100 protein-coding genes and 1 pseudogene (2 of these 101 cut by a window edge) are annotated in these 114440 nt (G+C 66.4%); 47 read left to right on the top strand and 54 right to left on the bottom strand.

Translation table 11 applies throughout. The features are described 5' to 3' along the window. From ACMGFE_RS15040 to ACMGFE_RS15010, 7 genes are all read right to left on the bottom strand, one after another. On the bottom strand, window positions 1–2815 hold the 5' portion of the coding sequence (locus ACMGFE_RS15040; protein ID WP_436926027.1) for an ATP-binding protein. The gene continues 80 nt to the left of window position 1, outside the view; only the first 2815 of its 2895 coding nucleotides appear in the window; it begins with the start codon at window positions 2813–2815; the stop codon falls past the left edge of the window. A gap of 1 nt (window position 2816) precedes the next feature. Continuing rightward, window positions 2817–3653, bottom strand: coding sequence for a hypothetical protein (locus tag ACMGFE_RS15035; protein ID WP_436926026.1), 837 nt, complete (start codon window positions 3651–3653; stop codon window positions 2817–2819). Continuing rightward, complete coding sequence (locus tag ACMGFE_RS15030; RefSeq protein ID WP_436926025.1) at window positions 3650–4579, bottom strand: hypothetical protein; 930 nt, start codon at window positions 4577–4579, stop codon at window positions 3650–3652. Before ACMGFE_RS15030 ends, ACMGFE_RS15035 begins: the two co-directional genes overlap by 4 nt. Then, a complete protein-coding gene (locus ACMGFE_RS15025) occupies window positions 4576–9234 on the bottom strand; it encodes a DUF1998 domain-containing protein (RefSeq protein ID WP_436926024.1) in 4659 nt (1552 codons plus the stop codon). Before ACMGFE_RS15025 ends, ACMGFE_RS15030 begins: the two co-directional genes overlap by 4 nt. 127 nt (window positions 9235–9361) lie before the next feature. Beyond that, window positions 9362–11797 carry a homing endonuclease associated repeat-containing protein gene (locus ACMGFE_RS15020; RefSeq protein WP_436926023.1) on the bottom strand — a complete coding sequence of 812 codons (2436 nt, stop codon included), beginning with the start codon at window positions 11795–11797 and terminating at the stop codon, window positions 9362–9364. A gap of 578 nt (window positions 11798–12375) precedes the next feature. Beyond that, the gene (locus ACMGFE_RS15015) at window positions 12376–13068 is read right to left on the bottom strand and encodes a DUF8169 family protein (protein ID WP_436926022.1); all 693 of its coding nucleotides are present in this window, start codon (window positions 13066–13068) and stop codon (window positions 12376–12378) included. Continuing rightward, window positions 13065–14180 (bottom strand): DUF8098 family protein, encoded by a 1116-nt coding sequence (locus ACMGFE_RS15010; protein WP_436926021.1) that lies wholly within the window; start codon window positions 14178–14180, stop codon window positions 13065–13067. The genes ACMGFE_RS15015 and ACMGFE_RS15010 overlap by 4 nt, the downstream gene beginning before the upstream one ends. Window positions 14181–14325: 145 nt before the next feature. Here ACMGFE_RS15010 and ACMGFE_RS15005 point away from each other — a divergent pair, with 145 nt between their 5' ends. From ACMGFE_RS15005 to ACMGFE_RS14990, 4 genes are all read left to right on the top strand, one after another. Then, the gene (locus tag ACMGFE_RS15005; RefSeq protein ID WP_436926020.1) at window positions 14326–14982 is read left to right on the top strand and encodes a hypothetical protein; all 657 of its coding nucleotides are present in this window, start codon (window positions 14326–14328) and stop codon (window positions 14980–14982) included. Window positions 14983–15294: 312 nt separating this feature from the next. Continuing rightward, window positions 15295–16230, top strand: coding sequence for a transcription initiation factor IIB (locus tag ACMGFE_RS15000; protein ID WP_436926019.1), 936 nt, complete (start codon window positions 15295–15297; stop codon window positions 16228–16230). A 268-nt stretch (window positions 16231–16498) separates the two neighbouring features. Beyond that, window positions 16499–19168 (top strand): DEAD/DEAH box helicase, encoded by a 2670-nt coding sequence (locus tag ACMGFE_RS14995; protein ID WP_436926018.1) that lies wholly within the window; start codon window positions 16499–16501, stop codon window positions 19166–19168. Then, entirely contained in the window at window positions 19161–23384 is a 4224-nt protein-coding gene (locus ACMGFE_RS14990) for a helix-hairpin-helix domain-containing protein (protein ID WP_436926017.1), read from the top strand. The genes ACMGFE_RS14995 and ACMGFE_RS14990 overlap by 8 nt, the downstream gene beginning before the upstream one ends. A 172-nt stretch (window positions 23385–23556) precedes the next feature. On the opposite strand, the gene ACMGFE_RS14985 is transcribed toward ACMGFE_RS14990, so the two are convergent. Further along, window positions 23557–24555 (bottom strand): homing endonuclease associated repeat-containing protein, encoded by a 999-nt coding sequence (locus ACMGFE_RS14985; protein ID WP_436926016.1) that lies wholly within the window; start codon window positions 24553–24555, stop codon window positions 23557–23559. Window positions 24556–24660: 105 nt separating this feature from the next. On the opposite strand from ACMGFE_RS14985, the gene ACMGFE_RS14980 reads away from it, so the two are divergent. Both ACMGFE_RS14980 and ACMGFE_RS14975 read left to right on the top strand, forming a co-directional pair. Beyond that, a complete protein-coding gene (locus ACMGFE_RS14980) occupies window positions 24661–25296 on the top strand; it encodes a vWA domain-containing protein (RefSeq protein ID WP_436926015.1) in 636 nt (211 codons plus the stop codon). A 422-nt stretch (window positions 25297–25718) separates the two neighbouring features. Next, window positions 25719–26354: pseudogene (locus ACMGFE_RS14975) on the top strand (IS6 family transposase). Window positions 26355–26439: 85 nt separating this feature from the next. Here ACMGFE_RS14975 and ACMGFE_RS14970 read toward each other — a convergent pair. The 3 genes from ACMGFE_RS14970 to ACMGFE_RS14960 form a co-directional block, all read right to left on the bottom strand. Then, a complete protein-coding gene (locus ACMGFE_RS14970) occupies window positions 26440–26877 on the bottom strand; it encodes a DUF8146 domain-containing protein (protein ID WP_274322552.1) in 438 nt (145 codons plus the stop codon). Between the two features lie 297 nt (window positions 26878–27174). Continuing rightward, complete coding sequence (locus ACMGFE_RS14965) at window positions 27175–27804, bottom strand: RPA family protein (RefSeq protein ID WP_436926014.1); 630 nt, start codon at window positions 27802–27804, stop codon at window positions 27175–27177. Then, window positions 27805–28743: a replication factor A gene (locus ACMGFE_RS14960; RefSeq protein WP_436926104.1), complete on the bottom strand. Its 939-nt coding sequence runs from the start codon at window positions 28741–28743 to the stop codon at window positions 27805–27807. Window positions 28744–29242: 499 nt separating this feature from the next. On the opposite strand from ACMGFE_RS14960, the gene ACMGFE_RS14955 reads away from it, so the two are divergent. From ACMGFE_RS14955 to ACMGFE_RS14935, 5 genes are all read left to right on the top strand, one after another. Further along, window positions 29243–29524 (top strand): DUF7091 family protein, encoded by a 282-nt coding sequence (locus tag ACMGFE_RS14955; protein ID WP_436926013.1) that lies wholly within the window; start codon window positions 29243–29245, stop codon window positions 29522–29524. Between the two features lie 57 nt (window positions 29525–29581). Beyond that, on the top strand, window positions 29582–30322 hold the full coding sequence (locus tag ACMGFE_RS14950) for a helix-turn-helix domain-containing protein (protein WP_436926012.1): 741 nt from the start codon (window positions 29582–29584) through the stop codon (window positions 30320–30322). A 71-nt stretch (window positions 30323–30393) separates the two neighbouring features. Next, entirely contained in the window at window positions 30394–31242 is an 849-nt protein-coding gene (locus tag ACMGFE_RS14945) for an alpha/beta fold hydrolase (RefSeq protein WP_436926011.1), read from the top strand. Between the two features lie 48 nt (window positions 31243–31290). Then, complete coding sequence (locus ACMGFE_RS14940) at window positions 31291–31815, top strand: hypothetical protein (protein WP_436926010.1); 525 nt, start codon at window positions 31291–31293, stop codon at window positions 31813–31815. A gap of 39 nt (window positions 31816–31854) precedes the next feature. Next, window positions 31855–32868, top strand: coding sequence for a mannose-1-phosphate guanylyltransferase (locus tag ACMGFE_RS14935; protein ID WP_436926009.1), 1014 nt, complete (start codon window positions 31855–31857; stop codon window positions 32866–32868). Window positions 32869–32901: 33 nt separating this feature from the next. Here ACMGFE_RS14935 and ACMGFE_RS14930 read toward each other — a convergent pair whose 3' ends face one another. After that, entirely contained in the window at window positions 32902–34026 is a 1125-nt protein-coding gene (locus ACMGFE_RS14930; protein WP_436926008.1) for a hypothetical protein, read from the bottom strand. A 156-nt stretch (window positions 34027–34182) separates the two neighbouring features. On the opposite strand from ACMGFE_RS14930, the gene ACMGFE_RS14925 reads away from it, so the two are divergent. Both ACMGFE_RS14925 and ACMGFE_RS14920 read left to right on the top strand, forming a co-directional pair. Beyond that, the gene (locus ACMGFE_RS14925; protein WP_436926007.1) at window positions 34183–34413 is read left to right on the top strand and encodes a hypothetical protein; all 231 of its coding nucleotides are present in this window, start codon (window positions 34183–34185) and stop codon (window positions 34411–34413) included. Continuing rightward, window positions 34410–34871, top strand: coding sequence for a hypothetical protein (locus ACMGFE_RS14920; RefSeq protein WP_436926006.1), 462 nt, complete (start codon window positions 34410–34412; stop codon window positions 34869–34871). Before ACMGFE_RS14925 ends, ACMGFE_RS14920 begins: the two co-directional genes overlap by 4 nt. A gap of 9 nt (window positions 34872–34880) precedes the next feature. Here the strand turns inward: ACMGFE_RS14920 and ACMGFE_RS14915 are convergent, their stop codons facing one another. The 4 genes from ACMGFE_RS14915 to ACMGFE_RS14900 all read right to left on the bottom strand — a co-directional run bounded on the left by ACMGFE_RS14915 (window position 34881) and on the right by ACMGFE_RS14900 (window position 38512). Further along, the gene (locus tag ACMGFE_RS14915) at window positions 34881–35666 is read right to left on the bottom strand and encodes an SDR family oxidoreductase (protein WP_436926005.1); all 786 of its coding nucleotides are present in this window, start codon (window positions 35664–35666) and stop codon (window positions 34881–34883) included. A 57-nt stretch (window positions 35667–35723) separates the two neighbouring features. Next, on the bottom strand, window positions 35724–37472 hold the full coding sequence (locus tag ACMGFE_RS14910; protein WP_436926004.1) for a lipopolysaccharide biosynthesis protein: 1749 nt from the start codon (window positions 37470–37472) through the stop codon (window positions 35724–35726). 184 nt (window positions 37473–37656) lie between these two features. Beyond that, entirely contained in the window at window positions 37657–38109 is a 453-nt protein-coding gene (locus ACMGFE_RS14905) for a TRAM domain-containing protein (RefSeq protein WP_436926003.1), read from the bottom strand. 109 nt (window positions 38110–38218) lie between these two features. Further along, window positions 38219–38512, bottom strand: coding sequence for a hypothetical protein (locus ACMGFE_RS14900; RefSeq protein ID WP_436926002.1), 294 nt, complete (start codon window positions 38510–38512; stop codon window positions 38219–38221). Window positions 38513–38703: 191 nt separating this feature from the next. Here ACMGFE_RS14900 and ACMGFE_RS14895 point away from each other — a divergent pair, with 191 nt between their 5' ends. After that, the gene (locus ACMGFE_RS14895; RefSeq protein ID WP_436926001.1) at window positions 38704–39723 is read left to right on the top strand and encodes an NADP-dependent oxidoreductase; all 1020 of its coding nucleotides are present in this window, start codon (window positions 38704–38706) and stop codon (window positions 39721–39723) included. A gap of 76 nt (window positions 39724–39799) precedes the next feature. Here the strand turns inward: ACMGFE_RS14895 and ACMGFE_RS14890 are convergent, their stop codons facing one another. After that, on the bottom strand, window positions 39800–40657 hold the full coding sequence (locus ACMGFE_RS14890) for a DUF7537 family lipoprotein (protein ID WP_436926000.1): 858 nt from the start codon (window positions 40655–40657) through the stop codon (window positions 39800–39802). A 105-nt stretch (window positions 40658–40762) separates the two neighbouring features. Beyond that, a complete protein-coding gene (locus ACMGFE_RS14885) occupies window positions 40763–42133 on the bottom strand; it encodes an ATP-binding protein (RefSeq protein WP_436925999.1) in 1371 nt (456 codons plus the stop codon). A gap of 208 nt (window positions 42134–42341) precedes the next feature. Here ACMGFE_RS14885 and ACMGFE_RS14880 point away from each other — a divergent pair, with 208 nt between their 5' ends. Then, on the top strand, window positions 42342–42566 hold the full coding sequence (locus ACMGFE_RS14880; RefSeq protein ID WP_436925998.1) for a hypothetical protein: 225 nt from the start codon (window positions 42342–42344) through the stop codon (window positions 42564–42566). Window positions 42567–42631: 65 nt separating this feature from the next. Further along, window positions 42632–43771 carry a thiolase family protein gene (locus ACMGFE_RS14875; protein WP_436925997.1) on the top strand — a complete coding sequence of 380 codons (1140 nt, stop codon included), beginning with the start codon at window positions 42632–42634 and terminating at the stop codon, window positions 43769–43771. A gap of 229 nt (window positions 43772–44000) precedes the next feature. Here ACMGFE_RS14875 and ACMGFE_RS14870 read toward each other — a convergent pair whose 3' ends face one another. The 4 genes from ACMGFE_RS14870 to ACMGFE_RS14855 form a co-directional block, all read right to left on the bottom strand. Beyond that, complete coding sequence (locus tag ACMGFE_RS14870; RefSeq protein WP_436925996.1) at window positions 44001–44384, bottom strand: DUF4260 family protein; 384 nt, start codon at window positions 44382–44384, stop codon at window positions 44001–44003. A 57-nt stretch (window positions 44385–44441) separates the two neighbouring features. Beyond that, a complete protein-coding gene (locus ACMGFE_RS14865) occupies window positions 44442–46436 on the bottom strand; it encodes a cation:proton antiporter domain-containing protein (protein WP_436925995.1) in 1995 nt (664 codons plus the stop codon). Between the two features lie 105 nt (window positions 46437–46541). Continuing rightward, on the bottom strand, window positions 46542–46826 hold the full coding sequence (locus ACMGFE_RS14860; RefSeq protein WP_436925994.1) for a hypothetical protein: 285 nt from the start codon (window positions 46824–46826) through the stop codon (window positions 46542–46544). Window positions 46827–47254: 428 nt separating this feature from the next. Further along, on the bottom strand, window positions 47255–47593 hold the full coding sequence (locus ACMGFE_RS14855) for a DUF7344 domain-containing protein (RefSeq protein WP_436925993.1): 339 nt from the start codon (window positions 47591–47593) through the stop codon (window positions 47255–47257). A gap of 234 nt (window positions 47594–47827) precedes the next feature. Between ACMGFE_RS14855 and ACMGFE_RS14850 the strand changes: the two genes are divergently transcribed. Beyond that, on the top strand, window positions 47828–52060 hold the full coding sequence (locus ACMGFE_RS14850; protein ID WP_436925992.1) for a PAS domain S-box protein: 4233 nt from the start codon (window positions 47828–47830) through the stop codon (window positions 52058–52060). A gap of 15 nt (window positions 52061–52075) precedes the next feature. On the opposite strand, the gene ACMGFE_RS14845 is transcribed toward ACMGFE_RS14850, so the two are convergent. Then, the gene (locus ACMGFE_RS14845) at window positions 52076–52987 is read right to left on the bottom strand and encodes an MBL fold metallo-hydrolase (RefSeq protein WP_436925991.1); all 912 of its coding nucleotides are present in this window, start codon (window positions 52985–52987) and stop codon (window positions 52076–52078) included. A gap of 91 nt (window positions 52988–53078) precedes the next feature. After that, a complete protein-coding gene (locus tag ACMGFE_RS14840) occupies window positions 53079–53933 on the bottom strand; it encodes an alpha/beta fold hydrolase (protein ID WP_436925990.1) in 855 nt (284 codons plus the stop codon). Between the two features lie 214 nt (window positions 53934–54147). Here ACMGFE_RS14840 and ACMGFE_RS14835 point away from each other — a divergent pair, with 214 nt between their 5' ends. From ACMGFE_RS14835 to ACMGFE_RS14815, 5 genes are all read left to right on the top strand, one after another. Next, on the top strand, window positions 54148–54828 hold the full coding sequence (locus ACMGFE_RS14835; RefSeq protein ID WP_436925989.1) for an RraA family protein: 681 nt from the start codon (window positions 54148–54150) through the stop codon (window positions 54826–54828). Between the two features lie 94 nt (window positions 54829–54922). Continuing rightward, window positions 54923–56113, top strand: coding sequence for a mandelate racemase/muconate lactonizing enzyme family protein (locus tag ACMGFE_RS14830; protein ID WP_436925988.1), 1191 nt, complete (start codon window positions 54923–54925; stop codon window positions 56111–56113). A gap of 87 nt (window positions 56114–56200) precedes the next feature. Further along, window positions 56201–56746 (top strand): NUDIX domain-containing protein, encoded by a 546-nt coding sequence (locus ACMGFE_RS14825; protein ID WP_436925987.1) that lies wholly within the window; start codon window positions 56201–56203, stop codon window positions 56744–56746. Window positions 56747–56872: 126 nt separating this feature from the next. After that, window positions 56873–58255 carry a serine--tRNA ligase gene (gene serS, locus ACMGFE_RS14820; RefSeq protein WP_436925986.1) on the top strand — a complete coding sequence of 461 codons (1383 nt, stop codon included), beginning with the start codon at window positions 56873–56875 and terminating at the stop codon, window positions 58253–58255. Between the two features lie 207 nt (window positions 58256–58462). Further along, a complete protein-coding gene (locus ACMGFE_RS14815) occupies window positions 58463–59104 on the top strand; it encodes a hypothetical protein (protein WP_436925985.1) in 642 nt (213 codons plus the stop codon). A gap of 31 nt (window positions 59105–59135) precedes the next feature. Here ACMGFE_RS14815 and ACMGFE_RS14810 read toward each other — a convergent pair whose 3' ends face one another. Both ACMGFE_RS14810 and ACMGFE_RS14805 read right to left on the bottom strand, forming a co-directional pair. Beyond that, on the bottom strand, window positions 59136–59468 hold the full coding sequence (locus tag ACMGFE_RS14810) for a nuclear transport factor 2 family protein (protein ID WP_436925984.1): 333 nt from the start codon (window positions 59466–59468) through the stop codon (window positions 59136–59138). A 48-nt stretch (window positions 59469–59516) separates the two neighbouring features. Then, the gene (locus tag ACMGFE_RS14805) at window positions 59517–60983 is read right to left on the bottom strand and encodes a redoxin domain-containing protein (RefSeq protein ID WP_436925983.1); all 1467 of its coding nucleotides are present in this window, start codon (window positions 60981–60983) and stop codon (window positions 59517–59519) included. Window positions 60984–61208: 225 nt separating this feature from the next. Between ACMGFE_RS14805 and ACMGFE_RS14800 the strand changes: the two genes are divergently transcribed. Beyond that, the gene (locus tag ACMGFE_RS14800) at window positions 61209–61718 is read left to right on the top strand and encodes a DUF367 family protein (protein ID WP_436925982.1); all 510 of its coding nucleotides are present in this window, start codon (window positions 61209–61211) and stop codon (window positions 61716–61718) included. 60 nt (window positions 61719–61778) lie between these two features. On the opposite strand, the gene ACMGFE_RS14795 is transcribed toward ACMGFE_RS14800, so the two are convergent. Together ACMGFE_RS14795 and ACMGFE_RS14790 are read right to left on the bottom strand one after the other, a co-directional pair. Then, window positions 61779–62654 (bottom strand): DUF4870 domain-containing protein, encoded by an 876-nt coding sequence (locus ACMGFE_RS14795; protein ID WP_436925981.1) that lies wholly within the window; start codon window positions 62652–62654, stop codon window positions 61779–61781. A gap of 176 nt (window positions 62655–62830) precedes the next feature. After that, window positions 62831–64762 carry a glycoside hydrolase family 9 protein gene (locus ACMGFE_RS14790; RefSeq protein WP_436925980.1) on the bottom strand — a complete coding sequence of 644 codons (1932 nt, stop codon included), beginning with the start codon at window positions 64760–64762 and terminating at the stop codon, window positions 62831–62833. Window positions 64763–64915: 153 nt separating this feature from the next. Between ACMGFE_RS14790 and ACMGFE_RS14785 the strand changes: the two genes are divergently transcribed. Next, window positions 64916–65983, top strand: coding sequence for a TrmB family transcriptional regulator (locus ACMGFE_RS14785; protein ID WP_436925979.1), 1068 nt, complete (start codon window positions 64916–64918; stop codon window positions 65981–65983). 51 nt (window positions 65984–66034) lie between these two features. Here the strand turns inward: ACMGFE_RS14785 and ACMGFE_RS14780 are convergent, their stop codons facing one another. Further along, entirely contained in the window at window positions 66035–67111 is a 1077-nt protein-coding gene (locus ACMGFE_RS14780; protein WP_436925978.1) for a hypothetical protein, read from the bottom strand. Window positions 67112–67295: 184 nt separating this feature from the next. Here ACMGFE_RS14780 and ACMGFE_RS14775 point away from each other — a divergent pair, with 184 nt between their 5' ends. Further along, the gene (locus tag ACMGFE_RS14775) at window positions 67296–67445 is read left to right on the top strand and encodes a 50S ribosomal protein L40e (RefSeq protein WP_436925977.1); all 150 of its coding nucleotides are present in this window, start codon (window positions 67296–67298) and stop codon (window positions 67443–67445) included. 47 nt (window positions 67446–67492) lie between these two features. Here the strand turns inward: ACMGFE_RS14775 and ACMGFE_RS14770 are convergent, their stop codons facing one another. From ACMGFE_RS14770 to ACMGFE_RS14760, 3 genes are all read right to left on the bottom strand, one after another. After that, window positions 67493–68767, bottom strand: a complete 1275-nt coding sequence (locus ACMGFE_RS14770) for an RNA-guided endonuclease InsQ/TnpB family protein (protein ID WP_436925976.1) — start codon at window positions 68765–68767, stop codon at window positions 67493–67495. After that, window positions 68764–69144: an IS200/IS605 family transposase gene (gene tnpA / locus ACMGFE_RS14765; protein WP_436925975.1), complete on the bottom strand. Its 381-nt coding sequence runs from the start codon at window positions 69142–69144 to the stop codon at window positions 68764–68766. Before tnpA ends, ACMGFE_RS14770 begins: the two co-directional genes overlap by 4 nt. A 244-nt stretch (window positions 69145–69388) precedes the next feature. Beyond that, a complete protein-coding gene (locus tag ACMGFE_RS14760; protein WP_436925974.1) occupies window positions 69389–70000 on the bottom strand; it encodes an MBL fold metallo-hydrolase in 612 nt (203 codons plus the stop codon). 149 nt (window positions 70001–70149) lie between these two features. Between ACMGFE_RS14760 and ACMGFE_RS14755 the strand changes: the two genes are divergently transcribed. The 6 genes from ACMGFE_RS14755 (at window position 70150) to ACMGFE_RS14730 (ending at window position 76948) form a co-directional block, all read left to right on the top strand. Continuing rightward, window positions 70150–71328, top strand: coding sequence for a BMP family lipoprotein (locus tag ACMGFE_RS14755; protein WP_436925973.1), 1179 nt, complete (start codon window positions 70150–70152; stop codon window positions 71326–71328). A 177-nt stretch (window positions 71329–71505) separates the two neighbouring features. After that, a complete protein-coding gene (locus ACMGFE_RS14750; protein ID WP_436926103.1) occupies window positions 71506–73113 on the top strand; it encodes an ABC transporter ATP-binding protein in 1608 nt (535 codons plus the stop codon). Window positions 73114–73211: 98 nt separating this feature from the next. After that, the gene (locus tag ACMGFE_RS14745; protein WP_436926102.1) at window positions 73212–74393 is read left to right on the top strand and encodes an ABC transporter permease; all 1182 of its coding nucleotides are present in this window, start codon (window positions 73212–73214) and stop codon (window positions 74391–74393) included. Then, entirely contained in the window at window positions 74386–75552 is a 1167-nt protein-coding gene (locus tag ACMGFE_RS14740; RefSeq protein ID WP_436925972.1) for an ABC transporter permease, read from the top strand. The genes ACMGFE_RS14745 and ACMGFE_RS14740 overlap by 8 nt, the downstream gene beginning before the upstream one ends. A gap of 116 nt (window positions 75553–75668) precedes the next feature. Then, window positions 75669–75998, top strand: coding sequence for a hypothetical protein (locus tag ACMGFE_RS14735; protein WP_436925971.1), 330 nt, complete (start codon window positions 75669–75671; stop codon window positions 75996–75998). A gap of 137 nt (window positions 75999–76135) precedes the next feature. Beyond that, window positions 76136–76948, top strand: coding sequence for an aldo/keto reductase (locus ACMGFE_RS14730; RefSeq protein WP_436925970.1), 813 nt, complete (start codon window positions 76136–76138; stop codon window positions 76946–76948). A gap of 7 nt (window positions 76949–76955) precedes the next feature. Here ACMGFE_RS14730 and ACMGFE_RS14725 read toward each other — a convergent pair whose 3' ends face one another. Then, on the bottom strand, window positions 76956–78098 hold the full coding sequence (locus ACMGFE_RS14725; RefSeq protein WP_436925969.1) for a Vms1/Ankzf1 family peptidyl-tRNA hydrolase: 1143 nt from the start codon (window positions 78096–78098) through the stop codon (window positions 76956–76958). A gap of 130 nt (window positions 78099–78228) precedes the next feature. Beyond that, a complete protein-coding gene (locus tag ACMGFE_RS14720; protein WP_436925968.1) occupies window positions 78229–80169 on the bottom strand; it encodes a S9 family peptidase in 1941 nt (646 codons plus the stop codon). A 308-nt stretch (window positions 80170–80477) separates the two neighbouring features. Between ACMGFE_RS14720 and ACMGFE_RS14715 the strand changes: the two genes are divergently transcribed. Next, the gene (locus ACMGFE_RS14715) at window positions 80478–80762 is read left to right on the top strand and encodes a HalOD1 output domain-containing protein (protein ID WP_436925967.1); all 285 of its coding nucleotides are present in this window, start codon (window positions 80478–80480) and stop codon (window positions 80760–80762) included. A 75-nt stretch (window positions 80763–80837) separates the two neighbouring features. Here the strand turns inward: ACMGFE_RS14715 and ACMGFE_RS14710 are convergent, their stop codons facing one another. Further along, window positions 80838–83366, bottom strand: a complete 2529-nt coding sequence (locus tag ACMGFE_RS14710) for a sensor histidine kinase (RefSeq protein WP_436925966.1) — start codon at window positions 83364–83366, stop codon at window positions 80838–80840. Between the two features lie 79 nt (window positions 83367–83445). Continuing rightward, a complete protein-coding gene (locus tag ACMGFE_RS14705; RefSeq protein WP_436925965.1) occupies window positions 83446–83988 on the bottom strand; it encodes a GIY-YIG nuclease family protein in 543 nt (180 codons plus the stop codon). Window positions 83989–84077: 89 nt separating this feature from the next. Here ACMGFE_RS14705 and ACMGFE_RS14700 point away from each other — a divergent pair, with 89 nt between their 5' ends. Next, window positions 84078–84653: a rhomboid family intramembrane serine protease gene (locus tag ACMGFE_RS14700; protein ID WP_436925964.1), complete on the top strand. Its 576-nt coding sequence runs from the start codon at window positions 84078–84080 to the stop codon at window positions 84651–84653. Between the two features lie 63 nt (window positions 84654–84716). On the opposite strand, the gene ACMGFE_RS14695 is transcribed toward ACMGFE_RS14700, so the two are convergent. The 9 genes from ACMGFE_RS14695 to ACMGFE_RS14655 form a co-directional block, all read right to left on the bottom strand. Beyond that, the gene (locus ACMGFE_RS14695) at window positions 84717–84872 is read right to left on the bottom strand and encodes a hypothetical protein (RefSeq protein ID WP_436925963.1); all 156 of its coding nucleotides are present in this window, start codon (window positions 84870–84872) and stop codon (window positions 84717–84719) included. A gap of 40 nt (window positions 84873–84912) precedes the next feature. Next, entirely contained in the window at window positions 84913–85458 is a 546-nt protein-coding gene (locus tag ACMGFE_RS14690; RefSeq protein WP_436925962.1) for a PIN domain-containing protein, read from the bottom strand. Further along, window positions 85455–85988, bottom strand: coding sequence for a DUF7437 domain-containing protein (locus tag ACMGFE_RS14685; protein WP_436925961.1), 534 nt, complete (start codon window positions 85986–85988; stop codon window positions 85455–85457). Before ACMGFE_RS14685 ends, ACMGFE_RS14690 begins: the two co-directional genes overlap by 4 nt. A 73-nt stretch (window positions 85989–86061) precedes the next feature. Next, window positions 86062–86304, bottom strand: coding sequence for a hypothetical protein (locus ACMGFE_RS14680; protein ID WP_436925960.1), 243 nt, complete (start codon window positions 86302–86304; stop codon window positions 86062–86064). 106 nt (window positions 86305–86410) lie between these two features. Then, complete coding sequence (locus ACMGFE_RS14675) at window positions 86411–86623, bottom strand: DUF8005 family protein (RefSeq protein ID WP_436925959.1); 213 nt, start codon at window positions 86621–86623, stop codon at window positions 86411–86413. A gap of 1 nt (window position 86624) precedes the next feature. After that, window positions 86625–87827 carry an ABC transporter ATP-binding protein gene (locus tag ACMGFE_RS14670; protein WP_436925958.1) on the bottom strand — a complete coding sequence of 401 codons (1203 nt, stop codon included), beginning with the start codon at window positions 87825–87827 and terminating at the stop codon, window positions 86625–86627. 3 nt (window positions 87828–87830) lie between these two features. Beyond that, window positions 87831–88781, bottom strand: a complete 951-nt coding sequence (locus tag ACMGFE_RS14665) for a carbohydrate ABC transporter permease (RefSeq protein ID WP_436925957.1) — start codon at window positions 88779–88781, stop codon at window positions 87831–87833. Further along, a complete protein-coding gene (locus tag ACMGFE_RS14660; protein WP_436925956.1) occupies window positions 88781–89758 on the bottom strand; it encodes a carbohydrate ABC transporter permease in 978 nt (325 codons plus the stop codon). The genes ACMGFE_RS14665 and ACMGFE_RS14660 overlap by 1 nt, the downstream gene beginning before the upstream one ends. A 1-nt stretch (window position 89759) precedes the next feature. Beyond that, on the bottom strand, window positions 89760–91376 hold the full coding sequence (locus ACMGFE_RS14655; RefSeq protein ID WP_436925955.1) for an extracellular solute-binding protein: 1617 nt from the start codon (window positions 91374–91376) through the stop codon (window positions 89760–89762). 136 nt (window positions 91377–91512) lie between these two features. On the opposite strand from ACMGFE_RS14655, the gene ACMGFE_RS14650 reads away from it, so the two are divergent. The 3 genes from ACMGFE_RS14650 to ACMGFE_RS14640 all read left to right on the top strand — a co-directional run bounded on the left by ACMGFE_RS14650 (window position 91513) and on the right by ACMGFE_RS14640 (window position 93642). Further along, the gene (locus ACMGFE_RS14650; RefSeq protein WP_436925954.1) at window positions 91513–92208 is read left to right on the top strand and encodes a glycerophosphodiester phosphodiesterase; all 696 of its coding nucleotides are present in this window, start codon (window positions 91513–91515) and stop codon (window positions 92206–92208) included. 186 nt (window positions 92209–92394) lie between these two features. Next, on the top strand, window positions 92395–93354 hold the full coding sequence (locus ACMGFE_RS14645) for a DUF8054 domain-containing protein (protein ID WP_436925953.1): 960 nt from the start codon (window positions 92395–92397) through the stop codon (window positions 93352–93354). Window positions 93355–93375: 21 nt separating this feature from the next. Then, window positions 93376–93642: a hypothetical protein gene (locus tag ACMGFE_RS14640; RefSeq protein ID WP_436925952.1), complete on the top strand. Its 267-nt coding sequence runs from the start codon at window positions 93376–93378 to the stop codon at window positions 93640–93642. A 1-nt stretch (window position 93643) separates the two neighbouring features. Here ACMGFE_RS14640 and ACMGFE_RS14635 read toward each other — a convergent pair whose 3' ends face one another. The 3 genes from ACMGFE_RS14635 to ACMGFE_RS14625 form a co-directional block, all read right to left on the bottom strand. Further along, window positions 93644–93889 (bottom strand): type II toxin-antitoxin system HicA family toxin, encoded by a 246-nt coding sequence (locus ACMGFE_RS14635; RefSeq protein WP_436925951.1) that lies wholly within the window; start codon window positions 93887–93889, stop codon window positions 93644–93646. Window positions 93890–93895: 6 nt separating this feature from the next. Beyond that, entirely contained in the window at window positions 93896–94174 is a 279-nt protein-coding gene (locus tag ACMGFE_RS14630; RefSeq protein ID WP_436925950.1) for a type II toxin-antitoxin system HicB family antitoxin, read from the bottom strand. 108 nt (window positions 94175–94282) lie between these two features. Next, the gene (locus ACMGFE_RS14625; RefSeq protein WP_436925949.1) at window positions 94283–95410 is read right to left on the bottom strand and encodes an ORC1-type DNA replication protein; all 1128 of its coding nucleotides are present in this window, start codon (window positions 95408–95410) and stop codon (window positions 94283–94285) included. 336 nt (window positions 95411–95746) lie between these two features. Here ACMGFE_RS14625 and ACMGFE_RS14620 point away from each other — a divergent pair, with 336 nt between their 5' ends. Next, window positions 95747–96289, top strand: a complete 543-nt coding sequence (locus tag ACMGFE_RS14620) for an 8-oxo-dGTP diphosphatase (RefSeq protein ID WP_436925948.1) — start codon at window positions 95747–95749, stop codon at window positions 96287–96289. A gap of 76 nt (window positions 96290–96365) precedes the next feature. Here the strand turns inward: ACMGFE_RS14620 and ACMGFE_RS14615 are convergent, their stop codons facing one another. After that, complete coding sequence (locus ACMGFE_RS14615; RefSeq protein ID WP_436925947.1) at window positions 96366–97403, bottom strand: NAD(P)-dependent alcohol dehydrogenase; 1038 nt, start codon at window positions 97401–97403, stop codon at window positions 96366–96368. Window positions 97404–97709: 306 nt separating this feature from the next. Here ACMGFE_RS14615 and ileS point away from each other — a divergent pair, with 306 nt between their 5' ends. Then, window positions 97710–101033 carry an isoleucine--tRNA ligase gene (gene ileS, locus ACMGFE_RS14610; protein WP_436925946.1) on the top strand — a complete coding sequence of 1108 codons (3324 nt, stop codon included), beginning with the start codon at window positions 97710–97712 and terminating at the stop codon, window positions 101031–101033. A gap of 10 nt (window positions 101034–101043) precedes the next feature. Here the strand turns inward: ileS and ACMGFE_RS14605 are convergent, their stop codons facing one another. Together ACMGFE_RS14605 and ACMGFE_RS14600 are read right to left on the bottom strand one after the other, a co-directional pair. Next, a complete protein-coding gene (locus ACMGFE_RS14605; RefSeq protein ID WP_436925945.1) occupies window positions 101044–101421 on the bottom strand; it encodes a hypothetical protein in 378 nt (125 codons plus the stop codon). Window position 101422: 1 nt separating this feature from the next. Continuing rightward, entirely contained in the window at window positions 101423–102949 is a 1527-nt protein-coding gene (locus ACMGFE_RS14600; RefSeq protein WP_436925944.1) for an aldehyde dehydrogenase family protein, read from the bottom strand. Window positions 102950–103392: 443 nt separating this feature from the next. Here ACMGFE_RS14600 and ACMGFE_RS14595 point away from each other — a divergent pair, with 443 nt between their 5' ends. Together ACMGFE_RS14595 and ACMGFE_RS14590 are read left to right on the top strand one after the other, a co-directional pair. Next, the gene (locus tag ACMGFE_RS14595; RefSeq protein WP_436925943.1) at window positions 103393–104637 is read left to right on the top strand and encodes an MFS transporter; all 1245 of its coding nucleotides are present in this window, start codon (window positions 103393–103395) and stop codon (window positions 104635–104637) included. A gap of 472 nt (window positions 104638–105109) precedes the next feature. Further along, window positions 105110–105391: a hypothetical protein gene (locus tag ACMGFE_RS14590; protein WP_436925942.1), complete on the top strand. Its 282-nt coding sequence runs from the start codon at window positions 105110–105112 to the stop codon at window positions 105389–105391. 21 nt (window positions 105392–105412) lie between these two features. Here ACMGFE_RS14590 and rimI read toward each other — a convergent pair whose 3' ends face one another. Continuing rightward, window positions 105413–105931 (bottom strand): ribosomal protein S18-alanine N-acetyltransferase, encoded by a 519-nt coding sequence (rimI, locus tag ACMGFE_RS14585; RefSeq protein WP_436926101.1) that lies wholly within the window; start codon window positions 105929–105931, stop codon window positions 105413–105415. A 303-nt stretch (window positions 105932–106234) separates the two neighbouring features. Between rimI and ACMGFE_RS14580 the strand changes: the two genes are divergently transcribed. Continuing rightward, window positions 106235–107140, top strand: coding sequence for an alpha/beta hydrolase (locus ACMGFE_RS14580; RefSeq protein ID WP_436925941.1), 906 nt, complete (start codon window positions 106235–106237; stop codon window positions 107138–107140). Window positions 107141–107259: 119 nt separating this feature from the next. Here the strand turns inward: ACMGFE_RS14580 and ACMGFE_RS14575 are convergent, their stop codons facing one another. Further along, a complete protein-coding gene (locus ACMGFE_RS14575; RefSeq protein ID WP_436925940.1) occupies window positions 107260–109224 on the bottom strand; it encodes an aconitate hydratase in 1965 nt (654 codons plus the stop codon). Window positions 109225–109461: 237 nt separating this feature from the next. On the opposite strand from ACMGFE_RS14575, the gene ACMGFE_RS14570 reads away from it, so the two are divergent. The 4 genes from ACMGFE_RS14570 to ACMGFE_RS14555 all read left to right on the top strand — a co-directional run bounded on the left by ACMGFE_RS14570 (window position 109462) and on the right by ACMGFE_RS14555 (window position 112419). Beyond that, a complete protein-coding gene (locus ACMGFE_RS14570) occupies window positions 109462–109983 on the top strand; it encodes a deoxyuridine 5'-triphosphate nucleotidohydrolase (protein ID WP_436925939.1) in 522 nt (173 codons plus the stop codon). Window positions 109984–110368: 385 nt separating this feature from the next. Further along, complete coding sequence (locus ACMGFE_RS14565; protein ID WP_436925938.1) at window positions 110369–110656, top strand: HalOD1 output domain-containing protein; 288 nt, start codon at window positions 110369–110371, stop codon at window positions 110654–110656. Between the two features lie 71 nt (window positions 110657–110727). Beyond that, entirely contained in the window at window positions 110728–111114 is a 387-nt protein-coding gene (locus ACMGFE_RS14560; protein ID WP_436925937.1) for a methylglyoxal synthase, read from the top strand. Between the two features lie 348 nt (window positions 111115–111462). After that, on the top strand, window positions 111463–112419 hold the full coding sequence (locus tag ACMGFE_RS14555; RefSeq protein WP_436925936.1) for an aminopeptidase: 957 nt from the start codon (window positions 111463–111465) through the stop codon (window positions 112417–112419). A 56-nt stretch (window positions 112420–112475) separates the two neighbouring features. Here the strand turns inward: ACMGFE_RS14555 and ACMGFE_RS14550 are convergent, their stop codons facing one another. Then, window positions 112476–113477 (bottom strand): CPBP family intramembrane glutamic endopeptidase, encoded by a 1002-nt coding sequence (locus ACMGFE_RS14550; protein ID WP_436925935.1) that lies wholly within the window; start codon window positions 113475–113477, stop codon window positions 112476–112478. A 266-nt stretch (window positions 113478–113743) separates the two neighbouring features. Here ACMGFE_RS14550 and ACMGFE_RS14545 point away from each other — a divergent pair, with 266 nt between their 5' ends. Together ACMGFE_RS14545 and ACMGFE_RS14540 are read left to right on the top strand one after the other, a co-directional pair. Then, window positions 113744–114397 (top strand): HVO_0476 family zinc finger protein, encoded by a 654-nt coding sequence (locus ACMGFE_RS14545; protein ID WP_436925934.1) that lies wholly within the window; start codon window positions 113744–113746, stop codon window positions 114395–114397. 1 nt (window position 114398) lies between these two features. Continuing rightward, on the top strand, window positions 114399–114440 hold the beginning of the coding sequence (locus tag ACMGFE_RS14540; protein ID WP_436925933.1) for a protein-L-isoaspartate(D-aspartate) O-methyltransferase. It continues 585 nt past the right edge of the window; the window shows 42 of its 627 coding nt (coding positions 1–42); the start codon lies at window positions 114399–114401; its stop codon lies off the right edge, out of view.

Here is a 114440-nt window from a genome sequence, read left to right as displayed (position 1 = left end):
CTGTATACCGGTCGACAACGTCCGTTGTGGTGAGTTTCATGCTGATCAGTGTCGCTTGCAGTTGCTCGTCAGCAGATCGAGTCTCAAGCTCGGTAGCGAGACGAGCGGCATCCGCTGCGTCCTCAATGTTCTCTTGATTTAATCTCACGAACTTCCCAAGTGATTCGATCATGTCGGTGTCCACGTGGTCGTACGTTCGAAGGTTTTCCAGAATGCTCTCAATGTCCGAGATGGAAACCGGGGCTAGTTCGTTGGAGACGGTAGTGACCGTACTTCTTTTGTACTCGTCTTCCAGTTCCTCGAATGCACGGTCGAGATCGTACGAGATGTCGGCGACATCCCGAATCTTACTGTTCGTGTTGAAGCGTACGCGGGGGGAGATCCGCTGAATGCGTCCGCGACCAAGTCCGCCGAAGACGGCAGAAGGGGGGTGCTCGTCGAGGCATTCACGAACACGTTCCACGTCAAGCGTGTTTGCATTGGCACCGAAGAAGGCGCTCACCATCTCCTCGAACCGATCTGCATAGTTCATGAACTCGACGAGATCTTCGTGACTGTCCTTCGACAGGTCCTCCTTCAGTGCTGTCCGAAGCTTCGAATTAAGTGAGTACGATCCAGACTCGCTAAACCGCTCGCTCAGTCGCTCGGCGGTGACCTCTTCGAACGGAGAGCTGAGAAGAACCACGTATGCATAGCCTGCGAGGGCGAAATCCTCGAACTCGTGGTCCGCATTCTTTTTGAAGAATTTCAGGTCCGACCGGAGGTTCTGGTCGATAATCTGCTGCTGCCACTGTCTTGCATATCCTGTCAGTTGTGTGCCGAGCCCCCGGAGGAGATCTTCGGTATCCGCTCGTTGCCTGTCTTCCTCATGGTAGATCCCGTATTCAAGAAGGTTCTTCAGGTCGGACAGCCGGAACTCCTCTGGATCGATAACGATTTGATCCTCGTCCGGTGACTGCTGCAGACTAGTGAAGACGAATGGATCCTTCTGGCTACTCAGGTTGTACCGGAGCCCCATCCCGTCGAATAACTCGAAGTCGTCGGTCAGGTGGTTGATCGCATCATCTAGCCCGATACGCATGTATCGCGTTAACTCAGTGAAATCTCCAGGATTGCTCTGCCACGGCTGGACGTTCGGCTGGAAGTCCTGGACTAGCTGCTCGGCCTTGGTGAGTTTAGGCGGTGTTTCCCCGCCGTCTTTACCATCGTCTTCCCCGTCATCTTTCCCGACTCCTTTTCCCGACCTTTTCTGCGAACTCATGTCGGTCGGGACAGTGACAGAGCCATCTGATCGGCTGACTTCCTCAGTTTTCTCGGCGGCTTCAGCAACCCCGAAGGCATCGACGAACCTGGCGTCGATGTCGATACCATCCTCCGTCGGAGTGCCGTACCACCGCGCAAGGTTCGCGAGTGACTCTGCGTCCTCGTAGATCAGGGTCGCCGGATCCACCTGGTTCGTCAGCGTCGATAGCCGGTCGGCGCTAGACGGTGCGTCGATGTATCCCTCGTAGTAATCACGGAGCACGTCGAAGACGGCCATGACGAACTCACGGGGGGATTGTTCATCTTCCCGGAGCCCGGCGTAGACCCGCTCGAGGAACGGTTCGTTGAAGGGGAACAGATCGCGGAATGACTCATCACAGAATCCGCACTCAGCACAGATCGTGCCCGACGGCGCGGGGTTCAAGGAGAGTTCAAGCCCGTCACCGCTGCGATCGTACTCGACGCTCCCATCGAACGACTTGAAGTAGCCCAGATACGGACGGATGAAGTCGACCGCGGAGTTTTCGTCGAGGAAGAGCACGCTGTTCGAGTTCTGTCGGTTCGTTCGATAGAACTCGAAGCGGTCCTCGGCAGTCTGCGTGTGGAGAACTTCGGTCGAGTCACGGGTACCTGCGACGACGAAGTCCCAGTTGTCGCTGGACTTGTCACGCTCCATGTAGTTACGGAGCCGCTGTCCCTCCATTGCCGTGATAGCGAAGTCCTCGAAGATGATCACCGGCCGCGTGTCCGTGAACTTCTCGCCGACGCGCTCAAGGACGTCATCGAGGGACGCGGTTTGATAGCGGTCCCTGATCTCACGCCAGAGCTCCTCGTTGAACGCCTCGACGGCGTCCTCGACGTCGATGTTGTCCTCGATGACCTGCAGGAAAGTGTTCCGGCGATATGCCTGCTCGGTGACGAACTTGATTTCTTTCGCGTATTCGCCTTTTTCTACGAGGAGCGAAAGCTGGTCCTGGACAAATTCCCGGATTTTTTCCTCATTGTCCTGTGCATTGACCTCGTAGCCGCGGGCACTCAGATTGAGGATCGCACCGGATGTCGCGTTGTTGGCGACGACGCTCCCGTTTTTCTCGAGGTCGTCCCGGAGTTGCTGAAAGTTCGACGCGCCAGGTAGCTCTTCGTCGAAGTGCTTCTCGTAGAACTCCGGAATTCGTTCCGAAAGAAGCGTCATCAGGTCGTCGTCTTTGTCAACATGGAGGATGGGCCGACCGTCTTCATCAAGCCGATGGGCGAGATAGGCACACAATTCTGACTTCCCAGTCCCGACCTCCCCCTCAATAACGACCGAGAAGTTGCCGACTCGTTGATCGCTGAACTCGCGGTATACTTCTTCCTCCCCGACGATCTCCTCTTCCAACTGGGTCCCCTGTGGCGACCGGAATACCTCGATCGGGCGGTGGGTGAACTCGAACAGGTCCTTGTTTTCCGACCGCACTGCGGCGACTTTCGAGAACAGTTGACGAAGCGTCTTTTCGTCGACCTCCTCGAAGTGCGGGCACTGGAGTTCCGTATCTTCCTGTATCGCACTCATGTCATCTCAATTTCATTGCGTTTGCTTCGTTATCGATACCGTCGTACGGGGGGACACCGCCGAGGGAAACGGCGCCGGCGTCGCCGTACTCGACGACCCGAATTTCGTCGTCTCGGACAAGCTCGAACAGGACCCGCGCGATGCCTTCGGGAATCGCCCCGTCTGCCGTCGTCTCGACATAGAGCAGGTTCTCACGAAGCCAACGAAGGTACTGTTCGATCGAGAGTCCAGGTGTCCCGTCGATATCGATGGCCCTGTCTTCAGCGGCGAGTTCGATCGAGTGGCGGATCAACGTCGGATCGGGGTAGACTGTGTGCTCTCTGCCACTCACTTTGTGGACGAGGCCGAGGAAGTGGACGAGCCGTGTCCAGTTCGCGAACTTGTTGTCGTTGTGCGTAAGTAATCCCTGTTGGGATTGTGGCTGATAGTTTATCTCCTTGTACCAGTCGTCGATGTCAGAATAGATCGACTCCTCGTTGTTCTCAAAATATTGGATGTCTGTATCGAGTAGGTACTTGTAGTTGAGCAGGACAGCAGCCTGTTTCCCCCAGTTTCCTTTCTCGCACTCTTGAGCGAGGTTGTGCAGGGCCGTTAGACGGAAGTTCCAGCGCTCGTCACCGACGTCCCACTTGTAATCGCGGGCGTAGTATGCTTCTTCCTCCTTTCCAATCATGCGGAGGAGCTGGAGTCCGTCCAGGATGTAATCAAGCCCAGACTCGATCCGTGTGTCACTCTCGATATGGGATTTCGTCTCACTTCCCTGGCTGATTGACCGGTAGACAGGGAGGAGTGGCCCTGGCGTCTGGATTGCGTTGAGGAGGTATCCTTCACTACTCATCTGTTGTGCTGTAACCAGGCATAGTATCGCTTATTAATTGATGACTTTTCGGCGTCGATCTCGGTTGCTTTGTCAGCGGCCTCCTTCACCACTGGCGTACGGGCCGCGTGGGAGGGATCGAAGGTTTGTCCTTCACCACTCACTGCCCGGTTGAGACTTCGGGCGATTTTGGACGCGGTGTCACGGTCCCATTCGACGCGTCGGCGCAGCCATCTCTCAAGGCCAGTTACGTCTTCCCCGTCAAGTGGAACGGAACCGTACTCGTCCGGTCGCGCAAAAATCTCCCCGAACACGTCATAGAGCGGCAGAAATGGCGCGTCGGGGAGCACATCGAACAGGGATTCGGTGTCTCCGAGTTCCTCACCGGTGACGAATTCGTAGAGGTTCGCGTTGTCGTGTAGAAAGAGGTTCTTCGTGTCTAGAAGCGGAAGGTCCCAGCCGGCGCTTTCGTAGGCGCTTTCCAAGGCGGTGTAGAGTCGGTCGTAGGAGCCGACATTCTCGACGAACTGTTCTTGGTAGAGTGGACGCTGCCCGCCTCGTGGCGTGAACCGGCTCGAGTCTGTCACCACGATGAGGGTCTCAGGCCGGGCTGCATACCGGCTAATGAGGTGGTCGATTGAGTACTGGGTTTCCCCTTCGTAGTAATCGCTCGTCACGACGACCAGATCATCACGGAAGACGTTCTCTTCGAGTTGGCCGAGAACCTTGTAGTCATAGTCGAGATAGTCGTACTGGTCAGTGTACGACGGGAACTCGCCGCCAGTGTTGAGCGAGCGCCATGACGTTGGGTAGGTGAACGTCTGGAACCCCAGGTAGTTAATCGCGGGAAGCGACCTGAGCATCCACCAGTATATCTCCCCGGTGTCGTCGTGTATGGTCGCAATATCTGCATTCCTGAGCCGCTTGAATGTCGATGGCTCCGTCATGTGTTCGACGGACCTTCAACCAGTGCACTGAGAACCTGGTTGTTGAGTAGATCATTCTCGAGGTAGTACGCAGGCGTCCGAGAGAGGAGCAGGCACTCGTCACAGTAGTCCTCACAGCGATCGCAGTTGGCAACCTCCCCAACCTGCGTCTGGACATCATCGAGTGCGTTCCAGACCTGCCACGCGATTCCATTACCGCCTTGGCGGCTGTCGACAACTCGAACAGTAATTGTCGATTCACTCTTGTCCGCCTCGATTCGGAAATCCGAACGTTCACACTGTCCAACGACGGCGATCGCCTTCTCGAGGGCCTGTTTCAGGCTGACGAGCGCCTTGGGCCACGTCCCCTCCTCGCAAACGCCATCGATTCGTGCGGCGACGTCGTCCAGGTCGAATTCAAGGGTCAGCCCCTGAGTGTGGTACTGCTGGCCGACAGGCGCGTACTCTTCGGTTTCACTCTCCTCGAGTCGTTCCTGCCACGATTTCCCGCTGGCGCCCGACGAGGAAGACGTTTCTTGCTCGATGAGTGCTTCTGACCGGAGAATCTCCTTGTCGGGGCTCGCAGAGTGACGACGCTCGAAGGCGTACACGAAGTCTGTCACGTCGAGTTCCCTATAGGTCGCCTCGCAGTCTAACCCGAACACGGTCATCGACGCCGTATTCTGCGGAGACCCATCGCTGTCAGAGATGGCGGTGGTCATCAGCCCACGGGTATTATAGCGCTTCTGTCCGCCACGGGCTGGCTTGCACTCGACCGAACTCACACCATGAATATTCGTCTCTTCGAGAGGAGTGTCGCAGTACGGGCACACCTCCGTATCGAGTTCGTAGCTCTCGAACGGACGGTCACACTCCTCGTTCGTACACACCATGACGGTCGTGAGTGGGGTCGAGCTCCCTCGGACGTCGTCAACGATGTAATCCGTGCCATGGAGGGTGATGAGAGACCCGAGGTCATTCTCTTGGCCGGGGAACATATCGTAGAGGCGGCCGGACCCCTCAAACTCGATCCCCTCGGAGCGCCCCGAGAATTTTACGGGAAACTGTTGACCGAAGCTGCGGTAGTTCGCAAGGTAACCAAGACGGCCCAGCCACTGATCGAGGCGGTTGTTCGACTCGGTGAACGCCTTGTTAGTCTCGGCAGACCCGGACATCGTCGTGATTCGCGAGAACGTCTTTTCGACCCGATGAGGCATCGAGAGTGGTCCATCCTCGACGAATACGGACTCGAACGCGTCGATTCCTGGTTGGCCGAAGATGGATTTCAAGTGCTTCTCAAGCGCCTCGCGGCGTTCTTCGAGGAGAAATTCCTGAAGGATGTCGAGGCTCTCCTCGACACTGTGGACGAACACGTCTAAATTCTCATTCGTATCATTCAAGAGGTATTTCTTCTCGAAGACGTTCGAGGGGTGGGGATTACGAGCGAGATACGCGAACGTTTCAGTCACGACATGGCCGGCGAGGAGTTCCTCGAACTCGTAGGGATCGGGAACTCGAACGGGTTCGAAGCCGTCGAAGAACATCTCCAGGTTCCCGTAGTAGTGCCCGTCGACTGGGTGCTCGCCTCGAACGGCGGTCGCGACGAGCGAGGAACTCCCACGTGTCCGACCAGTGCGACCGCTGCGCTGGACGTAGTTCGTGAGCGTGGGCGGAATCCCAACCTGTGCGACGGTATCCAGGCTTCCGATGTCGACACCCAGTTCCATCGTCGGTGTCGCGCTAACGATGTTGACATCCGGGTCGTCCTTTCGGAACCCCTCTTCGATCGCCCCACGAAGCGTGTGGGGGATGTTTCCCTTGTGAATTCCGACACTGATGAAGTCAGGTTCGGCCCCGTCCCGGATTGGCGTCGTGATGTCGTGGGCCCAGTGGTCGACGGCGTATGGCCAGCCAGAGTCGACGTCAGCATACCCGGGATCGGCGATAAGCGTGTCGTCCTCCCCACGAGTGAACCGCTGGTACGACTCGATTGGCGTCCCGCAGTCCGGACACGTGGAAAGTGAGTCGTCCCCGATCGGGTATGACCGGTAGCACCCGGTGCAGAATGACGCGCGCTCCAAGAGCGTTAGCGTCGATTGATCACGTCGCGTGACGCGGGTGAGAATGCCTGTTTCTGACTCCTCCTCCTGGATCCCGGCGGCGTTGAATTCGTCGCGAACCTGCTCGATGTACGCGACGGTTTCCTCTTTGCGTTCCTCACAAACGTTCGCGTTCGCGATTTCCTGTCGTAGCTCCTCCCAGGATTGTTCGACGACAATAGCCCTGTCGACCAACGTACTCAGGACGTCAGGAAGTACGCTCCGGACGGTTTCGTGGTCATATCCAGACCGCGATGAAATCCGGTCGGCAATCTTCGGCAATGAGAGTCCCTCGAGATCAATAGTGTTCTTCGAGAAGCTCACGCCGGGATTCTTCACGAATAGCTTGTAGGTTTCGTGTGCGACGATGCGCTTGACCGGGTCGTCGAACTGTGTGACCCCCTCGGCGGTGACGAGTGCGCTATCCAGGAGATTCTCGGCGTTATGGAGCATGGCGTGCCCCTCGATGTCGTCAAGAAGCGTCCGGAGGAAGTTGTACGCCGTTCCGTCTTCGTCGATCTCGTTCTGAATGAGCGGCTCCCAGTACGCGTCACGGAGCTCATCCGCGACTGCACGGAACGCCTCGTAGTTGTCGGCGCTGCCTCCGTTCTCGATCAGATACTGCACGTAGAGCGTCTCCGCCATCAAGCCGTACTCGGTGCCGATGATACTATCGCCGACGGACTCGGCGGAGCTATGTGAGTCCGAGAAAACGAGTGTCTTCTTTGAAGGACTCGTTCGGCAGATCTCCGTCAACATGTACGACAGTAGGCTCGTCGTCGGGACACCGATGTCCGTGAGCCGAGGCCACTGACCACATCCGGGACAGTCGTCGACGGGGGCGGCCTGGTCAAACGGTCGGAATCTCTCCTCTTCGTCGTCTGTGTCGTATTCAACAAACGGATAGTGACACCGCTTGCAGAATTCGATCTCTGCATTCCGGGTGTTACACGTCTGGCAGTGTTTGTCCCGTGTTACGTCGTTGCAGGACTCACAGAAGTAGGCGTGAGTGGGTGGTTTCAGGAAAACATGGAACTTCTCTGTAACCATCCCGGCAAGGCGGCCAAACGCCATCACTGTATCGAGGACCCCGGCAGTATCGTCGACATCCTTGCCGGCGAGTTCTGCAAGGAGATCGTCGTAGTGCATGAATCCGACGTCGCCGGTCGTTCCGTCGTCGAACCAGCTGGCGAACGCCGCGGCCTCGGGAACCGCAGAGGCCACGAAATCAAACCATTTCGTATCAAGCCCTCCGGTGTCAAGTAGCGCGTCGGCAAGACGATTCTGCCCTTCTTCGGTAGCGGCAACCCCTCCAACGGAGTCGAACGTGTTGTCCGCGAGGAGCGTGCTAACTTCAGTCGTTATGGGTCTCCGAATCCAATCGAACCCATCCCGAAAGGTCACAGCGCCGTTAGCAGTGGTTGAGACAAGACCTACTTCAGAAGCCGTCTCATAGGCGTTGACTAGACCTGCTTCGGCAAGGTCCTCGAGGGTGAAGTCGTTGGAATCGGCAAGGGCGAGAACGGCAGCGATCTCACCGAGGTCACAAGGTGCAAACCGGTCGAAGGAGGGGGATGACTCGACAGGGAATTTCCGTGGGGTGAAGGCAATCGAGTTTATCTCCGTTTCGGGTGTTCCAGTAAGTTTGTGGGCGAGCTCTTTGGGGTTATCCACGGTTGCGGACACCATCGTGACCTGGGGATCCCTCTCTGCATAGAACGATTTGAGTCGCTCCGAAAGCAGCCGAACCGAAGCACCAGAAATGCCGCTCCAGACGTGTGCTTCGTCGAAGACGACATGTTCCACTGGATGCTGGCCTGGGTCTTCCCCGAGCATCTCACGCGTTTCCGTGTTGTTGCTCACGAACATGTGGTCGAGCGCCTCGGGATTCGTGAGAAGGATATCTGCGCCGTTTCTGATCGCGTCCCGTGTCACGCGGATCCAGGAGTACTGGTTGTCTTCAGTGCCGACCGTCATGTCCCCGAGGATTCGGAGCTTCTCACCTTCTTCCCGTGGACACTCGAGGCCCCGAATGTACGAGCCCTCCTCGATCTCGTGGTCCCGGGTCCCGATCCGGGTTGGTGTATCGGAATCCCAGATCCCAATGGTGATTCTATCTTCGGGGTCCCGATGACGGTTGATCCGATCGAGATAAGAGATGAATCGGTTGAGCTGGTCGACACCGAGTGTCTTCATCGGATAGACGATGAGTGACTTCAACCCCTGTTCATCAGTGGAGAGGCAGTGGTCAAGGATCGGGAAGAAAAAGGACTCCGTCTTCCCCGTCGCAGTAGGTACCGCCAGAACGTTGTCGTTCGGATCCGTTGCGATCGACTTCATCGTCTCTGCCTGATGTTTGTAGAGCGACCCGTTCGAGTCGCCGTCGAACAGTTCACCAACGATCGCGTTGATGAGCTCGGTACTGTAGTCAAGATTGCCGAGGAACTCAGCCGCCGATTGGTCGTGAAACTTCGGAGCGTCGACGAATTCGATGTAGGGGCCCTTTTGCTCGACAATTTCGTTCCGGACGAACGATGTCGCTTCCTCGTCGCTGACGACCTCGTCGAGACGAGTCATCTGGCGGTTCCACCAGGTGATTTCTGACGCACGGTCAATTGCGGAATGTAGTGTACGCTGTGGTGAGTGCATTATCGGATTTCCATTTTAGTACGCATATTTTCGGTCATATTGCCCCCGTCCTCGATTACCCGCCGACATCGAGCTTGATCCGCATCGCGACTTGTTCGCTAACCCCATCGACATCGGCGACATCCTCTAGTGATGCCATCTTCAGGGCGGCATGCGTATCATAACCGGATCCGCAAAGTGACTGCGCAATCTCATCTGTAATACCGTTCACGTCTTCCAGATCTCCTGAACTGGGAGTCGTGTCCGGACTGTCTTCATCAACCCTCTCATCCCTAGGTTCTTCGCTGGTGTCGGTCTCGGCACTAGCAGGTTTCGTCGGAAGTCGGTCTAGCATTTTGACCGCTCGATCGAGTTCCTCCTCAGTGTCGACGATAACCGGAAAGATGTCTCCGGTCTGAGTATCGACCGGCAGATAGATTTCGCTTGGACCGTCGTCCAGTAGGGTACCATAGAGTGCTCGCATCGTCGGATTTGGCTGCCTCGTTTGAACACACTCGAACCTAGTGACCCAGTTCCCATCCCCAAACATCTCCCGATACTCCTGCATCGAGAAGGAGTTTCGCTCGGCCTGTTGCGTTCCGTACCCCTCGTTCTGCACAGCTTCTCCTTGCCAGAATTCTGCCACCTTGGCAGCCCATTGCACCATCGGGTCATCCATATCCTCGCCGTTGAGCTGGTTCTGGCGGACATCTAGGATGGCAGTACACAGGTTGTTCAGGTACCGGACGAGTTCGTACCATTCACTCAGCTCGTTTTGTGCTACCGTTGCTGTTCCCTTCGACAACTTCTGTTCTTCTCTTGTGGAAGATGTTTCCGTCGGTGAAACCGCCGAGACTGCGTCATCCCAGCTATCGAAGAACTTGTAAATTACTCCTGCCGAGTAATCCGATGCCGCCTCGAACTCGGCCATTTTCGGATCACCGTCTGTCTCTGTGACTACCTTCCGAAGAGTGGCCCTCACTCGATCCTGGATACTGGGCCCCGCTTCTTCCAGTGCTTCGGTGACACTGCCGAACACTTGTCGGTAGTCGTAAGCGGAAAATTGGCTATGCTCATCGACATGGCTCGAGAGTGGGAGGAAGCCGAGTTCGGTTGATACTCGATGAAGCTCATCGAGAAGCTCTTCTCGAGATACCGTGTCGAGCGATGCTGCGTCAAGCGCATCTCCCCACGATTCGAAATGCCTGTACGCGTCAGAGGAGTTCAAGGACGAATGCGTCTCGAATTCCAAGGTCGTAGGGCGCTTTTCGAGTTGCTCAGAAACTTGTTCAATCGCATCGATTACAGCCTCCCGCGTGGCCTTAGCCTCTACTTGGGTTCCCTCTTCATGGTCCGTGGTCGTTCGGCTACTTGTAGAACCTGAGTCGGCACTGGAATCTCCTTGGGAATTTTGGGTAGAGCCCTCATCGTTGGCAGACTTTGGGGCGGTACCAGACTCGTCCACTGAGCCCGGCCCAGCTTCGGCCGTTTTCCTAGAAGTGGCTTTGTCAAGATGGTGTGTAACCTGCTCACGATACTTTTCCAGTTCAGTGGTCGAACGGTCAAACGATTCGGCATCGGAAATCGACGCATCAATCGATGACTGCAGATCCTGGAGCTTGGGCTCCGGCACCTGCATCCCGTTTTCCATGAGTACTAGCTTCCGGCTGACTTCGACCTTGACTGCATGGATCCGGCTTAGCGTTTCTAGACGGTGCTCGATATTGTTGAGTTCTTCCGTGACCGCCTCAGTCGAAACGCCGGCTTCATTGGCGTTACGCTCAAGCGTTTGCTTGGCGTATTTATACTCCTCAATGGCATCTTGGAGGGGATCAGTGCTCGGGTCGACTGTTTCGAGCCTTTCGGTTACTTCCTCGAGTACGTTTCGCGTGTCCTGGGATGGAAGTGTGGTATGGGCCAAGAACCACGACCCTAGCGCTTGGCTCTCGACTTCTGTCGTGAATGAACTGTCTGATTCGACGCTTTCTTCGCTGACCGATGTCTTGGGAACGAGCTTATCTTGAATGTACTCGACAGTATCTTCTGGGTCTGACGACTCTTCTATGCTAACTGCAAATTTATACCGTTTTGGCTCCGTGCTAACGGTAACGTATTTCTTTAACAGACTACTTTGGAATTCCGCCCCAGTTACATCTTCTGCCGTAATATCGAGTATTGTGTCTTCATCTCCCCCGAATGCAAATACGATCCGGCGATCGGTTACGGCCATAATCGACCGATAGTTGGAACCGGCGGTCATCGACTCGCTGGCCGTTCCATCTGCAGTGTAGATGATGATGCCGTCGGACTTGTTGACAAGGAGAAAGTGCGCAACCTCATCCTTTTGGAGACGCTCATAGATCGACCTGCCTGAGAGATGTTTCTTCGAGAATAGTCCTGCCTCCCCGTTCGTAAACGCCGCCTTTGGGATAGTCCCTTGTGCTTTCGAACGCATTTCCTCAGGACTAGACTTGCTACCCTGAGAGACGTTTTCCGACTTTTCCTGCTCCATTTTAAATATCGCTTTTGTGTAGCACGTTTGAGTGATTAGTTATCGGTGTTCCCGTTTCACTGTTCTAGTGGATAGGAATCGTTAAAAATTGATATACCAGGTGGCATTGGTTTGATTAGATGGTTTTAGATGAATGCGAGTGTGTACGCCCATGATTCTTCAGGTTCGACTTAGGCTTGACGGGAATGGTTAGAAATACAACCGTCCCCCGGTTTGTTTCTCTGAAAACTCGTTCGCCATTATTCGAATATTCTGTATTCTCCCGTGTGGTTGCGCAGCAATCTGCGGCACATTTTGCAGTTCATGCAATACGCTACTAGTTCAGGATTTCTCTCTCTGGAATATGTACCCGATCTCGGAGGGGGCTGTATTCAGGTCACACTCCCCCGCGTGCGAGTTGTTTTCGCTTCTCCTGTTCTTCATCAGAGCTGTTGTTATAGGAGTCGGCCTGAAGCCGTTCACCGCTGCGATCGTGCACGATTTTCGTCATCTGGAGATCAACCTGGTTTGCCCTCGCCAAGAGGGCATTCGTCCCAGGGAAGTGATCTTACTTAAATCGATAATAGCAGCCGAACCGATCAGTCGCATTGCCCCGTTGCTGTCGATTCAGCGAGCACATGCTTCGGGAGCCGGATCTGGAGGGTCCACTCTGAGCCCTGCTCCTCGATGAGCAACTCGTTGATCCGGGCCTCGTTCTGGATGATGTGATCACTGTCCCGTGTGACGAGGACGCCGGAGCCACCGTCGGCAGTCCAGGCGGCGGCGTCCATGACGATTTTGGTATCTGCGTCGTGGTTCAGGACGTCGTCCATGGCGAATCGCAGTTCGAGGGGCGGGATGGGATTCACCGTCTGGTCGGCGAGCAGTGATTCGAGATACTCGACGCGACGCCCTGCCGCCCGGACGAAGGTCCGCAGATCCCGGAGAATCTCGCGCCGGTCACCGCGTCCAGCGAGGTCCATCTGCAGGTTCCGGACATGTTTCGCGTCGTTCCGCGCAAAGTAGATGTGCCTGTCATCCGGGTCGTACTCCTCGATGTCGGCGTCCAGTTCCACGAGGTAATCGACCATGTCCTCATAGATGTCGCGGCGTCGCTCGGAGACCGTCGTTAGCTCCTCGATGACGGACTCACTGACGATGATCGTCACCGACTCGGATTCGATCAGTTCGGTCTCGTCGATATGTTCCCACTCGCGCTGGACGAAAGAGAGCAAGATACACGTGTCGGCGAACACCTCGCGTGTTGCCGAGGGGCTGGGTTCTGTGCTCATTCGATGTAGTGGTCTGCGAGCGAAGTGATCGTCTCCGTCACGTCGTCGTCCGGCGGGCTGTAATCGGTGTAGTCGGGTTGCAGTCCGGCCTGTGCGAGTTCTCGTTCGAACCGGTCGGCTTCGCGTTGCAATTCGTCCTCGAAGTCTGCGAGCCGGTCTGTTCGCTCCGCCCGCAGCGACTCCGCCGAGGGCCCTGTAGCGGTCTCTCGGGAGATGTAGAGACATGGGTATCGCCAGACGTAGTAGAAGAAGAAGTCCTGCATCGACTGCACGGTGGCCACGTGCCCGGGTTCCAGGTCGTCCGGGGAGCGGTTGGCCAGCATCAACAATCCGTCCTCGATAAGGTCGGTTCCACGGACGAAGCCGTCGAACGTCGCCTGGAGTTCCTCCGAGGACTGGATGGAACAGTGAAGATCCGAGATGTCGAGCCCGACGTCGTTGACGAGTGCGTCGAGAGACTGCGTGGGTTGATCGCCCTCGGTAATGGCTTCAACGACCGTTTCGACGTCGCGCAACCGCGTCCGGAGGTGCGTACTCTGGACGTAGAGGTCGCGATAGGCCGCGGGCGCGTGTTCGAGATAGAAGTTCTGAAGGAATCGCATCGTACTCTGGTGCCACACGTCCGGGAGCGTCGCCACGTAAAAATCGACAACGTCCGCGCGCCGGTCGACGAGTCCATCCGGCGACGGGTCGGTCTCTCCGGCGCTCTGGGGGGAGAACAGGATTGGATCGATAGTTTCGTCGTCCGCAGGGGAAGCTGCGGAGTCGAGAGGAGCACTAACGCCGTCAGTGGCGTCCGTCGCCGAGTCCGTGTCGCTGGGCGCTGCCGATTCGTCCGCTTGCAGGGTCGGTTCCGCCGGTCCTTCAAGGTCGTCGAACGAGGACTGCAGTCCAGCCGGTGTCGCGCCGTCGCCAGGCATGACCGCCCCGGCCAGGTACCAGCTGTAGGTGACCGAGAGATCGAACTCGTCGATGGCCAGGTAGCAGAGCTTCTGTAGCTTGGTCTTGCTCGCGTACGAGGGATCGACGTCGTCCTGCCGACGCATCGCCTCGGCGATGCAGTCCAGCAGCTCGTCGACGAGCGCGCGTTCAGGGGGCGAGAGGTGTCCCATCTATTCGAGCCTCGGTGCGTGTTAGGTCTAGAAGGACCGCTCGACGTTAAATATCTTCATGGCGGCCGGGACCAGGTAGTCGGAGAAGTGGAGCTTGGAGAGCGATATCAGTACGATTCAAGGCGAACCACGCGGACGTGTCGGTGTGTCCCCACCGATCAACGTCGCGTTCTGGACGACGTTCTACGAGACCGCCGAAGACCCAGACCGGACGTACCACGACGTCCTCGCCGGGACGGACGACGCCATTGAGCGTGCGGCCCAGCTCTGGGACTGGAAGGACCTCAGCCGAGGTGTGGACTTCTCGTGTGTCCGGCCAGTGCTCGAATCCGAAGTCCTCGAACCGCTTCTCGACGAGGAACCCGCGGCGGCCGTCGAGACGCTCGGTCGAGAGCTCGTCGACGCAGGGGCGCTCTCGAACGCGACGGTCGTGACGCCGGCCTTTCTCCTCCATCTCGCGGCGAGTGACCCCGACGCGTACTCGGCCCGCTTCCCACTGTTCGACGTCCGGGTCTGGACGGCCTTCGTCTTCCTCACGGGACGGCGGTCGGGGACGGACACACTTCCCGTAGGCGCGACCACGTCGACGACGAAGTACGGCGAGTACGTAGCCTTCTTCGAGCGGACGCTTCCCGATGGGATGGCAGGACGACGATACGAACGGGCACTGTTCCGGTTCGGGTCCTACATCAGCGGCCTCCCGGAAGAACAGGTAGGCGAAATCGCCGCACATCTCGACGACCTCGAGGCCGCAATCGACGGATACGCCCGCAATGCGGACCGGTATCTCACTTTGCACTGACCGGGGCCCAGCCGTAGCGTGGGGCCACCCAGTCGAGTTATCGATTTAAGTAGAGCTATCTCTCTGGACGCGTGAACGCCGTAATCGACCATGCTCGCTGGGTGCATCACCGGAACAGCTAAGATGGAACCATGATATAGATCTGGTAGCTACGACCCGGCGGGAAACCGCTGGCCCGGATTGTTGGCATCGTCATCAAAACTAACTCGCGTTCGCGTGGCCGCTCACCAGCCGCTGTCCAGTACCGATAGGTCTCGGACAGCGCTGTCGAACTCGTCCGAGCAGCTGCGCGACGCACGGTTTTCCCAATCCATGTCCTCAGGCCAACAGTCCGTAGCGTGGCGTGTCGCATCCGAACGCACCTCGACCGACGAGCCGACGGTCGTCGACAGCGAGGAGTCGTCGGCGAACGACTTCGATACCACGGCCGCGTGCACCGAATGTGGTGCGCAGTCGTTCACTCGGAGTGCCGCGAGCGAGTGGTACTGTGAAGCGTGTGGCGCTGTCCACACCGGGGCCGAGATCGAATTCAGCGAACCTGGCTGGAAGCCCCAGGAGGACCGCCGTACTGGCCCGGCCGCGTCCGTCTCCCGGGTGAGCGTCGGCACCAAGATCGGCGATGGTAGTGGTGCAGGCGCCGGGTTCTGGGCCCGGTTCAACAACCGCCTCGACCACGCCAACGAAACACTCCGCCACGGGCTCCGTGAACTCCGGGCGCTTGCGACGTCGCTCGAAGCGAGTGACTCTCTCGTAGACCAGGCAGCCTACCTGTTCCGCCGGGTCGCCGACGACAGCCTACTCGTCGGCCACTCCATCGAGGCCATGGCCGCAGCCTGCGTCCACGTGACGGCGCGAGAGGACTACAACCCGTTCCCGCTGAAACAGATCGCCGACGCCTCTCCGGTCTCGCTCGATGATATCAGGAGCGCCGTGAGCAAACTCGTCCGCGAATACGACCGCCAGGTCGCACCGCCGCTCCCGAGTGCCTTCATCGCGCGATTTGCATCCGAAACCTCGCTCCCGACGGCGGTCCGCCAGCGAGCGTCCAACCTCGCCGACGCCGTGATCGAAGACGGCGCCCACGTCGGCCAGAGCCCGACGGGAATCGCCGCGGCGATTCTGTACGGTGTCGCACAGGGACACGACGTCGAGGTGACCCAGTCAGATCTGGCCGACGTCGCGTACGTGAGCGTCGTCACGCTCTCGCGACACTGGCAGACGGTGCAAACGTACCTCGACGACGAATAGGATGGTCGAAGCCACTTCGTCTCCTATCTTCGAGCAGGAGCTTACGGTGGGCGGGCCGAGCAATGGTACTGCCAGTAGGGCGAGGGACGAGAAAATTCCGACATTCGTTGGATGCCGTCCCACTGGTAGAGAATCACGGGACTCTAGGTGGATCCCACGGAAATACTGCGCGGTTATCAGGGAGAATAACCTGGCCCCTAACCTTTTATCCAAGTATGTGTGATTCTCTTGCTATCTTGGCACCAACAACTTCGGAGATGAATGCCCCGTGAGAGTTGGTGAACTTGGGAAACTCGCGATCGGGAACGAGACGCCGGGAGAGAAATTCGCCGCGAACTGGTTGGCCGATCTGCCAGAACCCCAGTGGCCGGCATATATCGACGATTCGGCCCGGCTAGTACTAAGTGGGATCGGTATCGGGGAGACGGATCTCACGAAGGGTGATTTCGGGTTCGAGACGGGTCGGTTCTACCGCGAGGGGCTCTACCGGACTGCTGGGATCGAGTCGAGGGACACATCGCTGCCGATCGGCAACGAGAAGGCCAATACGATCGGGGAACTCGCGTTCGAGTTCGCTCGGCTCGCAGAGGAACTCTCACAGTCCTCTCACGTGCAGTACGCCGACTTCGGTCAGGCAGTCCAGGCGGCAGTGAACAAGGCACTCGTCGAACGGATCGAAACCGGTGAAATCGACCACGAGACCGTCGAGACGCTCGATATCGGCCACGATGCAACGACCGTCGATTTTATGCTTGAACTGTTCTGCCGGCCACAGGACGAGGCGTACCTGGAAGCACTTATCGACACGGTCAGCGACCTCACCAAGGAAGGAACGTCACTTCTCTCGATACTCGAGTCTCCCCGGATGACCACGCCGCTGTGGGAACACCAGCGAGCCGCCGTAGACGCCTGGCTGGACAACGACTGTCGTGGCGTCCTCAATATGGCGACGGCGACGGGGAAGACGGTCTGTGGCATCGCGGCCATTGCCCACCACTTCGGCGAGTTACACCCCACGGACCGTGACCTGGCGCAGAGCCGAGACGAGGAGCAAGGTCGGGCAACCGTCGTCGTGGTTGCCCATCGCAAACTCATCCTAGAACAGTGGCAGCGGGAGTTCGACAAACATCTCAACATCCCCGAAGAGCGAGACGTCACTGCAGAACGCACGGCTTCGTTCCACTGGGGCGACGTCGAGTTTGTGACCGCGAGTCATCTCCAGCAACGGGGTGTGCCGAATGCAGATCTCGTCATCCTCGACGAGACGCACCACTACGTCGGTGGGTCGGGCTTCGGGCAGTTGCTGGACGACTTCGACGGCGACGTCCTGGCCCTCTCGGGCTCATTGACGAACACCGAGCGCCGGAGCCTCGAAAGGCGAGACATACCCGAAATATTCCAGTTCACGCTCCGGGACGGACAGGAGGCTGGCATCGTGCCGACGTGTTCGTGGACCGTGACGTACACGCCCTACGAAGGCCAAGCGAATCTAGCCAGCGTGACGAGGAAGTGCGAAGAAGGCTTCGAGCGGTTTCAGGACGGTAGACGATTGGAGGAGATCAACCAGGAACTCGACGACCCACGAGACGACACAGGATTCGACACCCTGAGCGAAGCGCGGTCGCTTTCCCAATCGACGCTCGGTCGGCGTGTGAAGGAGCAAGACGACGAGTTCCGCGTCTTTTCCTCGGCGATCAAATCACGGCAGATGACGCGGTACAACCTCTCGCCGGACTTGGAGACCGTCGCGCGGCTCGTCCTCGATCACGTCCGCGAGAAGAAATGTGTCGTCCTGCTGGAGTCTCTGGACGAGATCGAGTCCGTCCGGAAGATGGTCTCGATGAAACTCGACGACGAACAGGAAGACCTGTTACTGACGGTGTCGTCGCAACAGGACGACCTCCTGGAAACCGTCGAAGAGTTCGACGAAGAGTACGACACCGGCGCCCTGATCGGCTCCGGGAAGACGCTGGGGGAGGGTATCGACATCAAGACGGCGGAGGTCGCGATCAACCGGGGACGTGGCAGGCTCAGCAGTTCTCTCATTCAGCGGATGGGACGGGTGCTCCGCAACCCGACAGGCGATAAACACGCGGAGTTCTATCACGTCGTCGGCGTGCCGACGGAAGACGACGCGCGGCTCGCCGAAAAAGATGGGATCGAGTTGTTGGAAACCGCTGCGCAGATGGTCGAGTGGGGCCAGTCGCTTCGAGCGCCACCGTCGTTCGACGTCGACAGTGACGCCGGGAACGTCGCCGCCGTCGTCGAAGAACTCGAACAAGCCGGGTCGACAGCGATCGAAGCACGGTATCCCGACCACTACGACCCCCCGGAAGACGAGGCCACCTGGGAGCGGCTCCAGGAGTTTACGACAGCCGTGGGCTCGGCCACTGACAGGTCGATGCTCCTCTCGTTGGAGATCGACAAACCCGAGCCCGAGGTAGAGCCAGTCGTGGCGTTCGCGCTCGACGAACCGGCCACGCAGTACGAACCCTATGCGACCACGACCGTCGAGGTCGAATGCTGGGTCGGTGAGCTCCTGCAGGCAGCACTGGCCGACTCGTCCGAGCTGCTAGACAAGTTCGCGAACGACGCACTCCGGGAAGCAAGCCAACGAAGTGGACGGTGGACTGTGCCGGTCCGTGCGGAGAAACGAGTCCGGCTTCGACTCCGGGCCAACCCCGCGCTCGTTCGGATACTGGAGTCCGAAGCCACCGACGAGAGTAACTCTCTCGTCTCGGACAAGACGTCCGAGATCGTCCAGTCCGCGCTGTTAGTAAAGATGGGTCTCCGAGGGAAAGACGGACAAGCAATCGCCGACTGCGTCGAGGAGTACTTCGAAGCGGTCACACCGCGGGAGTACGAGAGCGTGGGCGACGTGGTGAATCGGGCACAGAGTGCACTCGGTAGCGAGGAGATTCTAACCGCAGATGACTGACGACATTGAAGACGTAAAACCGATTCAGGCACGGCTAGAACGCGAGGCTCGGCGTGGCCGATATCTCACGTGGATAGCTGTCGGATCCCTCGTTCTTGCGGTAATCGCCGTCGCCACTGGGTACGTCATCGCAAGCGGGCTGTTTGTCGCGCTAACTCTCGCTTCCGGTCTCGGCGTCGCATGGACGAAGTCACGACACAGTACGGCACAATCTGATCTGGTCGAAAAATCCTCTCACGGTGCCAACCAGGCAGTCAGTGAAGGACGGACGGCGATTCGAAGTGGCGAGCTGGTCAACGCGAGACAGACTTTCGAACGGGCAGTGCAGTTCGGTGAAATCGCTTCGACGGAGATGGGCGAGTCGCCGGCCGACTGGGGCAAACGCGCAAAGAAGAGCGGAATCGACGACGGAATACAGTTGGAGTACGTCGTCTCGAAATCGTACCTTCATCTCTTGGACAAATACGAGAATTCGGCGTACGATCGTGACCAGGTCCAGACAAAGTTCGACGACGCTGAGAGCGCACTTGGCGCTCGGAATTATGCAGTCGCCGTCTCACAGCTCGCAGACCTGGCCGAATTGCTCGACGACGAGTCAGCGTTCGTCGAGGGACTGCAGCAGTCGTCAATGGCGACCGCAGTCGAGGGGGTTGGACCCCGGCGAGAAGAGAAACTGTCAGCCGCCGGGTACGCCGACCCAGTCCGACTAGCTAATGCCTCGGCCGAGACATTGGCCGAACTACCGACGATTGGACGGAAGACTGCAGCGTCAATCCGGTCCTCGAGTCGGACGCTCGTAGACGACGCGACGTTCGTGGCCGGACTCGTCGACGACGAGCCGACCGTCGAGAGCTATCGAACGGAATGGAACGAACTGGCCGCGCAGCTCCGGCGTGACCTCGTCGCAGAGAGTGTTGATACCCTCGAGACGGGATTACAGGACCTTCCAGATCCCACGTCTATGGATCCCGACGAGGCCGCTGAGGCCGTCGACCAACTGACGGATCTCCGTTCATCAGTCGTCGGACCGATGGACCGTCTGGCCACACTTCGGGAGTCGACCACGGATAGCCAGTGGGTGACTGTCGACCTCGACGCTCTCGAACCGGACGGCGATCTTCCATGGACGGCGATGGAACATTCGAGGCACCCGCTCTCTCTCGCACTTATGCGCCCGGAAACATCAGAGGACGAGTTCGGTATCTCAGAGCAGAGAGCTGAACGCGTCCGGGAGCGCTCGCTCGACCGTCTCTCGAAATGGGAGGCTCCCTTCGACCAGTTCGAGGCCCCTGTCACTGCATTCGTCGACCAGCTCGAACAGTACGAGAGCATCGCACAGTGGTACACGCCGTGTCAGGAGGCGATTGAGGGGGCTGAGGAGTCTATCGAACGTGGCCGGTCGAAACTCGAAGCCGACGTCGATACGGCAGCCACGCATCTCGAAACAGCGACCGGGCACGTCGACCAGGTGAAATTAATTTTGGAATCGGCCACCTTCCCGCCCGCCGTCAGGTCCGAGTTCGAAGACCGACTCGAAGAACTCGCCGTAGAACGAAGCAAGCTGGAAACGTCGATTACAGAACAGCGGCATCGAGAAACGTTCGAAGAGGTAAAGAAACTGATTGACGAGGCAGACGAACAGAAGGCTGCGGGGCACCTCGAGACCGCGGAGTCGACGCTCGAAGGTGCGGCGGAACAACTTTCGACCGTCGAACCGTCTATCGACCAGTCCCGGTTTTCCACAGTCGAATCGGAGCTAGAGCGGGTACAGGGTTCTATCACGGTGGCAACGATTTCCAAGACACTCGACGATATCGAAGCGGGCCTAGAGCGCGCCCAGGAGAGCGTCGATACCGATGTCGACACTACGCACGACCAGCTCTCTCAGGCACGTGAGGGCCTCACCACGGCGCAAGAGGCGTTCGAGGACCGACCGCTTCCCGAGGAGCAGGCACGACCCCTCTCGACTCGTATCGAGGAACTGCAGGAGTCACTCGGTGCAGTCGAGCATCAAGCTGCCGTGCAGGAAGCCCACCAGGAACTCGAAGAGACACAGCGGCTGATCACCGAGGCGGACGAATTGGTAGATACTGGACAGCTAGAGACGGCCGAATCGAGACTCCAGGAAGCGAGCAGTCATATTGCATCGGCTGAACCAGTGCTAGACCAGTCAGAGATCGCACCGGTCGAAGGTGAACACGCACGAGTCGACGACAAAATCACGGCCATCGCTGTCTCGAACGACCTCGACGACATCGAGGATGAGATCCAGTGTGCCAGGGAGAGTCTGGACACCGATCTGTCCGTGTCTGTCGATCACCTCTCAGAGGCCCGGTCTGCGCTGGAACTGATTCAGGAAACGGTCGAGAACGAGATCAAAACCACCGAACAGAAACAGACGCTAACCACTCGCATCGACGACGTCCGTGAATCGATCGTCGAGGTCCAGCACCGCGCAACCGTGAAGGAGGGAGAGCAGTCACTGGCCGACGCCCACGAGCTACTGGGTTCGGCACGAGACGCCATAGATGCCTCCGAGCTTCGTGGCGTGTTCTCGACCATCGAGGCCGCACGAGAGCGAGTCGCGTCGGTCACCGTGGACGAACTCGAAGACGACCTTACCGCCTTCCATGAGGAGGCGGCGTCGGTACGAGAAGCGCTGATCGATGCCATCGTTACGCCCGCCCTCAACGAGACGGAACACGAACTGAACCGGGCACGGGGATATCTCCAGCACGACGTCGACGACACGCGAGAACGTCTTCAGGTCGCCCGGAATCACCTGCGAGCGGCCGATCACCTCACAGATGACAACTCCCTTTCACAGCCAGTTCGCGAATCCCTCGCTGAACGGGCCGACCGGTATCACTCGCAGGTACAGACCCTCGTCGATAGCTGTCGGGAGCGAGAAATCGCGGAAGCGATAGACGAGGCTGCCGACGAAACCGGAGACGTACGGGAAGCGTTCCGTTCCGGCGCAGTCGAGAAGGCACAGGAACAGGTAGACTCGGCTGCGGCCCGTATCGAGAACGTTCCGGACGACGCGCCTGAATCGGCGGTAGAGGAATTGTGGGAGGAACTAGAGACGGTGCGGACCAAAATAGCCCAGCACGAAGTTAGCGAGGACATCGCGAACGCGGAAGCGACAGTGGACGAAGCCGAGGCAGAACGCGCTGCCGGGGAAGAGACCGCGGCTATCGACGCGTACCAACGGGCGATTGACACCTACGAAACCGTCCAGCTGGACGCACAGGACGCCTCGGTTCCGGAGGAGTACGAAATCGAACGCCGCATCGAGCAACTGCACGCGGAAATTGATAAGGTCCGGGACCAGTGGATCGAGACGCTCTCGATGCAGATCGACAGGGAACTCCGTGCGGGCGAGCGCGCCGTCGCACAAGGACTAGACGCCGCGACAGAGGGCGATATCGAGATGGCCGAAACGAAGTACGAAATCGCCGAAGAGGCCGCGACAGCGACGAGGGGTCGGCTTCACGAGAGCATTGACGATCCCACCGGTGGCGAACTATCACTCCCGCCGGCAGTTCGCACGGAGTACCAGTCGGCCACCAGTAGCCTCACGGGGCACCTCGGCTATCTCAGAACACAGATTCAGGAAGCGGCCGATACGGCCGAGGGGGCTAGCCACGCGACCCTCCTCGCGGAGTACTACGACGGACTCTACACGGTGTATCGGGCACTACCGGATACCGTCCATCCACTGTGGCGGGACGCACTCACGACAGTCCTCTTCGGCGGGGATGGACTGGAAGCAGGTGTAACCGAGTTCGGAACGCAACAAGCAGAGCGCAACGAGGCGTCGATTTCCACACTCAGAGAGGAAAACGGGAATGGGGACCAGATCACCGAGTTCTTCCAGATAGACACGGCTGCCCCCCGCCCCGAAGACCAGAAGTTAGTCGACGCGAACCAGCAACTCCCGGTGGCGCCGGAATCGAACACCGTCTTCCCGGTCGACGTCGATTCGTCGTCGGTCCTCGACGCCATCAGGCTACTGGCCGAAGTTCCGGCATATCCAGCGGCCGACGACGATGGAGGCAACGCAACCGCCCTGCTTGACGTCTCCTACTTCGAAGAGCGGTTCACCGACAACCGGGATACGATGCCTGCGGAAAGCGCGAGTATAGAGCGGTCTGTCAGCAACGAACTGTCGGAACTCCAGCAGGAACTCGAAGCGCAGATTGGCGATTCCTGACGCCTGTTCCAAGGGCGTCTCATACACAGTAGAAGCGATCACCACGAACGAATGTGTCGCCGCGAGAGTCTGCCATCTCAGCAATGGCGTGAACGTCACCGCTCTTTCCGTTCGGTGGTACCCGTCGAGAATATATCGCCTAGTTCAAGTCTGAAGATATGATCCGCACTGTTTACGATCTGGGGAAGTTCGGAACCACTTCACAGCAGTTCGTTATCGAACTCGGAGACGATCTCGTCGAGCACGTTGTCCCCCTCCACGGTTTATCGTTGCTCTCGTCTATTTCCGCTTCGTCGTTCGATTCCAGCGCATCCTCGCCTGCTTCTTCCGCTTCCGCCTCGTCTTCGCTCTCCTCAACCAATTCGTCATCTGATGTCCCAGTTGCGCTCTTGGTTACCCCGGGCACGTCCGCAGCAAGCTGTGTGACCGTCAAGTCCCGTGAACTCGATAGATTGAAGGTCGTCTCTCCGTTCTTGTCCCACTTCTGGAAGCGCACCTCCGACAGAACGTACCACTCGCCGACGGTCCAGTCGAACTCGTAGTCGTGTTTCGCCCAAATGTCGAACGTCGCCGACGTCCCGGTGACGTCCTGAACGATAAACCGGCCGTCCTTTTTCTCGTCCGGGGCGTGGCATTCGGCTACGTAGACTGCTGTTTCGCCGTGGAACCGGCTCTCGTTGGGTAGCTCGGCGAGCGTGAAATAGTCGTCCAGGACGTCCTCGTGGCTCGCCGTCTCATCTTCCGCTGGGCCATTAGCTCGAGGCTCCTCGGCCGTTGACTTCGAATATCCTGTCGAATCGTCCGAATCGATATCGGCAGCGTCTACGGCAGCCGCCCACGAGCCAAAGTATGTCGAGTACTTCCCCGAGTTGTATGCACCTTGTCGACCCATGTCGCCAGACGTAGGATAGCCTTCGACGGCTTCTACGACACGTTCGAGTTCGGCTAAGAGAGCATCTTCGATACTGGTGCCCGCCGCTTCCAAGCCGCTATTCCAGGAGTCGAAGGCCTCAGTCACGTCAGCGGGGCCCCGGTCTGCTCGTTCGAGGAACTCGTTGCGCTTCGGCATTCGCCCGAGGTCCGAAGCAACGTCTTCGATGGCCTCGGCGATCAGTTCCCGCTTACTTCGCCCGGCACCGATATCGCTGTCAGGTGCTCGCTCTCGTTGCAACGCTCGGCGTTGTTCGAGATATCGGCGATTCCCCTAGAACACCGGCCTGGTTAACCTCCGTGATTTTCACATTCATAAGGGGGCCGCACCCTGGGTGAGTGGACCATGAAAACCCACGTCACCTTCGTTCTCGACTCCTCGGGCTCGATGTCGACCATCCGGGAAGACACTATTGGCGGCTACAACACGTTCCTCAAGGACCAGCAGGACGAAGACGGCACGGCGACTGTCTCACTCTACGATTTCAACACCCACGTCGACCTCGTGTACGAAACCTCTCCCATCGAGGAGGCTCCGGAACTGGGTAACGACAACTACACGCCATCGGGACAGACCGCGCTGCACGACGCGATCTATCGGGCAGTCACCGAAATGGCGGACCACTTCGCGGCAATGGATGTCGAAGAGCGACCGGATAACACAATCGTCGTCATCCTCACCGACGGGAAGGAGAACGCGTCCGAGACTCCACAGGCGCGAGTTCGTGAACAGATCGAGTATCGCCAGAAGGAGTTCAACTGGGAGTTCCTCTTCATAGGCGCGAATCAGGACGCGGCACTCACCGCTGGCGGGATGGGGATCGACGCAGACCACTCACTGAACATGGCACACAGCGGTGAAGGGGCTGAGGCTGCATATGAATCCACATCTGACCGAATCAGTAACTCCCGACGGGAAGGTACGACAGGAGAATTCAACGCAACTGATAGAGACAAGCAGGACGACGCTCGCGATAGCTAACGGTCGAAAATTGAGTGAATAGGGACAGGCACATATTGAGCTGCTCCCAAGATCATTATCACAAGCAGGGGAAACGACCCGTTACACAAAGTCCGAGCTATCTGTGTGCGTCCATCATACCAATGTCACGATAATTGTTGCTGTCCTGCCCGGTACCGCGACACGGTCAGCTCGACCATTTCCTCAAAAACGTCAATCATGGCTGGATCATATCCGAGAGGATATCCATCGACGCCAGTTACTTCATTTACATTCCAAAGGCCACTCTCGGCGACCGGGGAGAAAGCACCAGTTATGGGAGGATGGTGACGGCTAGACCATGAATCGGGCTGTGAATCAATCGGAATCCGATCGAAATCGCTGAACAATCCGTCGTGTTTAGTTAAGAACGAAGGGTGAGGCGGACCGATTTCTAGCTGTCCATGGCCGAAATCGACCGCCTCAACGGACATAGCGACTGGATCGATTTGGATTTTGTGGAGCGCGAACGGACACCGCGTCGACTGATGAGACTCGGTATTCGACTGCATCTGGCCGGACTCTCACTTTCGAATACCGTCTCGGAACTTGAGAAGTCTGGTGTCCAACGCAGTCGAAAGGCCGTCCACGATTGGGTGCAGAAAGCCGATTTACAGCCCGCCAGCGGTGAAACTCCGAATCAAGTCGCGTTAGACGAGACAGTGATTCGAGTCAACGACGAGCAGTTCTGGCTGTACGCCGCCGTCGATCCCGAAACAAACCACGTGCTCCATATTCGCCTCTATCCACGGCGAACAAACGCGATCACAGAGATGTTTCTCGCCGAACTCAAAGCAAAACACGACGTCGAACAGGCTGAATTTCTCGTTGATGGTGCGCCGTGGTTCCAAACGGCCTGTGAGCGTCACGGACTCCGATTTCGCCACGTCACTCATGGAAATCGGAACAGTGTCGAACGCATTTACTAGGAGATAAAACGGCGAACCTCATCGTTCGCAAATACGTTCAGTCACGCTGATCCAGCCACCGCAGAAAATTGGTTGCTCGCACACGCGAGGTGGCACAATTCGCTTAACTAAACACGATGTCCGGTTCACCCGGTCGATAGACGCCGCTCGGGAGGAGCGGGACGGACGAGAATGGAGAGAACGGCGGTCGTCGAGCTCAGACCGATTCTTCGAAGTTGCCCAGGCGGTAGGAGGCTTCCTCGTCGTCCTCGCCGCCGTCGAGGTCTTCGAGTTGGACGACGTCTTCCTGGTCGTGTTCGTCGAGCTGTTGGCGGAGTTTCGTCACGTAGCGCTTGTGCTCTTCGAGCTGTTCGCGGAGGTGTTCGGCCTCGAGTTCGAGGCGTTCGTGCTCGCGGACGAAGCTCTTGGGCACCTCGACCTTCGGCGGGAAGCTCTCGGTGTCGCTCGTGCTCGCGCTCGACTCGTTGAGCTGATGTTCCGGCACGACCTCGACCTGCCCGTCGTGCGCGACGAGCATGTCCACGTAGTCCCGGAAGACCGCCGATAGCGACAGATCCCGCTCGTCGGCGATCTCCCGGAGCGTCTCGAACTTGTCCTCGCTCACGCGAAAGGAGATCGTCTTGTTCTTGCTCATTGCAACCCACTCGAAGCGCATCCCACTTAATCATTTGTCAGACGCTGGCACGAGCAGGGCCCAGCCCGAAATAAATCGGTAGAGAGCCTGATTCGTGCGTTTCGACGAACGGGGGAGAATCATAATTGATAACAGATTCCACTCGAGCGGCCGGTTCAGTCACCCGTCGTCGGATCGACGAGCACTCCTGTTATTTCAAACGAAGAAATCGTGCGGTCGCGGACCGCGGCGGGCGACTGCGGCCCGAGGCCGATGGGTGGAGCAGATCCGTGGTCGCCCGCCCGGAGCGCTAGCGCCTCAGGCGTCGCCGGCTTCGGCCGCCACGGCTTCCTCGTCTTCGAGGCTCTCGAGGGCCTCGACGACCTGGCGGCGGTAGTTCTCCACCGGGAGGTCGTACTCCTCGGCGGCCATCGCGACGTACTCGTCGACGGCCGCGCCGTCGCCCTCGTCGCTCGTCTGGTCCGTGTAGTGCTGGATCCGTTCGAGCGTCCGCTCGGCCGTCTCGACGACCCAGCGGTCCCGCGTGGCGGCGTCGACCTCGGTGATCGACTCCGGCCGGACGGAGACGTTCACGTCGCCGTCGTCGGTCTCGTAGGTGCGCGGCTTGCCGACGACCGAGATGTAGGCCGGCGGCTCCAGTTCGCGCAGCATCGAGGCCGCGTCGGGCTGGTACTGCCCGGCGTACATGTAGTAGCGGTCGCCGTTGGGGTCGATGACCTGCCCCTGCCAGTACTCGCTGTCGTCGCCCACGTCCTCGGTCTCCATGAGCGTCCCGACGATGAACACGCGGTTGGCCCGCGCCCCCGTCGGGAGCAGCAGGTACACCGGCGCTCGCTCGTCGTCGCTCTCCTTGAACGTGTAGTGCGCGTCGTTGAACTCGCCCGCGAACACGCGGCGGGCGACCTCGCGCGTGGGTGTCGTCGCCATTTAGATCGACCTCGCTTTGATCAGCACGGCCTCTGCATCAGTCGGCTCGGAGAGTCGCTCCACGTCGTCGACCAGCACGTAGCGGCGGAACGTCGGCCCGGTGATGCGATAGTACTTCCCGAGCAGGTCCGCGCGCATCTCGTCGGCGACGACGGACGTGTCCAGCGCGTCCATCGCCATCTCCTGGGCCTCTTCGAGCGTGATGCCCGTCAGGTCCTCGGTGGCCTCCTGGTTGAAGAGGACCTCGTGGACCTGCTCGCCGTCGTCGAGCACGCCCTTGATCCGGAGGTCGAACTCGCCCTCGACCTCGCCGTGCTCGTTGCAGCGGCCGTTCTGGAGGACGCGCGTGCAGTCCTCCTCGGGACAGCGCTTGATCAGCCCGGACCCGGACTGGATGTCGACCAGCGCGCCCTCGACGGTCACGTCGTCGCTCCCGACTTCGAGGTCCTCGTCGAGTTCCTCGATCACCGTCGTCCGGTTGAGCTTGACCGAGAAGCGGCCCTCGTACTCGTCGGTGACGACGTTCCGGAGGTGGTAGACCTTCCCCTCTTCGAGGTCGGGCAGGTCCGATTTCGACCACTTGGTGAACTTGATCGTGCCCGTCTCGTCGCCGAGCAGGCCGACCTGGGCGACCGCGTCGGAGGTCGCGTCCCAGAGCTCGGTCACCTTCGCCGTGACGTCGACCCACTCCTCGGGCGCGTCAACGTCGGCGATCTCGACCTGCTCGTTGCCGTCGGCACCGCCACCGCCGAGCTCGTCGCGCTCCATCCCGGCCTCGTCGAGGTAGGTGTTGGTGACGCTCCGGCGGGCCTCCGAGAGGGGGACCTTGTACTCGTTGACCAGCGTGTCGAGACGCTCCTCCACGTCGTCGACCGAAATGTCGAGCTGGTCACTGAACTGTTCGTGTATCTCTGTCGCCTGTGTACGCAAATCCGTCATCTGTTTCGTTCCTGTCTCCACGTTGTTTTCGATGGGAGACATTCGTCTCTTGGTCGCCCCCGTATATAAACACTCGGCCAGCGGAGTGAAAGTGAAAATAGGGGGATAGCGGCGGTGAAAGGCGGTTGCTGTGGCGCGCGCTGTCGCGGCGTTCATGACGCGACAGCACCGTGCGAGGGACGAGCAACGGAGCGAACGATGTGAGCGAGTAGCGCAGTCGGTTGGGGAGGCGTGAGGCGCGGTGCTGTCGGGTCGGGTGGGACTGAAAGGGGCGAGGCGTTCGAGGTACGAGACGACGTAAGCACCGGAGCGGAGCGAGGAGCGCAGCGAGTCGCAGTCCTCGAACGCCTCGGGGCTTTCACGTTGTTCGGGGTGTCGTCGGTCACTCCTGCACTTCACAACCCATCTCCATCTTCTGCACTCGACGCTCCGTCTCCACCCGATTCGACCGCTCGCAGGCCGACGGGGCTAAGAGTTACCCACCCGAAGGCACGCACAGATGGCGGACGACCGTATCGAGCGGATCATCAGGTCGAAACTCCGGTCGGCGGGCAAGCAGGTCGGCGAGGCCAAGCGCGCGTACAGACACGCCAAGCGGGCCACGCAGGCGGACCTCCCGTTCGGCGACGACGGCCGCGCGAGAATCGTCTGTCGCCGGTACGCCGAGCGCCGCGCGGTCGAACTCGACACCGAGTACCGGCCGGACTGCTTCGACCCGCAGTCCCAGGACTGCCAGGGCTGCGTCGAGGACATCCGCGAAGGCGAGGTCGAGACGTGGTGAGTGCCGACCCGGACCCCGTTCCGACACGTCTTTGACACGTGACGAGAATCCAGATCTATGGCCCTCGTCGCCGAATACGAACTCGGCTGTGACGCCCTCCCGCTGGTCGACGTGGCCGCGGCGGTCCCCCAGGCCGAGATCGACCTCGCGATCAGCCCCGGGATGAGCGAGCGGCCGCGCTTCACCGCCCACGTCCGCGGGAGCGACCAGACGGTCGCGGCGGTCGAAACCGAGTTCGATCGGACGCCGTTCGTCGGCGAGTACCGACTGATCGTCCGCGACGGCGACGCCAGCCGGTACTCGATCCGACCCGGGACGAGCATGGCGGAGCAACTCGGTGACAGCCTGGACGACCTCGACGACCTGCGCGCGCTCTACGAGACGCCGACGCACATCGAACTGATCCGCGCGACGCCGACGGGATGGATCCAGCGCGGCCGCTTCGCCGACCGGGTCGCGTTCGACGAACTCCGCACCTTCTGGCAGCGAAACGCGCCCTTCCGGCTCCGGAAGCTCACTCGCGTCGGTGACGACGCGGACGACCGGTTCGCCGGATCCGGCGGCGACTCGCACGGCGACGGCCTGACCGGCCCGCAGCGCGAGGCGCTGCGGGCCGCCCACGAGATGGGGTACTTCGAGATCCCGCGGACGGCGTCGCTCGACGACGTCGCCACCGAACTCGGCATCTCGGCCTCGTCGTGTTCCGAGCGCCTGCGCCGCGCCCAGACCCACCTCGTCGAGACGCACGTCGACGGCGCCGATCGACCGCGACTAGCCGCCCAGCCCTCGTTTAAATAGTCGAGTCGCATAAAAAGGACCGCACGACTGAGAGAAGGACGGAGCACGGCGCCCGCCAAACGGAGTATCCCATGCCGACGACACAGACCGCGACGGCCGCAGACGGCACCGCGATCGAATACGAACGGCACGGCGACGGCCAGCCGCTGATCATGCTCCACGGGGGAATGGCACCCCGGGAGTACTGGCGGCCCGTGATCCCCCACTTCGAGGAGTTCGGCGCCGTCGTCCCGCAGCGGCCGGGATTCGGCACCTGCCTCGACAGTCTCGACGAGACCGGTCCCGACGAGGTACTGGCCCGCGAGGTCGAATACGTCCGCGCGCTCGTCGACGCCGTGGACGACGCCGATACCGGTGACGCCGACGACGGCGACCCGATACTGTTCGGCCACTCGTTCGGCGCGCTCACGGCCATCGAGACGGCGCGAGCGCTCTCGGCGGACGGGGAGCGCGCGGTCGAGGCCGTCGCTGCCTACGAGCCCGCGATTCTCCCCGAGGCGTTCGCCGAGCACGCCGACCTGGCCGACCGCATGCAGGAACGGCTCGACGCTGGCGACCGTGAGGGGTCGATGAAACGCTACGTCGAGCAGGTGATCCACGCCGGCGAGGTCGACGACCTGGACGCCTGGCTCGCCGACTGGCCGGTCTGGCCCGAGTGCGTCGACCTCCTCGAAGAGGTGATCCGGATGAACCGCGCAGTCGAGCGATACGAACTGCCCGACCGCCTCGACGTCGAGGTTCCCACCCTGGTCCTCACGGGGACGGAGGGACCGCAGTTCCTCCGCGACAGCGCGCGTGACGCGCACGACGCCCTCCCGCACAGCCGACTCGTCGACTTCGACGGTGTCAGCCACAGCGGCCCCTCCGAAGCGCCGGAGCGCGTCGCCGACGAAGTGGAAGCGTTCCTCGCCGGTCGCTGACGGCCAGACCGGCGTAACGACTTTCCGATTTCCCGCTGATGGAGTACTATGCCCTCCAGACGCAGACTCCTCGCGGGAGTCGGAACCGTCGCGACCGGGCTGATCGCGGGCTGTAGCGCCGACCCGACGACCAGCGGCGTCGTCGCCCGGAAGCGAGTCACGGTCGCGGTCCCACGACGGGTCGGGGAGCCGGTCGAGACGGCCCTCGCGCTGCTGGCGTTCGAGCCCGACCGCGACCTGATCCACGGCGAGTACGACCCCGAACACGTCGACGGAGCCGTCGAACGCGGAACGCTGTCCGTTGCCGCGGCGGCGCACGAGCGGCTCTCCGACGAGTTCGTGTCCGTCAGGTACAGCGTCAACGTCGTCCCAGAGGACGGCGAGACTCCCGCGAACGGCGTCGTGGACCGCGAGACGTTCGACGCGCTCTCGGTCGGCGGGACCGCGAGAGTGGCGACGACGACGGAGGACGGCGTCGGCCGTATCGACGTCCGCGAGCGGACGCCGCGTGACGGCGACCCCGCGGAGATCACCGTCAGCCAATTCGACGTCGACGAGCGCACCGACGACTGAACCCGCGGCTATTTTTTCCGCGAGGCCGACCACACGCACGTGACCGAGCCCATCGTCGCAGTCGTCCTCGCCGGCGGCACCGGCACCCGGCTCTACCCCGCGAGCCGGAGCGACCGCCCGAAGCAGTTCCTCTCGTTCGGCGGCGACCAGTCGCTGCTCGCCGACACGGTCGACCGCGCCGGCTTCGCCGACGAGGTGTACGTCCTCACCCGGCCCGACCTGGCCGACCAGGTCCGCGAGCACGCGCCGAACGCCGCCGTCCTCACCGAACCCGAACCGAAGGACACCGGCCCGGCGCTGACCTACGCGGCCCACCGCGTCCGCGAGCAGGTCGGCGACTGCACGCTCGTCTGCCTCCCCAGCGACCACCACGTCGAGGGCGACTTCGCCGGCACCCTGACCGACGCCGCGGCGGTCGCCGCCGAGACCGAGTCGCTGGTGACCGTCGGCGTCGAACCCACCCGCCCGGAGACCGGTTACGGCTACGTCAAACCGGGCGACGAGCGACAGACCGACGCGGGTCGTACCTACTACCCCGTCGAGAAATTCACCGAGAAACCCGACCAGGGGGCGGCCATGCGCTACCGCCACCACGGCTACTACTGGAACGCCGGCATGTTCGCCTGGACGCCCGACGCCTTCCTCCGCGAGGCCGCCGAGACGGCGCTCGCTCCCCTCGTCGAGGCCCTGGACGACGGCGACCCCGAGCGCGGGTTCGCGGCCGTCGATCCGGTCAGCGTCGACTACGCCGTCATGGAGACCACCGAGCACGCGGCGCTGGTGCCCGCGACCTTCGAGTGGGACGACCTGGGCGCGTGGGACGCCATCGAGCGCGTCCTCGACGCAGACGCGGACGGGAACGTCACCCTCGGCGACGCGCTCACCGTGGACGCAGAGAACACCGTCGTCGCCACCGACGGCCACGTCAGCGTCGTCGGCGTCGAGGACCTCGTGGTGGCCTCCTACGGCGACCGCACGCTCGTTGTCCCGAAACGGCAGGCCCAGCGCGTCCGGGAGGTCGTCTCCGAACTGAAAGCCGACGACCTGTTCTGAGGGGCGACCGCACCGTCGCAGGCCCGTTCTGAGTCAGGCGGGTTCCAGTCCGTCGACCAGCGACCGGAACGTCTCGCCATCCAGCGCTCGCGACGCGCCCGCGACGACGGCGTAGGTGACGCCGTCCCCGGTCCAGACTGCTTCCCACGCACCGTCGTCCTCGGTCAGCGCCGCGTAGTGGACCGTCGTCCCCCGCAACTCGACCGCCTCGCGCACCGCCGCGGGCTGGTCCGCCGGTTCGGGCGGCAACTCGGGGGCGAGCGCGCTGTCCGGGGCCGCCGCGGTGATCCACAGGTGGTCGCTCCCGTTCGCTTCGTGGCGGTAGACGGCCTCGACGGCGTCGGCCTCGGGGAACGTCACAGCCGAGTCGAGGGCGAACGCCGCGCCGACGCCGCCCTCGGCCGGGCCGAGCAGTCGCGGCTCCGCATCGCCCAGCGCCGCGGACGAGCACGGGACGCTCTCGTGGTACGGTCGCGCGATTCCGTGGTCCCAGAGCCCGTGGGGCACGCCCACCGACTCGTATCGGTAGCGCGCCCAGTAGTTCAGTCGGTGGAACGGGACCTGCCGGACGGCCGTCGCCTCCGAGTCCCGCGACACCGGGTCGGTCGCCGGTTCCAGCCCGTCCAGCAGGGCTTCGAGTTCCTCGGCGGCGAACTCGCCGTCGAGGACCGACACCTCGACCTGCGTGCGCGCCCGCTGGACGCAGGCGCCGCCGTTGTCCTTGTAGTCGGTGCCGAGGAATCCCACAGCGTCGCCCGCGTCGACGGGGGTCGGGTCTTCGGATCCCCACAGCGGCGCGACGCTCGCCGCGGGCGGCGCCCAGTCGTAGAGGAACTCCTTGATCCGCAGTCGCCGGTCGTCGCCCTCGACGACGGCCCGGAGCGCGCACGGGTTCCCGTCACTCCACGGCGTCTGCCCGATCTCCGCGGCGTCGACGCCCTCCGGTCGGCCCGGCGGCTGCTCCGGCCGGAACGTCGTCTCAGCGAGTTCACAATCCCCGGGGAGCCAGCCCGGTTCGAAGACGACGAAGTTCGCGCCGGCCTGCGCGTCCGCGAACGTCGTCTCTCGCGGCGACTGGACCGCCTCGACGTCTGTCAGTCGGATCCACTCGCCGGCGGTGCGCCAGTCCGTCCCGCCGCCCGGTCGCTCGTTCGACATGTCGGACAGGGGGACCGCCACCGCCAAAACGGTTCGCTGAACCGCGTTTTGGTAAGCTATCGGACCAGTCGAGTCGGCCGGCGCGAGTCCGACGACACAGCCGAAACCGACACCGCCGGAACGCTCATACGGCCCCGGGGAGAATCGACTCGCAGCATGGACCCCGCAGTCCGGTTCTGGCTACTGATCCTCGCCATGGCCGGGACGCTCTCGGGAGTGGCGCTGCTCGTCGTCTCCGCGTTCCTCCCCGGCGCGATCCTCGGCGAGGCCGGAACGATCGGCTACGTCGTCTCCATCTTCGTCGCGCTCGCCTCGCTCGGCCTGCTCGTCTGGTCGCTGAGCGCCGACGGCAACTCCTCCACCGGCGGGTCGCCCGGCACGAGATGACCGAAACCCGCGGTTCGTCGGCGCTCCGGTGGACGCTCTTGGCGGGGCTCGCCTTCTCGCTCAGCGCCGCGGGGGCGCTGCTCGCGGTCTCCGCCGCTCCGCCGCGGAGCGGTCCGCCAGACGCCGAAGTGCTGCGGATCGTCTCGCTCGGCGCGGGCGGCGCGGGAGCGCTCTGCTGGCTCGCGATCGTCGAACGCTCGCGTCGCTGGCGGCCCTCGCGTCGCGCGGCACTCGCGGGAGCCCTCGCCGGGTTTCTCGGACCGGCCGGTGCCACGGCGCTTGCGGCGCTGTTCGGTGAGGTGGGGCCGCCAGCCGAACGGGCCGGGGTCGCGCTGTTCGTCGGTCTCACGACGGTCGGCGCCGTCGGCTGGTGGGCGCCTCCCGTCGGTGCTGCGACGGGCTACCTGCTCGGCCGGCGTCGCGACTCGTCGGACGACGCCGGGCCCGGGGTCGCCTGAGTCGCCGCGTCAGCTCCGCATGGACCCGCCGTCGATGGGCAGCGCCGTCCCGGTGACGAAACTCGCCCGCGGGCTCGCCAGGAACGCCACCACGTCGCCCAGCTCCTGCGGGTCGCCGATCCGCCCCAGCGGGACGGACGACCCCTTGTCCGCCAGGCCCTCTTCGTAGCTGTCGTAGTCGCCGCGCTCGACGCCGTCCTCGATGAGCTCCTCGATGCGAGCGGTCTCGTGGGCGCCCGGGAGGACCGCGTTGACGCGGACCTCCGGCGCGAACTCCCGGGCCTGGGTCTTGACCATCCCGATGACCGCCCGGCGGACCGCGTTCGAGAGGACGAGGTCGTCGATGACCTCCCGGACCGAACGGGAGGTGATCGCCGTGATCGATCCCTGGTCGGACTCGGCCAGGTACGGGTAGGCGAAGCGGGTCGTCCACACCGCGGACATGACGAGCGTGTCGTAGGCGCCGTACCAGTCCTCGTCGTCCATCTCCAGGAAGGCCCCGCTGGGCGGCCCGCCCGCACTCATGACGACCTGGTCGATGCCGCCGAACGCGTCGGCGACTTCTTCGACGTACGCCTCCACTTCCGCCCGGTCTGTGAGATCGACCTGGACCGCGAGCACGTCGCCGTCGCCCAGCGTTTCGAGTTCCTCGGCGGCGGATTCGAGGTGCGACTCGGTCCGACCGCAGATGGCCACGTCGGCGCCCTCGCGAGCGAGCGCCTTCGCGCTCGCGAAACCGAGGCCGCTCGAACTCGCCGTCGTCAGTGCCGCGCTGCCGTCGAGTTGTAGATCCATACGCGTGTGGTCGACGTCGAGGGTCAAAGAACCGGGAGGTTCCGGATCGACTGTCGGTCACGACCGGGCGAGGACAGCGCGATACCGCTCGGCGAGGGTCCCGGCGAGGCGGTGCTCTGCCGGCGTGAACCCGAGGACCCACAGCGTCGCCGCGTACGCGCTCAACCCGACCGTCACGCCGACGAGCGGCGCGGCGGGCCCCGAGAGCAGCGCCTTCGCGCTCCAGGCGATCACTCCGAGCGGGACGGCCGCCACGAGCGGCTTCCCGTGGAGCCACGTGAACGGCTGCAGGCGCTCGAAGTGGTACAATACGGCGACTTCCAGTCCGTTGTTGAGCGTCAGCATGAGCACGTAGCTCGCGACCAGACCGGGCAGGCCGAACCGGAGTGTCAGCGGCACGGCGGTCACGGCGAGCACGAGCGTGATGAGAACGTTGACAACTAGATACGCCCGCTGGTTGTCGGTCATCATCAGGAGGATGCCGACGCTCCCGACCGCGCAGGCGCCGAACTGCGCGAGGACGAACCCGACGAGCAGCGGCGCGTACGGAACGAACGCGGGCCCGAACAGCGACATGACGGTCTCGCGGTAGACGATCACCGGGATCGCCAGGCCGACCACGCCGACGAGGACGAGCCGGCTGGTGACGTGGTAGAAGCGGGCCAGCGCCGCGCGGTGGTCGTCCTCGTGGAGCGCAGCGGCCACGGGCGGCACGAACTGGTTGAGGCCGATCAGCGGCAGGCGCACGAGCGACCCGACGACCATCCCGACCGCGAACACGCCGCCGGCCACGTCCGTCAGGTACAGCGCGATGAGCGGGTAGAAGCCGAGCCGCTGGATCGTCGTCGCGATGCCGCCGACGAAGAGCGGGATCGTGTACCCGACGTAGCGCCGCCAGACCTCCCGCAGGTCGAGTCTTCCGTGCTCGTCCTCGCCCTCGTCCTCGCTCCCTGTGGTTCCATCGGCGGTCACCTCGTCGACCGCACTTCGGACGCGCAGGCCGAGCCCGCGCTCGCGGACCAGCCACGCGGTCGCGCCGAGCGCGACGAGGCCGGAGACGGCGACCACGCCGACCGCCACGGCCACGAGGTCGCCGTAGACGACGGTCCCCACGACGCCGGCGACCAGCTGCGCGACGGGGAACCCGACCCTGAGCGCGAGGTTCAGCGGGACGACTTCTTCGAGGCCGCGCAGGACTTCCGTGGCCGTGAACAGCCACACCGTCGCCGGGAGCCCCAGCGCGAACACGCGCAGGACCGTCGTGAACAGCGGCCGCTGGTCGGCGATCCGCGTTATCGCGGGCGCCCCGAGGAAGAGACCGACGCCGAACAGGGTCGCGACGGTCCCCAACAGCAGCCCAGCCACGGTCACGAGCGCGTCGCGCTCCGCTGCCGACTCGGCGTTCGGGAGGAAGCGGCTGAGCCCGCTCCGGAACCCCAGCGCGACGTGGAGCAGGAACTGCTGGAGCCGGCGCGCGACGGCGAAGACGCCGTACGACCCCGCGGCGAAGCCGTTGGTCAACACCGCGGTGAACGCGACAGTCAGCCCGCGCTGGACGAGGATGCTCGGGACGGAAACGGTCGCGCCGTGGGCGACCCGCTCCAGCGCGTCGTCGAGCCGCGCCTCCACCGGGTCGGTGGGGGCGCTTCCGCCGCTCGTCGGCCCGTCTGCGTCTTCGGTCGAGTCGCCGACCGGATCGCCCGCCGCGTCGTCGACCGGCTCGGGCCGACCGCGATCCGGTCGTTCGGCGACCGCATCGGTGCCCTCGGACGCGGCGTCGTCGGAGACTGCGGGGTCGGGGACCACGAGGCTACGTTGGCGGATCGGGCGGCATAAAACCGCTGAAAGCAGCGAGCGCGACCGTAAACGGACCGACAGGAGGGCGGCCTGCGGCGTGTGGCGACGGCGGGGCTATCCGGGGTAGAACGGCGGTCGGCAGAAACGAGCGGCGTCAGGACTGTCCAGGCGGGAGCGCCGGCCGCGATCCGGGTTACGAGCCCCAGAAGTTGTCGCGGCTGCCGAGGCGCTCGCGGTCGTTCGACTCGTCGGCCTCGCTTTCCTCGTCGGACTCGGCGTCGGCGGTCGCTTCGGCCTCCTCGTCGTCGGGGTCGTCGGGGAGGCGTTCGATCTCCTCGGCGCGGGCATGGTTCGAGCGGACCTTGTTGATCTTCACCTTCGCGCGGGCCGGCGGCAGGACGCCGTCGATCATGATGATGAAGCCATCCTCGGTGCGGCCGACGCCGGCACCGCTCTCGTGGATGTCCTCCACCGTCACCTCGACTTCCTCGCCGGGCTGGACGGGCTGACTCTTCAGGTCCTCGATCGGCTGATTGTAATGGTTACACCACTCGGCGCCGCCGCGGTCGCCGTAGTGCGTACAGCCCATCCCCTCGATGCGCTCCTGGAAACTGGGGCACTCGTCCGCGAGTGGACAGTCGGGCATGAAGTGAGTTACCGCTGGGTCGAATTAAACGCTTGCGCTCTGGCCGGCAGCGTCCGTCGAGCGCCCGAACTGCTCGGCGAGCGCCCGCTGGGGCGTCGGACGCCGCGACTCAGCCGTCCGGGCGGACGTCCTCGCCGGCCCCGTCGGGGTCGAGTCCCAGCGTGTTCGCCGTCTCGACCGTCTCGATCCCATCGACCGCACAGACCGCGCCGACCCGCTCCTGTTCGACTGTCACTCGGAGCGTCCGGAACTCCAGTTCCTCCTCCACGGTCGCGCCGGCCTCGCCGACTGCAGACTCGACGGCCTTGACGGTCGCTTCGTCGGCGACCTCCAGCAGGAGGGTGACCGGTTCGCCCTCGATCGGATCGTCGCGGATCGTGCGGACCGCCGGTGAGAGGTACATCGTCGGGTTCGTTCGGCCCTCACCGACGAAACCCTGACGGTCACGAACCGGGTATCTCGGCAGTCGCGAAACGGGAACCCCGACGGTCACGAACCGGGCCACTGCGCGAGCGAAGCGGACGTAAACCGCTCGCCTGTTTGTCGAGCGTCGTAGTCGCGGGACTCTTCGGGCCCACGGTCGTACCGGTGCCCATGCGCGACACCAACAGGCAGTTCCGCCTGGCGAAGCGCCCCGAAGGGAAACCGGACCGCGAGACGTTCGAACTGGCCGAGACGGACGTGCCCGAGCCCGGTCCGGGCGAGGCGCTCGTCCGCACTCGCTATCTCTCGGTCGACCCGTACATGCGCGACCGGATGAGCGCCGGGGAATCCTACGCCGACCCCTGGGACGTGGGCGACCCGCTCCGCGGGGGTGCTGTCGGCGAAGTCGTCGACTCCAGCGGCGCGGAATTCGAGGGGGGCGACATCGTCGTCGGCAACCTGGAGTGGGCGGACTACACCACCGCGCCGGGGACCGAACTCACGGCGGTCGACCCCGACCTGGCCCCCATCTCGACGGCGCTCGGCGTGCTCGGGATGCCCGGCCGGACCGCCTACTTCGGCGTCCGCGAGGTGGCCGAGCCCAAGCCCGGCGACACGTTCGTCGTCACCGGCGCCGCGGGCGCGGTCGGCTCGGTCGCCGGGCAGATCGCGAAGCTCTCGGGCGCGCGGGTCGTCGGCTTCGCCGGGTCCGACGAGAAGGTCTCGTTTCTCGAAGACGACCTGGGCTTCGACGCCGGGATCAACTACAAGGCGACCGACGACTACCGCGCGGCGCTCGACGAGGCGGCGCCCGACGGCGTCGACGCCTACTTCGACAACGTCGGTGGCCCGATCACCGACGCCGTCTTCACCAAACTGAACGTCGACGCCCGCGTCGCCGTCTGCGGGCAGATATCGCTCTACAACGCCACCGAGCGGCCGACCGGCCCGCGCAAGCTCCCCGGTCTCATCAGTACCCGCGCCCGCGTGGAGGGCTTCCTCGTGCGCGACTTCGCTCCCCGCTTCGGGCAGGCGACGAAGCGACTCGGCGAGTGGGTGGCCAGCGGCGAGATCGAGTACCGCGAGACCATCACGGAGGGGCTGGAGAACGCGCCCGACGCGTTCCTCGGGCTGTTCGAGGGCGAGAACATCGGCAAACAGCTCGTGAAAGTGAGCGACCCCGACGAGTAACGCTCCCGCCGATCTGTCACTGCGCGGCGGCGCGTTCGGCCGTTCGTTTCTGCGTGGCTGTACTCCGGCCTGTTCGTTACTGCGCGGCGGCGCTTTCGCGGGCGGTCGCAGCCCAGGCCGGTTCCTCGACGTCGGTCGCGCCGACGTCCGAGAGCGCGTACGTGAACGACATGACGTAGGTCACGCCGTCCTCGTCGACGCCCTCGGCCTCCCAGCCCTCGGACCGCACGAGCCCGTCCTCGTCGACGAGGACGGTGAAGCGGAACTCCGTCCAGGTGAAGTTGCCGTCGGCCGCGGCCTGGTTGGTGAGCCACGTCGGTTCCTGAGTCCTGACGTAGCGGGTCACCGTCACGCCCTCGTGGGTCTCGGTTCCCTCGTTCGCGAACTCGGCGAGGTCGTCCGCGTCGTCGATGTTGGTCGTCATCGCTGCCGACGCGGTCGGCCTGAACTCACCGTCCGTGACCGAGTACGTCGCGTCGTCGCCCTCGCCGTTGCGCTGGTAGGTCCGACCGTCGGCGTAGTACGTCTCGTAATCCATCGTGACGGCGTCCGCGGACGCCATCCGCGCGGAGAAGCGGGTCCGGTCGCGGTCGTAGTCGACGGCCCAGGTGTAGGTCGTGTCGCTGGTCACGACGCCGTCCTCGGTGGCTCGCATCTGCCAGTAAGACGTGTAACTCCCGGCCTCGACGAGCAACGCGGTGCGGTTCTCGACGACGTGAGCGTCGCCGCTCCCACCGTCTCCACCCGCCGACGCTTCCGCGTCGCTCGAAGCGCCGCCGGCCGCATCACCGTCAGCCACATCCCCCTCCGTCGTATCACCGGTATCGGCGCCGGCTGCCGGGTCACCGTCGCCGCCGAGGCTCGGACCGCTTGCGCATCCGGCGAACAGCACGAGCATCGCCACCACTACCCACGTCGTCGATTGTCGAGACATGACACGTGTATGACTACCTGGTATATAGCGCGACCGAAAAAACCGCGCCGGCGCAAGCGGATGGGCCAGAGCGACGGGGACAGCCCCGTGGCGGAATCAGCCGCGTCAGTGGTCGTGACTGTGGTCGTGACCGCCATCAGAGGCCGCGCTCGACCCGCCGTCGCTCGCGCCCGCGATGTCGCCACCGGCGACGAGCGCGTCGTGGTCGCCGTCGATCATGTCCATGTTCTTGAGGTTGTCCCGCTCCTCGAAGTCCTCGACGGCGTCGAGGAGGTCCTGCTGGGTGAGCGTGGTTCGCTCCTCGGTCAGCGCGTCGAGGACGGCCTCGCGGAGGACGAGCCGGAGGTCGCTGCCGGTCAGCCCCTCCGTCTTCTGCGCGACTTCCATCGGGTCGAAGTCGAGGATCTCCATCTCGCGGGTGACGACCCGGAGGATGTCCGAGCGCATCTGGTCGTCTGGCTTCGGGAAGTTGACGATCTCGTCGAAGCGGCGCCAGGCCGCGGCGTCGAGCTGGTCGGGGTGGTTCGTCGCGCCGATGAGGAGGACCTCGTGCTCGATGAGGCTCACCTCGTCGATGCTCTTCAGGAGGGTGTTGACGGCGCGTTTGATCGCGGCGTGTTCGTCGCTGGCGCGCGTCTTCGCGACGAAGTCGAACTCGTCCATGAAGAGGATACACGGCGAGAGGCGCGTGGCGACCTCGAACACCTTCTCGACGTTCTTGGCCGTCTCACCGAGGTACTGGGAGGTGATCATCGACAGCTTCACCTCGACGAAGGGGAGGTCGAGTTCGCTCGCGAGGGCGCGTGCGATGGACGTCTTGCCGGTGCCGGGCGGGCCGACGAACAACAGTTTCCCGATCTCCCGGAGGCCGATCTGGGCGAGGTAATCGCGGTGCTCGATGGCCTTGACGATCTTGTGGATCTCCCCCTCCTGGTCGGCCGTGAGCACGAGGTCGTCCATGGTCATCTCGACCTCCTCGGGCGCGCGGATGTCGACGAGGTCGAGCATCTCCTGTTCGTCCTCGTCGTCCTCGTCGAAGTACTCCTCGAGCAGGTTGTCGATCCAGACGCGGTCGGCCCGGATCGGGCGGTTCTCCTCGCGGGCGAACTCGTAGTCGGCCCCCTCGATCTCGTCCTCGAAGACGCTCGCGAGGACGGGATTCTCGTTCAGGTGGTCGGCGTCCACGCGGTCGAGGTACCACTCCCTGGCCATGTCCTCGTCCGTGAAGGTGATCGTCCCCGAGAAGTCGTCGCGGTCGGTGAACATCAGGCCCGAGATCGCCTCCCACGGCTGCTGGACGTCCGTCGCCTGCCGGGCGGTGGTCGTCGTGGCCGACAGCGGCCGCTCTATCTCCCCTTCGTTCCAGAAAACCGCCCGGTAATCGGGCGGCAGATCGTCGGCATCGAGGTCGCGGTGCTCGCTGTACACCTGCGTCGTCAACACGAACTCCACGACCGCTAGCTCCGGATCGCTCATTCCCACCTAGATTCGCCTTTCGACGGTATAAGTCTCGCGAACTAGTCCGAGCGCCGCCGTTCGATCTCTCGACGCCCCAACCCCGACGCCCGACCCTCGACCCTCGACCCCCGACCGGTCCGCTGTCAACAGCGTCGCTGACCCGGCGGGACCGCCGACCGCACCACACCAGACTTATGTCGGACGGGCTACCAGACGGCGAACAGACATGGACGAAGTGTTCGAAGTGGCCGAACTCGCGACCGACTTCGGACTGGGCGGCGTCGTCAGGTGGCTGCTCGGCATCGTCGGCGTCCTCCTGATACTCGCCGGCGCCGGCCTGTGGCTGTTGACCGACATGAGCCTGCTCGTCGTGCCGGCGGCGCTGATGGCGGTCGGCCTCCTCCTGGTCGTCGCGCCGGTCGTCCTCCTGTTTGCCGCCGAACTGTTCTGATCAACTCCGGACGACGCGTCCGACGTTTGTCAGGGTTTAACACGACGCGGGACCTCTTTCCACTCATGACGGACACGACACCGGTCATCGTGCAGGCTCGCCGGACGGCCCAGGGGAAAGAAGACGGCGCGTTCGCGGACGTGCGCAGCGAGGATCTGTCGGTGCCGCTGATCAACGAGATGCTCACCGACACGGGCCTCGCGAGCGATCAGGTCGACGACCTGCTGTGGGGGTGCGCCCAGCAGCGCAGCGAACAGGGCAACAACATGGCTCGCGTGATCGCACTGCTCTCGGACCTCGGCGAGGAGGTCCCGGCGGCGACGATCAACCGCTGGTGTGCCTCCTCGGCCGAGTCGATCATGCGCGGCGCCGACGCCATCGCGGCAGGCCAGCGCGACTGCGTCATCGCCGGCGGCGTCGAGTCGATGACGCGCGTCGACCTCGGCGAGAACACCCACAACGTCCACCCGCGGCTCGCCGAACTGTACAACATCGGCGAGCTCCAGATGGGGATGACCGCCGAGAAGGTCGCCGAGGAGTTCGACGTCTCCCGGGAGGACCAGGACGAGTACGCCCTCCGCAGCCAGCAGCGGGCCGCCGAGGCGACGGACTCCGGCAAGTTCGACGACGAGATCGTCCCCATCGAGACCGAGGAGGGGACCGTCGACGAGGACGAGGGCATCCGCCGGGACACCTCCATGGAGAAGCTGGCCCAGCTCCCCACCGTCTTCAAGAGCGACGGGACGATCACCCCGGGCAACGCCTCGCAGATCTCCGACGGCGCCTCCGGCACGATGATCACCTCCCGCGAGTTCGCCGACGAGCACGGCCTCGACGTGCTCGCCGAGGTGGGAGACCACATGGTCGCCGGCGTCGACCCAACTATCATGGGCGTCGGTCCGGTCCCGGCGGTCCGCAAGCTCTGCGAGCGGACCGGCCGCGACCCCGACGATTTCGACCTCGTCGAACTGAACGAGGCGTTCGCGAGCCAGGCGCTGTACTGCCAGCGCGAACTCGGCTTCGACGACGACAGCTACAACGTCAACGGCGGCGCCATCGCCATCGGCCACCCGCTCGGCGCCTCCGGCGCGCGCCTGCCGGTAACGCTGATCCACGAGATGAACCGCCGCGGCGACGACCTCGGGCTCGCGACCGAGTGCGTCGGCTTTGGCCAGGGCGCGGCTATCGAACTGCGAGCGCCGTAGGTAGGGAGTCAGGTTAACGCGAGTCGCTCCGCGACTCGCGCTTTTTGCCCCATCTTTTTGGCCGAGTGGTACCCGCAGCGGCGCGAAGCGCCGCGAGGATATCCGAGGCGAAAAAGGTGGTTGCGCCAGGGTGCGGCCATCGAACTGCGGGCGCCGTAGCGCAGACCTGTTTCCTCCTCCGCGCGAGTCGCGTGGCGACTCGCGTTTTGTCCCTTCTTTTCCGCCCGAGTCACTCGTCCGTCTTGAGCCGTGCGACCGGTGCGGGCTGGGCGCTCAGATGCGTCTGCTCGAAGCCGGTCGAGTATTTCAAGCCGAATCCGAAGAACCGGTCGGCACCGATGTGAGCGGCCCACACCGCGGCGGCCGCAACCACGAACGACGCGTCGACCCAGTAGGCCACACCGCCGACCGCGAGCGGGAGGGTGTACGTGTGGACGACGTTGTACGAGACGCTCCCGACGCGCGGCCCGGCAAGGTATCCCAGCATCGACAGGTCCGGTGCGAGCGCGAGTACGGCCAGCAGCCACAGCGGCGCGTCCAGCGCACCGAAGACGGCGAGCGACGCGGCGAGCGCTGCCAGTCCCTCGACCCGGAGATAGTACCTCGGCTCCATACCGTCGCGAGGGGTGCCGAGCGGAAAAAGACGGGCCAGGTGAAGGAGGAGGCTCCGTCAGTCGGGGTTGACGAGTTTCATCCCCTCGCGGACCGACTCGGTGCGGCCGAGCAGGGTGAGGTAGTCGCCGCGTTCGATGACGGTGTCGGCGGTCGGCACGTGCGCGGATTCGGGATCGCCCTTGCTGAGCAGGGCGATGAGGCAGGCGTCGGGGAGCATCGGGCCGACCTCGCGGACGGGCTTGCCGATGATCTTCTCGTTGGTCACCTCGACTTCCTGGACGTCGCCGGAGCGACCGACGTCGGTCATCCAGTGGGCGATGGCGGGGCGTTCGATCTGATTGTCGATAGCCCACGCGGTCGCCATCGCCGAGGAGATGGTCCGCACGCCCAGGTCCTCGAAGGCGTCGACGTTGTCGGGGTTGTTCGCCCGGGCGATGACGTGTTCGACGTCGAACTTCGTGCTCGCCAGTTGCGAGACGAGCAGGTTCGCGTCGTCGTCGCCCGTTGCGGCGACGACTGTCTTGGCGTTGTTCGCGCCGGCTTCGCGCAGGACCTCCGTGTCCGTCCCGTCGCCGATGATGGCGGTGAAGCCCTCGTTTCGCACTCGTTCGGCGGTCGATTCGCGTTCTTCGATGACGACCACGTTCTCGCCGCGGTCTTCGAGGCGTTCGGCGAGCGAACGGCCCACCTTCCCGCCTCCGACGATGATTACTCTCATGGGTATGACGTCCAGGTATTGTGCGACGTGGCGCGCGAGGCCGCCCTCGACGAGGGCGGTCGCGAAGATAGCCAGGAAGACGACGCCGAGCAGCAGTTCCGATTGGCTTACGAGCGTACTCGCGTCCGCACAGAGCGCCACGGCCTCGCCGGCCAGGTCCGCACGGCCGCAGACGCTCGACGCGGTCGCGCCGTCGCCGACGAGTTCGGCGGCATCGGTCCGGAAGTTCGAGGCCACGTTCTGCATCTCGACGGCGAACAGCGTCGCGACCGACGCCGGGATGATCCCGCGCGGGCCGACGGCGCTGATGAACAGCCGTTCGTTGAAGGTGAAGCGGTCGCCGACCGTCGAGATCATCACGAGCAGCGGGCGGATGACCAGCGCGACGGCGGCGACGACCGCGAGGCCCGGGATACCGACTTCGATGAGCGTCTGTGGATTGAGCTGGGCGGCCAGCGCGATGAAGACGAACGAGAGGACGACCAGCGTCACGTCGCCCTTGAAGTCGGTGATGTCCTCCTCGTAGGGGATGTCGAGGTTGCCCAGCACCATCCCCGCGGTGGCGACGGCGGCGACGCCGGCCTCGCTGGCGCCAGGGATCGAGTTCGCTCCCGCGAACGCAACCAGCGCACCGGCGAGCACCAGCAATCGGGCGTTACGCGGCGCGTCGCCCGGCGAGAGGTCGACGTATCGCAACAGGTAGAAAACGACGGCGGCGACCGCGAGGCCCACAACGATCCCTATCCCCAGCCGGCGAGTGAACGCCGCGATAAACCCCGCCGACCCCGCCTCGGGATTCAGCGCGTCGAAGACGACGACGGCGATGATCGCCGCCGTCACGTCGTTGACGATCCCTTCCGTCTCCAGGACGGCCGCGACGCGGTCGCGGACGGGGACGACCTGCAGGATCGGGGTGACGACCGTCGGCCCGGTCGCGACCAGCAGGGCGCCGATGAGGAAGGACAGTTCCCAGGTCGCCTGCCCGAAGGCGAGTTTGACCGCGATGGCGGTCCCGACGAGCGCGATGACCGCACCGACGGTCACCATCCGGAACGCCTCGGCGGGGGCTTCCTTGATGCGGTCGAGGTGGAGGTGGAACGCCCCCTCGAAGACGATGACGGCGACGGCCAGTCCGACGATCGCCGGCAGCGCCTCGCCGAAGGTCTCGCTGGTCACCCAGCCGAGCCCCGGCCGGCCGATGATGACGCCCACGAGCAGGTAGAAGATGATACTCGGCACTTGCAGGCGTGCGGCCAGCAACTGCGCGAGGATACCGAGCCCGATTATCCCCGCGACCAGCGGGATGAGCAGTTCGCTACCGCCGGTAGCCACTGTGTACCTCCATCTGGTCGGTTTCACGGAAGCCCCCGATATAAACGCACTCACTCGTCGGTGCCGCGGTGTGGGCCGATGGCCGCCTGCCGTGGGGTGGCCGTCTCACTCGGTCGCCATCGACCCGTCCTCCCTGGAGTCCTCGTCGGCGGGTTCGCCGTCGCTCGACACCCCGGCGGGTTCTCGGTCGGGACGGGCCCGGTAGTAGGCGTAGAACTCGTGATCCGGGCAGTGACCGTAGACGATCCCGTCGTAGGCGTCTTCGATCCCGCCGTTGGTGGTCGACGTCGCGACGACGTCGACGCCGCCGGGGACGACCGCACGGCCGTGCGCGGAACAGCCCTCGTGCGGGCACTCCGCCCGCTTGACGACGGGCTCGGCGTCAGTCACTCCGGCCTCTCGAACGCGACGCTGTCGGCTCCGCTGTGATCCTCGATTCCGTGACGGCTCCTTCGTGGCGTAGCATTGAGTCTCCTCGAACGCGCGACGGCCGGACGTCGCCCGGGTCCCGGGCACGAAGACACCGGCCGACGCGCAAGTCTCTCGAAGTAGTAGACCGTGCAGACGGAAAAAGGGCCATGTCCCCTGGAGCTGTCGCTACAGCGTCACGTTCCAGTCGTGCTCGCACTCCGGGCAGGCGAACGCGACCCGGAGTCCGGTCTCGGGGTCGTGCGTTTTCTCCGCCACCTCGCCCTCAGCCGACCGGCAGTTCGGACAGAGGGCGTTCACGGCTGTGGGAGCCGACAGGGTTCCGTATGGGCGATGCGGCGGATCCGCCACCGAGGCTGGTCGACTGACGACGGCGTCGGCATCGACGCTCAGGCCGACGGCGTCGTCGGGACTGTCCCGACCCGCTCGATCTGTTTCGTCTCCGGGTCGTAGTCGACGACGCCCAGGTCGGCCGCACGCGGCAGGTGAGCGTGGTGGAGCGAGACGGCGACTCGCTCGACCACGTCGACGGACGGGGAGGGCGCCTCCGTCTCGCGAGCGGCGACGGCCGTCGCGAGGTCCTCGAGCGCGACCGGGGCGGACCGCTCCGCGAGTTCGGCCAGCGCGAGGCGTCGACGCCCGTCGGCCAGCAGGTCGTATCGCGCTTCCGTGTTCAGTCCCGCGTCGGTGCTCCGGTCGTCGACCGGTTCGTGAGTCGTCTGTGACATAGATGGGGTTCCGATTTCGACCGCGTACCTCTAGAGAGAACCTGTCCCCCGGTAAGGGATCGCTAGAAGTGATTAGGTCCGATATCGGCGACCGATCGGCAGTGGATCGGTTCGTTTCGCTGCCAGATGATCCCGTTCGCGAGCGCGATACGTACCGCGTCGGTGCCGGTCGCGTTCCGCTTGGGGACTCCGCCGGCGGAAGGTTGTAGTTGCCCCCGGACCAGAGTTGGGACCATGGCATCGCACGGGCTGACGGAGAGCCTCAGGGAGACACTCGCGGTGTTCGACGGGGGCGTGGAGCCGAAGACGACGAGCGAGGTGGCCGAGGCCCTCGATCTCGGCCGACGGAGCACGTACGACCGGCTGGATCGGCTGGTCGATCAGGGGCGACTCCGGACCAAGAAGGTCGGGGCGAGCGCGCGCGTGTGGTGGCGCGTGCCGGGCGACGGGGGACGGGCCACCGAACCGGACTGGCCGGCCGCCGCCCAGTCGCTCGTCTCGGACGTGCTCGGCCGCGCGGAGGTGGGCGTGTTCGTCCTCGACGAGGACTACGACGTCGTGTGGATCAACGACGCCACGGAGCGCTACTTCGGACTCGACCGCGAGCAGGTCGTCGGCCGCCACAAGCCCGACGTCGTCGAGCAACGGATCGCGCCGGCGGTCGACGACCCGGAGGGGTTCGCCGAACGAGTGCTGACGATGTACGACGGGGACACTGGCGAGGAGCGCTTCGAGTGCCGCATCACGGTGGGGGACGACCGAACGGAGCGCTGGCTGGAACACCGGAGCAAACCGATCGAGACGGGCGCCTACGCGGGCGGCCGGGTGGAACTCTACTTCGACGTGACCGAGCGCAAGCGATCGGAGCAGGCCTACATCGCCCAGCGCGATCAGTTCGAGTCCCTGGTCGACGCCGTCGAGGAGTACGCCATCTTCCGCCTCGACCCCGAGGGCCGCGTGGAGACCTGGAACGCTGGCGCCGAGCGCCTGAAAGGGTACGACGCCGACGAGATCGTCGGCGAACACGTCTCGACGTTCTACACGGACGCCGACCGGGAGGTGGACGTCCCGGAAGCGAACCTGGACGCCGCCGCCGCGGACGGGTGGACCGAAGACGAAGGGTGGCGGGTCCGCGCAGACGGGAGTTGGTTCTGGGCGAACGTCTCGATCACCGCGATCCGCGACGACGCCGGCGACCTCGTCGGATACGCGAAGGTCACCAGAGACATGACAGAACGCCGCGAGTTCGAGCGCGAACTGGAGCGCGAGCGGGACCTGCTCGAACAGACCTTCGACGCCATCCCGGCGGGCGTCGCCGTCGTCGACGAGGAGGGGGAGCCCGTCCGGATGAACGAACGGCTACGGCGGTACCTGAGTGTGACCGAGGGGGCGGAGCCGGACCCCCTCCCCGAGGGCACGGTCTTCGACGAGGACGGCGAGGAGGTCCCCCCGGGAGAGCGACCGTACGAGCGCACGCGTCGGACCGGCGAGCCCATCAGCGACTGGATCGGGCGGTTCGACCTGCCCGGCGTCGGGGAACGGTGGCTCTCGGTCAACGCCGTCCCGCTGACGGACGCCGACGGCGACGTCGAGCGGGTCGTCGTCTCGGCCGAGGACATCACGCCACTGAAAGAGCAGGCGCGCCTGCTCGAACGCAGCCGCGACGACCTCGAACACGAACTGAACGAGGTGCTCGACCGCGTCGACGACGGGTTCATGGCGCTCGACGACGAGTGGCGGTTCACGTACGTCAACGACCAGGCCGCGGACCTCCTCGATCGGTCCGAACGCGCGCTCGTCGGGCGGAACGTCTGGGACGAGTTCCCGGAGGCCGCCGACTCGCAGTTCCGGCGGGAGTACGAACGGGCCCGCGACACCAACGAGTCCGTCTCCTTCGAGGCGTACTTCCGGCCGCTCGAAACCTGGTTCGACGTGACCGCGTACCCCTCCGAGAGCGGCCTGTCGGTGTACTTCCGGGACGTGACCGAGCGCAAGACTCGCGAGCGCGGCCTCGAACGCTACGAGGCCATCGTCGAGACGGTCGACGACGGCATCTACGTCGTCGACGAGGACGGGTACTTCACCGAGGTCAACGGGACCTACGCGTCGATGGTCGGCCGTTCGCGGGAGGAACTCCTCGGTTCTCACGTCTCGGCGGTCGTCGACGACGAGGAGGCCCTCGCGGAGGTGGACCGGCTCGAAGCGGCGCTCGCCGCGGGGGACCGAACGACCGCGACGCTGGAGACGACGATCACGACGCCCGCGGGCGAAACCTGGGTCGGCGAGTCGACATTCTCGCTGATGGAGACCGAACGCGGCTACGAGCGGGTCGGTGTGGTGCGGGACGTGACCGACCGCAGAGCGCGCGAGCGCGAGCTCGAACAGTACGAATCTATCGTCGAGACAGTGGACGACGGCATCTACGCTCTCGACGAGGACGAACGGTACGTCCTCGTGAACGACGCCTTCTGCCAGATGGTCGGCTACGAGCGCGAGGAGCTACTGGGCGCGGAGGCGACCAAACTCTACGACGAGGAGTTCGCGCCCATCGTCGAGGAGCGCGCCGCGGCGGTCGCCGAGGGCGAGCGCGACGTCGCCACCATCGAGTTCGACCCCGTCCGGAAGGACGGGAGTCGCGTCCCCGTCGAGACGCGCTACGAGCCGCTCTCGTACGGCGACGGCTACGGCCGCTGCGGCGTCGTCCGCGACGTCTCCGGGCGCATCGAGCGCGAGCGAGAGCTCCAGCGTCGGATCCGCCAGCAGCAGGTCGTCACCGACCTGGGCCAGCGCGCCCTCGAAGGTCGCGACCTCGACGGGCTGATGGCCGAAGCGGCCGAGCGGGTGGCGACGACGCTCACTACCGACTACTGCGAGGTGCTCGACCTCGACGCCGACGGGGAGGAACTCCTGCTCCGCCAGGGGGCCGGCTGGGACGAGGGGCTCGTCGGATCGGCGACGATCGCCGCGACCGACGACGACTCCCAGGCCGCCTACACGCTCCGGTCGAGCGACCCCGTCGTCGTCGAGGACCTGACGGCCGAGACGCGGTTCGGCGAGCGGGACATCCTCGCCGAGCACGGCGTGCGGAGCGGTATCACCGTCGTCATCGGCTCGCCGGAGGACCCCTGGGGGATCCTCGGGACGCACGACACGGAGGCGACGGCGTTCTCGGAACAGGACGTCAACTTCGTCAGGTCGGTCGCGACCATCCTCGCGACGGCGATCGACCGCCACGGGTACGAGGAACGGCTGGTCCGCCAGCGCGAGCAGCTCGCGGCGCTCAACAGCCTCAACGAGGCCGTCCGCGAGATCACCGACGCGGTCCTCGACCAGTCGACCCGCGAGGAGATCGAGCGGACCGTCTGCGAGAAGCTCGCGGCCACCGACTCCTACGAGTTCGCCTGGATCGGCGACGTCGAGACGGCCTCGCAGACGGTCGCCGTCCGCACGGAGGCGGGCGTCGATGGGTATCTCGACGACGCGACTATCTCGATCGACCCGGACGACGCGCGCAGCGACGGGCCGACCGGGCGTGCCATCCGCACCGGCGAGGTCCAGTCGATCCAGCGAGCCGGGACCGACGCGCGCTACGAGCCCTGGCACGAGGTGGCCGAAGAGTACGGCTTCGACTCCTCTGCGGCGATCCCGATCGTCTACGAGGGGACGACCTACGGCGTGTTGAACGTCTACGCGGCGCGACCGAACGCCTTCGAGGGGCAGGAACGGAGCGTGCTGGGCCAGCTCGGCGAGGTGATCGGCCACGCCATCGCCGCGTCGGACCGCAAGCAGGCCCTGTTGAGCGACGAGGTCGTCGAGCTCGAGTTCGGCATCCCGAACCTCTTCGAGACCCTGGACGTCTCGGACGCCCCCGGCGGGCGGTTCACCTTCGATCACGTCGTGGCGCTCGGCGACGAGGAGTTCCTGATCTACGGCGAGGCGTCGGCCGACGCCGTCCCGACGCTCGAAGCGCTGGTCGACCGACTCCCCCACTGGGCCGCGGTCTCGTTCGCCGACGACGACGGCGAGGACGACACCCGGTTCGAACTCCGGATGGACGAGCCGCCGGTGCTCTCGACGCTGGCGTCGCTCGGCGGGTCCGTCGAACAGGCCGCCGTCGAGGACGGCGACTACCGCATGACGCTGCACCTCTCGCCGAGCGCGGACGTGCGACGGGTGATCGAGGCCGTCACGGAGGCGTACCCGTCGGCGACGATGCTGCGCCGCCAGCAGGTGACCACGGACGAAACGCAGTCGAAGCCGACGAGCGCGCTCCTCTCGGAACTCACGGACCGCCAGCGGACGACCCTCGAAGCCGCCTACCACGGCGGGTTCTTCAAGTGGCCCCGCGACGCCTCCGGCGAGGACGTCGCCGAGTCGCTGCAGGTCTCGCCGCCGACCTTCCACCAGCACCTCCGCAAGGCCGAGGGCAAGGTCTTCGGCGCGCTCTTCGAGTCCGCGAGCGGCTGATCCCGCCGCTCGCGCTCACTCGGCGCGGTCGAGCGCCGTCAGCACGCCCCGGACGTTCATCGCCACTTCCGCGTCGGCCTTCTCCGCGCCCCAGAGCTCCCGCTCGGCGTCCGCCTCGGCGACGAAGTGGTCGATCACCGCGTCGTCGTCGCCGCGTTCCGCTCGTTCCTCCGCGACGGCCGTGACCCACGAGTCGAGCACCTCCGCGTAGCGGTCGAGCTTGTCCCCCGTCTCCGCGGGGCCGAAGTGGGCGTAACAGAGCACCTCCGGGTCGATCGACCGGAGCGTCTCGACGTCGGTCTGGCACTGGTCGGGGTCGAAGTTCGACGGCGGGCTCGTCGGGAACACCGCGTCGGCGCTCGGGGAGTAGATGCCCGCCGCGTCGGCGACGAACGTCGCGTCGTTCGCGGGGTCGTGGAAGACGACCTGGTGGGGCGCGTGACCGGGCGCGTGATGCACGTCGAGCGCGTGGTCGCCGAGGTCGATGCTGTCGCCGTCCTCGATCTCGGTGATCCGCGACTCGGGAACGGGCTCGGGTTCCGTGTACGCCCGGATCTGGTCGCCGACGGCGCGCTTGGTCCCTTCCCAGAGCCGTTCGGGATCGACCAGGTGGGGGGCGCCGATCCCGTGGACGTACACCTCGGCGTTCGGGCACGCCTCGACGAGGAAGCCGGCGCCGCCCGCGTGGTCGAGGTGGACGTGCGTCACCGCGATCACCTCGATGTCTTCGGGTGCGAGGCCGACCTCGTCGAGGGCCGCGAGTATCCGCTCGTAGTTGGTCCCGATCCCGGTGTCGACGAGCGCCGGTCGCTCCGCGTCGAGGACGTACACTGCGCCGTACTCGGGGACGCCGTACATCCCGGTGTCGACGTACGAGAGGTCCGTACAGTCGCCGACCGTCGCTTCGAACACGTCGCCGATTGCCATACCCGATCCGCGGGCGGCGCGGACTAAATGGTTCGCGTCGCCGCGGCCGGTTCGCGCGGTGGTCATCGCCGGCGGCAGGTCGCTGTCGGCGTTACTGTGCGGCCGCCGCCTCGAGGATCGACCCGCCGTTGTTGACGTACGCGGAGTAGTGGGCGTCGTCGGAGAGGTACAGGTCGGCGTCGGGCAGCAGGTCGCCGAAGGCCCGCGCGAGGTCGACGCCGACGGTCGCGTCCGCGCGGCCGTGCCACATGTCGACGGGGATCGAACACTCGTCGGGGTCGAAACCCCAGTCGTTGCCGACCAGCGGCAGGTCGTGGGCCGGCCCGCGCGACCCGCCGCGGAAGGACTCGGCGCTGTCGGCGACGAGCGTCTCGCCGGCGGGCCCGTCGAAGACCGCGCGGTCCTGTTCTGGCGACCCGGTGACCAGCGCGGCCCGGAACTGCGGTCGCGCGTTCGCGGCCAGCCACGCCGACGACGCGAACGCCGCCTGCGAGAACCCGGGGACGAACCGCGTCGCCGAGAGCACGGCCTCGTTGAACGGGTCCGCGCTCCCCCGCGTCTCCGGCGGCGTGACGGTGCTCACGAGCGAGATGCCTCGCACGCGGTCGGGGACGGCGTGAGCGCAGGCGACCGCGTGCGGCCCACCCCCGGAGAACCCGACGACGCCGAAGCGGTCGATTCCCAGGTCGTCCGCGAGCGCGCACACGTCGCCCGGCCAGTCCAGCAGGCGCCGACTCGGCTGGAAGTCGGAGCCACCGAAGCCGGGTCGGTCGGGCGCGACGAGGCGAATCCCGCGTTCGGCGGCCTCCTCGTCGCAGAGCGACCACATCAGCCGCGATCCGATCACGCCGTGGAAGGCGAACACTGGCCGCCCGTCGGGGTCGCCGTACTCCGCGTACGAGAGGGTTCGGCCGTCCGGGAGGTCGATGGTCGACGGCTCAGTCATGTGTATTCGTCGTAGCACTCTGGACACTAACGGGTGTCGCTCCGGCAATCGCGCGTCGCGGAGTCCGGCGCGGCGTCCGATGCCGTCGCTCACTGCGGGGTCCGACGCCGTCGCTCACTGCGGGGTCCGACGCTCTCACTCTGGCGCGCGGACATCCCGACGGTCTTGCTGCGACACGTGGATTTATCAACGCGTCTCTCGCCTATCCGAGGTCATGAGCATCGATCCCGAGACCCGTGATCGGCTCGAAAATCTCCACAGCGCGCTCGTCAACGACATCACGGACGAGATGGGTATCGACGACAACGTCATTCCCGGGACCCGCATCCGGCCGGTCTGGTCGAAAGAGCCAGTCGTCGGGACCGCGCACACGTCCCAGCGCGTCGAGATCGGCTACGAGGAGGAAGGGAACGACGAGGACACCGACCCCGAGGACATCGACTTCTTCCGGTACCTCGAAGCGACCGAGGAGGGTGACTTCGTCGTGATGGCCGCGCCGAAGGACACGGAGGTCGGCCTCTGGGGCGAGCTTCTGAGCACGATCGTCCAGGAGAACGGCGCCGCGGGCGCACTCATCGACGGCCCGACGCGGGACTCGACGATGATCGAGGACCACGAGTTCCCCGTCTGGTCCGACGGCCACAGCGCCATCGAGTCGTTCGGCCGCGTCAGCTTCCGCGAGTGGGACGTGCCCGTCGAGGTCCACGGCGTGACCATCGAACCCGGCGACGTGATCTTCGCCGACTATCAGTCGATCGCCGTCATCGACCCCGACATCGTCGACGAGGTGCTCGAACGCGGCGAGGAGGAACTGGCGACCGAAAACCAGGTCCGCGAAGACATCCGCGACGGCGACAGCGTCTACGAGGTCTGGGACCGCTACGGCACGCTCTAGCCGTCCGAAGAGTCGAACGATGGCTCCGGGCCGATACCGTCCCGTCTCTCCCCATTGCTGACGTTTTTATCCTCGCGATTTGTTATCGCGGGTCGTGACGCTCCCCGACGACGTGCGCGACGTGTCGATCACCGACGTCCAGACGGCGCGGATCGGCGGCAACTTCGAGTGGCTGCTCGTCCGGATCTACACGGACGCCGGCGTCACCGGCACCGGCGAGGCGGTCCTCGGACCGGCCGCCGACGCGTACGTCGACTTCGCGAAAGACCGCATCATCGGGAAGAACCCCGTCGACGTCGACGCTCGCCTCACCGAACTGTACGACGGGCTCTCGTACCTCGGCAGCCAGAACGGCGTCGGCGTCACCGCGATCTCCGGCATCGACCTGGCGCTACACGACCTCGCCGGGAAACTGCTGGAGGTCCCCGCCTATCAACTGCTCGGCGGGAAACACCGCGACGAGGTCCGGGTGTACTGCGACGTACACGCCGGCGACCACCTCCGCGACGCGCTGGCGGCCGACGACGCCGCCGCCTACCGGCCGGAGGCCTACGCCGACGCCGCCGAGGAGGTGCTGGCGGAGGGGTGGGACGCCCTCAAGTTCGACCTCGACAGCCCCGACGCGCACGTCAGAGACCCGAAGAACAAGCACCTCAACGGACCGGCGATCGAGTACCGGGCCGAGATCGTCGACACCGTGACCGATCGCGTCGGCGACCGCGCGGACGTCGCCTTCGACTGCCACTGGAGCTGGACGGCCGACACCGTCCGGCGGCTGGCCGGCCAGCTCGACCCGACCGACGTCTGGTGGCTCGAAGACACCGTCCCGCCGGAGAACCACGACCTCCAGATGAAAGTCACGGAGGAGACGGACGTGACCATCGCGGCCGGGGAGAACGTCTACCGCGTCGAGGGCGCTCGACGCCTGATCGAGAACCAGGGGCTCGACGTCTTCCACCCCGACGTGCCGAAAAACGGAGGGATGCACGAGACGAAGAAGATGGCCAACATGGCCAAGGCGTACCACATCCCGGTCGCGCTTCACAACGTCGCCTCACCGGTCGGGACCATGGCGAGCGCGCACGTCGGCGCCGCCGTCTCGAACTTCCTCGCGCTCGAATACCACGCCCGCGACGTCGAGTGGTGGGGCGACGTGGTCGAGGAGGACGTCCTCTCGGCGGGCCGGATCGAACTGCCCGACGAACCGGGGCTCGGCGTGACGCTCGACATGGATACGGTCGCGGCGCACCTGAAAGACGGTGAGACGCTGTTCGACGCGGCGTAGGCGCACTGAGCGACTCGCCGATCGAAACTGTCAGAATCGTTCGTGACGTAGGAACGCTTTCTTTCGTGTGTTGCGATACCAGTTCGCATGGACGACGTCGACCAGTTCCAGATCTACTCGGTCGCTGTCGACCCCGAGTACTGCCCCCAGTGCGGCACCGAGGTGGGGACGCGGTCGTTCGACGCCGGCCCGGAGCAGTGGTGTCCGGAGTGCGAGATGGTCTTCGCCCGGAATCCGCTGTCGGCGGTCCACGTCGTCGTCCGGGACGGAGACGACGTCCTGCTCCTCGACGAACCGATTCCGCAACACGAGGGCGTCTGGAGTCTCCCCGGCGGCCACGCGAGGCACGACGAAGGGCCGCGGGAGGCCGCCGTCCGGGAGCTCCGCGAGGAGACCGGGTTGCGGGCGGATCCGGACGACCTCTCGCTGGTGACGGTGTACCACGCCGAGACGCCGCGCACGGCGTTCCACTTCGTCACGTACGCGCTGGAGCGGCGAGCGGCCGCCGGCGACGTGACGCCGGAGGCGGACGGGTTCGCGGTCGAGACGCTCCCGGTCACCGAGGTGCTGGCCGCGTCCGACAGACTCCGGGACTCCGACCGCGAGCGCATCGAACTGGCGTTCGAACCGTGAGCCGACTGCGTGGGCGTCCGGAACGACGCGCCGACGGCGCGTGAACGGGTCGGCACCGCCCCCGGGACCGACACGCCCTCACACGACACCGACACGCCTACGTTCGGCCGTCGAGAACCGGCGACCATGTTAAGCAGGCAGTTCGTCCGGGAGAACCCCGAGACGGTCCGCGACGCCGTCGAGCGCAAGGGCGTCACGGGCGTCGACCTGGACGAGATCCTCGAGATCGACGAGGAGTGGCGCGAACTCAAGGCCCGCGGCGACGGCCTCCGGCACGAGCGCAACGAGGTCTCCAGCGAGATCGGCGACCTCAAACAGGAAGGCAAAGAGGAGGAGGCCCAGGAAGCCATCGAGCGCTCCCAGGAGCTCAAAGACGAACTTCAGGAGGTCGAGGACCGCGCCGACGAACTCGAAGCGGAACTCGAAGAGCGACTGCTGGAGATCCCGAACGTCCCCCACGAGTCCGTGCCGACCGGCGACGACGAGAGCGACAACGTCGAGCGCTACCGCGAGGGGTTCGACGACCTGCGGGTCGACCCGGACGACGTGGTCCCCCACTACGACCTGGGCGAGGATCTCGACATTCTGGACTTCGAGCGCGGCGCGAAGGTCTCCGGCGGCGGGTTCCAGTTCGTCAAGGGCGACGGCGCTCGACTGGAGCGGGCGCTCATCGACTTCTTCCTCGACGTCCACCGCGAGCAGGACTACGTCGAGGTGCTGCCGCCGATCCCGGTCAACTCCGCGTCGATGCGCGGGACCGGGCAGCTCCCGAAGTTCGCCGAGGACGCCTACCGCGTCGAGGCCCAACAGGACGACGAGTACGACGACGACGACCTGTGGCTGTTGCCCACCGCGGAGGTGCCGGTCACCAACATGTACCGCGACGAGATCCTGCTGGACGACGACCTCCCCGTCAAACATCAGGCGTTCTCGCCGAACTTCCGCCGCGAGGCCGGCGAGCACGGGACGGAGACGCGCGGCTACGTCCGCGTCCACCAGTTCAACAAGGTCGAACTCGTCAACTTCGTCCGCCCGGAGGAGAGCTACGACCGCCTCGAAGCCCTCCTCGGCGAGGCCGAGGAGGTCCTCCAGCGGCTCGAACTGCCCTACCGCGTGCTCGACATGTGCACCGGCGACATGGGGTTCACCCAGGCCAAGAAGTACGACATCGAGGTGTGGGCGCCCGCCGACGACATGGAGGAGGGGCCGGACGTGGGCGGCCGCTGGCTCGAGGTCTCCTCGGTGTCGAACTTCGAGGACTTCCAGGCGCGGCGGGCGGGCCTGCGCTACCGCCCCGAGCGCCACGAGGGCGCCGAGTACCTCCACACGCTCAACGGCAGCGGCGTCGCCGTCCCGCGCGTGATGGTCGCAATCCTCGAGTACTACCAGAACGACGACGGCACCGTCACCGTGCCCGAGGCGCTGGTCCCGTACATGAACGGCCAGGAAGTCATCGAGGGCCACGAACCCGTCGGCGAGAGCGCCGTCGGCGCCGGCGAGAAGGAGTGACGCGCACGGGAACCCGTCAGGATCGCCGGCGACACCCAGCGCTCGGCGCTGGCGAACAGGAGTGAACCCGCGGCAGTAGCCGAACTGCTCGGCGGTCGTCGACCGCGCGCGCTACGGCGAGCGGGCGCGAGTGGGCGCGACGACGATTGCACGGAGAGCGGCGTTTGCAGGGAGAACATTCACTGAATTGACGCGATAACCGCGGTCATGGCACGCGCAGCGCGCGTCTCCGTCTCGGCCTACGGCGTGATCGCGGCGCTCGCGGGCGTCGAGCACGGCGTCGGGGCGATGCTACAGGGGAACGTCCGCCCGGACGGCCTCGTGATACAGTCCTGGCCGGACGCTCCCGCGTACGCGGTCCTCAGCGGCGAACCGGCGATGACGCTCGTCCCGAACATGCTCCTCTCCGGGGTGCTGACGGTGGTCGTGTCGGTCGGCCTGGCCGTCTGGTCGGTCGGGTACGTCGGGACCGACCGCGGCGGCCCGGTCCTGATCGGCCTCTCCGTCCTGTTGCTCCTCGTGGGGGGCGGGTTCGGTCCGCCGATACTCGGCCTCGTCCTCGGCCTCGCGGCCACGCGCCTCGACGAGGGGTGGCCGTGGTTCGAGGAACACGTCTCCGGAGGGATCCAGCGGGCGCTGGCGGTCGGCTGGCGGTTCCTGCTGGCGCTGGGCGTCGCGTGCTGGCTCGCCCTCTGGCCGGGACTGGTGCTGGTGAACCGGCGCTGGACCGTCGACGACCCGGTCCTGGTCGGCGGACTGGTGGCGCTCGCGTTCGCCGCGTTCTTCGCGTCGCTCGCCGCCGGCTTCGCGGCCGACAGCCTTCGCCGCCCGAGCGGACGGCCGGCGTGATGGCGCTCGGCACCGGCGCCGCCCGCCCCGCTCAGTCCGTGTAGGTCTCGATGCGCTGTATCTCGCCGCCGGGTATCGAGAACACGTCCACGAAACCGACGATCTCCCCGCCGTCGGCCGTGCACAGGCGGCCCTGCACCGCGACTCCCTCGGGGTCTGTGAACACGCCGTCGACGCGGTGAGTGGTGTCGGTCCGCGGCCGTTCGTCCCGCATGAACGCGACGAAGCGCTCGCACCCGTCGAGGGTCAGATCGGGTCGGTCGTGGACGAACCCGTCGGCGAGCAGGTCAGCGAGCGCGTCGTAGTCGCCCTCGTCGAGCGCGCGGTAGTAGGCGCGGGCGCGCTCGACGGCGTGGTCGCTCATACCGGGCGTTAGCGAGGCTGCGGCAAGAGGGCGGCGGTCGCAGCGGGGTCAGCGACCCGGGATGTCCCAGTCCGCCCGCTCGTCGGACTCCTCCTCCTCGTCGTCGATCTCGGTCGGGTCAACGAGGTCGAGTTCCTCGACGTCGTCGGCCTCGTCGTCGTCCCCGTCGTCGGACTCGGCGTCGGCGCCGTCGGCTCCCGATCCCCCGCCCGCGCCGTCCGCGACGGCCCCGTCGTCCGGCGCCTCCGCGGAACCGCTCCGGGACTCCGACGCGGAGTCGGCGTCCGCCCCGTCCCCGTCCGCCGCGTCCTCGACGACGTTCAGGTCCATCTCCAGGTCGCCCTCGACGGTGTCGCCTTCGATGGTGTCACCTTCACCGGTGTCGCCGCCGGAGCCGTCGGCGCCGTCGTCCGCGTCGGCGGCCTCCACGGCCTCGACGTCCATCTCCAGGTCGCCCTCGACCGTGTCTGGCCGGTCGCTCGCGTCGTCGTACTCGGTCTCGCCGCCGGCGACGGCGTCGTCGAGTGCGGCGTCGTCGAGGCCGAGGTCGGTGTCGACGGGGTCGGCGTCGTCGGCCTGCCAGTCGTAGCCCTCGTCCTCGGCCGCGTGCACGACGACGGACTCGTCCAGTTCGACCCCGTCGTCGGTGAGGGCGAACGCGACGGGGTCCGGCGGTTCGGAGAGATCGGAGGCGGCGTCGAGGAGGCGTTCGGCGTCCTCGCGGTACTCCGCGCCCCGCTTGCCGCGGCCGCTGGCGAACGCGTCGGCGGAGTCCTCCAGCCAGCTGGCGGCGTGCGAGAGCGTGTCCGCCTTCTCCTCGGTCCGGTCGACCACCGTCTCGAAGTCGTCGGTCTCGGCGAATCTGACCGCCGTGTCGAAGTGGTCGGCGGCGGCCGTGAACGCCGGCTCGGCCTCCGCGAACCCGCTCCGGGCGTCCATCCACTCCCGGTCCTCGTAGTCGGCCATCGCCTCCGTGAACGCCTCGCGGCCCTCGACGTAGTGGTCGTGGCCGACGCGGTAGCGCTCGATGGCGGTGTCGTCGCCGCCGATGTCACCGACGGCCCGCTTGACCGGCGCGACGTCGATGTCGGCCTCCAGGTCGTCGGTCGCCCAGGCGTACTGGACGGTCCCCCGGTGGTCGACGACGAACACCGCCCGCTTGACCAGTCGCTCGCCGAGGTCGGTCTCCATCGTCACGTCGTAGGCCGCGGCGGCGTCGCCCTCGCGGTCGCTCAACAGCGGCACGTGCAGGCTGTATCGCTCCGCGAAGGCCTCGTGGCTGTAGGTGCTGTCCGGGGAGATCCCGAACACCGACACGTCCTTCTGCATCGTGAAGAGGTCGAGATCGCCGAGATCCGACGCCTGCATCGTGCACGCCGGATTGAAGTCCGCCGGGTAGAACGCCAGGACGACGATCCCCTCCCCGAGGTGCTCGTCGAGATCGATCTGTCGCCGTTCACCGTCGACGTACGCCGGCAGGCTTACCCCGGGCGCATCCTCCCCCTCCGAAAGCATTGTCAAATCTATCCGAGTGGTCGTATAAAGGTGTTCTGAGCGTTTTCACGCGCTGTATTCGCCGCATCGACCGCGGTACAGTCCGCGATCCGAACGGTATCGATCGCTGTCGCGACGGGCGCTGGCGGGGGCTCCTCGCGGTCTCAGAGCGACCTGCGACGGCCTTCCGGCAGTCCGCGAGCGGTCTCCGAGCGGCTTTTGCCACCGCGGCGAGTACCGACCGGCGTGGAGTTACACGTCCGGTACGAGGGCGACGACGACCCAGACAAGTGTTCGGCGCGGCGGCTCGCGAAGTTCGACCACGCCGAGTTACACCGCTCGACGCGGTCGACGCCGCCGGGTATCGTCCTCAACCCCTTCGCCGACCGGGCGCTCTCGCCCGCCGACCGCGAGGGGACGGGCAAGCGGCGGGACCGCCTGGTCGCACTCGATTGCTCCTGGGAGACCGCCGAGCGCGAGGCCTTCGACCTCGAAGGGATCCACCGCTCGCTCCCGTTCCTCGTCGCCGGCAACCCCGTCAACTACGGGACGGCCTTCCAGTTGAACACCGTCGAGGCGTTCGCCGGCGCCCTGTGCATCCTCGGCGAACGCGAGCAGGCCGAGGAGATCCTCTCGGTGTTCTCCTGGGGCCACACCTTCCTCGAACTCAACGAAGAACCGCTGGCGCGGTACGCCCAGTGCGCCGACTCGGCCGACGTGCTCGCCGTCCAGGACGACTACCTCGCCGACGAGTGAGCCGGCGCTGCGGCTCTGGTTCTTCGCGACCCGAAAAACGACGCTCCCGGCGTTCGGGAGCTAGTTCGACGCGGCGATCGGACCCAGCACCGGCAGGCCGTAGCGCTCGCCCTGGTAGGCCTTGAGGATCAGCAACGCCCAGCCAACGAAGGCTGCGAGGCCGACCATCCCGTTCAGCGGGATCGCCAGCAACGCGAAGAAATCACCCACGAAAGGTATCGCCGTGAGGACGCCCATCACGATGCCGACGACGAAGTAGGCGCCGATGACGGTCGCGCCGAACCCGATGCTCTGGATCGAGTGAAAGCGGACGAAGTCGTCTTCGTCGCCCTCGATCAGCAGCATGAGTACGCCCGTCAGCGGCGCGAAGACGTACGCGATCGCCGCCGCGACGTTCGGCTCCAGGTCGGTCCCGCCCGCGGCCGGCCCGGTCATCGAATCGCTCGGTTGCACCCTTCGACTCGCCGACCCGGCGTTCTGTCCCGGGTTCCGCTGACCGGCCTGTCCGGAACGTTGCCCGGGGCTCTGCCCGCCGGACTGCCCAGCGCTCTGTCCACCGGTCTGGCCGGCGCTCTGCCCGCCGGTCTGTCCGGTGCTTTGCCCGCTGGACTGCCCGGCGCTCTGTCCGCTCGCCTGTCCGGAACTTCGACCGCTGGACGATTGACCGTCAGCGGACTGACCGCCCGTGGACTGCCCACCCGCCGACTGACCGTCAGCGGATTGCCCAGCGGTCGATTGACCGCCCGCCGACTGGCCACCCGCTGGCTGGCCGCCCGCCGACTGGCCACTCGTTGATTGACCGCTCGTCGACTGGCCGCTCGTCGACTGGCCGCTCTCGGCCGTGCTCTCGACGGTTCGCTCGTCGACGGCCCCGTCGGCGGCCGACTGACCGTTCTCGCTCCGGTCCGCCCCGTCGTCGGAGCGTCCGTCGCTCATCGCGCGACCACCTCGGCGTTCACGCCGCGTTCGTGCCCAATCTCCCTGGTTCGGAGTCTCCCAACCATGTCAGCAAGAGGGAAAGCACCGTTTGTAATACTTTCCACTGTCACACAACATTTCGTCACCAGACAGGTCGCGGGCGAGAGATCTTTCGTCGAGGACTCGGAAGCGGATTACTCGACGCCGACGGCCGACGCGGGAGTGAACTGCGCCAGCGCGAACACCAGCGGCGCGGCGTAGTCGATCGCCGGCTCGTTCGCCGCGTACGACCCCGCCCGGTCGCGGTAGCACTTCGCCGGCGGCGGGTCCTCGGTCTCGATCAGCTCCGCGAGCACGTCGTCGTCCTCGTGCGCGTTCGGCCCGCCGACGAGGTTCCCCGGGACGTCGACGCCCGTGCTCTCGACCGTCCGGCTGTGGGGGTTCTGCGGCGCCGTCTCGCCCGATCCCGTGACGTACGAGTAGGTCGTCGGCGTCCGCCCCAGGACGTAGTGGATCTGGTCTTTCGCGGCGGCCACGTACGCGGGGTCGGCCTCGACCTCGTTCGTCAGCAGGAGCTTGTTGCCGATGGCGACGGCGATCTTCGCCGACCCCCAGTAGTACTGGTCGGTCGACAGGGCGACGCGGTACCCCTCCGAGTCGACGTGGTCGACCAGCCGGTCGGCGTCGGCGACGAGTCGGTCCGCGATCGTCGATTTGCGCCCGTCGTCGCCCGCGTCGGCGGTGTAGTACGCCCAGTGACCCAGCAGGAGCGCATTCGCCCACGACACCGGCGGCGGGACGCGCTCGAACTGGTCGGCGAGGGTCGACTCCAGGTACTCGGCGTAGCGGGCCTCACCGGTCGTCTTCAGCAGCTCCGCGGCGGCCCAGAAGCGCTCCTCGCGGTCGGTCTCCTTGGCGTAGCCGCCGGAGCCGGCGTCCTGGCCCTCGTCGCGCCGGAAGATCGGCTCCGGATTCGATTCGAGGAACGACTGGGCGGCCCGGGCGTTGTCGAGCAGCCGGTCGGCGAAATCGGGGTCGAACGCGCGGTAGACGCGGGCGGCCATCGCCATCGCGCCGGCGACCATCCCGGTCCCGTACGTCGAGAGCCCGAACACGTAGCGGGGCTGGTCGTCCCCGTCCGGGCGCGTGTCCATCGCCGGCCAGCGCTCGCTCGATACCTTGTGGTACATCGCGCCGTCGGGCCGCTGCATCCGTTCGAGCCACTCCAGCTCGAACTTCACCTCGGCGAGGAGGTCGGGCATCCCCGCCTCGCGCTCGGCCGCGGAGACGCCCTCGGGCATGGCGAGCTGTCCAGGTTGGAACGTCTCTGGCGCCCACTCGTAGGCCACGAGCAACTGCGCAACAGTGACGGCGCCGGGCGTGACGTACTTGCCGTAGTCGCCGGCGTCGTACCACCCGCCGCTGACGTCGACTCGCTCGCCCTCCTCGCGGAACTCGTCGCCGAAGTACATGCGAGCCTCGGCGTCCTGCGGGTGGCCCGGACCGAACTCCATTCCCGTGACTGGGTCGTCGATCCGGGTGTTGACGCGCCTGAGCGTGTAGCGGCGACACAGTTCCGCGAGCGTCCGTCCCCAGACGCCCTCCCCGACCTCGAACGGATGGGAGGCCGCGGTGCCGTCGGCCACGGCGACCTGGTACGTCCCCGGTTCGGTCACGTCGTCGAACTCGGCGTGTCGGACGGTGTCGCCCGACGCCTCGTCGTCGGTCGGCGCCGAGAGCGCGCCGCTCGCGACCGCCTGCCCGGTCTCGGCGTCGAAGACGGTGAACGCCGTCGCGTCGGTCCGCACGACCGCCTCCTTTGGGTCCGACGGCCGATATCCGACTTGATCGACCAGCACCGACTCGCCGGTCTCGTCCGGGTCAAGTTCGTCCGGCGGATCGGCCGCCGTCTCGGCTGAGTCTGTTACTCCGCCCGCCGCGGTCGCCGTCGGTTCGTCCGTCCGGCCGTCGGGATCCGACTCGGTTGGATCGTTCCTCCCAGCCTCGCCGCTGGGCGTCGCGGGCGAGTCGCCCTCGCCGGGGCAGCCCGCGAGCCCGGCCACACCGCACGCGCTCGCGGCGATCATCGCCCGCCGCGACAGCGCCGCGTCACCCTCCTCGTCCATGACCGACACGTGAGTTCGACGACACACAAATAGTTTCCCCACGCCGCGGCGTGGAAATTTACGGGAATTGTCGTGTAGTGCCATCCAAACAGCGTTCGGCCACTGGTGCGCGGGCACGGCAACGTTTTACTCGGCCGGGCAGCACCAGTGAGCATGGAGACGGATCGACTCCGCGAGGCGCTGGAGCGCGCGGGCCTGACGGAGTACCAGGCGGCCGTCTACCTGGGGCTGCTCGACCAGGGGACGGCGCCGGTCGTCGACGTCGCCGAACGGGCGAGCGTGCCGACCTCGCAGGTGTACGACGTGGTGCGGACGCTTGAGGACCGTGGGTTCGTGGAGACCGTCGAGCGCGACCGCTTGCACGCGCGGGCCGACGAGCCCGGCGATGTGCTCGACGAGTTGCGCTCGACGGGGGAGCTGCTGGCGACCGCCGCCGACGAGATCGAGGACCGCTGGGAGCGGCCGGACCCCGAGGAGCATCGCGTCAGCGTCGTCAAGCGCCAGCGGACGGTCGTCGAGAACGCCCGCGCCGCGATCGACGAGGCGTCGGTCTCCGTCGAGTTCGGCGGCTCCCTCGAACAGTTCGTGGACCTGCGCCCCGCGCTGGAGACGGCGGCCGAACGGGGCGTCGTCGTCCACGCCCTGATCGGCGGGTCGGTCGACGGGCCCGTCGAGATCCCCGACGACCTCTCCGACAGTTCGATCACCGAGATCAGGCGCCTGGGGAAGCCCGCCTCGTTCCACACCGCCGTCGACCGGCGACAGGGGTTCCTCTCGCCGAACGTCCACGGCGACGAGGAGTACGGCGTCCAGGTCGGCGACGACCTGATGACCTTCCACTTCCACTGGACGTTTCTCACGTGCGACTGGGTCCCCGGCGAGCGGATCCACCTGGCCGACCCGGACGAAGCGGTGTACGTCAGCATCGAGGAGTTCATCCGCCACGCCGCGGTGGTGCGCGAGGAGGGTGTGACGCTCGCGATCACCGTCCACGGCCGGGACACCGACTCCGGCGAATCGGTCACCGTCCGCGGCGAACTCGTCGACATCCGCTTCGGCGGCCGCGAGGAGACGGTCACCAGGCCCACCTACGACGAACTCGGCGGCACGGTCAGCATCGTCGTCGCGACCGACGACGGCGAGGTCGAGATCGGCGGCTGGGGCGCCATCTGGGAGGACGTCGAGGCCGAGATCGTCCGCGTCGACGACTTCAGCGAGTGACCGACCGCCGACGACCGGGCCGCGTCGACCGGGCCGCGACGACCGGAGGTCTCACTCGCGGGGCCAGCGCAGCCCCACCGGCTCCGCGGGCGGCGCCAGCGGACTCGCGGGCACGTCGGAATGGGGTTCGGGCGCGTGATAGGCGGTGGGCGCGATGTCGTTCGGACCGTCGGGATAGAACGTCGACGCGACGGCGTGGAGGTGCTCGCGGCCGACCCCGAGTTCGTACTGCCCGCCGCCGTACAGCGAGATGTCTCGATCGAGGCAGTACTCGACCGTGTCGAGCAGGTCCGCGACCGTCCCGAACCGCGAGGGCTTGACGTTCAGCCACGACGGCTCGATCGGGAGCGCCTGGACGCTCTCGACGTCGGTGATCGGGTAGTCCCACGAGAGGCGGTCCTCGTGACCCGCCAGGACCGGCCGCGTCTCGTCGGTGAACTTCGCGTCCTCGACGACCGCGTCGGGGAACGTCTCCAGGACCTGCCGGTAGCGCTCGGGGTCGGCGTCGGTGTCCACCTCGGTGCCCTCGTAGTAGCTCTTCAGGTCGAGGATCCGCACGCTGTCGGTCGCGGCGAGGTCGTCCATCAGGTCCCGGGTCCACGCGGCCGTCGGGTCGAGTTTGAACTCCATAGTCGGGTCGACGTCGAGCCACCGGTGGATCCGGTCGGTCGACGGCTCGTCCCCGGTGTCGAGACGCGTCGAGACGACGAACCGCACCGGGTCGTACTCGCGGTCGAGCGCCGCGGCGAACGTGGTGTCGGCCTGCCGCAGCGCGAGGTCCAGCGCCGCGCTCTCGACGGCCCACCGCCGGTAGTGACGCGACGCCTCGCGCTCCGGGGGCTCGGGAAACAGGGCCACGTCGTCTAGCGCCGCGGAGAATTCGTCGAACGTGTACTCGCCGCCCAGGTCCCAGTCGAGGTCGCCGTCGGCGTGGGCGTCCCGCAGTCGGTCGTGATCCTCGGTGTCGTAGGTGACGTCCTCGCCGCGGCCCCGTTCGCCGTCGCCGCGGAGTTCCACCACGGTCGTCACGCGGGTGAAACCGGCGGAGGTGTCCATCTCGTGGCGGTCGAGGGCGAACCCGTCGACGGCGAGCGGCAGATCCGCGACGCGGTCGTAGAGGTCGGTCATACCGGCTCAGTGGGTCCCGAGCGGGTTAACAGTGACCACGCGACGCGCGAGGGTCCGGCGCCGTCCGCGCTCCGACGCGGTCTGAAGTCGTGACCGGGTCGGAGAGGCAACGCTTAAACGCGGTCTGAAGTCGTGACCGGGTCGGAGAGGCAACGCTTAAACGCGGTGACGAGGAAGGACGGGTATGCCCAAGTTCGAACCCGCCGAACGTCGCGTCCTCGAGAAACAGATCTGCATGCGCTGTAACGCCCGCAACTCCGTCGACGCCGAGAGCTGCCGCAAGTGCGGCTACAAGAACCTCCGACGGAAGAGCAAAGAGCGCCGCAACGCTTGACATCCTCCCCGCGCTAAAGCGCGAGGATTCCTCCGTTGGGGGTTCGGCTACCGACCCACGGAGGCAACTTGCGGGTTTGTACGCACTTCTTTGGGACTTTCGTGAGGGTGTGGTGTCCCCGACCAGTCGTGGTCGTCCCACTCGAATCGCACGGGCCGTGCCATCGGCCTGATTTCGCAATCGCTGTGTTCTCGAAGGAACGTCTCTGACGCCGTGAGGTCGGCGTGTCCCTCGAATCCACACGGACACGTCAGCGTATCCCCGTGGCGAATCGTCGCGTCGTGGTTGCCACACTCGGGACACGTCTGACTCGTCCACGCTTCCGACTCGGCTTCGAGGCTGATGCCGTATTCCTCACAGACGCACGCGAGACGGTGGATGAACTTCTTGAAAGCCCAGAAGTTGTGCGTCTTCTCGTTCACCCTGACCGACCATTGCGTTTCCAACACGTCGGTCAAGTCGCCTACGTACACCGTCGCCACGCCCTCGTCGTACAGCCGTTCAACGAGGTCGCGCACCAGCGCGTTCTGTGCGTGGTCACGGCGCTTTGTCCGCTGTCGGTGCAGCCGTCGAATCCGCTTGGAACTGTAGCGTCCCTTTCGGAGTTTCGACTGGAGGCGGGCGATTTCGTCGGTTGTCTCGCGGAACCGTCGGAACAACTCCCGACCGTCGTAGAGGTACTGGTTCCCAGTGGTAGTGGAACAGGCGACGAGATTGTTTGCGCCAACGTCGAGGGCGGCTTCTTCGGAAGCCAGTGGTGAATCCAGTCGAGAATCAGGTATGGTGACTGGTTGGAAAGCCCTGAACGTGTCGCTCGCCTCGTCGTACTCAAGTTCCAGACGACCCTGTTTGTCGTCCCACTTCGGGTTGCCTCGGACTTCGAGGCGGAGTCGTTCGTGGTAGCCGAGTCCGTATTCGTCTTTCAGTTCTTGCCCGACAGGAATTTCGAGACGGCTTCGCTTGCCCCACTGAATCGTGTACTGGTCATTGCGGATGTAGGTACGGAGTTCGCGTCCGTCCTCCTCGTTGCCCCAGTACGACGGCGGGTTGGCGTACTCGCCTTTCTCCTTGAGGGCGAAGAACGACCGCCACGCTTCGCTGTTCTTGCGTGTGACCTGTTGGACGGTCGCGCTTCCGATGACACCGTTGTAGCGCCCTCGGTACTCGGAGGTGTCCCACACGTCGCCGTCACCGAAGTAGTTCTGACGGCGTTCGTAGGTCAGTTCGTTCCACAGAGAGGCGGACGCATCGAGTAGCCGTAGAAGGCACTCTTTGTCGTTCTCGGTTTGTGGAACCACCTCGAAGGTGTTGACGCGCTTCATGCGTCGTCACCTTCTTGTTCCGCGATGTAGCGTTCGATAGCACCCTTCGAGGCACTTCCCGCTGTTCCAACGTAGTACGAACGAGTCCACTTCACGCGGTCGTCGTACCTCTGATTATACTTCCGCGCGGAGATTCCCTTCACCCAGTTGACGATGAGTGACGGGGCGTTCTTCGGCGGACTCCCGATGAACAAGTGTACGTGGTCGGGCATGACCTCGTATTCGGCCAGTTCGAGGCCTTTGTCCTCACAGATTTCCGCGAAGATGGTTTCGAGACGTTCCTTCGTCTTCCCCGTCAGGTGCGAACGCCGATATTTCGGCACGAACACTATGTGGTAGCAGAGTTCGTATTTCGCGTGACGGGTACTCTTCACCATCTATGCATACTATCGCGGTCAGATGCGTTAAATATTGGGTTGGAACCTCGTCTATGCCACCGACGGCGGTAGAATACTGTTGGTCGGTTTCATCCCCGCCCTGAAGGGCGAGGCTTTCGCCTCGAATATTCCGTAATCGGGCCCTTTTCTCTCTGCTCTCCGAACGGCGAGCGACTGCGCCGGTTCGACCGGAAACGGTCTCCGCTCGCCGAGCGGTCGCGGTTCGGCGTCTCGCGCCGCGATCTTACTCCTCTGGGTACTTCGGTTCGCGCCGCTCGGCGCGTTCGAGCGCGCGCTCGACGACCTCGCGCACGTCGCCGTTGAAGACGCTGCCGTGGCCGCTGTACATGTGCTCGACGCCTCCCGGCATCCGGTCGAGCAGGTCGCGGATCGACTCGATGAGCCGCTCGCGCGACTGTCCCTCCATGTCCGTCCGGCCGAAGCTCCCGTCGTCGAACGCGCCGTCGTCGTGGACGACCACGTCGCCGGAGAACAGCGACGACGCCGAGACTAGCGAGACGTGGTCGTCGGCGTGACCGGGCGTGTACACGACCTCGAAGGACTCGTCGCCGACGGTCACCGCGTCGCCGGGTTCGAGTTCCCCCGTCCGCCGTGGGTGGTCGCCGTAGGCGTACAGGTCGGCGTCGAAGCGGTCGAGCACGGCGTCGAGCTGGGCGACGTGGTCGCCGTGCTGGTGGGTGAGGACCACGCGGTCGAGGTCGTCGGCGTGGTCGGCGATGACCTCGGTGACGCCGGTCATCGCGCCCGCGTCGACGAGCGTCGGCGTCTCGCCGAGCGCGAGGTAGGCGTTGCACGTGAACGTGTCCGCGTCCTCGGTGACGTTGATGACGTCCATACCCGGCGGATCGGCCGCCCCGCGCTTGAGTCTGGTGGCGGACCGGCCACCGCGATCGACCGGCTCCCGCGGACGCTGGACGCAAGAACCGGTCGTCCGTGATATCGGTGGCCGCAATTTTTACCCCTACCGCGGCCGTGAGCAGTCACATGTCCCTCGACAGGCGACGATTCATCAGGGGCGTCGGTACCGCCGGAGTACTCACGCTCGCGGGCTGTACTGGGGACGGAAACGACGGTGACGGCGGAGGCGCCGACGGCGGTGACGGCGCCGACGGCGGCGACGGCACAGATGGCGGCGACGGCACCGACGGCGGCGACGGCACCGACGGAGGCGACGGCACCGGCGGCGACGGTGACGGTGGAGACGGGGCGACGAACGTCGGCGTCGTGTACGCGACCGGTGGGCTGGGGGACGGGTCGTTCAACGACCAGGCCCAGACCGGCATCGAGCAGGCCGCCGAGGAGTTCGACATCGAGTACAACGAGGCCCAGCCGGAAGGGACGACGGAGTTCTCGAACTTCCAGCGGCAGTTCGCCCGGGAGACGAGCCCGAACTACGACCTCGTCTGCTGTATCGGCTTCCTGCAGGCCGACGCGCTGACCGAGACGGCGAGCGAGTACCCCGACCAGCGGTTCATGATCGTCGACGAGACGGTCGACGCCGACAACGTCGCCTCCTACGTCTTCGCCGAAGAGGAGGGATCGTTCCTCGTCGGCCACCTCGCCGGCGCGCTGACGACGATGGACTTCCAGGCGGGCGCGGGCTCGACGAATCCAGACTCGACGACCGTCGGCTTCGTCGGCGGCGTGGAGTCGCCGCTGATCGGGCGCTTTCAGGCCGGCTACGAGGCCGGCGTCGCCCACGCGAACGAGGGGGTCGACGTCCAGACCGCCTACGTCGGCGGGTTCGACGACCCATCGGGCGGGAAGGAGGCCGCCCTCTCGATGTACCAGTCCGGCGCCGACGTCGTCTACCACGCCGCCGGGAACACGGGGACCGGCGTCTTCCAGGCCGCCCAGGAACAGGAGAAGTTCGCCATCGGCGTCGACCGCGACCAGTCGGTGACCCGCGAGGCCTACAGCGACGTGATCCTCGCGAGCATGGTCAAGCGCGTCGACACGGCCGTGTTCAACTCGGTCCAGGCAGTCGTTAACGACTCGTTCGAGGGTGGATCGACGAACGCGCTCGCGCTGGAGGACGAGGGCATCGAGGCCGTCTACGGCCAGCAACTCGGTTCGGAGATCCCACAGGACATCAAAGACGCCATCGGCGAGGCTCGCCAGGGCATCATCGACGGCGAGATCGACGTCCCCGAGGAGCCCTGACGGCCGCACATCGATGACTGGTCTCGCCGACGCGAGCGACGACTGCGGCCGCACAGCGACGAGCGCTCCCGACGACGGAGGCGGCCCGTGAGCGAACGTCCCGACGGCGAGCGTCCCGGGAGCGAGCGCCCGAACGATGAGGGTCCCGCCAGCGAGCGTCCCGACGGCGAGGGTCCCGTGCGCGACGGCGCCGAAGGCGGCGGATCCGCGGCCGAGGCGGTCCACCTCGACGGAATCACCAAGCGGTTCCCGGGCGTCGTCGCCAACGACGACGTGGACCTGCGGGTCGAGCGCGGCACCGTCCACGCCCTGCTCGGCGAGAACGGCGCCGGCAAGACCACGCTGATGAACGTCCTCTACGGCCTCTACGAGCCCGACGAGGGGCGGGTGATCGTCGACGGTGAGCCCCGCGAGTTCGACTCGCCGCGGGACGCTATCGACGCCGGCGTCGGCATGATCCACCAGCACTTCATGCTGGTCGACCCGATGACCGTCGCCGAGAACATCACGCTCGGCAACGAGCCCGAGCGGTGGTTCGGGCTCTCGGTCGACCGCGAGCGAGCCCGCGAGGAGGTCGTGGAACTCTCCGAGCGCTACGGCTTCGACGTGGACCCCGACGCCCGCATCGAGGACGTCGGCGTCGGCGTCCGCCAGCGCGTCGAGATCCTCAAGGCGCTGTACCGCGGCGCCGACGTGCTGATCCTCGACGAGCCGACGGCCGTCCTCACCCCACAGGAGGTCGAGGATCTGTTCGGCGTCTTCGCGGAGCTGACCGACCAGGGGAAGACGATCGTCTTCATCACGCACAAGCTCGGCGAGGCGATGACTGCGGCCGACGAGATCACGGTCCTCCGCGGGGGCGAGCAGGTCGGCACGGTGCCGGCAGCCGACGCCTCCCGCGAGCGGCTGGCCGAGCTGATGGTCGGTCGGGAGGTCCTCCTCGACGTCGACCGGTCGACCGCGACCCCCGGCGAGACGGTCCTCGACGTCCGCGACCTGGTCGTCGAGGACGCTCGCGGCGTCCGCGCGGTCGACGACGTCTCGCTGTCGGTCCGCGAGGGCGAGGTGTTCGGCATCGCCGGCGTCGACGGCAACGGCCAGACCGAACTCGTCGAAGCCATCGCCGGGCTCCGAACCGCCGACGATGGTGAGATTTCCCTCGACGGCAGGGACGTCACGGGATGGAGCCGACGCCACCGCATCGACGCCGGCATGGCCTACGTGCCAGAGGACCGCCAGGATCGCGGACTGGTGATGGACTTCGACCTGGTCAGCAACGGCCTGCTCGGCAGCCAGCACGCCCGACCGTACGCGTCGAACGGGCGGATCGACTGGGACGCGGCCCGCAACCACGCCGAGGAGATCGTCGCCGACTACGACGTCCGGCCGCCGAACGTCGACGCCCGGGCGCTGTCGCTGTCGGGCGGCAACCAGCAGAAGTTCGTCGTCGGCCGGGAGTTCGCGCGCGACCCGCGGCTTGTCGTCGCCTCCCACCCTACCCGCGGCGTCGACGTCGGCTCCACCGAGTTCATCCACGACCGCATCAACGAACTCCGGAGCGACGGCCGCGCGGTCCTGCTGGTCTCCTCGAAACTCGACGAGGTCCAGTCGCTCTCCGACAGGCTCGCCGTGATCTACGAGGGGTCGTTCGTCGACGTGGTCGACCCCGAGGCGATCACCGAGGAACAGCTCGGCCTCCTCATGGCCGGCGAACGCCCCGACGCCGACGTGAGCGCCGACCGGACGGCCGCGATGGGGAACGTCGATCGGGAGGGGCCGCGATGAGCGACGGCGCTGACGGCGACCAGCCGCGGACGGGCAGCGACGACGACGGGTCGCGGACCGACACCGTGTTGCAGCGCGCACGCGGCTACGCGGTGGCGATGGCGGGGACCTCGGCGGGCGAGCGGGCCCTGATCGCCGTCGCGTCGCTCGCGCTGTCGATACTGGTCGGGACCGTCATCGTGCTGGTCGGCGGCCTGCTGGCGACCTGTCGGACGCCGGTGCTGACGATTGGCGAGGTGACGCTCTGTTACGACCCGATCGCCGTCTGGGACCGTCTGTTCCTCGGCGCCCTGGGCGACCCGTTCTCCGGCGGGTGGTCGCCGCTGAACGCGCAGTTCGCCGTGACGCTCCGCGAGACGACGATCCTCGTCTTCACGGGGCTGTCCGTCGCGCTCGCCTTCCGCGCGGGCATCTTCAACATCGGGACCCAGGGCCAGCTCGTCGTCGGCGCGCTCGCCTCGGCGCTGGCGGTCCTGTGGGCCGCGCCGGCGTTCACGGGAACCGTCGGCGCGGTCGTCCTCGTCCCGCTGGGGCTCGCCGCCGGCGCCCTCGGCGGCGGGTTCTACGGCGCGATCCCCGGCGTGCTGAAGGCCTACGCCGACGCGAACGAGGTGATCACGACGATCATGCTGAACTTCGTCGCGGTGCTGGTGGTCCGCTATCTCGTGAGCGACCACTTCCAGGACCCGACGAGCCAGGCCATCCAGACGGCGTCGCTGCCGGAATTCGCGCAGTTCCCGTCGATACTCTTCGACCCGCGCCTGGACTTCTCGCTGGTCGCGCTGGCGCTGGCGCTGGCGGTCGTCGGCGGCGTCTACTACCTGCTCGAGCACACGTCGTTCGGGTTCGACCTGCGGACGGCCGGACTCCAGCCCGCGGCCGCCGAGTACGGCGGCGTCGACTCCGCTCGGACGGTCGTCGCGTCGCTGACGCTCTCGGGCGCGCTGGGCGGCGTCGGCGGCGCGGTGTACGTGCTGATGATCCTCGGCCGGTTCCAGACCGGCGTCCCGTCCTACGGGTTCGACGGCATCACCGTCTCCATCCTCGCCGGGAACCACCCCGTCGGATCGGTGTTCGCGGCGCTGCTGTTCGGCGTGCTCAAGTCCGGGTCGACCGTCGTCGACTTCGCCACCGACGTGCCGCCACAACTCGTCGGCGTCCTCCGCGGCCTGATCATCCTCTTCGTCGCGATGCCGGAGTTCTTCCGACAGATCGGCCGCCGGATCGAATCCGACGAACCCGACGTCGCCGCCGCGCCGGGAGGTGCCGCCGATGACTGACGGACGCCAGCGGGTCGCGGACGGCGGTGACGAGCGTGAGCGCGTCACGGACGGGGGTGTCGAAGCCGACGGCGAGCGCGCGCACGGCGGGGCCGGTGGCGGAGGCGGGAGCGGGGGCGGTCTCCGCGGGCTCTCCGGGCGCCTGCTGGTCGCGCTCGCCGCGGTGGGCCTGCTGGCCTTGCTGGGCGTCGCCGCGGTGGTCGCCCCCGAGTCGTCGGTCGGGCGGCTGTTCGGCGTGATCGTCTCCACGTCGACGCTGGCGGCGACGCTCCGACTGTCGGTTCCCATCGTCTTCGCCGCGCTCGGAGGCATCTTCGCCGAGAAGTCGGGCGTCATCAACATCGGCCTCGAAGGGTTGCTCATCATCTCCGCGTTCGCTGCCATCTACGGCACGGACGTCACGGGCTCGCTGCTGGCGGGCTTCCTGATCGGCGTGCTCGCGTCGACGGCACTCTCCGGCCTGTTCGCCGTCGTCTGCATCGAGTTCCGCGCCGACCAGATCATCGCCGGCCTGGCCATCTGGCTCATCGCGCTGGGGCTGGCGCCGTTCCTCTCGCAGGTCGTCTACGGCGGCCCAAACACCGACAGCGTCGACACGCTCGGGACGTGGACGGTCCCGGTCCTCGCGGACGTGCCGCTGCTGGGCGCCGTCTTCGACGCCGCGCCGCCGGTGTACCTGATGTTCGTCGCCGTCGCCGCCGCGTGGTACACCCTCAATCGGACGGCCTTCGGCCGGTGGGTGCGCGCCTCCGGCGAGAACCCACGCGCGCTCGACACCGCGGGCGTCGACGTCTCGCGCGTCCGCTACGCCGCCGTCCTCCTCTCGGGCGTCCTCTCGGGGTTCGGCGGCGCCGCGCTCGCGTTCAACATCGGACAGTTCACCGGTAACGGCCCGACGATGGTCAACGGGAAGGGGTTCATCGCCATCGTCGCTTACCTCTTCGGCAACTACAACCCCGTCGGCGCGCTGGGCTCGACGATGCTGTTCGCCGGCCTGGACGCCGTCCAACTCCGCCTGCAGACCCAGCAGATCCTCGGCGTCCCCGACGCCCTCGTCCAGACGATCCCCTTCGTCGCCGTCATCGTCGTGCTCGCGCTGGTCGGGCGCACCCGCATCCCCGAGGCGGCCGGCGAACACTACGAGTCCGGCGAGGAGTGAGTCCGGGATCCGCGGGACTGCGGCGGTACAGCCGTCACGGCTCCCGCGGCGAACACGTGATGGGATGGCGCACCGAAGTCGGATGATTTTTCATGGACAGGGGCCTGGTCTGTGACATGTCCACACGACGCTCTGTCGACGGGGCGGTCGGGCGCGGGGAGAGCGAGCTTCCCGACGCCGTCCCCGTCACGCTGGAGCGAACGACGCGGCTCAGCTGGGAACTGGGCGAGCGCGTGACGCGGGGCGCGAACGCGGCGCTGTCCGGTCGGTGGGAGTGCGTGACCGCGCCGTGGGAACTGGCCGTCTTCGACGTCGCCGACCACACCGCCCTCGTCCGCGTCCGGACGCCGGTCGGCCGGGAACTGTTCTACGAGACCGCCGCGAGCGCCCTCGACGCCGCGCGCGCCGGGCTGGCCGACGCACCGGACTGGGAGCCTCGCGACTGAGCGCGACCGCCGTTTCGACTACCAGCGGATCGGGACTTTCAGCCCCTCTCCGCCGCGAATCGACGGGAGATAGGACGGTACGATCGGCCTGCGAGCACCGGCCGAACCCTTTATAATACCGTCGTCGAATCGACTGCATGGAGTACGTCACCGTCGACGGCGTCGACGTGCCGGCACTGGGATTCGGGACAGCCCGGATGGACACCGACGAGGAGCGCCGGCGGGCCGTCGAGACTGCGCTCGAGGCGGGGTATCGCCACGTCGACACCGCCCAGAGCTACGGGAGCGAGGGCGCCGTCGGCGACGCGCTCGCCGCGTCCGACGTCGACCGCGAGGACGTGTTCGTCACGACCAAGCTCTCGGGCGACAACCGCGCCTACGACGACGTCGTCGAGTCCACCGGCGAGAGCCTCCAGCGCCTCGGTCTCGACGCCGTCGACCTGCTGCTCATCCACGCGCCGAACGACGACGTCCCCCTCGCGGAGACGCTGGACGCGATGAACGAACTCCGCGACGACGGGTTCGTCCGCCACCTCGGCGTCTCGAACTTCTCGGTCGACCAGTTGCGTGAGGCCATGGAACGCTCCGACGCCCCGATCCTGACGAACCAGGTCGAGTACCACGTCCGCGAGCGCCGCGACGACTTGCTCTCGTTCTGCATCGAGGAGGACGTGATGCTGACCGCCTACAGCCCGCTCGACGTCGGGGGCCTGGCGGGCGACCCGATGCTCGCGCAGATCGGCGACCGCGTCGGCAAGACGGCCGCGCAGGTCGCCATCCGGTGGCTGATCCAGCAGCCCATGGTCTCGGCCATCCCGATGTCCTCCTCGCCCGAGCACATTCGCTCGAACTTCGACGTCTTCGACTTCCAGCTGACCGACGACGAGATGACGGAACTGGCAGAACAGGGCGGCACCGTCGACGCGATCAGGTCGAAACTCGGGTGGTAGCCGCCCCTCACTCGAGGGGGAACCGGAGGAGCGCGCCGACGCCGCCGAACGCCTCGCGGAAGCGGGCGCCCCGGTCGAAGCCGTCCGGGACGACCACCGTCTCGCCGCCCTCCTCGTCGGTCCGCGCTTCCCACTCGCGGATCGCCTCCGCGGGGAGTGCGGCCGAGCAGAGCATGGTCTCCACGGCGCCGTAGTCCAGCGCCTCCGCGGTCTCCTCGGGACCGTAGACGACGGGTTCGTCCGCGCCGAGCGCGTCGAAGAAGTCGTCGAGCGCCTCGCGAGCCGGTCGCTCGGCGGCGGCGTCGAGTTCGTCGCTCGCGCGGTCGACCAGCTGGTCGAGTCCCTGCTCGCCCGCGTACTCGACGGCGTAGTGACCGCCGACGATGGCGTCTTCGAGCCGGTAGTCGAGGTGGTCGCCCTCGAGAAAGTCGTCGACCGTAACGGTCGTGCCGCCCACGAGCAGGCCGTCGACGGCGAGGGCGTCGGTGTCCGCGTCGTCGGTCGCGTCGCCGACCGCGCCGCCGTCGGTCGCTCCAGCGTCGGCGAGGAACGCCCACTCCGTCTCTGCGGCGACCTCGTCGAAGAACTCCTCCTTCTGGCGCTCGCGCTCGCGGGCGAACCGCTGGGCGGACTGCCCGCCGGCGCGGGTCTTGCCCATCACTTCGCTCTCGATGGACTCGACGGGCGCGACCGCGTCCCCGTCGAGTCGGCCGAGGACCGCGCCGCCGCGCTCGACGACGAGCAGGCCGTACGTCCGGTCGTCGCCGGTCGTCCGCTCCAGCGGCGCGGTGTCGAACGACCGGTCCAACTGGTGGACGGCTTCGGGCACCGGCGTCGGGAGGTCGTCGAATATCCACTCCCTGGTCTCGCCGTCGACGGTGCCGACGTACAGGACCAGGCCGTTCTCTGGGGTTCCCGTCTCCTCGTAGCGGTGGAGCAGGTGGCGCGCCTGCTCCAGGGTCGAGCGCGCGGCCTCGTCGGTCTCCTCGGGGTGGAGGTACTCGGCGTCGGCGTGGGCCTCCTCGACGCGTTCGAGCGCCGCGCCGACCGACTCGTCGGGCGGGACGGCGACCGTCAGCAGGCGGTCGCCACCGGCGTCGATCGCGGACAGTTCCTCGATTCGATCGGCGAGTTCGTACGCTGTCGTCATCGGTGAAAGAAGTCCCGACCGGCCCCGCCGTCGGGTGGTATCCGGGGTAGGGGCCGTGTCCGAAAGGGGCCGGGGCCTGCAAGCGAAAGGCCGACCGGGTACGTCGGCCCGACGCCGGCCGCCGAGCGAATCAGTCGTCGGCCGCGGCCTCGGCGGGGGCACCGATCCGGCGGTCGAGGAAGTCGTCGAGGATGCGGAACAGCCGTAGTTTCTGCTCCTGGTCGGAAGAGGCGTGACCTTCCTCGCCGAGCTCCTCGTACTCGAAGTCGCCGTCTTCCCCTTCGTGGTACCCCGCGTCGTCGAGTGCCTCACGGACGATGCGGGCCTGGGAGACGGGGACGCGGCGGTCGTTGACGCCGTGGACGACGAACAGCGGGGCGTCGACGTTCTCGACGTGCGTGACCGGCGAGCGCTCCTCGTAGAGATCGGGGTTCTCCTCGGGCGTCCCGAGGTACTTCTCCATGAGTTCGGTCTTGAAGTGGGGCATCGTGTTCTCGTACATGTCTTCGAGGTCCGAGATGCCGATCCAGGCCACGCTGGCGTCGTACAGGTCGGGGAACTGCACGGACTGCCAGTAGGCGGCGTACCCGCCGTACGAGCCGCCGAAGACGACGACGCGGTCCTCGTCGAGCCAGTCGTAGCGGTCGAGGACGGCCTCGGCGGCGGTCGCCACGTCGCCCTGCTCGGCGCCGCCCCAGTCGTCGAGCAGTCGCTCCTTGAACTCGCGACCGCGGCCGGTCGACCCGCGGTAGTTGACCTGCAGGACGGAGTACCCGCGCATGGCGAGCACCTGCGTGTAGAGGTCGAAGCGCTTGGCGTCGCGGGCCATCGGCCCCCCGTGGGGGTTGACGATCAGCGGCGACGGGCGCTCGCCCGAGTCGTACAGCAGCGCACCGATATCGAGTTCGTCGTAGGGGTCGTGTTCGACGGCGCGCTGGGGAGTCTCCGGGACGCCGTCGGACTCGACGGTGAGGTACTCGGCGTCGGCGAAGTCGTCGGGGTCGAAGGGGCCGTACTCGGCCTCCAGGAGCACCTCGTACTCGTCGGCGTCGAGGTCGTACGCGAGCAGTTCCGTGCGGCGGGTCGGGGTGGTGTGCTGGATCAGGACGCGGCCGTCGCCGAGGACGGCGTCGCTGAATGCCCAGCCGGTCGAGGCGACGCCCTCGGGCAGGTCGAGTTCTCGCCCCTCGCCGCTCGCGAGGTCGTAGACGACCGGCATCGTCACGGCCTCGCGCTCCCGGCTCGCGAGCACGCGCTCGTCGTCGACGAAGGTGACGCCGCTCTCGTCGTACTCGCCGTCGCCGAGCCAGGTCACCGCGTCGGCGTCGAGGTCGTAGACGCCCGCGCGGCCCAGGTCCGGCGTGTTGTCGCTGACGAGCAGGCGGTCGCCGTCGGGGCCCCAGTCCGCGGGCCCGCACTCGGCGCCAACCTCCCCGAGTTCGAGGTTGCGCGGGTTCGACCCGTCGGCGTCGGCGACGTACGCGTCCTGGTTGTCGAAGTCGTCAGTCTCGTTGGTCGCGTAGGCGAGGTGTTCGCCGTCGGGGGAGAGCAGGGCGCCCCAGACGGCCCGGTCGTAGTCGGTGAGTTTCGTCGTCTCGCCGCTCTCGAGGTCGTGGCCGTAGGCGTTCATCTGGCCGTCGCGCGAGGAGGCGAAGACGATGCGGTCGCCGGCGTCGGCGACGCTCGTGAGCATGCACTGGCCCTCCATCTCGACGACGGGTTCGACGCTCCCGTCGCGGTCGATGGCGTAGATGTCGTTCTGCTCGTCGCCGTCCTCGTCGCGGTGGAAGAACACGCGCTCGCCGTCGGCCGCCCACTCGACGAACCAGCGGGCGTCCCGGGGTACCTCCCCGTCGGACCACTGTTCGAGAGCGTCCGCGCCAGCGGCGCCACCGCGTCCGTCCGAGGTGTTTCCCGCCTCGCTCTCTGCGTCGAGTACGTGGAGTTCGTTGCGGCCGGTCACGTCGTAGTAGAACGCGACCTCCGTACCGTCCGGCGAGACCGTCGGATGCGCCATCGTCGGCAGACTCGCGAGCGCTTCGAGTACGTCGACGTCACCTGTCGGGGACATGTCCGACGACTCGACCGCGTTCCCCTTCAACGCTCGCAGAAGAACGCTTCAGTATGCGATCCGAGAGGCACCGCAGTGACCGATCCGGGGAACGCCGTCCGACCCGGTGACGGTCCCGCGGTCCGGTTCCGCGGCCCCGCCACAGGAATCGTTGGGACTCGGATACATGTAATATTAAAAATCTTTTTTATTCACTGGTCACAGAAATATGAAATTCCAGAAATTGGGTGGATCAGCGCCCATCGCCCTTAAATCTTGCAAGTGCATCGCCACAATTAAGCCGATCCGTTTCGAGGCGACGCACGGTGATGGGTGAAATGCTGAGTACAAAGGTAACTAGGCAGATAGCGGCGCGAGAGGGCGTCGATCCGTTACATTTGGACGAACCGCTCTACGACGTGATAGACGTGGGTGCGCTGGAGACGATGATCGAGTCGGCCGATCGGCGGGATGGGGGAACACTCGAAGTCACGTTTACGTACTACGGCTACGAAGTCGTCGTCGACGAGACGGGAGACGTCACCGTCACGCAGACGGCATCGGCCGGAAAACCCGGTGACGAGTCGGCGAACCGAACGGCGGCCGGGAAGTAACTGCGCTGGCGCCTCCGGGGGAGCGACTCGGCTCCGGAGTCGAGGCCACCGCGAGTCGTGTGGGGGAGACGGCGGTCAGTCGGTGACGTCGACGTCGGTGATCTCGAAGCGGGCGCCTCCGGTCTCGCTTTCGGTGACAGCGATCGACCAGCCGTGGGTATGCGCGATCTGCTCGACGATCGAGAGCCCGAAGCCGGCGCCGTCGGCCGCCGTGGAGTAGCCGCTTTCGAAGGCCTTTTGCCGCTTTTCGGCCGGGATCCCTGGTCCGTCGTCCGCGACGAAAAAGCCCGACCGATCTTCGAGCGTCCCGACTCTGACGGTCACCGTCGGGTTCGTCGCGTCGTGTTCCACGGCGTCCTCCGGAGCGTCAGCGTCCCGCTGAGCGTGCGAAGCGGGGCTCGATGAGCTCTGCTCATCGGCGACGGAGGGCTCGACGGAACTCGTTCCGTCGGCGTCCTCGTGAGCCTGTGAACGAGGGCTCGTCGAGCCGTGCTCGGTGGCGTCCTCCGGAGCGTCAGCGACGGAGGGCTCGACGGAACTCGTTCCGTCGGCGTCCTGGCGAGCGTGCGAGCCAGGGCTCGTGGAACCGTGTTCCACGGCGTTTCCGATCAGGTTTTCGAGGAGCTGCTGGAGTCGCCGCCGGTCGGCGCGGACGCCGTCGTCGGTCGCGACGACGAGCGACGCGTCGGGTCTGCCGGCGGTCTCCCAGCACGTCCGGGCGAGTGAGCCGAGATCGACGGGTTCGACGTCGAGGACGGTTCCCCCCTCGCGGCCGAGGGTGAGGAGGTCGTCGATGAGCGCCTCCATGCGGTCGTGAGCGCGCTGGACGGCGGTCAGGTGCTCGCTGTCGACCTCCTCGGCGAGGAACTCGGCGCGGGCGGTCGCGACCTGGAGCGGGTTGCGCAGGTCGTGACTGACGATGCCCGCGAACTCGTCGAGGCGCTCGTTCTGGCGTTCGAGCTCCCGGCGGTGCTCACGGGACTCCTGTTCGCGCGCGGCGCGGTCGAGCGCGGCGCTGACGGTGTTGGCGAGGATCCGGGCGAGCCAGACGTCGACCTCGTCGAAGCACGACGGTTCGGTCGCTCCGACCGCCAGGACGCCGTACTCCCCCAGCGGCAGGATGATCTCGCTCTCGAGGGGCGTCTCCGGGTTGTAGCGGTCCGGTTCGGTCCGGAGGTCCTCGCAGACGGTGACCTCGCCGCTCCGGTAGGCCTCCCACGTCAGGCTCTCGCCGCCGGTGTACGTCGGGAGCTCTCCGATCAGCGCCCTGGCCGCGTCGGTCGCGGCGACCGGGCGGAGCGCGCCTCCGCCGTCGTCGACGAACCAGACGCCGCTGATGGCCTCGTCGAGCACCGCCGCCGCCGTCTCGACGGCGTGGTCGGCGACGGTCTGGCGGTCGGGAGCGTCCATGAACCGCCGGGTCGCCTCCGTGAGCGCGCTCAGGGCGTCCTCCCGGCGTTTGCGCTCGGTGATGTCCCGGGAGATAGCGAGATACCGGTCTTCGCCGCGCAGGTCGATGCGAACGAGGTGCACCTCCACGGGGAACGTCGACCCGTCGCTCCGGCGGTACCGGCCGTCGAACTTCCGCGCCTCGCCGACGGCGAGTCCGTCGAGGTACGCCGAGACGTGGTCGGGGTCGACCCGCTCGTCGATCTCCCAGATCGGCGTTCCGCGGAGGGCCTGTTCGTCGTACCCGAGCGCGTCACAGAGCCGCTGGTTCGCGTCGACGATGGTCCCCCCGGGGTCGAGCACGTCGATCATGTCGGGAGAGTTCTCGACGAGGGCTTCGAGGCGGGCCGAAGTCGCTTCGAGCCGTCGCTCGCGCTCGTGGCGCTCGGTCACGTCCGTGATGAACCCCTCGATCCGGTCGGCGTCGTCGCCGATTGCGCGTCCGCGCTCCCACATCCAGCGGACCTCCCCGTCGGCGGTCAGGATCCGGTAGGTCACCTCGAAGGGGTCGCCCGCGTCGAGCGCCGACTGCACCGTCTCCCACAGCCGGTCGCGGTCCTCGGGGTGGAGCACCTCCTCGCCCCAGACCACCGCACCGCGCTCGAGTTCGGCCGCGCTGTAGCCGGTGAGTTTCGTACACTCCCCCGCGACGAACTCCATCGGCCACTCCGCCTCGTTCCGGCACCGGTAGACGACGCCCGGGAGGTTGCTGATCAGCGTCTCGAGACGCCGGTTGCGCTCTTCCAGCGCGCTCCGCGACCGCGCGGCCGAGACGGCGTTGTCGATCCGGTTCGCCAGCAGGGCGTAGTGGTCGCTGCCCGCCCCCTTCTGGAGGTAGTCCGTCACGCCCGCCGAGATGGCGCCGCTCGCCACCTCCTCGCTCCCTTTTCCGGTGTAGAGGATGAAGGGGAGGTCGGGGTCGCGCTCGCGGACGGTCTCGAGGAACTCGATCCCGGTCGTCCCGGGCATGTCGTAGTCGGAGACGACGCAGTCGATGCGCTCGTCGGCCAGCAGGTCGAGCGCCTCGGCGGGACTCGTCGCGGTCAGCACGTCGAAGCGGTCGTCCTCGCGTTCGAGTGCCGCCGCGACGAGGCCGCCCAGGTCCCGGTCGTCGTCGACGTGGAGGACTCGTATCGCCGTCGGTGTGCCGCTCATGTCTCGTGGCCAGTCTACACCTTCTTTCGTGAGGGTGACCTTAAGCCTGTGAGTTTATTCCGACCTTGCTACACATAGATCAACGATACGTGCGGTGTACTCGCTCGACCGCATGCCGGAGCGACTCGCCGTCGGCCTCGTAGACCAGGTGCGACTCGCAGTCGCAGTCCGATGCGCCGAACTCCGGGACCCGTTCGCGCTCGCCTGCGCCGTCGGCGTCCCCGCAGTCCGTGCCGTCACCGTCCTCGCGGCCCGCGCTGGTACCGTCCCCGCGACCCGCACTGTCACCGTCCTCGCGACCCACGCCGTCGTCAGCACCGACGAGCGCCCGACTGACCCCGCACTCGACGTCCTCGTCCGGCGTGCGGACGACAGCCTCGACGGTCGCGTCGGGGTGGCCCAGCAGGTAGTCGACGTGCCAGTGGCGGGCGTCGCGCTCGCCGGCACAGAGCTCCCGGTGGCGTTCGACCCGCGCGAACCCGCCCGGGCCGAACGCGCTCCCAGTGTAGGCGTACCCTCCCGCCGCGAACTCGCGCGCGCCGAGCGCGCCCACCTCGACGGTCGCCGACTCGGCCAGTTCGAGGACGAGCGTGTACGTTCCCTCCGCAGTCGAGTCCGTCATGGACTGCGCGGTTCGGCGACCGTCGGCAAGTGCATTCCGCCTCCGTTCGCCCCCGACCTTTCTTGTAGTCGGTGGCCGAACCCCCGGACGTGTCGCGAAGTCCGACGCTGACGCTGGTGGGTGTGATCGTCGTCGTCTTCCTCGTCCAGCGAGCGGTCGCCATCCTCCAGGTCCCCCTCGCGTTCGCCCTCTCGGCGCCGGTCGGCCACCAGCCCTGGACGGTCGTCACCAGCGTCTACGCCCACGTCAGTGTCAGCCACCTCGTCGGCAACGTCGTCGTCCTGTTGCTCGTCGGCCTCTACCTCGAACGCCAGACCTCCCGGCTGCGCTTTCACGCCTTCTTCCTCGCCACCGGCGCGCTGGCGGGCCTGACCGAGGTGTGGGTCAGCGACCTGGTCGGCCCCTCCGTGGCCGTCCTCGGCGCCAGCGGCGGCATCGCCGGGCTGGTCGGGTACCTCCTCGCCGGCAACCGCATGAGCGATACGGTCCTCGACCGCACGCCGCTCAGCCCGCGCGCCCAGCTGGTGGTCTTCGTCGTCGTCGCCGGCGCGGTCACCGTGGTGACCGCGGGGCGGGGCGTCGCGCTCGTCGCGCACTTCACCGGCCTGTTGCTCGGCCTGCTCGCCGGGCGAGCGCATCTGCTACGGCCGTCGAAGCGGATATAGCGGCTCGTCGAGGCGCCAGTTAGCTGGACGCTCGGCGACGCCCGGCGCTCCAGATTTCGTCGGTCAGAACGGGTAGTTGAAATAGAGGGACGCGAGCCCGGCCAGGACGACCGCGGTCAGCGACGCCGCGACGATGGAGTCGTTCGCCACGCCGACGACGACGGCCGGGACGAAGAAGGCGAGCAGCCAGCGCGGGTACGAATCCGTCCGGACGTTCATTCGTGCGGTGTTCGAAAACCGCGTAGAAAAGTCTTCGCCGTCACGGATCGGTCGCTCCGCCTCGAAACTCCCCGGCAGTGACTGTCTCCAGATACGCTTCGCTAGCGTATCGATATTCGATCCGACCGTCGAATCCGCGTTCCGGCAACAGCATCTCGGCGGCTCGCCCAGCCGGTTTGTCCGTCGTCAGAAGCACGACCGACGCCGCATCGCCGTCGTCGAGCAACTGCGCCGCGAGCCCGACGAGCGCCGTGTCAGCCTTCTCGATGGCGTCTTCGTCGCGGCCAGTCTCGTTCGCGATGACTCGACGGCCCTCGTCCATCACGGTGGAGACGAGCGAGTTCGCATAATCGAGTTCGTCGGCGACGACGACCCATCCCTCCTCGAATCCGGTCGAATACGGGAGGTCTCCCGAGGGATATTCGTCGGCGACCGGGTCACCACCGAGTTCCCCGTACACGCGCCGGGGAACGGTAAGTACGACACCGGCACTGCGGACTGCGCGACGGAGCCGCTGGAACTTCTCGTTGTCCGGGCCGCCACACCGGACGAACACGCCCGTATCGACGACGTACGCGGTCGTCATTCGGCTGCGTCGTACGCTTCGACGACCGGTTCGAGCGCCTGGAGGACGATCTCGGCTTCGAGCGGCGAGATATCGAGTTCGCGGGCCGCGATACGGCTGTTGACCGCCCCGTCGGCGAACTCGGCGGCGTATTCGAGCGCTGCAGCGAGCCCGTCCAGCCCGTGACGGTCGACGTAGGTATCGATATCACCGTCCTCCTCGCGGCGAGCGACGGCCGCGATCAGTGCCGGGGTTATCGTTCGAGTGGTCCCGTCGGTGGAGAGCGTAAGCGAAACGGGTTCGGCGTCGTACTGGTACGGGCGTCGATCACTCGTCTTCTCGACGAAGCCGGCGGTTTCGAGCTTCCGAACGTAATCGTACGCGGTGCCCTGCGGAGCGTCGAGTGCCTCGACGACGTCCGCAACTGTCACGGGACCGTCGCTGAGTACGTGGGCGTAGATGCGGGCAAGCGCTGGTGTCTCCAGCATGTCGACCACCGTCTGGAGGTGCTGGATCGGAGGCCGTTCCGACCGCATCGGGGACTTCGCCATGTCGATTACGAGTTATCGATAATTCATAATAAGAGTTCCGCCGGCGCCGATCGCTCCGTCGGTCCCGCTGTCGCTACCGGGCGTCAGTCACGACGCGGTGGAGGATGCCGACGAGGCCGCCGACGACGAGTGCGAGCCCGAGGAGGAATATCGGCCAGGAGAGCAGTCGCTCGACGAACCGCGGTAGGAAGGGTAGTATCGCCGTCGCGATATCCGAGATATCCATGATCCACTGGCCGACGACGACGGCGCCGTAGAGCGGGAGGAGGTCACGACTGAACGCGTACCTGAACGAGTGGACGGCGTTCGATAGCACGATCCGTTCGACCCTCAGACAGAATATATGTTTTTCGAAGAGAACGTCCGGCCTATTCGCCCGACTGTTCGGGTCCGGAGAGAACGCTGGCACACGAACGAGCGCGTCAGTACAACTGCTTCTCGCGCTTCTCGCGCTCCTCGCGCTCCTGTTCGCGTTCCTGCTCCGTTTTCTGTTCGCGGCGGCGGGCGAGCCAGCCCTTGAGGCCGGGAATGTAGGTCCGTCGGCAGTCGCGGACGAACGCGTAGATGCCGTAGACCCAGAAGAAAAACAGCAGGGTCCCCATCCCGAAGTACAGCAGGAGGCCGGTCGAGACCACGTCAGCTCTCCTCCCGGGCGCCGGGGTGGCCACCGCCCATCGCTTCCGAGCGGACGATGTCGTGGCAGACGGCGTCGCCCGTCGCGGTGTCGAAGACGTGGATCTTCTCGCGGTCGAGGACGACTTCGAGGTCCTCGTCGGCCTCGAGGTCGCTGTCGGGTTCGACGCTCATCAGGAGCTCGTCGGCGCCGTGGGCGCTGGCGGCGCCGGCGGTGCCGGTGTCGGTACCGGCGGCGTCCTCGCCTTGGAGGACGAGGTAGACGAAGACCTGATCACCCATCGGTTCGAGCACGTCCGTCCGGGCGCGGATGCGCCGGGTCGGGTCGACGAGTTCGCCGGCCTCGCTCGCGGGGTAGACGTCCTCTGGGCGGACGCCGATGGTCACGTCGTCGCCCTCGGCGAGTTCGGGGACCTGCGCGGGGTCGAACTCCACGTCGAAGCCCTCGGTCCGGATCTCCCCGGCCTCGACGGTCCCCTCGACGAAGTTCATGCCGGGCGAGCCGATGAACCCCGCGACGAACAGGTTGGCCGGCTCGTCGTAACACACGAGGGGCGGGGCGATCTGCTGGAGGTGTCCCTCGTTCATGACGGCGATGCGGTCGGACATGGTCATCGCCTCGGCCTGGTCGTGCGTGACGTAGATGATGGTGGTATCCAGTTCCTTGTGGAGGCGCTGGAGTTCGGTGCGCATGTGGACCCGGAGCTTCGCGTCGAGGTTCGCGAGGGGCTCGTCCATGAGGAACACGGCGGGTTCGCGGACGATGGCGCGGCCGATGGCGACGCGCTGGCGCTGGCCGCCCGACAGTTCGTCGGGCATCCGTTCGAGGAGTTCCTCGATCTGGAGGATCTCGGCGGCGTGGTCGACCCGGCGGTCGATCTCGTCTTGCGGGAAGTCGCGCAACCGGAGCCCGAAGCTCATGTTGTCGTGGACGTCCATGTGCGGGAACAGCGCGATGTTCTGGAAGACCATCGCGATGTCCCGGTCTTTCGGCGGCTTCGTCGTCACGTCGTCGCCGGCGATCGTGATCGTCCCCTCGCTGGGGATAGTGAGGCCGGCGATGGTTTCGAGCGTGGTCGACTTGCCGCAGCCCGACGGGCCGACGAGCGTGACGAACTCGCCGTCCTGGATGTCGAGGTTCATGTCGTCCACGGCGGTGACGTCCGCGTAGCGTTTCGTGACGTGTTCGAGGATGACGTCTCCCATGATTTACTCCTTGAGTGCGCCTGCGGTGAGGCCGCTGACGATGCGTTCCTGTGCCATGACGACGAGGATAACGACCGGGAGGACCCCGACGATGCTCGCCGCCGCCATCAGGTTGTAGAAGGCCTGGTACTGGCCCTGGTAGTTGACGACGCCCCAGACGATGGGCGCCCAGTTCTGTGCCTGCCCGTCGGTCATCAGGAAGGAGATGAAGAACTCGTTGTAGACGCCGATGAAGGTGAGGACGCCCGCGGTGGCGACGCCGGGCGCCGACAGCGGGATGATCACCCGAAACAGCGCGCCGATGCGGGTGGCGCCCTCGACGCGGGCGGCGTCCTCCAGCCCGTCCGGGATCTGGGCGTAGAACGTCGTCAGGATGAAAATAGAGAGGGGGAGAAAGAGCGCGCTGAACGGCGTGACCATCGCGCCGGGGGTGTTGAACCAGTTGGGGCTCTCGACGGTCCCGAATGCCGGGAGAGTGATGATGTCGACGTTCCCGGTGAAAAACTGGAACAGGGGGACGATGAAGGCCGCCGGCGGGAAGTAGGAGATAGCGAGCAGCATCAGCAGCAGCGCCGTCTTGCCGCGGAACTGCAGGCGGCCGAAGGCGTATCCCGCGAAGCTCGCCACCAGCAAGACGATGACCGTCGTCGTCAGCGCGATGACGATGCTGTTGAACATGTAGACGTGGAACGGGAGCCGCTGGAACATCTCGACGAACGAGAAGGGGTTGAACCCGTTGGGGAGCAGGCCGATGTCGGTCATCCGGTCGCCGGGCGTCAGCGCGAGCACCAACAGCCAGTAGAAGGGGAACAGCGTCGTCACGAGGAAGAAGGCCGTGACGACGTAGAAGAGGAACTGGTAGGCGTCCCCGGGGTTCTGGATGGCCGCCTGGACCCGCTCTTGAAGCGGTCCGTCGCCGTCGCTCTCGTCTTCCTCGACGGTGGGGGAGGCCATCAGGTCCCCACCTCCAGGTCCGCGAACTTGATGATGTAGACCATCGCGACGAGCGCGACGATGCCGGCCAGGATGAACGCGACCGCTGCCGCCGTCGCGTACCGCCCCGAGCGGAACGTCGAGACGACCATGCAGGTCAGCGACGGCATCGTCGAGCAGCCGCCGGTCGTCTCGATGATGCCGTAGACCCGCATCGACTGGATCGTCCGGAACAGGAGCGCGACCAGCAGCGCCGGCAGGACGAGCGGGAAGGTGACGTACCAGAACTGCTGGATCTTCGAGGCACCGGCGACCCGCGCGACGTCGTAGAGGCTCCGGTCGACGCTCTGGAGCCCCGCGAGGATGAGCAGCGCCATGAACGCCGAGGTCTTCCACACGTCGGCGAAGATGACGATGATCATCGTGTCGACGCTGTTGATGAGCGGGTTCTGGGAGAAGACCCCGAGGCTCTGCATCACGTCGGTACCGACGCCGACGCCGGGCTGGAAGAACAGCCAGAAGATCATCCCCTGGATGGCGATGGGCACCGCCCACGGGATGAGGATCGCCACGCGGACCCACCGCCGGCCGCGGAAGCTCTGGTCTAAAACCAGCGCCTGGCCGAAGCCGATGATCGTCTCGAGGGTGACGGCGATGGCGACGTAGATGAGCGTCACCGTCAGGGCGCTCTGGAACGGCTGGTCGAAGTCGACGAACGGACTCCCGAGGACGGCGTTGCGCTGGCCGGTCAGCAGTTCGACGTAGTTCTCCAGGCCGACGAACTCGCCGACGTACTCGCCCGAGAAGAGGGCGTCGGCCCGCAGCGACATCTCGAAGGTGCTGAGAAGCGGCCACAGCGCCATCGTCAAGACCAGCAACAGGGTCGGGACGAGGAGCACGTACGCGAACTGCTGTTCGGTCAGCCGCTCGGTCCAGTTGGCCGGGGCGGCGGCTGCCGACCGCACACGACTTCGAGAGTGTTCCTCTCTGGTCGCCATCTTAGACGCTCTGTTCGATCTCTTCGAGGCTCTGTGCGAGCGCGGACATCGCCTCGCCGGGCGCCTGTTGCTGGGCGATCACGCCGTTGACGCGGCTGGCGACCTGCGACGTCTGGTCGGGCCAGACGACCGTCACGGGGCGGGGGATAGCGTTCTCGCCGGCGATCTGGAGCGTCTCCAGATGTGGGCCCCAGGGTTCGACGTCGCCGACGTTGTCGGGGTCGAACAGCCGCCGGTCGCCGGTCAGGTAGCCGAGTTCGCTGAACTGGAACGACCGGAAGCTCTCCTGCATCGTCGCCTCGATCACCTGGACCGCCGCGTCGACGTTCGTCGAGCTGGGGTTGACGGTGAGGTGCCAGCCGCCCAGCGCCGAGGCGGTGCCGCCGATGCCCTCGTACTCCGACTCGTCTTCGGAGACCGCGTAGGGGATGGGCATCGTCCCGAGCGCGTCCGGCGAGAGGTTGTCCGATTCCTCGAAGGCGGTGGCCGCCTCGAAGATGCCGCTGGGCCAGTAGCGCAGCGCGACGGCGTTGCCGTTCGTGAACGGCGACAGCGACGGCCCCTCGGTCCACTCCAGGACGGCGTTGGGAGATATCTGCTGATAGCCGTCGAGTGCCTCCTCGTCGTCGGAGCCGTGGATGAGCGTCCGGACCATCCGCAGCGCCTGGAGGACCGGCTCTTCCTCGACGGTGATCGGCCGGTCGCCCACGGGGCCGAAGAGGTTCTCCCGGCCGCCGAAGTACGCGCCGCCCCAGGTGGTCATGAACTCGTTGAACGTACAACAGGAGAGGCCGACGTAGTCGGTCCCCTGCCAGTTGAACCCGTACTCGACGTCGGCGTTACTGTGGGTCTCGGCGATCACCTCGGAGAACTCCTGCCAGGTCATCGGTTCGGTCGCCCAGTTGTTCCCCTCCGGGTCGAAGCCGGCGTCCTCGACCAGGTCCTTGCGGTACTGGATAGTCGGGAAACCGACCTGCCAGGGGACGCCGTAGAGTTCGCCGCGGGGACCGCCGCCCATGCCGGTCCCGGTGTCGGTATCGCCCCCGCCGCCGCCGACAGCCTGGGCGGGCGCGCGGGCGCTCTCAAGCGGCGCCTCGAAGTAGTGCTCGTCGAGCATCGAGAGCGCGTCGTCCGAGAGGTGCTCCGTCAGGTTGACCAGCTGGTCGCGTACGATGAAGGGGATCGTCCACCCGCTGTCCATCCGGAAGATGTCGGGCGTCTCGCGGCCGGCGTTGAGCCAGCTGCGGTACTGGGACTGGACGTCCCCCGAGATCTCCGACGTCGAGAGGAACTCGACGGTGATGTCCTCCGAGAGCCCCGCGTCGTACAGCGCCTCGCGGGTGTCCTCGGCCCTGTCGGTGACGTTCGACGGCATCGCCATCTCGACGGTCGCTTCGCCGCCGCCACCGTCGCCCCCGCCTCCGTCGCCGTCTCCGGTCCCGCCACCATCTCCGTCACCGCCACCGTTTCCGTCACCGTCACCGTCACCGTTTCCGTCGCCGCCACCGCCCGGACAGCCGGCCAGCCCGACCGCCCCGGCGACGCCGACCGTCTTGACGAACCGTCGGCGCGATCGCGACCCGCTCTCCGCTCCATTCGACGCGGAATCGTTCGACATATTCCGGATGATCCGGCGTTGCAGACTAAGGTATAGTCCGGCATCCGTTGACATTCGCGGAATAACGTCCGATTACTGACGTCTCCGGTGCCGAAAGCGTCGCTACCGCTTTGATGACGGCGCCCCGACATGGGCCATGGAACTCGTCGGTCACCGCGGCTGTGCCGATCACGGCCCCGAGAACACCCCGCGGGCGGTCGCGGCGGCCGCCGACCGCCTCCCCGCCGTCGAGATCGACCTCCGGCGGTGCGCCTCGGGCGAACTCGTCGCCGCCCACGACGAACGCGTCGACGGCTTCACCGACGGGAGCGGGCGCGTCGCCGCCCTCGACCTGGCCGCCCTCCGGGAGATGGGCGTCGACGGGTCGGACGAACCGGTCGCCACGTTCGGGGAGATCCTCGACGCCGTCCCCGCCGAAACGATCCTCCACGTCGAACTCAAGGAACCGGGCCTCTGGAGCGACGTGCGGGCCGAACTGGACGGGCGCGAGGACCCACCGGCCGTGCGACTCACGAGTTTCTCGGCGCCGGCGCTGGCCGAGATCGCGCGCTCGGACTGGGGCCCCGAGGTCGGGTGGCTGTTCGGCGATTACCCGGACGCGAATCTCGATCTGGCGGCGGTGCTCGACTGTGCGAACGTCCACCCGCACGCGCGGCAATGCCTCGACACGGACGTCGTCGAGCGGGCGCACGACGCGGGCTTCGGGGTCTACGCCTGGGGGCTGCTCGACGCGGCCGGGGAGCCGTCGAACCGGGCCGCGACCGTCCGCGCGCTCGCCGACCGGGGCGTCGACGGCGTCACGACCGACACGTGGGACCTCCCGGCGCCGTAGCTCTCGGTGCCGGAGCTCCCTGTGCCGTAGCTCCCTGTGCCGGAGCTCTCGGTGCCGGAGCTCCCTGTGCCGTAGCTCCCTGCGCCGTAGCTTCCGGTGCCGTAGCCACCCCCTAGCGGCGGTAGCGCGATCCTATGGGGTGAAACCGCCGACACCCTCAAACGGCCCGTTCGCGAACTGTCGGTAATGCGACGCTCCCGGCCTTCGATCCGCCGGCCGGACCACACCGGCGCCGACCGGTGCTGGCCCTGCACGGCGGTCAACCTCGGTCTGCTCGCCCTCGGCTGCCTCGCGCTCGCGGCCGTCTCGCCGGCGGCGAGCGCGGTCCTGGCGGTCGGTGGGGTCGGTGTCATCTGGCTCCGCGGATACCTGGTCCCGTACACGCCGCGGTTCGCGCCCCGACTGGTCGCACGCCTGCCGTGGGACCCGTTCCCCGCCGGTCACGGTCGCCCACCGAGCCGACGGGCTGGCCCCGCCGACTCCTCCGGAGGCGGTCGGGCGGCGTCCGGAAGCGGTCGGGCGGTGTCCGGAAGCGGTCAGCAGTCCGTCGGCGACGACCGCGACGCGGACCGCGAGACCGACGCGGACGCCGACCGAACCCCGGCCACGCTGGCCGACGCGACGACCGCCGACGGGGAGGCGGTCCTGGCCGACCTGGTGGCGGCGGGCGTCGCCGACGCGGCCGGCGACGACGTGCGTCTCGCCGAGGGGTTCGAGGAGCGCTGGCAGTCGGCGATCCGATCGCTTCGCGAGCGGTCGCCGGAGGGACTGGCCGCCGCGACGCTCGCGGCGGCGCCCGCCGCGGACGCCGCGGAGGCAGTGACCGATCGCGACCGCGCCTACGTCGTCCTCTCGGACGGCTCGGGCGAACCCGCAGGCGAGGTGTGGCTCCGGCGACCGGTCGCGGTCGCCGAGACGGCCGCCGCGCGGGCGCTCGCCGAACGGACGGACCTGGAACCCGCCCGGCGCGCGGTCGCCGCCCACGGCCTCGCGGTCTTCCTCGACAACTGCCCGGTCTGCGAAACCCCCCTGAGCGAGGGGAAGGCCGGCGGCTGTTGCGGCCCGCCGCGGACCGACGCCGAGGGGCACCCGCTCCGGGCGCTCGTCTGCCGGGACTGTCGGACGCAGTTCGCCGCCTTCGAGTGAGTCGGGAGCGACAACTCGCGTATGACCCGCTACCTGCTCGCGACCGCGTCGGTCCACACGACCGCCGCGGCCGCCGACCACCTCGCCGACCGCCTCACCGCCGACGACGAGGTGCTCGTGGTGACCGTCGCCGAACCCGACCTCGACGGACGGGACGGCGGCGACGCCGCCAACGTCGCCCGGACGCGCCTGCTCCCCGCGACCGTCGAGGCGCCGGGGTCGACCGTCCGCGCGCTGCTCGGGAGCGTGGACGTGCCCGTGGTGGTCGTGCCGCTGCCGGAGTTGTAGCCTACGCGTGGTCGTCGATCCAGCGACACCACGCCTCGAAGTCGTCGGCACCACACTGGTCGGCGATAGAGTGTAGCGTCCCGATCCGGACCTCTGCGTGCATCGGAACGTCCACGTTTCGGACCGCACCGGTGTCGTCGGTCTCGTATCGGAGTCGAACGTGGCTCCCAGATCTGGATACCGGTACGTACCCGAAATCAGTCAGGACGGCGATGATCTCCCGCCCGGAAAACGTCGTCCGCACCATCCGAAGTCAGCGAAGAAACTCCGGGAGCGATTCGTCGCCGTCGCGCTCGTCTGGGTCGATATCGAGTTCTTCCCGCAGAAACTCGTCCGGATTCTCGATGGGTTCGCCGCCGCCCTCGTGGAGTTCGAGCACCTCCGCCAGCTGCGCGAGCGCCGCCGCGCGGCTGTCGCCGCCGCGTGCGAGCCCCGTTTCGAGGTCCCGAGCGGTGATCGTTCCGTCGTCTTCCCGGACGAACTCCACGCCGTCGGGACCGTCACCCTCGGGATCGTCGGTCGCGCTTGCCATACGCCGACCTTGCTCGGTCTCGGCGATAAACCTTCGCCCGCCCTCACCGTCGACGACGCCAGTTCGACGGGCGGACTCCGGGCGACACGTTCGCGATCGGGGGCGCGTTCACAGCCGGTCGAGGACGGCGTCGGCGTCGTAGTTGAGCGTCAGTTCGCGCGAGCGCCCGCGACCGTCGACGTCGGCGTAGCTGGCGGTGATGATCCCCAGCTGGTCGAGCTTGTTCGTCACCTCGGAGTAACGGGTGTAGCCCAGCCCGGTCTCGTCGTTGAACACGTCGTAGATGTCGCCCGCGCGCTTGCCGTCGTGCTCGGCGATAACTTCGAGCAGCGCGCTCTCTGACTCCGAGAGCTCCTGGAGGCGCCGCGAGAGGTGGACGTACTTCGACTTGTCGTAGGCCTTCTCGACGTCCTGTCGTTCGACCTCGCGGCTGGCGCGCATCTCGGCGTTCAGGCCCGCCCGGCGCAGCAGGTCGATGCCGACGCGCAGGTCCCCGCCCTGCTCCTCGGTGTACTCGGCGACCAGATCGAGGACGGGCGCGGTCATCACGCCCTCGTGGAACCCGCGGTCGACGCGTTCCTGGAGGATGTCGACGATCTCCGGCTGGTCGTACTTCGGGAAGTAGACGTCCTCGGGCCGGAAGACGCTCTGGACGCGCGTGTCCAGTTCGTCGATGACGTCCAGGTCGAGGTCCGAGGAGATGCAGAGGACGCCGATCTTCGCGCCGCCCTGCTCTTCGTGTGCGCGCAGCAGCGAGTACAGCGTGTCGGAGGCCTCGTCCTCGTAGAAGAGGTAGTTCACGTCGTCGAGCGCCACGGCCAGGACGCGGTCGTCGGCGACCAGCTGGTCGGTGATCTGCGAGAACAGCTTCTTGAACGAGATGCCCGACGACGGCGGCTCGTAGTCGAAGACGCCCTCGAAGAGGCGGGAGAACACCGAGTAGCGCGTCGAGTTGACCTGGCAGTTGACCCGCACCGTCTTCACGTCGGTCTGGGCCCGTAACTCGCCGAACATCTTCTGGACCGCGGTGGTCTTCCCGGTGCCCGGCGGCCCGCGCGCGACGACGTTCAGCGGTCGCGACCCGCGCACGGCGGGGCGGAGCGCGTACTTCAGCGTCTCCATCTGCGTGTCGCGGTGGAGAAACGTCTCCGGCAGGTAGTCGATCTCGAAGACGTGTTCGTCGCGGAACACCGATTCGTCCCACGACAGCATCCCCTCCTCGGGGTCCTCCGTCATTACTTTCACCACGCTCCGCGCACCACTTAACCGTTTGCCAGTCGCGGCGAAAGTGGAACGCGACCGGTAGTTCCCGGTCCGTTTCAACCACTCGTGACGCGAAATCTGACTCGCGTCCCGCGAAATCGCCGGGCCCGGCTCGTCGAGCCGAGTCTCGTGATCCCCCCGGAGCGGAAGTGGAACCGGGCGGATCGGTTCGGTGACGGCCGGCGATCGAGCGCTCGTTGTGGATGGAGGTCTCGCGGCGGACGGGAGCGTCACGCTCGACCGGCCGGTGCCCGCGGCGCCCGGTGGAGTAAAGTCACCGTGGGGTGACACTCCGGCGATCAGTGACACATGCAGGTGACAGAAGCGACCCTGTGCCATCCGATCGTCGACGGCGAGTTACTCTTCATCCGGAAACAGCGCGGGCTCGGTGCGGGGAAACTGGTGGGCCCCGGCGGGAAGCTGGAAGACGGCGAGACGCCGCGCGAGGCGGCCCGCCGGGAAGTCCGCGAGGAGTTGCGCGTCGACCCCGTCGGGCTGGAGAAACGCGGCGAGTTCGACTTCCACTTTCGGGATCGCGAGGCCGAACGGAGTGAGGCCTCGGACAGAGCGAGCGGGGACGAAGGACCCGCGAGCGGCGACGTGGACGACGACTCGATGCACGTCCACGTGTTCGCGGCGGACGGGATCGAGGGCGACCCCGAGGCGACCGAGGAGGCAGTGCCGGAGTGGCACCCCGTCGGGGAGTTGCCCTACGACGAGATGTGGATCGACGACCGCGTGTGGCTGCCGCACCTGATCGCGGGGGAGACGTTCGTCGGAGAGTTCGTGTTGAGCGACGACGGGGAGTCGCTGGTCCGCTACGAGATGGACATCGGCGTAGCGGTCGGATGAGACAGGCCAGCCGTGGATCCGGCCGTCACCGGCGCCGACTGCCGGACAGGAGGGGTTCGAGCGTATTCCGCTTCCCTCACTCTCCGTCACCGGCCACGGTGACGACGACCTTCCCGCGAGCGTGGCCCCGCTCGAGATAGCGGATCGCCTCGGCGGCCTCCGCGAGCGGGTACGTCCTGTCGACGACCGGGGTCACGTCGCCGGACTCGATCAGGTCCGACAGCGCCGCCAGGTCGGTGCCGTTCACCGACGCGATGAACACGGCCACCCGGTGGTCCGCGAACAGCGACGCCAGGAGCGCCCTGGCCTGAGTCCCTAGCGGTCCGATCAGGGGACCGCCCGCCCCGCTGGAGAGGACGAGCGTGCCGCCGGGGGCCAGGGCCCGTCGGAGTGCCCGCGGCGAGCGGTTCCCCACCAGGTCGAAGACGACGTCGTATCGCTCGCCGCTCAGGGTGAAGTCCTCCGTCGTGTAGTCGAAGACGTCGTCCGCGCCGAGTTCCCGGACCATGTCCACGTTCCGCGTGCTGCAGACGCCCGCCACGTGCGCGCCGCGCGACGTCGCTATCTGAACGGCGAACGTGCCGACGCCCCCCGACGCGCCGTTGATCAGGATCCGCTGGCCGGCCTCGAGTCGCCCCTCGTCCCGAAGGCCCTGGAGCGCGGTGACGCCAGCGATCGGGACCGCCGCGGCCTCCACGTACGTGAGCGAGTCGGGTTTGAGCGCCAGTTCGTCCGCCGCGGCGCACGCGTACTCGGCGAAACTCCCCGTCGCCTCCCCGAACACCTCGTCGCCCGGACGGAACGCCGTCACGTCGTCGCCGACCGCCTCCACGCGCCCCGCCACGTCCAGCCCCGGGACGCCGTTTTTCGGGGCACGGAGCCCGGTCAGCAGGCGCACGAAGTACGGGTCGCCCCGCATCAGGTGCGAGTCGGCAGGATTGGCGCCAGCCGCGTGCACGCGCACCAGCACCTCGTCGTCTTCCGGCACCGGTGGTTCGACCGCCCGGAGTTTCAGAACGTCGGGCGGACCGTACTCGTCCTGAACGACTGCCTGCATCGCGCGATCGTAGCCCCTCCCGACGGTGGATTCGGGCCGCCGCTTCGATTGACTCATTGCCGATAGTTATTCTCCATTGATAATATAATCGTCGGTTCTCCCGCCTATTCCTGGCACGTATCCGGAACGGACTACGTAACAGATAATGTATGAAACGCACGTCGAACGCAGTCGACTCCGGCCGAGTGGACGGTCCGGCGCGAGGTGGCGCGGTCGGTCGAGACGCGAACCGTGGCGAGCGTTCGACGGCGAGGGGTCGGCGCCCGCGAACGGTCGCGGACGGCGGCCGGTCCCTCGCCCGGCGACGCCCGACGCGGCGGCCGGACCGAAGTTTCCAAGAGCGTCGGGCGGGTTCGTCAGTGTATGAGCACGGACGACGCCGACGGAGACGGGGAACCCGCGGCCCGCACGGAGCGGTTCGCGGACGTCCCCGACCAGTACGACCCCGACGCGGTCGAGGACCGCGTCTTCGACTACTGGGACGCCGTCGACGCCTACGAGCAGACGGTCGAGCACCGATCCGAGGGCGAGGACTACTTCTTCGTCGACGGCCCGCCGTACACCTCCGGCGCGGCCCACATGGGCACCACCTGGAACAAGACGCTGAAGGACTGCTACATCCGTTATCTCCGGATGCAGGGCTACGACGTGACCGACCGGCCGGGCTACGACATGCACGGCCTGCCCATCGAGACCCGCGTCGAGGAGCGCCTGGACTTCGAGAACAAGAAGGACATCGAGGAGTTCGGCGAACAGAACTTCATCGACGAGTGCAAGGCCTACGCGAACGAGCAACTCGAGGGCCTGCAGGAGGACTTCAAGTCCTTCGGCGTCTGGATGGACTGGGACGATCCATACAAAACGGTCACGCCGGAGTACATGGAAGCGGCGTGGTGGGGCTTCGAGAAGGCCCACCAGCGCGGCCTCGTCGAACAGGGCCAGCGCTCCATCTCCCAGTGTCCGCGCTGTGAGACCGCCATCGCCAACAACGAGGTCGAGTACGAGGACGTCGAGGACCCCTCGATCTACGTCAAGTTCGACCTGAAAGACCGCGAGGGCTCGCTCGTCATCTGGACGACGACGCCGTGGACCATCCCCGCCAACACCTTCGTCGCGGTCGACGGCGAGGGCGAATACGTCGGCGTCGACGCCACGAAGGACGGGGGCACCGAGCGCCTGTACGTCGCCGCGGCGAAGGTCGACAGCGTGCTCTCGACCGGGCGCTACGACGACTACGAGGTCGTCGAGGAACTGACCGGCGAGGAGATGCTCGGCTGGACCTACGAACACCCGCTCCGCGAGGAAGTCCCCGACGCACCGAGCGGCGAGGGCGCGCTCCAGGTGTACACCGGCGACTACGTCGACACCGAGGGCGAGGGCACGGGACTCGTCCACTCCGCGCCGGGCCACGGTGAGGAGGACTTCGAACGCGGCACCGAACTCGGGCTCGACATCTTCTGTCCCGTCGGCGCCGACGGCGTCTACGACGACAGCGCGGGCGCGTACGCCGGCCAGTTCGTCAAGGACGCGGATCGAGACATCATGGACGACCTGGCGGCCGGCGGCGCCCTGCTCGCAGAGGAGACGACGTCCCACAGCTACGGCCACTGCTGGCGCTGTGACACGGGCATCATCCAGATCGTCACCGACCAGTGGTTTATCACGGTCACCGACATCAAAGAGGAACTCCTCGAAAATATCGAAGACAGCGAGTGGTACCCCCAGTGGGCGCGCGACAACCGCTTCCGCGATTTCGTCGAGGACGCCCCCGACTGGAACGTCTCCCGCCAGCGCTACTGGGGTATCCCGATCCCGATCTGGATTCCGAGCGAAAATTGGGATGGAAGCATGGAGCAAGCCATCGTCGTCGGCGACCGCGAGGAACTCGCCGACCGCGTCGACCAGGACGTCGACCCCGAGCGCGTCGACCTGCACAAGGACACCGTCGACGACCTGACGATCACCGAAGACGGGACGACCTACGAGCGCGTCCCGGACGTCTTCGACGTGTGGCTGGACTCCTCGGTCGCGACGTGGGGCACGCTGAACTACCCCGAGGACGAGAGCCGCTTCGACGAACTGTGGCCCGCCGACCTCATCATGGAGGCCCACGACCAGACCCGCGGGTGGTTCTGGTCGCAACTCGGGATGTCCACCGCCGCGACGGGTGATATTCCCTACAAGCAGGTCCTGATGCACGGCTACGCGAACATGCCCGACGGTCGCGGCATGTCCAAGTCGAAGGGCATCTTCGTGGACCCCCACGAGGTCATCGACGACTACGGCGTCGACCCGATGCGCCTGTTCCTGCTCTCCGTGACCGCCCAGGGCGAGGACATGAACTTCTCGTGGGACGAGACCCAGGAGATGCAACGGCGGCTCAACATCCTCTGGAACGTCGCGCGCTTCCCGCTCCCGTACATGCGCGCCGACGACTTCGAGCCGGGCGTTGCGACTCCGTCGCGACGAGCCGAAGGCGGCGAAGCCGCCGACGACGCGGTCTCGCTGGAGGACGTCGCAGACGACCTCGAACTCGTCGACGAGTGGGTGCTCTCGCGACTCCAGAGCGTCGAGGCGGAGATGACCGACGCGATGGAGGGCTTCGAGAACGACCGCGCGGTGAACGCGCTGATCGACTTCGTGGTCGAGGACGTCTCGCGCTTTTACGTCCAGGTCGTCCGCGAGCGCATGTGGGACGAGTCGGACTCCCCGAGCAAGCGGGCCGCCTACACCACCCTCTACACGGTGCTCGAAGAGGTCGCGGCCCTGTTCGCGCCCTTCACCCCCTTCGTCGCCGAGGAGGTCTACGGCTCGCTCACCGGCGACGCCGGGCACCCGACGGTTCACATGTGTGACTGGCCCGAGCCCGACGACGAGTGGCGCGACCTGGGCCTCGAAGGCGACGTCGAGATCGTCCGCGCCATCGAGGAAGCGGGCTCGAACGCCCGCCAGCAGGCCGAACGCAAGCTCCGCTGGCCCGTCAAACGCGTCGTGGTCGACGTGGACGACGCGGGCGACGAAACCGACGCCACCGACGTCGCCGGCACGGTCGAACTCCGCGAGGACATCCTGGCCGACCGGCTCAACGCCCGCGAGATCGAGGTCGTCGGCCCCGCGGAGGAGTGGGGCGAACTCACCTACTCCGCCGAGGCCGACATGAGCCTCCTCGGACCGGCGTTCGGCGACGACGCCGGCCGGGTCATGGGCGCGCTCAACGACGCCCGCGTGGCCGAGCCGACCGTCGAGGCGCTGGAGTCGGCCGTCGCCGCCGCACTCGACGAGCCGATCGATCTCGACGCGGAGATGGTCGAGTTCGTCCGGCACACGCCCGACGGCGTCGCCGGCGCCGAGTTCCAGGCGCTCGACAGCGAGGGCGTCGTCTACGTCGACACCGCGCTCACCGAGGACATCGAGAGCGAGGGCTACGCCCGCGAGGTCATCCGCCGCGTCCAGGAGATGCGCAAGGAACTCGACCTGGACATGGAGGAGTCGATCCGCCTGGAGTACGAGGTCCACGACGACCGCGTCGCCGACCTCGTCGCCCCCCACGAGGGCCTCATCGCCGACGAGGTCCGCGCCGAGGAGGTCGGTGCGGTCTCGGACGGTCACCGCAAGACCTGGGACGTCGAGGACATCGAGGTGGAGATCGCGATCGCACCCATCGCAGCGGCCGAAGCGTCGGACTGAGAGGACCCGTCTATTTCGACGTCTCCGGCAGCGTGACGGCGTCGGGATCGGTCCACCGGCGCACCTCGCCGCTGGGGTGGTACGCCACGGCGACGGAACCGGCGTCGTGCGAGCGAGCGAATCGCCTGACGATGGACTCGTTCGCGAAGCCGTCGGGGGCGTCGACGTTCACCCGGTCGGTCATCCCGTCGCTCTGCAGCGAGGCCCACCCGGCCAGCGCGAGGTCGACCTTCGGGTCCCCCGCTCGCTCGCCGGTGTCCGACACGACCGCGTCACGCAGTCGCTCGTGCATCCCCGAGGGGACGACGTAGGCCGTCCCGTCGGGCGCCACCGAGACGTGCCCGGCCCGGATTCGACCCGAAGATAGCTCCGGGAAGGGGACGGTCACGCTACCGCAGCGAGATGTTGGCAGTCTTCGTCTGCGTGTAGTGTTCGACGGCTTCCTGGGCGGTCTCCCGGCCCATCCCGGACTGCTTGTACCCGCCGAAGGGCTGGCCCGCCGGGAAGTCGTTGTAGGTGTTGACCCAGATGTTGCCGGCCTCGATGTCCTTGACGGCCTGGTGGGCCGTCGTCAGGTCCTCGGTGAGGACACCCGCCGCGAGGCCGTAATCCACGTCGTTGGCCAGTTCGATCATCTCGTCGTAGTCGCTCCAGGTGAACACCTCCTGGACCGGCCCGAAGATCTCCTCCTGGACGGCCCTGTTGTCGTGGTCGATGTCGTCGATGAGGGTCGGCGCGACGAAACAGCCGTCGGACAGGGCCTCGTCGTCGGGCTGGCTCCCGCCGGTGACGAACGCCGCCCCCGCTTCTTCGGCTTCCTGGATGTAGCCCATCGTCCGTTCGACCTGTTCGGCGGTCACCTTCGGACCGAGGTCCGTCGACTCCAGCAGCGGGTCGTCCACGGTCAGCTCCTCCGCCGCCGCCGCCAGTTCGTCCAGGAACTCGTCTTTGACGTCTTCGTGGACGAACAGCCGCGATCCGGCACAGCAGCACTCCCCGGTGTTGAAGAAGATGGCCGTGATGGTCGTCTGGACGGCCCGTTCGAGGTCCGCGTCGGGGAAGACGACCAGCGGACTCTTTCCGCCCAGTTCCAGCGTGAGGTCGGTGATGTTGTCCGCAGCGCTCTTCATCACCTCCCGGCCGACTTCGGTCGACCCGGTGAACGCGAGTTTCCGAACGTCCGGGTGTTCGGAGAGGGGTGCGCCCGCCTCCGTGCCGAATCCGGTGACGACGTTGACCACGCCGTCCGGAATCACGTCTTCGGTGACCTCCATCAGTTTCAGGATGGTCATCGGGGTCTCCTCGGCGGGTTTGAGGACGACCGTGTTGCCGGCCGCCAGCGCGGGGCCGAGCTTCCAGGCCGCCATCAGCAGCGGGAAGTTCCACGGGATGATCTGTCCGACGACACCGTACGGCTCGCGGAGGGTCTGGACGTGCCTGCTGTCGTCGGTGTCGACGGTCACCCCCTCGTGGGCGCGCGCGATGCCGGCGAAGTACCGGAAGTGGTCGGCGACGAGGGTCATGTCGATGCGCGCCTCGGTGATGGGTTTGCCGTTGTCCAGGCTTTCGAGGCGTGCGAACTCCTCTTTGTGTTCCTCGACGGCGTCGGCGATGGATTCGAGCATCGCCTGCCGCTCGGCCGTCGACGTCTCGCTGTACGTCTCGTCGTAGGCCTCCCACGCGGCCGCGACGGCCCGGTCGATGTCCTCGGCGTTGCCGGCCTGCACCTCGGCGAGTGTCTCGCCGGTCGTCGGATCGGTCGTTTCGAAGGTCTCCCCGGAGGCACTCGGAACCCACTCGCCCCCGATGAACAGATTCCGATGATCCGGGAGTACCTCGTTCGCTGCCTGCTCGTGGCGCGTTCTGATCGCCGACTTTCGCTCCGCCGGGTCTTGCGATCCACTCTCTGTAGACATACATCATCAATTATGATCCACCCCGACTTAGTGATTTTCGTGTTGAATATTTCACATCAGCTAGCTGACATCGGCGACGGCGATCGAATCGGGTCGTACGGCTCTCTATCGTACCATCGAGAGGGCGGTCGCGCCGCAACGGAAGAGCGCGGTCGGGTCGAGCGTCCCGCTCTCGGTCGCGTCCGGTCTCTTCGAGCAGTGCGATGGCCGCAGTCACAGAGGCCCGACCTGGACGTGGCGCTCGTCTCCACCGAGCGAGAACCTGCGGACGATCTGCGCCCGTGATCAGACCTCGTCCGACTCCGCCGCGGCACGGAGGCCGCGACAGTGCACCCACTGCCGTTCGGCGCGAGACGATCTGCTCGTCACCGACCTGTCGCCGATGGGAGAGAATTCTTCGACTATCGGAATCGCTTTTGGCCCGTATCGCAACCGTCCGATCAGTGACCGATACAGGAAAGCAACTGCGGGCGCTGTATTTCACGCGATTCGCGAGTTCGTTCGGGCTCGTCACGCTGCTGACGCTCCTGCCGACGTTCATCAACGAACTCGGTGCCGAGGGGTTCGTGCTCGGGATGTTCGCGACCGGACTGACGTTCGCGCAGGCGGTCGGGATCATCCCCATCTCGTGGGCGGGCGACCGCTACGACAAACGCACGGTACTGCTGGGCGGGCTCGGCCTCTCCGTGTTCGTCTACCTTGGCTTCGCCTTCGTCGGGACGAGCTGGCAGTTCATCGCCGTCCGGGCCGTCCAGGGGATCGCCGCCACCGCGGCCGGGCTCATTGCGCTGGCGCTCGTGGGCGACCTGGCCCGCGAGTCCGAGCGGGCCAACACCATCGGGACCTCCAACGCCTGGCGGTTCGCGGCGGCCATCGGCGGGACGTTCTCCGCCGGAGCGCTCTACGACCTGTTCGGGTTCGAAGCGGTGTTCGGCCTGCTGATGGTCGTCGCCGCGGCGGCGTTCGTCGTCGTCTGGCTGTGGGTCGAGCCCGACGACACCCGCATCCACGGCTTTCCCTTCACCGATCTGGCCTTCAACAAACGCATCCTCACGATGACGAGTTTCCGCGCCCAGTACGCCGTCGCGGTGACGCTCGTCCGCACCTGGGTGCCCATCTACGCCGGACTGGAAGCCAGCAGGGGCGGACTGGGGTACGAGGCCGCGACGGCGGTCGCGGTCATCCTCGCCGCCGAGAAGTTCACCAACATGATCTGCCAGCCCTACACGGGCGGGCTCTCGGACAAATTCGGCCGCGCCCGCTTCGTCTTCGTCGGCGGCCTCTTCTACGGCACTATCGCCGTCGTCGTCCCCTTCACCCCCGTCATCGGCGGCGCGCTCGGCCTGCCCGATACCTTCCCGTTCCTCGGGACGCTCTCGGCGGCGTTCATCCCGCTCGTGGTCCTGAACGGCCTCCTGGGCGTCGCCGACTCCATCCGCGAACCGGCCAGCATGGCGCTGTTCGCTGACGAAGGCAAAGGACAGGGCGTCGCCTCAAGTTTCGGCGTTCGCGACCTGGTCTGGCGGCCCGGGTCCGTACTCGCGCCGCTCGCCGGTGGCTGGTTGACGAGCAACGCCGGCATCGACTGGGTGTTCTTCCTCGGCGGCGCCTTCGCCTTCACCGGCGTGTTCGCCTTCCTCGGCATCCTCTCGTACAACCACGGCCGAGACGCGTTAGCTGCGTGGTGATCGGGAACTGGTCTTCGAGGGGGATCGGTGACCTCGGACGGCGCAACCGACGCCACTGCGACCGATGACTCGATCGGTACCGCAAACAGCGTGAAAGCCCCGACCCGTTCGGCTCGGGGGCCTCGCTGCGCTCCTCGGTTCGCACCGCTCACCTGCGGTGCTTGCTTCGTCCGCCTTCGCCGAACGGGTCGCCCCTTTCATTCCCACCCGCACAGACTGACCGACCACCCGACACGGGTGGGAATGAAAGGGGCCGCTCGCTCCGGGAAGACGGGCGACGTAAGCACTGGAGCGAGCGTAGCGAGCGAAGCGCGCAGCGAGCCCCTCGACTGGAGCGAGCGGGGGCTTTCACGCTGTTCGCGGCTACGACGGTGAGTGCGGTTACGGGACAGCAGTCGCCCGGATCCGTTTCGCAGCCCCCGCTAACTCGTCGACCACAACGTACACCACCGACGGCCGCGACGACAACACCATGTCACCGACAGTTCACGCCCTGCGCAACGAGATCCGCGTCTCGGTCGGCCGCTTCGAACGCGAGGTGTCGAGTTCGTTCACGAAAGAGGCGCTCGCGGCCATCTGCGACGCCGTCGACGCCGACGTCGACACGAGCGGCCAGCCGTCGAAACCGGCGATGCGGGCGGCCATCCGCGCGGCCGTCGACGGGCTGGACGGCGATAGCGAAGACAGCGGCGACAGCTTCAGAAAGGCCGATCTGGAGGCCATCGCGGAGGCGCTCAGGGACGAACAGGAGTAGCGCCGCGACGGCTGTCGTCGGTCAGAACTCGCGGACCATCACGAGCGCGTCCTCGCCGTTGGCGTAGTAGCCGGGAAGGGTGCCGTGGTGCTCGAAGCCGAACCGGCGGTACAGGTCCATCGCGGCGTCGTTGGACTCCCTGACTTCGAGTTTTACGGAGGCGGCGTTCTGGGCGGCGAGCGCGGTCAGCGCGCGCTGGAGGAGGCGCCGGCCGATGCCCTCGCTGCGGCGCTCCTCGGCGACCGCGATGTCCTTGACGTGGCCCAGATCCTCGCCGTGGTTGGGCACCACGTCGGCCACGACGTACCCCACGACGCGCCCGTCGTCGCCGATCGTCGCCGTCTCCCGCGAGTCGTCGGCGTCGCGGACCTGCGCGACGAGGAACCCCGGCTCGTCGAGGAAGCGCTCGAACGCCGAGAACGGCCACGGCTGGGGGAACGCCTCCTGCTCGATGTGGAAGACGGCGAGCAGGTCGGCGCGTTCGGCCTCGCGGATCCGTACGTCCGGTCCCGCCGCCTCGTCCCGTGCGACCGTCGTCACTGTCGCCGCGTAGGTGGCCACCGTACAAATGTCTACTGCCACCGCCGAGAACGCCCGGAACGACGGCCGAGACCGGGACTACCGGCGCCTGTGGTGCTCCACAAAATTCTTAACGACACCACTCACAGGACCCAATGCACCCAGATGGGTGCCACTCCACCCTCCCCACCCCACTCTCTTCGAAGCGGTTTGCTACCGACCGCACGCTCCACAGTGACGACGGACGCTATCGACGACAGCGGCTGCGCCGTCGTGCTCCGACCACCCCGTCCGTATTTGGGCGTTCGAGACGTGTTGGCCAGCATGAACGTTCGTGCTCGGACTGTCGAGGCGCGAGACGGTGCTCGATTGAACTGCTGGCAGCGGGTCCCCGAGGGTGCGACGGAGGCGGTGGTCTTCGTCCACGGGAGCATCACGAACGCTCGCGCGCTCTTCGCCACGCCCGTCGCGGACGACGACTCGTACTCGTGGCTCCACGCGGCCTCGGATCTGGGCCGTGGCGCCTACGCGCTCGACGTTCGCGGGTACGGCGACAGCGACCTCCCCCCGGAGATGGACGACGCGCCCGAGGCCGGCGGGCCACCAGTTCGTGCCGACCGGGCGGCAAACGATGTCGCCGATACCCTCGCCACGGTCCGCGAAGACTACGACGCCGTCCACCTCGTCGGCGTCTCGTGGGGGTGTCACACCTGCGGCCGCTACGTCGAACGCGACGACCCAGATCTGGCCTCGCTGACCCAGGTCGCACCGGTGTACAAGCCGCGATACGACTTCGCCGATGGGATGGACGCGCTCGGCCTCGACAGCGTCGACGTGGCGTGGTACACCCAGGACAGAGAGACGGTCCGCGAACGCCAGGGCGGCGACGACGCACTGTTCGAGGGCATCTGGCAGGCACAGGTCGAGTCCAACCAGGGCATCGACGAGACGACGTACAAGGCCCAGACCGGCGCGCTGGCCGACTGGCGCGCCTCCTGCGAGGGCGACCCCGCCTGGGACCCCGCCGGTATCGACGTGCCGACGCTCGTGATTCGCGGCACGGAGGACGAAATCGCCGACCGGCCGGGTTCGCTCGACCACTTCGACGAACTGACCGTCGACACCGCCGACTACGTCGAGATCGACGGCGGCGACCACTACCTGATGCACGGCGACCGGCGACGGGATTGCTTCGCGATCGTCGACGGGTTTCAAGACAGAGCCCGTTGAGGTACGACAGCCGGTCTCGGGCGAGAGACGTCGACTTGAGGCACGACAGTCGCATCCGGGCGAGAGACGTCGACGGCGCCGTCGCTGGCGACGAGTGAAAAAACGGAGAAGGTGTGGCGTCAGTCGTCTGCGGGCGCGCCGGACTCGTCGGACTCGTACTGCTGTTTGACGTGGGTGAGCTTCCCGCCGTCGGCGAGGATCTCGCGCTCGCGCTCCGAGGCGTCGAGGTTGGCGGTGGCCTCCCAGTCGTCGTTGACGCGGATGGTGAACTCTTCCTGACCCGTGCGGACCGCCTCGGCGACGTCGTCGACGATCTCGACGTCGTCGCCCTGGTCGATGTCCTCGTAGGTCTCCTCGTCGATCGTCAGCGGGACGATGCCGAAGTTGAAGAGGTTCGCCTTGTGGATGCGGGCGAAGCTCTGGGCGAGGACGGCGTCGATGCCGAGGTACATCGGGCACAGCGCCGCGTGCTCGCGGGAGGAACCCTGTCCGTAGTTCTCGCCGGCGAGCAGGATGCCGCCGTCGTTCTCGAGGGCGCGCTCGGGGAACGTGTCGTCGACGCGCGTGAGCGTGAACTCGGAGAGCTTCGGGATGTTCGACCGGTACATCAGCACGTCGGCGTTAGCCGGGCTGATGTGGTCGGTCGTGATGTTGTCCGGCATCTTCAGCAGGATCTCGCCGTGCAGGTCGGCCGGGAGCGGGTCCTTCAGCGGCACGTCGCCGATGTTCGGGCCCTTGATGAGCTCGTCGTCGACGGCCTCGTCGGGCGTGATGAGGTCGGAGCCGCTGACGCCGACGTAGTGGTCGGCGAGTTCGAAGCCGGGGTCCTCGACGTCGTCGAGGTCGCGCGGGTCGACGATCTCGCCCTCGAGCGCCGCCGCGGTGGCGACCTCGGGCGAACAGAGGTACACGGAGTCGTCCTCGATACCGGAGCGACCCTCGAAGTTGCGGTTGAAGGTGCGCAGCGAGACCGAGTCCGAAGCGGGCACGTGGCCGTTGCCGATACACGCGCCGCAGGTCGCCTCGGAGAAGTTGACGCCGGCGGCCATCATCTCGGCCGTCCAGCCCTCGCGGGCGAGCATCTCGGAGGCCTGCTTGGAGCCGGGCGCGACGATCATCTCCGTCGTCTTGTTGATCTCGCGGCCTTCGAGCATCTTCGCCGCGGGCAGGATGTCCTCGTAGGCGCCGTTCGTACAGGAGCCGATCATGACCTGGTCGACGTCGACGCCCTCGACCTCGCGGACGGGGACGACGTTGTCGGGCATCGAGGGCTCGGCGATGAGCGGCTCGAGCTCCGAGAGGTCGACCACGATCTCGTCGTGGTACTCGGCGTCCTCGTCGGGCTCGACCTGCTCGAAGTCCTCGGAGCGGCCGACGGCTTCGAGGTACTCCTCGGTCTTCTCGTCGGTCGGGAAGATGGAGGAAGTCGCGCCGAGCTCCGTGCCCATGTTGGTGATCGTCGTCCGCTCGGGCACCGAGAGGGTGTCCACGCCCGGACCGGTGTACTCGAAGATCTTGCCGACGCCACCCTTCACCGAGAGGCGTCGCAAGAGCTCGAGGATGACGTCCTTCGCGGTGGCCCACTCGGGGAGCTCACCTTCGAGGCGGACGTTGACGACCTCCGGCATGTCGATGTAGTAGGCGCCACCGCCCATCGCGACGGCGACGTCGAGCCCGCCGGCACCGATGGCGAGTTCGCCCATCCCGCCGGGGGTCGGCGTGTGGGAGTCCGAACCGAGCATCGTCTTGCCCGGCGCGGCGAAGTTCTCCTTGTGGACGTTGTGGCAGATGCCGTTGCCCGGGCGCGAGAAGTGCGCGCCGAACTTGCCCGCCGCCGAACGGAGGAAGCGGTGGTCGTCCGTGTTCTTGAAGTCGAACTGGTAGGTCTGGTGGTCGCAGTACTGCGCGGCGACCTCGGTCTGGACGTCGTCCAGGTCGAGCGCCTCGAACTGCAGCCACACAAGCGTCCCGGTGGTGTCCTGCGTGAGGACCTGGTCGATCTCGATCCCGATCTCCTCGCCGGGTTCGAGCTCGCCCTCGACGAGGTGCTCGTCGAGAATCTTTTCCGTAAGTGTCTGTCCCATAACGTCCGACAATGGCACACGCGCGGATATAAAACCCGCGAGTTACCGCGAGTGTTGTCAGTTGGCACCCCGCCGCGGTCTTGCGATTTCTGTCTTGACTGCGATTCGACAGTTGTGGAGAGTCCCGATCGCGTTCGGCTTCGACGAACGCCGTTAATCGGTTCGACGATCCACAGAACCGGTGCGACGGACGGCGTCGGGCACCTGCGAGGGGACGAACGGGGACGTCTCCCGCGGGTGCGAGAACGAAACGACTATGCTGGCGAGCGGACCACGCCCGGTATGTTCAGGAGCGGGCGGTTCGTCGCGGACGTCCTCGGCGACGTGGCCGACGACCAGGTTCAGCCGAACGGCGTCGACCTTCGACTCGGCGCGGTGTACGAACAGGTCGCGCCCGGTCGCATCGGGACCGACGGCAAGACCGTCGGTGAACGCCGCGAACGCGACCCCGAGGCCGACGGAGACACGGACGTCTACTATCTCGACACCGGCGGATACGTCGTCGAATACGCGGACACCGTCCGGATCCCCGAGGGCCACGTCGGCTTTCTCTACCCGCGGTCGTCGCTGTTGCGCAACTCCTGCATGCTGGACACCGCCGTCTGGGACGCCGGCTACGAGGGGCGCGGGGAGGGATTGCTCGAGGTGTACCACCCCGTCGAACTCGAACGCGGCGCGCGGATCGCTCAGCTCGTGCTCGCCGAGGCGGACCACGCCGACACCTACGACGGCGCCTACCAGCGCGAGGGCCTGGAGTGACGGCCCTCGCGACGACGGCGAGCGGCGGACGCGCCCGGGCGGCATGCTAACCCAAGCCGTAAGATTAATCGAGAGTGTGGTGAAACGTACGAACGGTGTTGGGGGGAGCCCGGCCGGACCGTGCCTCTGACATCCAACACCGGACGACGCCTCCAACACCGGTGTATCGGGGGTCTCCCCGATTTCTGTGACACTCGACCCGAATACCGGATGGACGCCTCGCCGAGTCGGCGGCAAGCGCCCGCAAAGGTGGAACGCGCCCGCAAAAACCCCACCGCGCCGACGCGCCCGAACGGGTCGACGTCGACCGACGGGACCGGGCAGTTCTTTCAGAGCGTGAAACCGCACTCACGGTTCTATATACCGTTCCGGTGACGTAGAGAGTATGCCAGCTAACGAGGAACTGTACGTGCTCGCCCCAGGGGAGGGCGACGCGGTGAGCGACGGGTGGGTGAGTCCCCGGCCGATAAACGAAGCCGTCGGCACAGCGGTCGCCGACGTGACCGATCTAGAGGCCGACAACGTCGAAGACGCCGACGCCTACGTCGACATCGAGCAGATCGAGACGCTCCTCGACGGCGGGGACGACGAGGAGTCGCTGACGTTCTCCGTCGAGGGCCACGACGTCACCATCGACGGCGGCGGCCACGTCTCGGTCGACCCCGACGAGTGAGGGGGCCTGCGGACGGACCCGACCCTCGTTTCCCGGGACAGGTCTAACACGCCGGGGGGCGATTTCTCCGTATGACGCGACTTGCGCTCATCGCCCACGACGACGAGAAGCCCGAGATGATCGACCTCGCCGAGAGTTACGAGTCACTGCTCGCCACCTTCGACCTCGTCGGCACGGGGACGACCGGCAAACGAGTCGCCGACGAGACCGGACTCGACGTCGAACTGAAAGAGTCGGGACCGATCGGCGGCGACGCCCAGATCGCCGCCGAGGTCGCGGAAGACCGCCTCGACGGGATCATCTTCCTCCGGGACCCGCTGACCGCCCAGCCGCACGAACCCGACATCAGCGCGCTCCTGCGGATCTGCGACGTCCACGACACGCCGCTCGCGACGACGCGGACCAGCGCCGAGTACGTCCTCGACGGCCTGGCGGCGGACGCCGATCGGGGCGACTGAGCCGCGTCGTTCTCTGGGATCGGTCGGTGCGGGAAGGTACCCAGCCGATCGGCCGCGACAGACAGATTCGTCCCGACCGGCCAATGAGAAGGGAGTCCCCCCCGAACGAAGAGCGATAGCGGAGAACGGAGGCGGAAACAGAGACGGGGACGGAGTGGGTGGAGGGCCGACCGTCCAGCGGACAGGGTTGGTTCGGAAGGCACTCTGTGGTACACCCGGCCGTCTTATACCCCTTGTCGAGACTCAAAGAGCGATTGTAGTTATCGGTGACCGGCGACCGGCCGGGGTGAGCGGCCGACAGTCGCCCGAGGACAACACATAACCGGCGGCCGCGCTTCGGGTTCTGACATGAGCGATTCATCGCTGCGTGCGCCGGCCGAGACGGCGGTCCGACAGTGCATGGACCTGGGCGCCGACGAATCCTGTGTGGTCGTGACCGACGACAAACGGCAGGCCATCGGCGAGGCGCTGTACGGCGTCGCCAGCGAGATCACCGACGACGCCGTGATCGTCCGCTACCCGCCCGGCGACCAGCACGGCGAGGAACCGCCCGAACCCGTCGCGGCCGCGATGGCCGGCGCGGACGTGGTGCTCGCGCCGACCACCAAGAGCCTCACCCACACGCAGGCCCGCACCGACGCCAACGACGCCGGCGCCCGCGTCGCGACGCTCCCCGGCATCACCGACGGCGTCTTCCTGATGGGGCTGGACGCCGACTACGAGTCCATCGCCGCCGAGTCCGAGCGCCTCCTCGAACAGGTCGAAGACGCCGACGAGATCCGCGTGACGACCGAACTGGGCACCGACATCACGTTCGAACCCGGCGACCGCGAGTGGGAACTCGACACCGGTATCGTCCACGAACCCGGCCAGATGTCGAACCTCCCGGCCGGCGAGATCTTCCACAGCCCGGAGGACGCGAACGGCCGGTTCGTCGTCGACGGGACGATGATGCCCCACGGGCGACTCGAAGACGGCCAGACCCTCGAATTCGAGGTCGAAGACGGCTACGTGACCGACGTCTCCGACGACGCCGTCCGCGCCGATATCGAGGAAGCCGCGGAAGAAGTCGGCGACGCCGCCTACAACCTCGCGGAACTCGGCATCGGGACCAACCTCGCCGTCGAGGACCTCGTGGGGTCGGTGCTGCTGGACGAGAAGGCCGCGGGGACCGTCCACATCGCCATCGGCGACGACCACGGCATCGGCGGCGACACGCACGCGCCGATCCACCTCGACGGGATCATCACCGGGCCGACAGTGTATGCCGACGGGGAGGAAGTGGAACTTCCTCGGACTGAGTGAGCGGCGCAGCCGCGAACACGGGGAGGAAATAGACCTGCCGAGCGCGAACTGACGGCTCAGACGCGGTCGACGGTCCGTTCTGCGGCGCCACGCTCGTCCGGCAGGAGCCACTCCGTCCGGACGAAGAGGACGGCGGCGACGGCGACCCAGGGGATAACGCCGATCAGGCCAACGGGCGTCGGGCCGAACACCTGGTTCGGGACCGCGGTGGCGAACAGCGTCGCCAGCCCGGCGCTCCCGTTTATCATCGCGTGGCCGACGACGGCGGGGAACACGCTCGCGCTCCGGAGCGTGACCCAGCCGAGGAACACGCCGAGCCCGACCGTCGCGACGACCATCGCGAGCAGGCCGAGCCACGGTGCGCCGGCGTAGTCGAGCCCGTAGTTGTAGCCCATCGCGATGACCGGCCAGTGCCAGACGCCCCAGACGGCGCCGTGGACGACGAGCGCGCGCCGCCAACCCAGCGGCGCGAGTTTCGGCAGGAGGTACGCCCGCCAGCCGAACTCCTCGCCGAAGGTCGCCAGGCTGTTGAGCAGCGGCGCGGCGACGACCGCCTGGACGAGCTGGACGCCGACGAACGCCGTCGGCGAGAGCGGGATCTCCTGGCCGGTCTGGGCCTCGACGGCCGCGAGCAGATCCGCGACCGCCTCCAGCCCACCGAACCGCCCGGGGAACACGAGGAAGTACAGCCCAGCACCGGCCAGGATGAGAACGAGCGGTCCGAGCCACCCGATAACCCACGGCAGCGGCCGCGTCCGGACGCGCAGGAGCATCGACCCGCGGTCGAACCCCTCGCCGGTGAGCCAGCGGGCGGCGACGTGACCGAGCGCCGGCCCCCACATGTACGGCCCCGCGAGCAGGACGAGCCACAGCGGGATCCCGAACCCCAGCGTCGGACCGCCGCCGATGCCGCCCAGCGCGTAGATGACCCCGGCGGTCGCCCACGAGACGGCGAACGCGACCCCGAGAAAGATCGCGAGCCGGCGGCGTTCCAGTTGCTCGTCGCCGTCGAACCACCCGGCCGGGGACTCGCCCGGCCGTCCGGTATCGGTCGCCATCGTTCGTCCGTTCTGTCCCCACCAACGTGAATATTTGCCACGGACGGCCCCAGTGTGCGCCTCGGACGCCCCCAGTGTGCGCCTCGGACGCCCCCAGTGTGCGCCACGGGCGGCCACTACTCGCCACGGGCGGCCCCACCGCACGTCCGCAGACCGTCGACGGCCGCACCGCTCGCCGACGACTCCTCGCCGACGGGGACCGGGCCAGCGCGGCCGAGCCGGGGCGACTCAGCGGACTTTTACGCGCTCGCCGGCAACGGACGGACATGACCGAGACCACGGAGCGGGTCGCCGTCGCCTGCCCCTCGTGTTCGCCGGACCTCGAGACGGTCCACGAGGTGCTCACGACGGGAGGCGGCCACGCCACGATCCGCTGTACGGAGTGCGGCCACACCCACAAAGACCAGCTGGAGTCGACGACCGAGTTCGAACGCGAAGTCGTCGTCTCGCAGGGCGGCGAGTCGTTCACCGACACCGCCGACGTCCCCGAGGGCGAACAGCTCGCCGTCGGCGAGGAGTTCCTCCTCGACACCGAAGAGGCGATCATGACCGTCCGGATCACCAGCCTCGAACTCGACGGCGACGAGCGCGTCGAGGAGGCCAGCGCCGAAGCAGTCCGGACCATCTGGACCCGCGCGGTCGGCAACGTCGGCGTCAACCTGACGCTGCACCCGAGCGACGGCCGCCACGACGAGACGCGCTCGATGACCGTGCAGGTGCCCGGCGACTACGAGTTCACCGTCGGCGAGGAGGACGAACTCGGCGGCGAGGAGTTCACCGTCGAGGGGATCCACATCCGCGACGACGCCCACGGGTACCACCAGGAGAAGCTCGACTTCGACGGCGACACCGCGTTCGCAAAGGACATCAACCGGTTGTACGCGCGCGACGAGTCTTCATCGGCCTGGTCCGCGTGGTAGCATGGACCCCGAGGCCGCCCGCCAGCGGTTAGTCGAGCGCCTC

This window comes from Halosimplex amylolyticum (assembly GCF_051414035.1).
GTDB classification, from domain to species: Archaea; Halobacteriota; Halobacteria; order Halobacteriales; family Haloarculaceae; genus Halosimplex; species Halosimplex amylolyticum.
The sequence above is the reverse complement of the archived record's forward strand: the minus strand, read 5'-3'. Positions and strand labels throughout refer to the sequence as shown.

Excerpts from the sequence above, each read along its gene's own strand:
- ACMGFE_RS14980 (WP_436926015.1), top strand. The coding sequence starts at position 24,661 with ATGAAAACCCACGTCACCTTCGTTCTCGACTCCTCGGGCTCGATGTCG.
- ACMGFE_RS15015 (WP_436926022.1), bottom strand. The coding sequence starts at position 13,068 with ATGAGCACAGAACCCAGCCCCTCGGCAACACGCGAGGTGTTCGCCGAC.
- ACMGFE_RS14870 (WP_436925996.1), bottom strand. The coding sequence starts at position 44,384 with ATGGAGCCGAGGTACTATCTCCGGGTCGAGGGACTGGCAGCGCTCGCC.
- ACMGFE_RS15020 (WP_436926023.1), bottom strand. The coding sequence starts at position 11,797 with ATGGAGCAGGAAAAGTCGGAAAACGTCTCTCAGGGTAGCAAGTCTAGT.
- ACMGFE_RS14905 (WP_436926003.1), bottom strand. The coding sequence starts at position 38,109 with ATGCCCGACTGTCCACTCGCGGACGAGTGCCCCAGTTTCCAGGAGCGC.
- ACMGFE_RS14620 (WP_436925948.1), top strand. The coding sequence starts at position 95,747 with ATGCAGGTGACAGAAGCGACCCTGTGCCATCCGATCGTCGACGGCGAG.
- ACMGFE_RS14895 (WP_436926001.1), top strand. The coding sequence starts at position 38,704 with ATGCGCGACACCAACAGGCAGTTCCGCCTGGCGAAGCGCCCCGAAGGG.
- ACMGFE_RS14650 (WP_436925954.1), top strand. The coding sequence starts at position 91,513 with ATGGAACTCGTCGGTCACCGCGGCTGTGCCGATCACGGCCCCGAGAAC.
- ACMGFE_RS14835 (WP_436925989.1), top strand. The coding sequence starts at position 54,148 with ATGAGCATCGATCCCGAGACCCGTGATCGGCTCGAAAATCTCCACAGC.
- ACMGFE_RS14760 (WP_436925974.1), bottom strand. The coding sequence starts at position 70,000 with ATGGACGTCATCAACGTCACCGAGGACGCGGACACGTTCACGTGCAAC.
- ACMGFE_RS14740 (WP_436925972.1), top strand. The coding sequence starts at position 74,386 with ATGACTGACGGACGCCAGCGGGTCGCGGACGGCGGTGACGAGCGTGAG.
- serS (WP_436925986.1), top strand. The coding sequence starts at position 56,873 with ATGTTAAGCAGGCAGTTCGTCCGGGAGAACCCCGAGACGGTCCGCGAC.
- ACMGFE_RS14950 (WP_436926012.1), top strand. The coding sequence starts at position 29,582 with ATGGCCCTCGTCGCCGAATACGAACTCGGCTGTGACGCCCTCCCGCTG.
- ACMGFE_RS14770 (WP_436925976.1), bottom strand. The coding sequence starts at position 68,767 with ATGAAGCGCGTCAACACCTTCGAGGTGGTTCCACAAACCGAGAACGAC.
- ACMGFE_RS14555 (WP_436925936.1), top strand. The coding sequence starts at position 111,463 with ATGAGCGATTCATCGCTGCGTGCGCCGGCCGAGACGGCGGTCCGACAG.
- ACMGFE_RS15000 (WP_436926019.1), top strand. The coding sequence starts at position 15,295 with ATGTCCTCAGGCCAACAGTCCGTAGCGTGGCGTGTCGCATCCGAACGC.
- ACMGFE_RS14885 (WP_436925999.1), bottom strand. The coding sequence starts at position 42,133 with ATGAGCGATCCGGAGCTAGCGGTCGTGGAGTTCGTGTTGACGACGCAG.
- ACMGFE_RS14805 (WP_436925983.1), bottom strand. The coding sequence starts at position 60,983 with ATGCTTTCGGAGGGGGAGGATGCGCCCGGGGTAAGCCTGCCGGCGTAC.
- ACMGFE_RS14565 (WP_436925938.1), top strand. The coding sequence starts at position 110,369 with ATGCCAGCTAACGAGGAACTGTACGTGCTCGCCCCAGGGGAGGGCGAC.
- ACMGFE_RS14615 (WP_436925947.1), bottom strand. The coding sequence starts at position 97,403 with ATGAGTCAATCGAAGCGGCGGCCCGAATCCACCGTCGGGAGGGGCTAC.
- ACMGFE_RS15035 (WP_436926026.1), bottom strand. The coding sequence starts at position 3,653 with ATGAGTAGTGAAGGATACCTCCTCAACGCAATCCAGACGCCAGGGCCA.
- ACMGFE_RS15010 (WP_436926021.1), bottom strand. The coding sequence starts at position 14,180 with ATGGGACACCTCTCGCCCCCTGAACGCGCGCTCGTCGACGAGCTGCTG.
- ACMGFE_RS14795 (WP_436925981.1), bottom strand. The coding sequence starts at position 62,654 with ATGAGCGACGGACGCTCCGACGACGGGGCGGACCGGAGCGAGAACGGT.
- ACMGFE_RS14600 (WP_436925944.1), bottom strand. The coding sequence starts at position 102,949 with ATGTCTACAGAGAGTGGATCGCAAGACCCGGCGGAGCGAAAGTCGGCG.
- tnpA (WP_436925975.1), bottom strand. The coding sequence starts at position 69,144 with ATGGTGAAGAGTACCCGTCACGCGAAATACGAACTCTGCTACCACATA.
- ACMGFE_RS14685 (WP_436925961.1), bottom strand. The coding sequence starts at position 85,988 with ATGGCGAAGTCCCCGATGCGGTCGGAACGGCCTCCGATCCAGCACCTC.
- ACMGFE_RS14955 (WP_436926013.1), top strand. The coding sequence starts at position 29,243 with ATGGCGGACGACCGTATCGAGCGGATCATCAGGTCGAAACTCCGGTCG.
- ACMGFE_RS14580 (WP_436925941.1), top strand. The coding sequence starts at position 106,235 with ATGAACGTTCGTGCTCGGACTGTCGAGGCGCGAGACGGTGCTCGATTG.
- ACMGFE_RS14655 (WP_436925955.1), bottom strand. The coding sequence starts at position 91,376 with ATGTCGAACGATTCCGCGTCGAATGGAGCGGAGAGCGGGTCGCGATCG.
- ACMGFE_RS14900 (WP_436926002.1), bottom strand. The coding sequence starts at position 38,512 with ATGTACCTCTCACCGGCGGTCCGCACGATCCGCGACGATCCGATCGAG.
- ACMGFE_RS14550 (WP_436925935.1), bottom strand. The coding sequence starts at position 113,477 with ATGGCGACCGATACCGGACGGCCGGGCGAGTCCCCGGCCGGGTGGTTC.
- ACMGFE_RS14665 (WP_436925957.1), bottom strand. The coding sequence starts at position 88,781 with ATGGCCTCCCCCACCGTCGAGGAAGACGAGAGCGACGGCGACGGACCG.
- ACMGFE_RS14670 (WP_436925958.1), bottom strand. The coding sequence starts at position 87,827 with ATGGGAGACGTCATCCTCGAACACGTCACGAAACGCTACGCGGACGTC.
- ACMGFE_RS14850 (WP_436925992.1), top strand. The coding sequence starts at position 47,828 with ATGGCATCGCACGGGCTGACGGAGAGCCTCAGGGAGACACTCGCGGTG.
- ACMGFE_RS14780 (WP_436925978.1), bottom strand. The coding sequence starts at position 67,111 with ATGACCGACCTCTACGACCGCGTCGCGGATCTGCCGCTCGCCGTCGAC.
- ACMGFE_RS14775 (WP_436925977.1), top strand. The coding sequence starts at position 67,296 with ATGCCCAAGTTCGAACCCGCCGAACGTCGCGTCCTCGAGAAACAGATC.
- ACMGFE_RS14575 (WP_436925940.1), bottom strand. The coding sequence starts at position 109,224 with ATGGGACAGACACTTACGGAAAAGATTCTCGACGAGCACCTCGTCGAG.
- ACMGFE_RS14845 (WP_436925991.1), bottom strand. The coding sequence starts at position 52,987 with ATGGCAATCGGCGACGTGTTCGAAGCGACGGTCGGCGACTGTACGGAC.
- ACMGFE_RS14855 (WP_436925993.1), bottom strand. The coding sequence starts at position 47,593 with ATGTCACAGACGACTCACGAACCGGTCGACGACCGGAGCACCGACGCG.
- ACMGFE_RS14690 (WP_436925962.1), bottom strand. The coding sequence starts at position 85,458 with ATGACGACCGCGTACGTCGTCGATACGGGCGTGTTCGTCCGGTGTGGC.
- ACMGFE_RS14945 (WP_436926011.1), top strand. The coding sequence starts at position 30,394 with ATGCCGACGACACAGACCGCGACGGCCGCAGACGGCACCGCGATCGAA.
- ACMGFE_RS14735 (WP_436925971.1), top strand. The coding sequence starts at position 75,669 with ATGTCCACACGACGCTCTGTCGACGGGGCGGTCGGGCGCGGGGAGAGC.
- ACMGFE_RS14755 (WP_436925973.1), top strand. The coding sequence starts at position 70,150 with ATGTCCCTCGACAGGCGACGATTCATCAGGGGCGTCGGTACCGCCGGA.
- ACMGFE_RS14970 (WP_274322552.1), bottom strand. The coding sequence starts at position 26,877 with ATGAGCAAGAACAAGACGATCTCCTTTCGCGTGAGCGAGGACAAGTTC.
- ACMGFE_RS14635 (WP_436925951.1), bottom strand. The coding sequence starts at position 93,889 with ATGGTGCGGACGACGTTTTCCGGGCGGGAGATCATCGCCGTCCTGACT.
- ACMGFE_RS14730 (WP_436925970.1), top strand. The coding sequence starts at position 76,136 with ATGGAGTACGTCACCGTCGACGGCGTCGACGTGCCGGCACTGGGATTC.
- ACMGFE_RS14745 (WP_436926102.1), top strand. The coding sequence starts at position 73,212 with ATGGCGGGGACCTCGGCGGGCGAGCGGGCCCTGATCGCCGTCGCGTCG.
- ACMGFE_RS14705 (WP_436925965.1), bottom strand. The coding sequence starts at position 83,988 with ATGACGGACTCGACTGCGGAGGGAACGTACACGCTCGTCCTCGAACTG.
- ileS (WP_436925946.1), top strand. The coding sequence starts at position 97,710 with ATGAGCACGGACGACGCCGACGGAGACGGGGAACCCGCGGCCCGCACG.
- ACMGFE_RS14695 (WP_436925963.1), bottom strand. The coding sequence starts at position 84,872 with ATGAACGTCCGGACGGATTCGTACCCGCGCTGGCTGCTCGCCTTCTTC.
- ACMGFE_RS14640 (WP_436925952.1), top strand. The coding sequence starts at position 93,376 with ATGACCCGCTACCTGCTCGCGACCGCGTCGGTCCACACGACCGCCGCG.
- ACMGFE_RS15025 (WP_436926024.1), bottom strand. The coding sequence starts at position 9,234 with ATGACTCGTCTCGACGAGGTCGTCAGCGACGAGGAAGCGACATCGTTC.
- ACMGFE_RS14915 (WP_436926005.1), bottom strand. The coding sequence starts at position 35,666 with ATGGATCTACAACTCGACGGCAGCGCGGCACTGACGACGGCGAGTTCG.
- ACMGFE_RS14990 (WP_436926017.1), top strand. The coding sequence starts at position 19,161 with ATGACTGACGACATTGAAGACGTAAAACCGATTCAGGCACGGCTAGAA.
- ACMGFE_RS15030 (WP_436926025.1), bottom strand. The coding sequence starts at position 4,579 with ATGACGGAGCCATCGACATTCAAGCGGCTCAGGAATGCAGATATTGCG.
- ACMGFE_RS14625 (WP_436925949.1), bottom strand. The coding sequence starts at position 95,410 with ATGACGGAGGACCCCGAGGAGGGGATGCTGTCGTGGGACGAATCGGTG.
- ACMGFE_RS14940 (WP_436926010.1), top strand. The coding sequence starts at position 31,291 with ATGCCCTCCAGACGCAGACTCCTCGCGGGAGTCGGAACCGTCGCGACC.
- ACMGFE_RS14960 (WP_436926104.1), bottom strand. The coding sequence starts at position 28,743 with ATGACGGATTTGCGTACACAGGCGACAGAGATACACGAACAGTTCAGT.
- ACMGFE_RS14630 (WP_436925950.1), bottom strand. The coding sequence starts at position 94,174 with ATGGCAAGCGCGACCGACGATCCCGAGGGTGACGGTCCCGACGGCGTG.
- ACMGFE_RS14815 (WP_436925985.1), top strand. The coding sequence starts at position 58,463 with ATGGCACGCGCAGCGCGCGTCTCCGTCTCGGCCTACGGCGTGATCGCG.
- ACMGFE_RS14645 (WP_436925953.1), top strand. The coding sequence starts at position 92,395 with ATGCGACGCTCCCGGCCTTCGATCCGCCGGCCGGACCACACCGGCGCC.
- ACMGFE_RS14890 (WP_436926000.1), bottom strand. The coding sequence starts at position 40,657 with ATGTCTCGACAATCGACGACGTGGGTAGTGGTGGCGATGCTCGTGCTG.
- ACMGFE_RS14825 (WP_436925987.1), top strand. The coding sequence starts at position 56,201 with ATGGACGACGTCGACCAGTTCCAGATCTACTCGGTCGCTGTCGACCCC.
- ACMGFE_RS14545 (WP_436925934.1), top strand. The coding sequence starts at position 113,744 with ATGACCGAGACCACGGAGCGGGTCGCCGTCGCCTGCCCCTCGTGTTCG.
- ACMGFE_RS14920 (WP_436926006.1), top strand. The coding sequence starts at position 34,410 with ATGACCGAAACCCGCGGTTCGTCGGCGCTCCGGTGGACGCTCTTGGCG.
- ACMGFE_RS14790 (WP_436925980.1), bottom strand. The coding sequence starts at position 64,762 with ATGGACGAGGAGGGTGACGCGGCGCTGTCGCGGCGGGCGATGATCGCC.
- ACMGFE_RS14840 (WP_436925990.1), bottom strand. The coding sequence starts at position 53,933 with ATGACTGAGCCGTCGACCATCGACCTCCCGGACGGCCGAACCCTCTCG.
- ACMGFE_RS14710 (WP_436925966.1), bottom strand. The coding sequence starts at position 83,366 with ATGAGCGGCACACCGACGGCGATACGAGTCCTCCACGTCGACGACGAC.
- ACMGFE_RS14590 (WP_436925942.1), top strand. The coding sequence starts at position 105,110 with ATGTCACCGACAGTTCACGCCCTGCGCAACGAGATCCGCGTCTCGGTC.
- ACMGFE_RS14715 (WP_436925967.1), top strand. The coding sequence starts at position 80,478 with ATGGGTGAAATGCTGAGTACAAAGGTAACTAGGCAGATAGCGGCGCGA.
- ACMGFE_RS14880 (WP_436925998.1), top strand. The coding sequence starts at position 42,342 with ATGGACGAAGTGTTCGAAGTGGCCGAACTCGCGACCGACTTCGGACTG.
- ACMGFE_RS14720 (WP_436925968.1), bottom strand. The coding sequence starts at position 80,169 with ATGTCCCCGACAGGTGACGTCGACGTACTCGAAGCGCTCGCGAGTCTG.
- ACMGFE_RS14925 (WP_436926007.1), top strand. The coding sequence starts at position 34,183 with ATGGACCCCGCAGTCCGGTTCTGGCTACTGATCCTCGCCATGGCCGGG.
- ACMGFE_RS14810 (WP_436925984.1), bottom strand. The coding sequence starts at position 59,468 with ATGAGCGACCACGCCGTCGAGCGCGCCCGCGCCTACTACCGCGCGCTC.
- ACMGFE_RS14725 (WP_436925969.1), bottom strand. The coding sequence starts at position 78,098 with ATGACGACAGCGTACGAACTCGCCGATCGAATCGAGGAACTGTCCGCG.
- ACMGFE_RS14930 (WP_436926008.1), bottom strand. The coding sequence starts at position 34,026 with ATGTCGAACGAGCGACCGGGCGGCGGGACGGACTGGCGCACCGCCGGC.
- ACMGFE_RS14875 (WP_436925997.1), top strand. The coding sequence starts at position 42,632 with ATGACGGACACGACACCGGTCATCGTGCAGGCTCGCCGGACGGCCCAG.
- ACMGFE_RS14785 (WP_436925979.1), top strand. The coding sequence starts at position 64,916 with ATGGAGACGGATCGACTCCGCGAGGCGCTGGAGCGCGCGGGCCTGACG.
- ACMGFE_RS14560 (WP_436925937.1), top strand. The coding sequence starts at position 110,728 with ATGACGCGACTTGCGCTCATCGCCCACGACGACGAGAAGCCCGAGATG.
- ACMGFE_RS14660 (WP_436925956.1), bottom strand. The coding sequence starts at position 89,758 with ATGGCGACCAGAGAGGAACACTCTCGAAGTCGTGTGCGGTCGGCAGCC.
- ACMGFE_RS14965 (WP_436926014.1), bottom strand. The coding sequence starts at position 27,804 with ATGGCGACGACACCCACGCGCGAGGTCGCCCGCCGCGTGTTCGCGGGC.